103 protein-coding genes, 2 tRNA genes, 1 other RNA gene and 1 pseudogene (1 of these 107 cut by a window edge) are annotated in these 112,573 nt (G+C 70.3%); 70 read left to right on the top strand and 37 right to left on the bottom strand.

What is annotated here, in order from left to right:
* Positions 1 to 517, bottom strand: the 5' portion of a protein-coding gene (gene rapZ / locus HNQ09_RS03330; RefSeq protein WP_184025485.1) for an RNase adapter RapZ. Its footprint begins 326 nt before the window's first position; 517 of the gene's 843 nt are visible here — the first part of the coding sequence; its start codon is at positions 515 to 517; the stop codon falls past the left edge of the window.
* 78 nt (positions 518 to 595) lie between these two features.
* Positions 596 to 2,647, bottom strand: a complete 2,052-nt coding sequence (metG, locus tag HNQ09_RS03325) for a methionine--tRNA ligase (protein WP_184025482.1) — start codon at positions 2,645 to 2,647, stop codon at positions 596 to 598.
* A gap of 412 nt (positions 2,648 to 3,059) precedes the next feature.
* Here metG and ruvA point away from each other — a divergent pair, with 412 nt between their 5' ends.
* Together ruvA and HNQ09_RS03315 are read left to right on the top strand one after the other, a co-directional pair.
* Entirely contained in the window at positions 3,060 to 3,659 is a 600-nt protein-coding gene (gene ruvA / locus HNQ09_RS03320) for a Holliday junction branch migration protein RuvA (protein WP_184025479.1), read from the top strand.
* Positions 3,656 to 4,906, top strand: coding sequence for a low temperature requirement protein A (locus HNQ09_RS03315; RefSeq protein ID WP_184025476.1), 1,251 nt, complete (start codon positions 3,656 to 3,658; stop codon positions 4,904 to 4,906). The genes ruvA and HNQ09_RS03315 overlap by 4 nt, the downstream gene beginning before the upstream one ends.
* A gap of 18 nt (positions 4,907 to 4,924) precedes the next feature.
* Here HNQ09_RS03315 and HNQ09_RS03310 read toward each other — a convergent pair whose 3' ends face one another.
* The gene (locus HNQ09_RS03310) at positions 4,925 to 6,811 is read right to left on the bottom strand and encodes a hypothetical protein (protein WP_343057590.1); all 1,887 of its coding nucleotides are present in this window, start codon (positions 6,809 to 6,811) and stop codon (positions 4,925 to 4,927) included.
* A 520-nt stretch (positions 6,812 to 7,331) separates the two neighbouring features.
* On the opposite strand from HNQ09_RS03310, the gene HNQ09_RS03305 reads away from it, so the two are divergent.
* The 12 genes from HNQ09_RS03305 (at position 7,332) to trpD (ending at position 18,810) form a co-directional block, all read left to right on the top strand.
* On the top strand, positions 7,332 to 9,176 hold the full coding sequence (locus HNQ09_RS03305; protein WP_246363131.1) for a protein kinase domain-containing protein: 1,845 nt from the start codon (positions 7,332 to 7,334) through the stop codon (positions 9,174 to 9,176).
* A 4-nt stretch (positions 9,177 to 9,180) separates the two neighbouring features.
* Positions 9,181 to 9,456: a glutaredoxin family protein gene (locus HNQ09_RS03300; protein ID WP_184025471.1), complete on the top strand. Its 276-nt coding sequence runs from the start codon at positions 9,181 to 9,183 to the stop codon at positions 9,454 to 9,456.
* Positions 9,457 to 9,665: 209 nt separating this feature from the next.
* Positions 9,666 to 10,622: a signal recognition particle-docking protein FtsY gene (gene ftsY / locus HNQ09_RS03295; protein ID WP_184025469.1), complete on the top strand. Its 957-nt coding sequence runs from the start codon at positions 9,666 to 9,668 to the stop codon at positions 10,620 to 10,622.
* Between the two features lie 111 nt (positions 10,623 to 10,733).
* Positions 10,734 to 11,336 carry an imidazoleglycerol-phosphate dehydratase HisB gene (hisB, locus tag HNQ09_RS03290; RefSeq protein WP_246363110.1) on the top strand — a complete coding sequence of 201 codons (603 nt, stop codon included), beginning with the start codon at positions 10,734 to 10,736 and terminating at the stop codon, positions 11,334 to 11,336.
* A 47-nt stretch (positions 11,337 to 11,383) separates the two neighbouring features.
* Positions 11,384 to 12,202 carry a hypothetical protein gene (locus HNQ09_RS03285; RefSeq protein ID WP_184025465.1) on the top strand — a complete coding sequence of 273 codons (819 nt, stop codon included), beginning with the start codon at positions 11,384 to 11,386 and terminating at the stop codon, positions 12,200 to 12,202.
* Entirely contained in the window at positions 12,199 to 12,840 is a 642-nt protein-coding gene (gene hisH / locus HNQ09_RS03280; RefSeq protein ID WP_184025463.1) for an imidazole glycerol phosphate synthase subunit HisH, read from the top strand. Before HNQ09_RS03285 ends, hisH begins: the two co-directional genes overlap by 4 nt.
* A 41-nt stretch (positions 12,841 to 12,881) precedes the next feature.
* A complete protein-coding gene (locus HNQ09_RS03275) occupies positions 12,882 to 14,792 on the top strand; it encodes a 1,4-alpha-glucan branching enzyme (RefSeq protein WP_184025461.1) in 1,911 nt (636 codons plus the stop codon).
* On the top strand, positions 14,789 to 15,049 hold the full coding sequence (locus HNQ09_RS03270) for a hypothetical protein (protein ID WP_184025458.1): 261 nt from the start codon (positions 14,789 to 14,791) through the stop codon (positions 15,047 to 15,049). Before HNQ09_RS03275 ends, HNQ09_RS03270 begins: the two co-directional genes overlap by 4 nt.
* Before the next feature lie 227 nt (positions 15,050 to 15,276).
* The gene (trpE, locus tag HNQ09_RS03265) at positions 15,277 to 16,710 is read left to right on the top strand and encodes an anthranilate synthase component I (protein WP_184025455.1); all 1,434 of its coding nucleotides are present in this window, start codon (positions 15,277 to 15,279) and stop codon (positions 16,708 to 16,710) included.
* A complete protein-coding gene (locus HNQ09_RS03260) occupies positions 16,710 to 17,174 on the top strand; it encodes a GNAT family N-acetyltransferase (protein WP_184025452.1) in 465 nt (154 codons plus the stop codon). The genes trpE and HNQ09_RS03260 overlap by 1 nt, the downstream gene beginning before the upstream one ends.
* Entirely contained in the window at positions 17,174 to 17,797 is a 624-nt protein-coding gene (locus HNQ09_RS03255; RefSeq protein WP_184026163.1) for an anthranilate synthase component II, read from the top strand. The genes HNQ09_RS03260 and HNQ09_RS03255 overlap by 1 nt, the downstream gene beginning before the upstream one ends.
* A complete protein-coding gene (gene trpD / locus HNQ09_RS03250; protein WP_184025449.1) occupies positions 17,794 to 18,810 on the top strand; it encodes an anthranilate phosphoribosyltransferase in 1,017 nt (338 codons plus the stop codon). Before HNQ09_RS03255 ends, trpD begins: the two co-directional genes overlap by 4 nt.
* Positions 18,811 to 18,846: 36 nt before the next feature.
* Here the strand turns inward: trpD and HNQ09_RS03245 are convergent, their stop codons facing one another.
* Positions 18,847 to 19,308 carry an Lrp/AsnC family transcriptional regulator gene (locus HNQ09_RS03245; protein ID WP_184025446.1) on the bottom strand — a complete coding sequence of 154 codons (462 nt, stop codon included), beginning with the start codon at positions 19,306 to 19,308 and terminating at the stop codon, positions 18,847 to 18,849.
* A 158-nt stretch (positions 19,309 to 19,466) separates the two neighbouring features.
* Here HNQ09_RS03245 and kamA point away from each other — a divergent pair, with 158 nt between their 5' ends.
* From kamA to HNQ09_RS03220, 5 genes are all read left to right on the top strand, one after another.
* The gene (gene kamA / locus HNQ09_RS03240; RefSeq protein WP_184025443.1) at positions 19,467 to 20,918 is read left to right on the top strand and encodes a lysine 2,3-aminomutase; all 1,452 of its coding nucleotides are present in this window, start codon (positions 19,467 to 19,469) and stop codon (positions 20,916 to 20,918) included.
* Positions 20,919 to 20,997: 79 nt separating this feature from the next.
* Positions 20,998 to 22,371, top strand: coding sequence for an acetyl ornithine aminotransferase family protein (locus tag HNQ09_RS03235; protein ID WP_184025441.1), 1,374 nt, complete (start codon positions 20,998 to 21,000; stop codon positions 22,369 to 22,371).
* Between the two features lie 175 nt (positions 22,372 to 22,546).
* Positions 22,547 to 25,141: an ExeM/NucH family extracellular endonuclease gene (locus tag HNQ09_RS03230; protein ID WP_184025438.1), complete on the top strand. Its 2,595-nt coding sequence runs from the start codon at positions 22,547 to 22,549 to the stop codon at positions 25,139 to 25,141.
* Positions 25,142 to 25,259: 118 nt separating this feature from the next.
* Positions 25,260 to 25,763: a Panacea domain-containing protein gene (locus HNQ09_RS03225; RefSeq protein WP_184025436.1), complete on the top strand. Its 504-nt coding sequence runs from the start codon at positions 25,260 to 25,262 to the stop codon at positions 25,761 to 25,763.
* 14 nt (positions 25,764 to 25,777) lie between these two features.
* On the top strand, positions 25,778 to 26,206 hold the full coding sequence (locus tag HNQ09_RS03220; RefSeq protein ID WP_343057589.1) for a hypothetical protein: 429 nt from the start codon (positions 25,778 to 25,780) through the stop codon (positions 26,204 to 26,206).
* 134 nt (positions 26,207 to 26,340) lie between these two features.
* Here the strand turns inward: HNQ09_RS03220 and HNQ09_RS03215 are convergent, their stop codons facing one another.
* Positions 26,341 to 26,817 carry a peroxiredoxin gene (locus HNQ09_RS03215; protein WP_184025434.1) on the bottom strand — a complete coding sequence of 159 codons (477 nt, stop codon included), beginning with the start codon at positions 26,815 to 26,817 and terminating at the stop codon, positions 26,341 to 26,343.
* 119 nt (positions 26,818 to 26,936) lie between these two features.
* On the opposite strand from HNQ09_RS03215, the gene tilS reads away from it, so the two are divergent.
* Positions 26,937 to 28,592: a tRNA lysidine(34) synthetase TilS gene (gene tilS / locus HNQ09_RS03210; RefSeq protein WP_343057588.1), complete on the top strand. Its 1,656-nt coding sequence runs from the start codon at positions 26,937 to 26,939 to the stop codon at positions 28,590 to 28,592.
* A gap of 3 nt (positions 28,593 to 28,595) precedes the next feature.
* Here tilS and HNQ09_RS03205 read toward each other — a convergent pair whose 3' ends face one another.
* The 5 genes from HNQ09_RS03205 to HNQ09_RS03185 form a co-directional block, all read right to left on the bottom strand.
* On the bottom strand, positions 28,596 to 28,877 hold the full coding sequence (locus HNQ09_RS03205; RefSeq protein WP_184025430.1) for a hypothetical protein: 282 nt from the start codon (positions 28,875 to 28,877) through the stop codon (positions 28,596 to 28,598).
* Between the two features lie 145 nt (positions 28,878 to 29,022).
* Positions 29,023 to 30,912, bottom strand: a complete 1,890-nt coding sequence (gene dxs / locus HNQ09_RS03200) for a 1-deoxy-D-xylulose-5-phosphate synthase (protein ID WP_184025428.1) — start codon at positions 30,910 to 30,912, stop codon at positions 29,023 to 29,025.
* Positions 30,913 to 30,991: 79 nt separating this feature from the next.
* Positions 30,992 to 31,711, bottom strand: a complete 720-nt coding sequence (locus HNQ09_RS03195) for a hypothetical protein (RefSeq protein WP_246363109.1) — start codon at positions 31,709 to 31,711, stop codon at positions 30,992 to 30,994.
* A 152-nt stretch (positions 31,712 to 31,863) separates the two neighbouring features.
* On the bottom strand, positions 31,864 to 32,544 hold the full coding sequence (locus HNQ09_RS03190) for a PspA/IM30 family protein (protein ID WP_184025426.1): 681 nt from the start codon (positions 32,542 to 32,544) through the stop codon (positions 31,864 to 31,866).
* A gap of 178 nt (positions 32,545 to 32,722) precedes the next feature.
* Positions 32,723 to 33,529: a hypothetical protein gene (locus HNQ09_RS03185; protein ID WP_184025424.1), complete on the bottom strand. Its 807-nt coding sequence runs from the start codon at positions 33,527 to 33,529 to the stop codon at positions 32,723 to 32,725.
* 162 nt (positions 33,530 to 33,691) lie between these two features.
* On the opposite strand from HNQ09_RS03185, the gene HNQ09_RS03180 reads away from it, so the two are divergent.
* From HNQ09_RS03180 to HNQ09_RS19230, 3 genes are all read left to right on the top strand, one after another.
* Positions 33,692 to 34,714 (top strand): TRAM domain-containing protein, encoded by a 1,023-nt coding sequence (locus HNQ09_RS03180; RefSeq protein WP_184025421.1) that lies wholly within the window; start codon positions 33,692 to 33,694, stop codon positions 34,712 to 34,714.
* 184 nt (positions 34,715 to 34,898) lie between these two features.
* Positions 34,899 to 35,744: a hypothetical protein gene (locus HNQ09_RS03175; protein WP_184025418.1), complete on the top strand. Its 846-nt coding sequence runs from the start codon at positions 34,899 to 34,901 to the stop codon at positions 35,742 to 35,744.
* Between the two features lie 63 nt (positions 35,745 to 35,807).
* Complete coding sequence (locus tag HNQ09_RS19230; protein WP_184025416.1) at positions 35,808 to 36,533, top strand: MerR family transcriptional regulator; 726 nt, start codon at positions 35,808 to 35,810, stop codon at positions 36,531 to 36,533.
* A gap of 54 nt (positions 36,534 to 36,587) precedes the next feature.
* Here the strand turns inward: HNQ09_RS19230 and HNQ09_RS03165 are convergent, their stop codons facing one another.
* Positions 36,588 to 37,808 (bottom strand): saccharopine dehydrogenase family protein, encoded by a 1,221-nt coding sequence (locus HNQ09_RS03165; RefSeq protein WP_184025413.1) that lies wholly within the window; start codon positions 37,806 to 37,808, stop codon positions 36,588 to 36,590.
* Positions 37,809 to 37,943: 135 nt separating this feature from the next.
* Between HNQ09_RS03165 and HNQ09_RS03160 the strand changes: the two genes are divergently transcribed.
* Positions 37,944 to 38,222, top strand: coding sequence for a hypothetical protein (locus tag HNQ09_RS03160; RefSeq protein WP_184025410.1), 279 nt, complete (start codon positions 37,944 to 37,946; stop codon positions 38,220 to 38,222).
* A 74-nt stretch (positions 38,223 to 38,296) separates the two neighbouring features.
* On the top strand, positions 38,297 to 38,557 hold the full coding sequence (locus tag HNQ09_RS03155; RefSeq protein WP_184025398.1) for a hypothetical protein: 261 nt from the start codon (positions 38,297 to 38,299) through the stop codon (positions 38,555 to 38,557).
* Positions 38,558 to 38,666: 109 nt separating this feature from the next.
* Here the strand turns inward: HNQ09_RS03155 and HNQ09_RS03150 are convergent, their stop codons facing one another.
* From HNQ09_RS03150 to HNQ09_RS03140, 4 genes are all read right to left on the bottom strand, one after another.
* Positions 38,667 to 39,005 (bottom strand): hypothetical protein, encoded by a 339-nt coding sequence (locus HNQ09_RS03150; protein ID WP_246363108.1) that lies wholly within the window; start codon positions 39,003 to 39,005, stop codon positions 38,667 to 38,669.
* 210 nt (positions 39,006 to 39,215) lie between these two features.
* Positions 39,216 to 39,338: a hypothetical protein gene (locus HNQ09_RS19085; RefSeq protein ID WP_281378260.1), complete on the bottom strand. Its 123-nt coding sequence runs from the start codon at positions 39,336 to 39,338 to the stop codon at positions 39,216 to 39,218.
* A gap of 32 nt (positions 39,339 to 39,370) precedes the next feature.
* A complete protein-coding gene (locus tag HNQ09_RS03145) occupies positions 39,371 to 39,709 on the bottom strand; it encodes a hypothetical protein (RefSeq protein WP_184025396.1) in 339 nt (112 codons plus the stop codon).
* A gap of 47 nt (positions 39,710 to 39,756) precedes the next feature.
* Positions 39,757 to 40,557, bottom strand: coding sequence for a serine aminopeptidase domain-containing protein (locus tag HNQ09_RS03140; RefSeq protein WP_184025393.1), 801 nt, complete (start codon positions 40,555 to 40,557; stop codon positions 39,757 to 39,759).
* Positions 40,558 to 41,099: 542 nt separating this feature from the next.
* On the opposite strand from HNQ09_RS03140, the gene aroA reads away from it, so the two are divergent.
* From aroA to HNQ09_RS03115, 5 genes are read left to right on the top strand one after another with little or no spacing between them, the layout of a single operon-like run.
* On the top strand, positions 41,100 to 42,425 hold the full coding sequence (gene aroA / locus HNQ09_RS03135; RefSeq protein WP_184025390.1) for a 3-phosphoshikimate 1-carboxyvinyltransferase: 1,326 nt from the start codon (positions 41,100 to 41,102) through the stop codon (positions 42,423 to 42,425).
* 40 nt (positions 42,426 to 42,465) lie between these two features.
* Positions 42,466 to 43,503: a hypothetical protein gene (locus HNQ09_RS03130; protein WP_184025387.1), complete on the top strand. Its 1,038-nt coding sequence runs from the start codon at positions 42,466 to 42,468 to the stop codon at positions 43,501 to 43,503.
* A gap of 19 nt (positions 43,504 to 43,522) precedes the next feature.
* Positions 43,523 to 44,329: a nitroreductase family protein gene (locus HNQ09_RS03125; RefSeq protein ID WP_184025385.1), complete on the top strand. Its 807-nt coding sequence runs from the start codon at positions 43,523 to 43,525 to the stop codon at positions 44,327 to 44,329.
* Complete coding sequence (locus HNQ09_RS03120; protein WP_184025383.1) at positions 44,326 to 45,507, top strand: aminotransferase class I/II-fold pyridoxal phosphate-dependent enzyme; 1,182 nt, start codon at positions 44,326 to 44,328, stop codon at positions 45,505 to 45,507. Before HNQ09_RS03125 ends, HNQ09_RS03120 begins: the two co-directional genes overlap by 4 nt.
* Complete coding sequence (locus HNQ09_RS03115) at positions 45,507 to 45,833, top strand: hypothetical protein (protein ID WP_184025381.1); 327 nt, start codon at positions 45,507 to 45,509, stop codon at positions 45,831 to 45,833. Before HNQ09_RS03120 ends, HNQ09_RS03115 begins: the two co-directional genes overlap by 1 nt.
* A 30-nt stretch (positions 45,834 to 45,863) precedes the next feature.
* On the opposite strand, the gene HNQ09_RS03110 is transcribed toward HNQ09_RS03115, so the two are convergent.
* From HNQ09_RS03110 to HNQ09_RS03100, 3 genes are all read right to left on the bottom strand, one after another.
* Positions 45,864 to 46,979 (bottom strand): M48 family metallopeptidase, encoded by a 1,116-nt coding sequence (locus HNQ09_RS03110; RefSeq protein ID WP_184025378.1) that lies wholly within the window; start codon positions 46,977 to 46,979, stop codon positions 45,864 to 45,866.
* Entirely contained in the window at positions 46,979 to 48,169 is a 1,191-nt protein-coding gene (locus tag HNQ09_RS03105) for a YjgN family protein (protein ID WP_184025376.1), read from the bottom strand. Before HNQ09_RS03105 ends, HNQ09_RS03110 begins: the two co-directional genes overlap by 1 nt.
* Positions 48,170 to 48,299: 130 nt before the next feature.
* Positions 48,300 to 48,551, bottom strand: a complete 252-nt coding sequence (locus tag HNQ09_RS03100; RefSeq protein WP_184025374.1) for a cold-shock protein — start codon at positions 48,549 to 48,551, stop codon at positions 48,300 to 48,302.
* Positions 48,552 to 48,967: 416 nt separating this feature from the next.
* Here HNQ09_RS03100 and HNQ09_RS03095 point away from each other — a divergent pair, with 416 nt between their 5' ends.
* The 4 genes from HNQ09_RS03095 to HNQ09_RS03080 all read left to right on the top strand — a co-directional run bounded on the left by HNQ09_RS03095 (position 48,968) and on the right by HNQ09_RS03080 (position 51,361).
* Complete coding sequence (locus tag HNQ09_RS03095; RefSeq protein ID WP_184025372.1) at positions 48,968 to 49,510, top strand: gamma carbonic anhydrase family protein; 543 nt, start codon at positions 48,968 to 48,970, stop codon at positions 49,508 to 49,510.
* Entirely contained in the window at positions 49,507 to 50,457 is a 951-nt protein-coding gene (locus HNQ09_RS03090; RefSeq protein WP_343057587.1) for a hypothetical protein, read from the top strand. Before HNQ09_RS03095 ends, HNQ09_RS03090 begins: the two co-directional genes overlap by 4 nt.
* A 117-nt stretch (positions 50,458 to 50,574) precedes the next feature.
* A complete protein-coding gene (locus tag HNQ09_RS03085) occupies positions 50,575 to 51,009 on the top strand; it encodes a hypothetical protein (RefSeq protein ID WP_184025370.1) in 435 nt (144 codons plus the stop codon).
* 10 nt (positions 51,010 to 51,019) lie between these two features.
* Complete coding sequence (locus HNQ09_RS03080; RefSeq protein ID WP_184025368.1) at positions 51,020 to 51,361, top strand: RNHCP domain-containing protein; 342 nt, start codon at positions 51,020 to 51,022, stop codon at positions 51,359 to 51,361.
* A 76-nt stretch (positions 51,362 to 51,437) separates the two neighbouring features.
* On the opposite strand, the gene HNQ09_RS03075 is transcribed toward HNQ09_RS03080, so the two are convergent.
* Positions 51,438 to 52,214, bottom strand: coding sequence for a substrate-binding periplasmic protein (locus tag HNQ09_RS03075; RefSeq protein WP_184025366.1), 777 nt, complete (start codon positions 52,212 to 52,214; stop codon positions 51,438 to 51,440).
* Positions 52,215 to 52,435: 221 nt separating this feature from the next.
* On the opposite strand from HNQ09_RS03075, the gene HNQ09_RS03070 reads away from it, so the two are divergent.
* The 11 genes from HNQ09_RS03070 (at position 52,436) to HNQ09_RS03020 (ending at position 63,163) form a co-directional block, all read left to right on the top strand.
* Entirely contained in the window at positions 52,436 to 52,609 is a 174-nt protein-coding gene (locus HNQ09_RS03070) for a hypothetical protein (protein WP_184025364.1), read from the top strand.
* Positions 52,606 to 53,526, top strand: coding sequence for an MBL fold metallo-hydrolase (locus tag HNQ09_RS03065; protein WP_184025362.1), 921 nt, complete (start codon positions 52,606 to 52,608; stop codon positions 53,524 to 53,526). Before HNQ09_RS03070 ends, HNQ09_RS03065 begins: the two co-directional genes overlap by 4 nt.
* Entirely contained in the window at positions 53,526 to 54,785 is a 1,260-nt protein-coding gene (gene purD / locus HNQ09_RS03060; RefSeq protein WP_184025359.1) for a phosphoribosylamine--glycine ligase, read from the top strand. The genes HNQ09_RS03065 and purD overlap by 1 nt, the downstream gene beginning before the upstream one ends.
* A gap of 63 nt (positions 54,786 to 54,848) precedes the next feature.
* Positions 54,849 to 54,931, top strand: a tRNA-Leu gene (locus HNQ09_RS03055).
* Positions 54,932 to 54,994: 63 nt separating this feature from the next.
* Entirely contained in the window at positions 54,995 to 55,219 is a 225-nt protein-coding gene (secG, locus tag HNQ09_RS03050; RefSeq protein ID WP_184025357.1) for a preprotein translocase subunit SecG, read from the top strand.
* A gap of 311 nt (positions 55,220 to 55,530) precedes the next feature.
* Positions 55,531 to 57,312 (top strand): ABC transporter substrate-binding protein, encoded by a 1,782-nt coding sequence (locus HNQ09_RS03045; protein WP_184025354.1) that lies wholly within the window; start codon positions 55,531 to 55,533, stop codon positions 57,310 to 57,312.
* Between the two features lie 133 nt (positions 57,313 to 57,445).
* A complete protein-coding gene (locus tag HNQ09_RS03040; protein ID WP_246363107.1) occupies positions 57,446 to 58,414 on the top strand; it encodes an ABC transporter permease in 969 nt (322 codons plus the stop codon).
* Between the two features lie 9 nt (positions 58,415 to 58,423).
* Positions 58,424 to 59,563, top strand: a complete 1,140-nt coding sequence (locus HNQ09_RS03035) for an ABC transporter permease (protein WP_184025348.1) — start codon at positions 58,424 to 58,426, stop codon at positions 59,561 to 59,563.
* Positions 59,564 to 59,661: 98 nt separating this feature from the next.
* Positions 59,662 to 60,708: an ABC transporter ATP-binding protein gene (locus HNQ09_RS03030; protein ID WP_184025345.1), complete on the top strand. Its 1,047-nt coding sequence runs from the start codon at positions 59,662 to 59,664 to the stop codon at positions 60,706 to 60,708.
* Positions 60,705 to 61,748 (top strand): ABC transporter ATP-binding protein, encoded by a 1,044-nt coding sequence (locus tag HNQ09_RS03025; protein ID WP_246363106.1) that lies wholly within the window; start codon positions 60,705 to 60,707, stop codon positions 61,746 to 61,748. Before HNQ09_RS03030 ends, HNQ09_RS03025 begins: the two co-directional genes overlap by 4 nt.
* Before the next feature lie 128 nt (positions 61,749 to 61,876).
* Positions 61,877 to 63,163: a DUF4139 domain-containing protein gene (locus tag HNQ09_RS03020; protein WP_184025342.1), complete on the top strand. Its 1,287-nt coding sequence runs from the start codon at positions 61,877 to 61,879 to the stop codon at positions 63,161 to 63,163.
* Positions 63,164 to 63,234: 71 nt separating this feature from the next.
* On the opposite strand, the gene HNQ09_RS03015 is transcribed toward HNQ09_RS03020, so the two are convergent.
* The 5 genes from HNQ09_RS03015 to HNQ09_RS02995 all read right to left on the bottom strand — a co-directional run bounded on the left by HNQ09_RS03015 (position 63,235) and on the right by HNQ09_RS02995 (position 71,276).
* On the bottom strand, positions 63,235 to 63,975 hold the full coding sequence (locus tag HNQ09_RS03015; protein ID WP_184025339.1) for a methylenetetrahydrofolate reductase: 741 nt from the start codon (positions 63,973 to 63,975) through the stop codon (positions 63,235 to 63,237).
* Complete coding sequence (gene metH / locus HNQ09_RS03010; RefSeq protein ID WP_184025336.1) at positions 63,972 to 67,727, bottom strand: methionine synthase; 3,756 nt, start codon at positions 67,725 to 67,727, stop codon at positions 63,972 to 63,974. Before metH ends, HNQ09_RS03015 begins: the two co-directional genes overlap by 4 nt.
* A 292-nt stretch (positions 67,728 to 68,019) precedes the next feature.
* Positions 68,020 to 69,471 (bottom strand): AMP-binding protein, encoded by a 1,452-nt coding sequence (locus tag HNQ09_RS03005; RefSeq protein WP_184025333.1) that lies wholly within the window; start codon positions 69,469 to 69,471, stop codon positions 68,020 to 68,022.
* The gene (locus HNQ09_RS03000) at positions 69,468 to 70,313 is read right to left on the bottom strand and encodes an SDR family NAD(P)-dependent oxidoreductase (RefSeq protein WP_184025330.1); all 846 of its coding nucleotides are present in this window, start codon (positions 70,311 to 70,313) and stop codon (positions 69,468 to 69,470) included. The genes HNQ09_RS03005 and HNQ09_RS03000 overlap by 4 nt, the downstream gene beginning before the upstream one ends.
* A 60-nt stretch (positions 70,314 to 70,373) precedes the next feature.
* Entirely contained in the window at positions 70,374 to 71,276 is a 903-nt protein-coding gene (locus HNQ09_RS02995) for a prephenate dehydratase (protein ID WP_184025327.1), read from the bottom strand.
* 70 nt (positions 71,277 to 71,346) lie between these two features.
* Between HNQ09_RS02995 and HNQ09_RS02990 the strand changes: the two genes are divergently transcribed.
* Both HNQ09_RS02990 and HNQ09_RS02985 read left to right on the top strand, forming a co-directional pair.
* Positions 71,347 to 72,765, top strand: a complete 1,419-nt coding sequence (locus HNQ09_RS02990) for an amidase family protein (RefSeq protein ID WP_184025324.1) — start codon at positions 71,347 to 71,349, stop codon at positions 72,763 to 72,765.
* An 86-nt stretch (positions 72,766 to 72,851) separates the two neighbouring features.
* A tRNA-Val gene (locus tag HNQ09_RS02985) sits at positions 72,852 to 72,926 on the top strand.
* Between the two features lie 100 nt (positions 72,927 to 73,026).
* Here HNQ09_RS02985 and HNQ09_RS02980 read toward each other — a convergent pair.
* A complete protein-coding gene (locus HNQ09_RS02980) occupies positions 73,027 to 74,340 on the bottom strand; it encodes a tyrosine-type recombinase/integrase (protein WP_184025321.1) in 1,314 nt (437 codons plus the stop codon).
* Positions 74,337 to 74,909, bottom strand: a complete 573-nt coding sequence (locus tag HNQ09_RS02975) for a helix-turn-helix domain-containing protein (protein ID WP_184025318.1) — start codon at positions 74,907 to 74,909, stop codon at positions 74,337 to 74,339. Before HNQ09_RS02975 ends, HNQ09_RS02980 begins: the two co-directional genes overlap by 4 nt.
* Positions 74,910 to 75,000: 91 nt before the next feature.
* On the opposite strand from HNQ09_RS02975, the gene HNQ09_RS02970 reads away from it, so the two are divergent.
* The 4 genes from HNQ09_RS02970 (at position 75,001) to HNQ09_RS02955 (ending at position 79,534) form a co-directional block, all read left to right on the top strand.
* Positions 75,001 to 75,291: a MerR family transcriptional regulator gene (locus HNQ09_RS02970; protein WP_184025315.1), complete on the top strand. Its 291-nt coding sequence runs from the start codon at positions 75,001 to 75,003 to the stop codon at positions 75,289 to 75,291.
* 1,707 nt (positions 75,292 to 76,998) lie between these two features.
* On the top strand, positions 76,999 to 78,057 hold the full coding sequence (locus tag HNQ09_RS02965) for a zinc ribbon domain-containing protein (RefSeq protein ID WP_184025312.1): 1,059 nt from the start codon (positions 76,999 to 77,001) through the stop codon (positions 78,055 to 78,057).
* A 257-nt stretch (positions 78,058 to 78,314) separates the two neighbouring features.
* Positions 78,315 to 78,896 carry a phage NrS-1 polymerase family protein gene (locus tag HNQ09_RS02960; protein ID WP_184025309.1) on the top strand — a complete coding sequence of 194 codons (582 nt, stop codon included), beginning with the start codon at positions 78,315 to 78,317 and terminating at the stop codon, positions 78,894 to 78,896.
* A complete protein-coding gene (locus HNQ09_RS02955; protein WP_184025306.1) occupies positions 78,893 to 79,534 on the top strand; it encodes a hypothetical protein in 642 nt (213 codons plus the stop codon). The genes HNQ09_RS02960 and HNQ09_RS02955 overlap by 4 nt, the downstream gene beginning before the upstream one ends.
* A gap of 1 nt (position 79,535) precedes the next feature.
* Here HNQ09_RS02955 and HNQ09_RS02950 read toward each other — a convergent pair whose 3' ends face one another.
* From HNQ09_RS02950 to HNQ09_RS02920, 7 genes are all read right to left on the bottom strand, one after another.
* Positions 79,536 to 82,829, bottom strand: a complete 3,294-nt coding sequence (locus HNQ09_RS02950; protein ID WP_184025303.1) for a DUF499 domain-containing protein — start codon at positions 82,827 to 82,829, stop codon at positions 79,536 to 79,538.
* A gap of 81 nt (positions 82,830 to 82,910) precedes the next feature.
* Entirely contained in the window at positions 82,911 to 83,111 is a 201-nt protein-coding gene (locus HNQ09_RS02945) for a hypothetical protein (protein ID WP_184025300.1), read from the bottom strand.
* 29 nt (positions 83,112 to 83,140) lie between these two features.
* Positions 83,141 to 86,023, bottom strand: coding sequence for a DUF1156 domain-containing protein (locus HNQ09_RS02940; protein ID WP_184025297.1), 2,883 nt, complete (start codon positions 86,021 to 86,023; stop codon positions 83,141 to 83,143).
* 73 nt (positions 86,024 to 86,096) lie between these two features.
* Positions 86,097 to 86,435 (bottom strand): DUF5615 family PIN-like protein, encoded by a 339-nt coding sequence (locus tag HNQ09_RS02935; protein ID WP_184025294.1) that lies wholly within the window; start codon positions 86,433 to 86,435, stop codon positions 86,097 to 86,099.
* The gene (locus HNQ09_RS02930; RefSeq protein ID WP_184025291.1) at positions 86,432 to 86,653 is read right to left on the bottom strand and encodes a DUF433 domain-containing protein; all 222 of its coding nucleotides are present in this window, start codon (positions 86,651 to 86,653) and stop codon (positions 86,432 to 86,434) included. Before HNQ09_RS02930 ends, HNQ09_RS02935 begins: the two co-directional genes overlap by 4 nt.
* A 43-nt stretch (positions 86,654 to 86,696) precedes the next feature.
* Positions 86,697 to 90,155 (bottom strand): helicase-related protein, encoded by a 3,459-nt coding sequence (locus HNQ09_RS02925; RefSeq protein WP_184025288.1) that lies wholly within the window; start codon positions 90,153 to 90,155, stop codon positions 86,697 to 86,699.
* A 316-nt stretch (positions 90,156 to 90,471) separates the two neighbouring features.
* The gene (locus tag HNQ09_RS02920) at positions 90,472 to 91,569 is read right to left on the bottom strand and encodes a tyrosine-type recombinase/integrase (protein ID WP_184025285.1); all 1,098 of its coding nucleotides are present in this window, start codon (positions 91,567 to 91,569) and stop codon (positions 90,472 to 90,474) included.
* Between the two features lie 462 nt (positions 91,570 to 92,031).
* Here HNQ09_RS02920 and HNQ09_RS02915 point away from each other — a divergent pair, with 462 nt between their 5' ends.
* The 3 genes from HNQ09_RS02915 to HNQ09_RS02905 all read left to right on the top strand — a co-directional run bounded on the left by HNQ09_RS02915 (position 92,032) and on the right by HNQ09_RS02905 (position 94,962).
* On the top strand, positions 92,032 to 93,129 hold the full coding sequence (locus HNQ09_RS02915) for an acyltransferase family protein (RefSeq protein ID WP_184025282.1): 1,098 nt from the start codon (positions 92,032 to 92,034) through the stop codon (positions 93,127 to 93,129).
* A gap of 98 nt (positions 93,130 to 93,227) precedes the next feature.
* A complete protein-coding gene (locus HNQ09_RS02910; protein ID WP_184025279.1) occupies positions 93,228 to 94,367 on the top strand; it encodes an acyltransferase family protein in 1,140 nt (379 codons plus the stop codon).
* A 337-nt stretch (positions 94,368 to 94,704) separates the two neighbouring features.
* Positions 94,705 to 94,962 (top strand): hypothetical protein, encoded by a 258-nt coding sequence (locus HNQ09_RS02905; protein ID WP_184025276.1) that lies wholly within the window; start codon positions 94,705 to 94,707, stop codon positions 94,960 to 94,962.
* A gap of 299 nt (positions 94,963 to 95,261) precedes the next feature.
* Here the strand turns inward: HNQ09_RS02905 and HNQ09_RS02900 are convergent, their stop codons facing one another.
* Positions 95,262 to 95,666, bottom strand: coding sequence for an Hsp20/alpha crystallin family protein (locus tag HNQ09_RS02900; RefSeq protein WP_184025273.1), 405 nt, complete (start codon positions 95,664 to 95,666; stop codon positions 95,262 to 95,264).
* Between the two features lie 112 nt (positions 95,667 to 95,778).
* Here HNQ09_RS02900 and miaA point away from each other — a divergent pair, with 112 nt between their 5' ends.
* Together miaA and glgC are read left to right on the top strand one after the other, a co-directional pair.
* Positions 95,779 to 96,702, top strand: a complete 924-nt coding sequence (gene miaA, locus HNQ09_RS02895; protein WP_380003327.1) for a tRNA (adenosine(37)-N6)-dimethylallyltransferase MiaA — start codon at positions 95,779 to 95,781, stop codon at positions 96,700 to 96,702.
* 181 nt (positions 96,703 to 96,883) lie between these two features.
* The gene (gene glgC, locus HNQ09_RS02890; protein WP_184025267.1) at positions 96,884 to 98,125 is read left to right on the top strand and encodes a glucose-1-phosphate adenylyltransferase; all 1,242 of its coding nucleotides are present in this window, start codon (positions 96,884 to 96,886) and stop codon (positions 98,123 to 98,125) included.
* Between the two features lie 64 nt (positions 98,126 to 98,189).
* Here the strand turns inward: glgC and pilC are convergent, their stop codons facing one another.
* Positions 98,190 to 99,410 carry a type IV pilus assembly protein PilC gene (gene pilC / locus HNQ09_RS02885; protein WP_184025264.1) on the bottom strand — a complete coding sequence of 407 codons (1,221 nt, stop codon included), beginning with the start codon at positions 99,408 to 99,410 and terminating at the stop codon, positions 98,190 to 98,192.
* 77 nt (positions 99,411 to 99,487) lie between these two features.
* Here pilC and HNQ09_RS02880 point away from each other — a divergent pair, with 77 nt between their 5' ends.
* From HNQ09_RS02880 to HNQ09_RS02865, 4 genes are all read left to right on the top strand, one after another.
* Positions 99,488 to 100,138 carry an L-threonylcarbamoyladenylate synthase gene (locus HNQ09_RS02880; protein WP_184025260.1) on the top strand — a complete coding sequence of 217 codons (651 nt, stop codon included), beginning with the start codon at positions 99,488 to 99,490 and terminating at the stop codon, positions 100,136 to 100,138.
* Entirely contained in the window at positions 100,135 to 100,665 is a 531-nt protein-coding gene (gene scpB, locus HNQ09_RS02875) for an SMC-Scp complex subunit ScpB (RefSeq protein ID WP_184025257.1), read from the top strand. Before HNQ09_RS02880 ends, scpB begins: the two co-directional genes overlap by 4 nt.
* An 84-nt stretch (positions 100,666 to 100,749) precedes the next feature.
* Positions 100,750 to 102,213: an Asp-tRNA(Asn)/Glu-tRNA(Gln) amidotransferase subunit GatA gene (gatA, locus tag HNQ09_RS02870; RefSeq protein ID WP_184025254.1), complete on the top strand. Its 1,464-nt coding sequence runs from the start codon at positions 100,750 to 100,752 to the stop codon at positions 102,211 to 102,213.
* Positions 102,214 to 102,295: 82 nt separating this feature from the next.
* A complete protein-coding gene (locus tag HNQ09_RS02865) occupies positions 102,296 to 103,336 on the top strand; it encodes a S41 family peptidase (RefSeq protein WP_184025251.1) in 1,041 nt (346 codons plus the stop codon).
* A gap of 18 nt (positions 103,337 to 103,354) precedes the next feature.
* Here HNQ09_RS02865 and truB read toward each other — a convergent pair whose 3' ends face one another.
* Positions 103,355 to 104,287: a tRNA pseudouridine(55) synthase TruB gene (truB, locus tag HNQ09_RS02860; protein WP_184025248.1), complete on the bottom strand. Its 933-nt coding sequence runs from the start codon at positions 104,285 to 104,287 to the stop codon at positions 103,355 to 103,357.
* An 80-nt stretch (positions 104,288 to 104,367) separates the two neighbouring features.
* On the opposite strand from truB, the gene HNQ09_RS02855 reads away from it, so the two are divergent.
* From HNQ09_RS02855 to rnpB, 3 genes are all read left to right on the top strand, one after another.
* Positions 104,368 to 104,739 (top strand): hypothetical protein, encoded by a 372-nt coding sequence (locus HNQ09_RS02855; protein WP_184025245.1) that lies wholly within the window; start codon positions 104,368 to 104,370, stop codon positions 104,737 to 104,739.
* Complete coding sequence (locus tag HNQ09_RS02850; RefSeq protein WP_343057586.1) at positions 104,736 to 105,527, top strand: pseudouridine synthase; 792 nt, start codon at positions 104,736 to 104,738, stop codon at positions 105,525 to 105,527. Before HNQ09_RS02855 ends, HNQ09_RS02850 begins: the two co-directional genes overlap by 4 nt.
* A 63-nt stretch (positions 105,528 to 105,590) precedes the next feature.
* Positions 105,591 to 106,015: RNase P RNA component class A (rnpB, locus tag HNQ09_RS02845), an RNA gene on the top strand.
* An 84-nt stretch (positions 106,016 to 106,099) separates the two neighbouring features.
* On the opposite strand, the gene HNQ09_RS02840 is transcribed toward rnpB, so the two are convergent.
* The gene (locus HNQ09_RS02840; RefSeq protein WP_184025243.1) at positions 106,100 to 106,465 is read right to left on the bottom strand and encodes a DUF423 domain-containing protein; all 366 of its coding nucleotides are present in this window, start codon (positions 106,463 to 106,465) and stop codon (positions 106,100 to 106,102) included.
* 366 nt (positions 106,466 to 106,831) lie between these two features.
* On the opposite strand from HNQ09_RS02840, the gene mraZ reads away from it, so the two are divergent.
* From mraZ to HNQ09_RS18755, 7 genes and pseudogenes are all read left to right on the top strand, one after another.
* A complete protein-coding gene (mraZ, locus tag HNQ09_RS02835) occupies positions 106,832 to 107,260 on the top strand; it encodes a division/cell wall cluster transcriptional repressor MraZ (RefSeq protein WP_184025240.1) in 429 nt (142 codons plus the stop codon).
* Between the two features lie 5 nt (positions 107,261 to 107,265).
* Positions 107,266 to 108,225, top strand: a complete 960-nt coding sequence (gene rsmH / locus HNQ09_RS02830; protein WP_184025237.1) for a 16S rRNA (cytosine(1402)-N(4))-methyltransferase RsmH — start codon at positions 107,266 to 107,268, stop codon at positions 108,223 to 108,225.
* Positions 108,225 to 108,602 (top strand): hypothetical protein, encoded by a 378-nt coding sequence (locus HNQ09_RS02825; RefSeq protein WP_184025234.1) that lies wholly within the window; start codon positions 108,225 to 108,227, stop codon positions 108,600 to 108,602. Before rsmH ends, HNQ09_RS02825 begins: the two co-directional genes overlap by 1 nt.
* Positions 108,593 to 109,942 carry a peptidoglycan D,D-transpeptidase FtsI family protein gene (locus tag HNQ09_RS02820; RefSeq protein ID WP_184025231.1) on the top strand — a complete coding sequence of 450 codons (1,350 nt, stop codon included), beginning with the start codon at positions 108,593 to 108,595 and terminating at the stop codon, positions 109,940 to 109,942. Before HNQ09_RS02825 ends, HNQ09_RS02820 begins: the two co-directional genes overlap by 10 nt.
* Before the next feature lie 381 nt (positions 109,943 to 110,323).
* Positions 110,324 to 111,007, top strand: a complete 684-nt coding sequence (locus tag HNQ09_RS02815) for an RlpA-like double-psi beta-barrel domain-containing protein (protein ID WP_184025228.1) — start codon at positions 110,324 to 110,326, stop codon at positions 111,005 to 111,007.
* 108 nt (positions 111,008 to 111,115) lie between these two features.
* Positions 111,116 to 112,288 (top strand): ABC transporter permease, encoded by a 1,173-nt coding sequence (locus tag HNQ09_RS02810; RefSeq protein ID WP_184025225.1) that lies wholly within the window; start codon positions 111,116 to 111,118, stop codon positions 112,286 to 112,288.
* Between the two features lie 163 nt (positions 112,289 to 112,451).
* Positions 112,452 to 112,573: pseudogene (locus tag HNQ09_RS18755) on the top strand (S-layer protein); the annotation flags it as partial.

Raw genomic sequence — 112,573 nt, 5'->3', positions numbered from 1 at the left:
CGTCCCGGGGCGGCGCGTGCTTGAACCCGAAACTCAGCAGCCGCAGGGTGAAGTCCTGCTCCAGCCGGAAGGTCCGCAGCACCCGCGCCGACAGCTCGGCCGCCGTGAAGCCGGTCGTGTCGATCACCGTGTCGGCAATCGCCCGCAGCGGCGAGAGCAGTTCGCGTTCGCGGGCGAAATCCAGCATCAGCGTCTCGCCCAGCGGGTGCTCGCGCCGGGTGAGGTTGTAGCGCCGCAGCAGCACCTCGGAGGCCGCCTCCAGAAACAGCACCCGCAGGTCCTCGCGGCGCCGCGAGAGCCGCACGTAGCTGTCCTCCAGCGCGTCCAGAAAAAAGCGGGTGCGCGCGTCGGTGCTCACCGCCACCCGCTCCAGCCCGCGCGCCACCGCCAGATCGTGCATCGCCCCCCACAGCTCGGGCGGCAGGTTGTCGGTGATGAAAAAGCCCGCGTCCTCCAGCGTTCTGAGCGCGGTGCTTTTCCCACTGCCCGACAGGCCCGACACGATCACAAACGGCATGGGGGCAGTGTAGCGGGGGAGGGAAGCGGCGCGCGGGAGAGGCCCTGTCCTCACCGCGCGCCGCTTCCCCCGTCCCCCTTACCGCACCTTCGTCCCGCTGGGCAGCTCCAGCCCGGTCCCCACCAGATCGAGGTTGCCGTGCTCGTCCTCGGCGGCCAGGATCATGCCCTGGCTCTCGATGCCGCGCAGCCTCGCGGGCTTGAGGTTGGCGACCAGCACCACCCGGCGGCCCACCAGGTCTTCCGGCGCGAACCACTGGCGGATGCCGCTGACGACCGTGCGGGTCTCGCCGCCCATTTTCACGGTCAGCTTGAGCAGCTTGTCGGCCTTGGGCACCGCCTCGGCCGCCACGACCTCCGCCACCCGCAGGTCGATGCGCGCGAAGTCGTCGATGGAGATCAGGTCCTGCATGGGCGCGGCGGTGTCGCTGGGCGGGGCGGCGGGGGTCGGTGCGGCGACCTGAAGTTCGGGGGTCTGCGCCTCCGGGGCAGGGGCCTGCGCTGCTGGGGTCTGGGTCACGGCTTTTTTCTCCTTCTTTCCGTTCTTCGCGGGGCGGGGGGCGGGGGTCTCGGCGCTGGCGGGCACCTCGGGTTTGGGAAACAGCACCGGGCCGCCCACGACCGGCGTTCCGGCGGGGGTCAGGCCCCAGGCGGCGGTCAGCGGGTAGCGCTGGTCCCCCAGGCCGAGCTGGTGGCGCAGCTCGCGGGCCTTGCCGGGAATCACGGCCTCCAGGGCCACGCTCGCCACCCGCAGCCCCTCGGCGGCGGTGTACAGCACGGTGTCGAGGCGCCCCTGGGTCTCCTCGGCCTTTGCCAGCGTCCACGGGGCACTTTCCGCGATGTAGCGGTTGAGGCTGCGGACGAAGTTCATCGCCTCCTCGATCGCCATGTTGACCTTGAGGTCCCGGGCCAGCCGCAGCACCTCGCCGGGCAGGGCCAGCGCCGCCGCCTCCAGCAGGTGCTCGCGCTCGCCGGGTTCGTGGGCCTGCGGAATGACCCCGCCCCGGTACTTCTGGATCATGCTGACCGTGCGCGACAGCAGGTTGCCCAGGTCGTTGGCGAGGTCGCTGTTCAGCCGCGACACCAGAATCCCCTCGCCGTAGGGGCTGTCGGCGCCCAGCGAGGCCTCGCGCAGCAGGGTGTAGCGAATCGCGTCCACCGGGTACGCGCGCACCAGCGCCTCGGGGTCCAGGGCGTTGCCCAGGCTCTTGCCCATCTTGCGCCCGTCTTCGGCCAGGATGTGGCTGTGGACCACCAGCTTGCGGTACACGGGCAGCCCCGCCGCCCGCAGCATGGTCGGCCAGAACACCGCGTGCGGCTTGAGGATGTCCTTGCCGATCACGTGCCACGCCGTTCCGATGGCTGCCTCGCCCATCCCCAGACTGACCGGCCCGGAGACGTAGTTCAGCAGCGCGTCGAACCACACGTAGGTCACGTGCTCCGGGTCCCAGGGCAGCTCGATCCCCCAGCCCACCCGCGACTTCGGGCGGCTGATGGAGAGGTCCCCGACCGGTTCGCGCAGCATCTCCAGCACCTCGTTGCGGTACCCGGCGGGGCCGATGAAGTCGGGATTCTGCTCGATGTGCTGGCGCAGCCACGCCTGATACTTCTCCATGCGGAAAAAGTAGTTGGCCTCGCGCCGCTGCTCGGGCGGGTCCTTGTCACCGGGAAAGCGGCGCACCCCGTCACCGCCTTCCACCAGTTCTTTGTCGGTGACGTACCGCTCGGCGCCCACCGAGTACAGGCCCTCGTACTCCGCGAAGTAGATGTCGCCCGCGTCGTAGACCCGCTGCAAGATCTCCTGCACGTAGGCTTTGTGCCTCGGCTCGGTCGTGCGGATAAAGTCGTCGTAGCTGATCTCCAGCCGGTCCCACAGCCCCCGGAAGGCCCGCGCCGAGAGGTCGTCCACAAACGCCTGCGGCGTCTGCCCGCTTGCGGCGGCGGCCTTGGCGATCTTCTCGCCGTGCTCGTCGGTGCCGGTCAGGAAGGTCACCGCGTACCCGGCGAGGCGGTGGTAGCGGGCCAGGGCGTCGGTCAGGATCTTTTCGTACACGTGCCCGATGTGCGGCACGCCGTTGGCGTAGTCGATGGCGGTGGTGATGTAGAACTCTCGCTCGGGCTGTCTCGTCATGTGCCGCTTCTCCTCGCCCGGTCAGCCTGGGCAACCGCTCCAAGATACGGAAAACAGGTTGACCTGTAAAAAGGTGGACAGGTTTCCCGGCAAAAAGGCCGCGCCTGGACAAGGGGAAGGGGCGGGGCGCCCGGCTCGCCGCACCCCGCCCCTCCCCAACCTCGTCAGGCGCGCGGGGGCATTCGCATCATCACGGCGGGGGTGATGGTCATGCGGCCAGTGTAGCGGGCGGGCCGTCATCTTTCACCCCTTCCGGCCCCGGTCTGCCCCCTAGAATCAGGCGCGTGATAGGGATTCAGCCGCGTTTCGCATTTTTCGGGAAAGCGCCGAACAGTTCTCCACCCCGCCGAACCCGTCATCTCGTCCGGTCGGGAGGGGTCCGTGCGCGCAGGCGGCTGTTTCCGGAGGCCCGGTGATTGCCTACCTGAGCGGCGTCGTGCGCGAGGTGCGCGACGTGAGCGCCGTGATCGTCGCCGGGGGCGTGGGCTACGAGGTCTTTTGCCCGGCCTCGACGCTGGGCAAACTGGCGGTGGGGACCCCGGCCGAACTCAACATCCGCCACGTGATCCGCGAGGACGCCCAGCTGCTGTTCGGGTTCACGGACGCGGACAGCCTGCGCCTCTTCGACCTGCTGACGGGGGTCAGCGGGGTGGGGCCGAAGCTGGGCCTCGCGCTGCTCTCGGCCATGCCGCCCTCGGCGGTGGCGCAGGGTTTGCTCACGGGAGACGTGCGGCTGCTCTCCAGCGTGTCGGGCGTGGGCAAGAAAACCGCCGAGCGGCTGGTCCTCGAACTCCAGAACAAGGTGCCCGAGCATCTGGCCGCCGCCGCGCCGGGAGAGGGGGGCAAGGCCGCCCCGGTCACGGGCACGGCAGGCCGCGACGCCGTGGACGCCCTGATGGCGCTGGGCTTCCGTGAGGGGCAGGTGCGCGGCGTGGTGGCCGAGTTGCTGGCCGCCGACCCCGCCCAGAGCACCGACGCCCTGATTCGCAAGGGCCTGGGCCGCCTGCGATGAGTCACGGCGAGCCGTCCAGCGTCGCCCTGCAAGACGGCACCTCGCAAAGCGGCACTGGCGACGACCGCCAGGCGGCGCCCGGCAGCCCCGAGGAGCAGAAGGTCACCTGGCTGGAGCTGTTTTTCGACCTCACCTTCGTGGTGGCCTTCGATCAGCTCGCCAAGCGGCTGGGCGACGCGCCGAGCGGGATCAACCTCGTCAATTTTCTGGTGATGTTCGGCGCGGTGTGGTGGGCCTGGGCCGGGAACACCACCTTCGCGGCCCGGCACGGCAACCAGGACCGGGTCTACCGCTGGGGCAGCCTCGCGCAGCTGCTGACGGTGGCAGTGCTGGCCCTCTCCGAGCGCGGCGAACTCGCGGAAAATGGCCCGGTCTTCGCGCTGGCCTTTGCCGCCAACCGGGCGGTTTTGATCGGGATGCACGCCCTGATGATTCGCCGCGATCCCGAGGTGGCCGCCTTTGCCCGGCCCCTGATGACCGGATACGGCCTGGCCGCCCTGATCTGGCTGGGGAGCGCCTTTCTGGGCGGGACCGCGCAGCTGCTCGCCTGGGGGGTGGCGCTGGGGGTGGACCTGCTGACGCCGCTGCTGCTGCGTGACCGCCACGGCCAGGCGCTGCCGCATCAGGAGCATCTGCCCGAGCGGGTGGGCCTGCTTCAGATTATCGCGCTGGGGGGCGTCGTGACCGAGCTGGTGGCGGGTGGGCGCCAGCGGCCCCTCACGCCCGCCGACCTCGCGCCCTCGCTGCTGGCGCTGGTCACCGCGCTGGGGCTGTGGCGGCTGTATTTCGATCAGGCGCGCGCCCTGCCCGTGCTGGAGGCGCACCGCAGGGGCCGCATCGGGTCTTTTTTGCTGTGGCTCTACAGCCATATTCCCCTGACGCTGGGGATCGTGATGCTGGCGGTCGGCATGGGCCACGGCATCGCCGACACGGAAAACGCCCGCGACGCCGTCAACCTGCAACTGGTGGTCTGGTCGCTGGCCACCGCCCTGCTCGCGCTGGCGCTGCTGCGGGCCAACGCCCTGCGCCTCTCGCACCGCCCGTTGCTGAACCGCAGCCTGCTGGCGCTGCTGGGGGGCGTGGGGGTCAGTGCCCTGCTGTCCCTGACCGACCTCGGCACCCTGCCCCTGCACGCGGCGGTGGCGGCCCTGACGGTGCTGCTCGCCGCCGTGAGCGCCGCCGACCCCACCAGCGAGGCGCTCGGAGAGGTCGAGGAGCGGCTGGGCGCGGGCGGCTCGCCCATCTGAGGGCCGGGGCGCCCCCGTTCAGGGCAGCCGGGCCGCTTCCAGCGCGGCGGCGACCTCGCGGCCCTGGCGAACGAGCAGCAGGTCGGCGCCGGGCAGGAGGGGCAGCACCAGCAGGTCGTCCAGCACGGCCTCCGCCTGCCCCGGCAGCGAGACGAGGGCGCGGCCTTCTTCGTCCAGCCGCAGCGTCACCTCGCAGCCCGCCGCGCGCAGCGTGACGGGCCGCCCGCCCAGCCCGAAGCGCAGGAAGGGGCCGCCAAGGGCCAGCTCGGCCGGGGAGGTCGGCGGCGCCCCGGGTGGGGAAGGGGGCGCCAGGGGAGGGGGCACCAGGGCCGCGCGCAGCCGGGCTTGCAGGGTCCGGGCGCGGGCGGGGGGAAGGGCCAGGGCGGCGGCGCCCGCCTCCAGGGCACCGTCCAGCGCTTCCGGAGCGAGGCGGGCCGCGTGGGCCAGCAGGGCGCCCGCCCCCTTGCGCGCCAGGGCCAGCAGCAGGTCGGGAGGCGCGGCGGCGTAGCGCTCGGCGCTCGCGGGGCCAAAGGCGGCGGGGTCCAGTGCTCCCCCACGCAGTTGCCGCGCGGCGGCGCGGGCCAGACGCAGGGGGGCGTGGTGATCGGCGGGGTCGAGCAGCGCCGCGACCACCCGCGCCCGCGCCGCGAGCTGTTCCAGGGGGTCGCTGGGGGCCGGAGCCGGGGCGGCGGGGGCCTGCACGGCCCCGGCGGCGCCCTCCTGCGGCTCCTGCGGGGGGCCGCTGGGAGGGTCCAGCACCTGAAGGCGCAGGTAGGCCCCGCTGACCGCGAGCAGCAGGCGCGCGCCCGGCGTCTGCACCGTCTGGACCCGTTCGGCGGCGGGCCGGCCGGGGCGCAGCAGGGTCAGTTCGCCGCCCACCTGAAGCTGCCAGTTGGCCCCGATGGGTTGCCAGCGCAGCGTCAGGCCGCGCCAGCGGGCCTCGCGCCCGCCGGGCAGGTGGATCACCAGCTCGCTCGCCGCGTCGCCAGGCGTCTCCAGCGCGGCGGACGTGGCCGCGTAGAGGATGCTGCGGGCGGGAACCTGCCGGAACCTGAGCGGCCCCGCCCCTCCCGGCCCCGTCTCCCCGGCCCCCGCCGGCGCGCCCTCCAGCAGCGCGTCGAGGCGCTGGCTCAGGCGCCGGGCCGCCTCGCGGATGGCGGGGCGCTCGCGGGGGTCGCGCTCGGGCGGGTAGGGGGCACGCAGCGCCTGGATCAGCGCCTCGCGCGCTTGCAGGGAAATCGGCTCGCGCTGGGCGGCCTGAATCCGGGCCGCGAGCACGTCCGCGTCCGGGTGGCGCGGAAAGGGCGTCTCCTGCACGCGGGCCAGCGCCGCGCGCAGCCGGGCCGGTCCCTGCGGCGTGCCCAGCAGCTCGCCCAGCGCGCTCAGCAGCCCCGCGAGCACCTCCGGGCGGTGCAGCGCCGCAAGCGGGTCCCCGGCCCCAGGCACCGCCAGACCCGCCGCCTGGCCCCGGGCCTCGCGGTCGGCCGTCTCCAGCGCCGCGTACAGCACCCGCAGGCTGAGGGTATCCGGCTCGGCCTGAAGGGTGCTCCCCAGCTCGGCCAGCCGCGCCCGCAGCCCGGCCTGCCAGCCCAGCCAGCGCAACTCGGTCCAGGCCTGGGCCTCGGCCGGGTCGCCGGGCGCGGCCCCGGCCCACCCGGCCGGACTGGGGCCGGAAGCGGCCTCTCTCTCCGGCCCCGGTCCGGCGCTCTGCTGATGGGCGCGGTACTGGCGGTCAGCCTGACGCAGGCGGCGGGTCAGCGCGGGGGTCAGCGGCGCGGTGCGCAGCGCCTCGTGCAGGTCGCTCAGCGCCCGGCGGCCTCCGCGCGGCCTGCGGCCCGCCAGCACGTCCGCCACCCGGTACTCGTACAGGTCCACCAGGTCCGCCCAGGAGGTCAGGGAGGTCACCCGGCCAGTATAGGGAGGGGGCGCGCGCTGCGGCGGCGGCCGGACCGGGGGGGCCGGGGCCAGGCGACTGGGGGGGCCGGGGGGGGGAGGGGGCGTGTGCCCCCAGGGCAACCCGGTCAGCAGGCCGCCCCACCACCCGCCCCCCGGCCACAGGTCTCCCCAGCAACTCGCTATAACTAGAAGAGCCGATGCCCCGCTGCCCTACCGCCGCCGCCCCCGCTTTCGCCCCCGCGCCGGGGGGGCGGCTGCCGTGAGCGGCCTGCTGGCCGGACTGCCCAACCTGCTGCTGCTGGGGGCGCTGTTCGTGGTGGGCCTGCTGCTGAGCGTGCGGGCAGGCGAGCGGCTGCTCAGCGTGGCCGTGACGGCGCTCGCGGTGGCGCTGGCCGTGGGGCTGGCGGTGCTGGCCGTGCAAAGCGGCGACCCCCGCCGCGCGCAGGGGGTGCTGGTGGCCGCCGGGGTGCTGCTGGGCGGGGCGCCCTTCGTGCTGGGCCGGGGGGCGGCCAGCCGGCGGCCGGTGCGGATGCAGCGCACGGCCGCGCCGCCCCCGCCCGCAGCGAGCGTCACGCACCCGGACCTGTCCTTTCAGGACTACGAGGTGCTGGGCCGCATCGGCATCGGCGGCATGGGCAGCGTGTACCGCGCGCGGCGGCGCTCAGACGGGCGGACGGTGGCCCTCAAGGTGCCGCAGGAGAGGTACCTCGCGGACGCCAAGTTCGCCAAGCGTTTTTACCGTGAGGCCGAGGTGCTGCGCCGCTTCAACCACCCCGGCATCGTGCGGGTCTACGACTTCCGCATGGAAGACCCCGAGCACTACATCGCGATGGAGTTTCTCGACGGCGAGAGCCTCGAAACCCTGCTGGAGCGCCGTCCCCTGGCCTTTGAGGAGGCGGTGCAGATTCTGCGGGCGCTGGCCGACGCCCTGCGCCACATTCATCTCCAGAACGTGGTTCACCGCGACATCAAGCCCGCCAACGTGATGGTCCTCAAGGGCGCTTTCGTGAACGGGCAGCTGCGCGAGGGCGGCGTCAAGCTGATGGACTTCGGCATCGCGGTGGGCAAGGTCCTCAGCCGCCTCACCATGACGGGGGCGCGGGTCGGCACCCCCATCTACATGGCGCCCGAGCAGGCCAAGGGCGGCCGGGTGGACGCCCGCAGCGACGTGTACTCGCTGGGGCTGCTGGCCTACGAACTCGTGACCGGCCAGACCGCCTTCAAGGGCAGCTACGAGGCGGTCGTCCATCAGCAGGTGTTCGAGACCCCCAAGCCCCCCAAGGAGGTGCGGCTGGAGGTGCCGGGCAAGCTGGGCGACCTGATCTTGCACATGATCGAAAAAGACCCCGCCGCGCGCCCTGGCCTGGACGAGGTGATCGCCCGCCTCGACGCCGGGGTGCTGCGTGACGAGGTCTTCAGCGATCCCCTCGCGCTGGCCCTCAGCGTGCAGGAAAAGCGCGGCACCCTGCGGCTGCTCGACCTCTCGGGCAAGCTGCGCCTCAGCCTGCGCGACCTGGCGTCGGCGGGCCGCGAGGGCCTGCCGGGCACCCCCCGGGCGCTGGCGGCCGACCCGGAAGGCCACCTCTACGCCGCGCTGCTGGAGTTCCGCCACGGGGCGGCGGGCGCCCTGATTCGCCGCTTCTCGCCCCAGGGCCGCGAGCTGGACGCCTTCGGCGCCTACGGCCTGGGCGCGGGCGAACTGCTCTCGCCGGTCAGCCTCGCCTACGCGGAGGGCCGCCTGTACGTCCTCGACGCCGAGGCGCTTCAGGTCGTGGTGTACGGCGCGGCGGGCCAATCAGCGGGCCAGCACCTCTTTTCCTTCGGGGGGCGCGGGCCGGGACCGGGGCGGTTCGAGGCCCCGCGCACGGTGGTCGCCACGCCGCAGGGCGAGATCTGCGTGCTGGACACCGGCAGCCGCGAGGTCCAGCGCTTCTCGCGCCTGGGCGAGTACCTGGGCCGCTACGCCTTTCGCCTCGACCGGGGCAGCGACGCCCTGCGCGAGCTGGAAGGGCTGGCGGTGGACGCCGCCGGGGCCGTCTACATCGTGGACGGGGTGGCCCACAAGGTCCGCCGCCTCGCTCCCCCGGACCCGCACGCCAGCGGTCAGCAGAGCAGCCCGGCCAGCACCACCTTCGCCCTGGAAACGCTGGTCGGAGAGCCGGCAGACGCCCCGTGGCTGCTTCAGGTCGGCCCCGAAGGCCAGCTCTACGCCGTGCGGCAGGGCGGGCAGGTGCTGCGAACCTACAGCGCCGCCGGGGACCTGCTCGCCTCACGCGACATGTACGCTCCCGTGCAGGCGCTGACCCTGCTGCCCCGCCCGGTCGCGGTGGACGCTGCCCCTGCCCCGGTGCAAGCTGGCCCGGTGGAGGCCTGAGCCGGTGCCCGCTCTCCCGCCCCTCACCCTCTACACCCGCGCGGGCTGCCACCTTTGCGAGCAGGCCGAGGCCCACTTGCAGGCGCTGGAGTACCGCTACCAGCCGGTGGACGTGGACGGCGACCCCGCCTTGTGCGCGCGGCACGGCGACGATGTGCCCGTGCTGGCGCTGCTCCAGCCGGAAGGGGGGGACAGGGTCCTCCTCAAGGGCGTGCTCAGCAAGGGCCGCCTGAGCGCCCTCAAGCTCCAGCTCCTGCGGGAGGCGGCGGCCCGAGACTGAAAGCAGACGGCGGCAGGCTCGTGCAGGCCGCCCCCGCGCTATGGTGAACCCATGACACGGCTTCCGCTCCGTTCCGTACGTTCCGGGAGAGCGCCGGAACGTCCTTCACCCCGCGAAATCCGTGCCTCCTCCTTCTCTGCTCCGCAGCTTTGCAAGTCCCTTCGGTCGCGAAAGCTCTGGGCGCAGGCCCAGAACTTCCGGGAGAACCCATGAGTTGGCTAGAACGCCTGCGGGACGGGCTGAGCAAGACCCGCAAGCAGATCAATGACACCGCCGGGAACCTCGGCAGCGACCTGCGCGACGTGCTGACAAACCGCCTGGATTCCATCGAGGACCTCGAATACGCCCTGATCGCCGCCGACGTGGGCCGCGCGGCGACCGAGGAGATCCTGGCCGACGTGCGCGCCAGCGACCACACCAACCTGCAAGACGCGCTGATGGAGGCGCTGACCTTGCAACTCGAACCCGACCTGCGCCGGGCGCAGTTTCGCAAACTGGGCTTCACGCCCGACGCCCGCCGGACGGTGGTGGACCCGCGCGGGCACGTCGTCATGGTGATCGGGGTCAACGGGGTGGGCAAGACGACCACCATCGCCAAACTGGGCCAATACTACATGGGCCGGGGCAAGAGCGTGATGTTCGCCGCCGGGGACACCTTCCGCGCGGCGGCGGGCGCGCAGCTGGGGGTCTGGGGCGAGAGGTTGGGCGTGCCGGTCGTGCAGGGACCCGAGGGCGGCGACCCCGCCGCCGTGGCCTTTGACGCCGCCTCGGCGCGGGCGGCGCGCGGCACCGACCTGCTGCTCGTGGACACCGCCGGGCGGCTGCACACCAAGCACAACCTGATGGAGGAGCTGAAAAAGGTCCGCCGGGTGATCGACAAGGCCGACCCCGGTGAACCCGCCGACGTGTGGCTGGTGCTCGACGCCGTGACCGGGCAAAATGGTCTGGCGCAGGCCAAGAAGTTCCACGAGGCCACGCCGCTCTCCGGCGTGATCGTCACCAAGCTCGACGGCACGGCCAAGGGCGGCATCCTGGTCCCCATCGTGCGCGAGCTGGGCGTGCCCATCAAGTTTATCGGGGTCGGCGAGAGCGCGGACGACCTCCAGCCCTTCGACAGCCAGGAATTCGTGCGGGCGCTGTTCGACGTGGAGATTCCGAGAGGCTGAGCGCCGGGCCGTCTGCGCCCGCCCCACCTGCCGGGAGCGGCCTCCCCCCTCCCCGCCCCGGTCCGGACAGCCCCACCGTCCCTCCCCCGCCGGGGCCATACCATGCAGGCCATGAGTCCCGCCCCCTCTCCCCGCACCGCCACCGTCACCCGCACGACGGGCGAGACCGACATCACCGTCACGCTGAACCTCGACGATGCCGCCTACGACCCGCCCGCGACCGGGCACCCCTTTTTCGACCACATGCTCGACGCGCTGGCCCGGCATTCGCGGGTCGGCTTGACCGTGCAGGCGACCGGCGACCTGCACGTCGAAGCCCACCACCTCATCGAGGACACCGGCATCACGCTGGGGCAGGCGCTCTCGCAGGCGCTGGGGGACCGCCGGGGCACCGAGCGCTACGGCTCAGCCTTCGTGCCCATGGACGAGACGCTGGCGCACGTGGTCGTGGACCTCTCGGGCCGGGCGCATCTCGCCTTCGAGCCGGAGCGGCTCGACGTGTGGGGCACAGCGGGCGGCATGACCCACTACCACCTGCGCGAGTTCCTGCGGGGGTTTTGCAACCACGCGGGCGTCACCCTGCATGTCCGCCTGCTGGCGGGCCGCGAGGCACACCACGTCATCGAGGCGGTCGTGAAGGCCCTGGCGCGGGCGCTGCGGGACGCTGTGCGGGTCACGTCGGAGGAGCTGGCGAGCACGAAGGGGGTGCTGTGAGGTTCGGCTCTCACGGCCCGTTAGCGACACGCAGAGAGACTGCCGGGGTGAACAAAGTGCTGACATTGCTGGGCCTCCTGACGCTGACCTCTGCCGGAGCGGTGTCCGGCCCCAGCGAAAGCCGGGTGCCCCGCGCCGCTGAGGTGGACGCCGTGATCCGCGCCGTGTGCCACACGAAAACCGACCTGGGGCGCTTGAAGGGGTGCGAGCAGCAGGTGTATGAAGGCCGTCCCAGTGAGGCGATCCTGAGTCCCAAATGGGGGGGAGTGCTGTCTGTCGTCCATCCCGGCTCGTTCAGTGCGCCGAATCAAAAGGAGCTGCTGGCGACCTTCTGTACCGAATCCTTCTCCTGCTCTGGTGAAACGGTCCTGCTCCGGCAACTGCGGGGACAGTGGCAGGCGGTGAGCCTCGTGCCGGGTCTCCTTCCTTTTCAGTGCCTCAGCTATCCCCGTCCCGGCGGAACGCAGGCTGCCGTGTGCCTGAGCGCAAACGCCAGGGGAGAACCGTTCGGCTCCGCAATCAAAATCGCGTCGTGGACGGGAGGCAAAGTGAAAGTAGAGACGGTGGCGCTGTTTCCTTACCTCTCCTACGTGGACCCCAACTCCGAGCAGTGCGCGGGCCGCTGGGACTACCAGCCCTTTTCGTGGAAAGACCGTGACCGCAACGCCGACCGCGTACCGGACCTGACGGTGCTGGCGACGCTCGACATCTACCAGGGCGGGCCTGAGCTATGCCGACCGGATAGCCCTGAACGTCAGTCGGTGGGCGGAGGCCGCCGCGACCTCACCTTCGTCTGGACGGGCGAGACTCTGAAACCTACCGGGAATACCGCCGCCCTGATCGAGAAGTACGCTAGGGGGCGATGACCGTCAAGAGCGAAGTCCTTCTCCTCGACTACGGCGCGGGCAATGTCCGCTCCGCCGCCCGTGCCCTGGAACGCGCCGGAATGACCGTGCGCGTCTCGGGCGACCCCGCCGACGTGCCGCACGCGCCCGCGCTCGTCGTGCCCGGCCAGGGCCACTTCCGGCAGGTCATGGAGGCCTTCGACCGCCACGGCTTCCACGGCCCGGTGATGGACGCGGCGCAGGGCGGGGTGCCGCTGCTGGGCATCTGCGTGGGGATGCAGATGCTGCTCTCGGGGTCGGAGGAAGCTCCCGGCACCCCCGGCCTGGGCTTGATTCCCGGCACCGTGCGCCGCTTCGAGGTCGCCCCCGGGCAGAAGGTGCCCCAGATGGGCTGGAACAGCCTGGACAAGGTGGGCGACTCGCCGCTGCTGCGGGACCTCGCCTGCCCGGCCTACGCCTACTTCGTGCACTCCTACTATGTGCCGCTCGATGTGGAGGTGGACGCGGGCGCCCTGACCGAATACGGCGTGCCCTTCTGGTCGGCGCTGAGCCAGGCCAACCTGCACGCCGCGCAGTTTCACCCCGAAAAGAGCGGGGCGGTGGGGCTGGCGATCCTGACGCGCTTCCGGCGGTACGTGCTGGAGGGCGGGGCAGCCTGAGGAGCGCCGGGGGCCGGGCGCCACCCGCTAGACTCGCCCCCATGAGCTTCCCTGCGCCCGGTCTGCCCCTGCCGCTCGACCACGAGCATCTCCAGAAGCTGGTCACCGCCGACCTGGTGCGGCCCGACCACCTGCTGGGCGCGCATCCGGTCACCGAGGGGGGCGTGGAGGGCGTGCGCTTCGCGGTGTGGGCGCCGAATGCCCAGCACGTCAGTGTGGTGGGCGATTTCAACGGCTGGAACGGCTTCGACAACCCCCTCCAGCCCCTGGACTTCGGCTTCTGGGGCGCCTTCGTGCCCTCGGCCCGCCACGGCCAGCGTTACAAGTTCCGGGTGACGGGCGCGGACGGGCGGACGGTGGACAAGACCGACCCCCACGGCACCTTCGCGGAAGTCCGTCCGAACACCGCCAGCATCGTCTGGCAGCAGGCTTTCACGTGGACCGACCAGGCCTGGATGGCGGCGCGCGGCCCCGGCTTCGACCGCCCGGTCAGCGTGTACGAGGTCCACGTCGGTTCCTGGGCGCGGGACGAGCACGGCTGGTTTCTGAATTACCGCGAGCTGGCGCACCGGCTGGCCGACCACGTGGCCGAGCTGGGCTACACCCACGTCGAGCTGCTGGGCGTGATGGAGCATCCCTTCGACGGCTCCTGGGGTTACCAGGTCACCGGCTACTACGCGCCGACCAGCCGCCTGGGCAGCCCCGACGACTTCGCGTACCTCGTCAACCACCTACACGTGCGCGGCATCGGCGTGTATCTCGACTGGGTGCCGGGGCACTTCCCGACCGACGACTCGGGCCTCGCGCACTTCGACGGCGCGCCGCTGTACGAGTATTCGGACCCCCGCAAGGGGTTTCACTTCGACTGGAACACCTACATCTTCGACTACGGGCGCAACGAGGTCGTGATGTTCCTGATCGGCTCGGCGCTCAAGTGGCTTCAGGACTTCCACATCGACGGGCTGCGGGTGGACGCGGTGGCGTCCATGCTCTACCTCGACTTCTCGCGCAGCGAGTGGGTGCCCAATATTCACGGCGGGCGCGAGAACCTGGAGGCCATCGCCTTCTTGAAGCGGCTGAACGAGGTCGTCCACCACGCGGCGCCCGGCGCCGTCATGGTCGCGGAGGAGAGCACCGCCTTTCCCGGCGTCACGGCCCCGGTGCCCTTTGGCCTGGGCTTCGACTACAAGTGGGCGATGGGCTGGATGAACGACACGCTCTTTTACTTCGAGCGCGATCCGGTCTACCGCAAATACGACCACCACAAGCTGACCTTCTTCAACGTGTACCGCACCGGCGAGAAGTTCATGCTGGCGATCAGCCACGACGAGGTCGTGCACCTCAAGAAGTCGCTGGTGATGAAGATGCCGGGCGACTGGTACGCCCAGCGCGCCGGGTACCGCGCCTTTCTGGCCCTGATGTGGACCACGCCGGGCAAGAAGCTGCTCTTTATGGGTCAGGAGTTCGCCCAACCCACCGAGTGGAACCACGACGAGGCGCTGCCCTGGCACCTGACGGATGTGCCCGACCACCGGGGGGTCATGACGCTGGTGCGGCGGCTCAACGCCCTGTACCGGGAGCGCCCCGACCTGCACGTGGGGGACACCCTGGACGAAGGGCTGCTGTGGCTCAGCGCCGACGACGCCGAGGCCAGCGTCTACGCCTACCTGCGCCGCGACCCGCGCCCGTCAGCCCAGGGGGGCGGGGCCTGGAGCGTGGTCGTCGCCAACCTGACTCCGGTCTACCGGGAAGGCTACCCGGTCGGCGTACCCCAGGGCGGCGGGTACCGCCTGCTGCTGTCCACCGACGACGGCGAGTTCGGCGGCTTCGGCACCCAGCAGCCGGACCTGACCGCGCGGGAGGAGGGCTGGCACGGCCAGACCCATTCCTTGCGGCTGAACCTGCCGCCGCTGAGCGTGCTGGTGCTGGAACCGGCAGGGGAGCAGGGGTGAGCCGCCCGCGCCCCGACGCCCTGACGGCCCTCAGCCTGGCGCTGCTGGCGGGAGTCGCCGTCTTGCTGCTGCTGCCGCTGCTGGGGGGGCCGCTGCCCAGCCCCTTTTTGATCGTGGCGCTGCTGGTCGCCCGGCTGGTGGTGCAGTTCCTGCGCGCCCGGCACAACCCCGACCTGAGGCGCCCCGCCGCCTGGGCCTTCGACGTGCTCCTGATCGGCCTGCTGCTGTGGACGGCGGCCAACCAGCCGGCAGGGTAAGGGTGGGGGCGAAGCGGGGGCACCGGGGGTCCCCCGGAAAGCGCCGCCCCGCTTGGCACCCTCGCCCCCCGCGCGCTATCCTCGCCGCATGACCCTTTGCGGTGCGTGGTGGTGGCCCAGTTTCGCCTGGGTTTGACGCGCCGTATTCCCTCCAGCAGACCGGACGCGCCCAGGTGGAACTCCCTCCACCGGGCGCGCCTCCCTTTGCTGCCCAGCCCAGGAGCCGTATGACCCAGCCCGATGCCCCTCCCGTCCGACCCACCCTCCACGTCTCGGTCCGCGAGCTGAACGCCGACCTCGACACGCCCGTCACCGCCTACCTCAAGGTCGCGCAGGACCACCCGGTCAGCTTTCTGCTGGAAAGCGTGGAGGCGGGCGAGCGGCTGGGCCGCTACTCCTTTATCGGGGTGGGCGAGCAGGGGCGCTTTGCCTTCCGTGCCGGACGGGTGACGAGCAGCGGCACCTTCGGCGCCTTTGACGGCCCCGGGGCCGATCCGCTGGCGCGGCTGTACGGGGCGACCACCCGCCCGGTCACGCTGCCGGAGGGGCTGCCCGCCCTGATCGGCGGCGCGGTGGGGTACGCCGCCTACGACCTGATCCGCGCCTACGAACGCCTGCCGGACGCCAACCCCGACGAGCTGGACTTGCCCGACGCGCTCTTTATCGCGCCGGAGGGCCTGGTGATCTACGACCACCTGCTGCACCGGTTGATCGCGGTGGCGACCGCCGAGACGCCGGCGCAGGCGGACGGGGTCACCGGGCGGCTGGCGGAGCGGCTGCGCGGTCCCCTGCCCGCCGAGGTGCCGGGCCAGGGGCCTGCCCCCGCGCCCGAGTTCACCAGCAACTTCACCCCGCAGGGGTTCGAAGCTGCCGTGCAGCGCGCGCTGGCGTACATCCGCGCCGGGGACGCGTTTCAGGTCGTGCCCTCGCAGCGCTTCAGCGCGGACCTCACGGTGCATCCCTTCGCGCTGTACCGGGCGCTGCGGCGGGTCAACCCCAGCCCGTACCTGGGCTACCTCGCGCTGGGCGAGGTCACGCTGGTGGCCTCCAGCCCCGAGAGCCTGCTGCGCAGCGACGGCCACGCGGTCGTGACCCGGCCCATCGCCGGAACGCGCCGCCGGGGCGCTGGCCCGAGGGAAGACGAGGAGCTGGCCGCCGAACTTCTCGCGGACGAGAAGGAACGCGCCGAGCACCTGATGCTGGTGGACCTGGGCCGCAACGACCTCGGGCGGGTCAGCCGCTACGGCAGCGTGCGGGTGGAGAGCGCCTTTTCGGTCGAGCGTTACAGCCACGTCATGCACATCGTCTCCACAGTGACGGGCGAGCTGGCAGAGGGGCAGACGCCGCTGCACGCCCTCGCCTCCGTCCTGCCGATGGGCACGGTCTCGGGTGCTCCCAAGATCCGCGCGATGGAGATTATCGACGAACTCGAACCTGTCCGGCGCGGTCCCTACGGCGGCGCCTTCGGCTACATCGCCCTGGACGGCAGCCTCGACATGGCCCTGACCCTGCGGACGATGGTCATTGCCAACGGAAAGGTCCATATCCAGGCCGGAGCGGGCGTGGTGGCCGACAGCGACCCCCAGGCCGAGGAACGCGAGACGCGGCAGAAGGCGGCGGCGCTGATGCGGGCGGCGGAGCTGGCGGCGGGGGGGTTGTGATGGACGTTGGTCCTGCTGCCCCGCAAGATTTGCCGGCCATTCTGGACTTGCAGCGCCGTGCTTACGCGGCTGAGGCGGCGCTGTACCCGGAAGCTGTCTTGCCTGCCATGACGCAAACTCTGGCGGAATTGCGGGCGGATGCCGGAAGGCAGGTCCTCTTGAAGGGCACGCTGGATGGTCGCTTGGTCGCTTGTGTGCGCGGCGCTGTGGACGCTTCAGGAGTTGGGCAGATTGGACGCCTGATCGTGGACCCTTCCGAGCAGGGCCGGGGTTACGGCACGCGCCTTCTCCACGCCATCGAAGCCGCCTTGCCTGTCCGTACCTTGGAACTGTTCACGGGCGAACGCAGCGCCCGGAACCTCCGGCTCTATGAGCGTCTGGGCTACGTCCGCGACCGCTCCGAGCTTCAGGGCGGCGTGACCCTGATCTACCTGCGAAAAGAGAAAGCGACGGTGACGGCATGATGTCCCCTCTCCGAATCCTCCTGATCGACAACTACGACTCTTTTACCTACAACCTCGTTCAGTACTTCGGGGAGCTGGGTTGCGAGGTCACCGTCTGGCGCAACGACGCCTTCACGCTGGACGACGTGCGGCAGCTCAACCCCGACGCCCTCGTCGTGTCGCCCGGTCCCTGCACCCCGCGCGAGGCGGGTCTCAGCGTGCAGGTCATCCGCGAACTCGGGCCGCACCTGCCCACCCTCGGCGTCTGCCTGGGCCACCAGAGCATCGGCGAGGCGTATGGAGCGCGGGTGGAGCGTGCCCTGCTGCCCGTCCACGGCAAGACGAGCGCGGTGCGCCACGGCGGCGAGGGCCTCTTCGCCGGACTGGAGCCGGAGGTCAGGGTGGCCCGCTACCATTCCCTGGTGGTCCGTGACCTGCCGCCCGAACTCGTGCCTGTCGCCTGGACCTCCGACCCCGGCGAGGAGGTGCTGATGGCCCTGCGCCACCGCGACCACCCGGTCTTCGGGGTGCAGTTTCACCCCGAGAGCGTCGCCACCGAGGAGGGCCTGACGATGTTGAAGAATTTCCTGACGCTGGTGCGTGGACACCGGGCGGGGCGCCAGCCCGGGCAGGTCCCGGCATGATGCACGCCCGGCTGATGAACGGCGACCGATTGAGCCAGTCCGAGGCGGCGGCCTTTATGCGCGAGGTGATGGAGGGGAACGTCAGCGGCGTGCGGCTGGCGGCGGCCCTGGCGGCCCTGCGGGTGCGCGGCGAGACGCCGGAGGAGATCGCGGGCTTTGCCCAGGCGATGCGCGAGAGCGCCGTGCGGGTCCAGGTCGCGCCGCGTGACGTGCTGCTCGACGTGGTGGGCACCGGGGGCGACGGGGCGCACACCTTCAACATCTCCACCACGACCGCCTTCGTGGTCGCGGCGGCGGGCGTGCCGGTCGCCAAGCACGGCAACCGCGCCGCGAGCAGCCGCGCCGGAAGCGCCGACGTGCTCGAAGCCCTGGGCGTCAACCTCGACGCGCCGCCCGAGGTCGTGGCCGACGGGATCGACCGCCTCGGCATCGGCTTCATGTTCGCGCGCAACTACCACCCCGCGCTGCGGCACGCCGCGCCCATCCGCGCCGACCTCGCCGCCCGCACGGTCTTCAACATCCTGGGGCCGCTCTCCAACCCCGCCGGGGCGTCCCACCTCGTCGTGGGGGTCTTCCGCGCCGACCTGACGCGCACGCTGGCCGAGGTGCTGCGCCTGCTGGGGGCGAAGGGGGCCACCGTCGTCTACGGCAACGGCCTGGACGAGTTCACCGTCTGCGGCCCCAACACGGTTTCGGGCCTGCGCGACGGCGAGGTGATCGACCGCACCCTCCACCCCGAGGAGACGGGGGTCGGGCTGCACCCGCGCGAGGCCATCGTGGGCGGCACCCCCGCCGAGAACGCGGAGATCACCCGCGCGCTGCTCACCGGCGGCGGCACCCCCGCCCAGCGCGACATCGTGGCGCTCAACGCGGGAGCGGCGCTGCGAACCGCCGGGCAGGTCGAAAGCATCCGTGAGGGCGTCGGGCAGGCCCGCGAGGTCATGGCGAGCGGCGCGGCCTGGGCGTTGCTCCAGAGGTACGGGGCGCACACGCAGCGCCGGGGCAGAGCCTAGCCGGAGCGCGCCCTGGCCGGAGCGTGTGCGCCGCCCTCACCTCGGCGGCAGCAGCAGCTTGCCCTCCAGTGGCGTGCTCAGCACGATGCTGGTGTCGCAGGTAAAGCCCATCGCGATCAGGTCGCCCAGCATGGTTTCCAGCGCCCCCACGTCGGCCACCGCGACTTTCAGGATGCAGGAGTTGTCGCCGGTCACGCTGTGGCACTCCAGCACGCCGTCGTGTTTCTTGGCCCAGCGCACCAGCGTGGGGTCGTTGCGGCCCGAGTCCTGCACGCCGATAAAGGCGGTGATGGTGCGCCCCAGCGGCTTGCTCGCCACCCGCACCCCGTACCCCAGGATCACGCCGCCCTCCTCCAACCGCCGCACCCGCTCGGTCACGGCGGGCGCCGAGAGGCCCACCCGGCGGCCGAGTTCGCGCATGGAGAGCCGCGAGTCGGTCTGGAGTTCTTCGAGGATGCGGTGGTCGAGAGGATCGAGGGAGCCGCCGTGCTGCTTCATAAGTCCATCTTAACGTTTGCCAGGTCACGGGTGGCGTTTGCCAGCTTCGCGTGGGCAGGGAGGGAGGCCGCGCCCGTGCTGCGCGCCTTCCAATGGGGGTTTCGGGCAGGGACAATAAAGGCGACCGCACTCACGTTTTTTGTCCCCCAGGAGGCCCCATGCCCAGTTCCACCCCCCTGCACCCCCAGGCGACCGTCCGGTCCCAGCAGATGCTGCCCCGCAACCACCGCGCGCCCAAATGGCAAGACGTGCCCGACGAGCAGTGGTACGACTGGAAATGGCAGCTCAAGAACCGCATCAACTCGGTCGAGGAACTCGAAGAGGTCATCCGCCTGACGCCCTCCGAGCGGGCCGGGGCCAGCGCCGAGGGCATCTTCCGGCTGGACATCACCCCGTATTTCGCCTCGTTGATGGACCCCGAAGACCCCACCTGCCCGGTGCGGCGCCAGGTCATCCCCACCCACCACGAGCTGGAAACCTTCACCTCGATGATGGAAGACTCGCTGGCCGAGGACAAGCACAGCCCCGTGCCCGGCCTGGTGCACCGCTACCCCGACCGGGTGCTGATGCTGGTCACCACCCAGTGCGCCAGCTACTGCCGCTACTGCACGCGGTCGCGCATCGTGGGCGACCCCTCCGAGACCTTCAACCCCGCCGAGTACGAGGCGCAGCTCAACTACCTGCGCAACACGCCCCAGGTGCGCGACGTGCTGCTCTCGGGCGGCGATCCGCTGACGCTGGCGCCGAAGGTGCTGGGCCGCCTGCTTTCCGAGCTGCGCAAGATCGAGCACATCGAGATCATCCGCATCGGCACGCGCGTGCCCGTCTTCATGCCCATGCGCGTGACCCAGGAACTGTGCGACGTGCTGGCCGAGAACCATCCCCTGTGGATGAACATCCACGTCAACCACCCGCGCGAGATCACGCCGGAAGTGGCCGACGCCTGCGACCGCCTCACCCGCGCCGGGGTGCCGCTGGGCAACCAGAGCGTGCTCCTCCGGGGCGTGAACGACCACCCGGTGATCATGCAAAAGCTGCTGCGCGAACTGGTCAAGATCCGGGTGCGGCCCTACTACATCTACCAGTGCGACCTCGTCCACGGGGCCGGGCACCTGCGGACCACCGTCAGCAAGGGCCTGGAGATCATGGAGAGCCTGCGCGGGCACACCTCGGGCTACTCCATCCCGACCTACGTGGTGGACGCGCCCGGCGGCGGCGGCAAGATTCCGGTCGCGCCCAACTACGTGCTCTCGCACTCGCCCGACAAGCTGATCTTGCGCAACTTCGAGGGCTACATCGCCGCCTACTCCGAGCCGACCGACTACACCGGCCCCGACATGATGGTGCCCGAGGAGTGGCAGCGCAAGGAACCCGGCCAGAGCGGCATCTACGGGTTGATGGAAGGCGAGCGCATCTCCATCGAGCCGAAGGAATTCTCGGAAAGCCGCAACCGCCCCGGCGCGACCAAGCACCGTCTGAACAGCCGCGAGGACAAATGGGTCGCGCACGGTGTGGGCCACGCGGGCGCGGTGACCGACACGGCGCCCGACGGCATGGTGCAGGTCCCGCAGCCGCCCGAGCCTGAACCTCAGCCTGTCAGCGGCGACTGAGCCGGCGCCCGCTTTTCCCCACTCCCATCCAGAGGCCGGGTCCGTTCCGGCCTCCTTGCTGCCCCCCGAAGGAGCCCCCATGACCACCGCCACCCAGCCCCGCCAGCCCCTCCTCCAGACCGCCCTCCCCGGCCCCAAGACCGCCGAGATCATGGCGCGCGACGCCCAACACCTCTCCACCTCCTACATGCGCCCCTACCCCTTCGTGCCCGACCACGGCGAGGGCGTGTGGCTCACCGACGTGGACGGCAACACCATGCTGGACTTCTTCGCGGGGATCGCCGTCAGCACGACCGGGCACGCGCACCCGCATGTGGTCAGGGCCGTGCAGGAGCAGGTCACGAGGTTCTCCCACGTCTGCCTGACCGACTACCCGCAGGAGATCACCACCAGCCTCGCCGAGCGGCTGGTGGGGCACATCGAGAAGCCCGGCGAGAAGTGGCGCGTTTTTCTGGGGAACTCCGGCGCCGAGGCGGTCGAGGCCGCCGTCAAGCTGGCGCGCAACCACACCGGGCGCAGCCACGTCATCTCCACGCTGGGCAGCTTTCACGGGCGGACCTACGGCGCGATCACGCTGACGGGCAGCAAGACGAAGTACAAGCGCGGCTTCGGCCCGCTGCTGCCGAACGTGTCGCACGTGCCCTACCCCAACCCCTTTCGCCCGCCGCTGGGCAGCACGCCCGAAACCTGCGGCCAGGCGGTGCTGGACCATATCGAGCTGCTGTTCAGCACCGTGATTCCCGCCGACGAGGTCGCCGCGATCATCATCGAGCCGATGCAGGGCGAGGGCGGGTATATCGTGCCGCCGCAGGGTTTCCTGCCGGGGCTGCGCGCGCTGTGCGACAAGTACGGCATCATGCTGATCTTCGACGAGGTGCAGGCCGGGATGGGCCGCACCGGCAAGATGTTCTCCTTCCAGCAGTTCGAGGCGTACGGGAACGTGCAGCCCGACATCGTGACGCTTGCCAAGGGCATCGCCTCGGGCCTGCCCATCTCCGCGATGCTGGCGAAGGAGTCGGTGATGACCTGGCCGGTCGGTTCGCACGGCTCGACCTTCGGCGGCAACCCGGTCGCGGCGGCGGCGGCGCACGCGACCCTCGACCTGCTCGAAGGCGTGGTGCGGCACCCCGGTTGCGGCGCGAGCCTGATGGACAACGCCCGCGAGGTCGGCGCCTTCATCCTGACCGAGCTGCGGAAGATGCAGGCCGAGTTTCCTTTCCTGGGCGACGTGCGCGGCGAGGGCCTCTTTATCGGGCTGGAGTTCGTGAAGCCCGACGGCAGCCCCGACGGCAAGTTGCGCGACCGCGCCTCCATGGCGATGTTCGAAAAGGGCCTGCTGAACCTCGACTGCGGCGAGGCCGTCATCCGCATCAGCCCGCCGCTGATCCTGACCCGCGAGGAGGCCGCCACCGGGTTGCAGATCATGCGCGAGGCGCTCGCCAGCCTGGGGTAACCGCGCACCTTGGTTGACCGGACGGGACCGCTCTGCAAAGGAGGGGTCCCGTCCGCCTTGACTGCTGGAGGCACCCGTGACCCTTTCATGACGGCGGGGGGGCAAGCTCGCTAAGCTGTGGCCGCCCGTCTTTAACAGTTCTCATCCCCACGTCCAGTTTCTCTCAGGAGTCCCCATGCACCGGAATGTCCTCTTGCTCGGCCTGACTGCCCTTCTCGCCTCCTGCGGCACGCCCAAGGCGCCCGCCCCGACCTATGCCTGCCCGGCGGACGCGCCGGTCACCGCCATCTCTGCCGTGCAGGGCAGCGGCGCCGCCAGCCCGCTCGCCGGACAGACCGTGACCGTGCGCGGCGTGGTCACGCTGGACGCCCAGGCGGGCCTGAGCGGCTTTTACCTTCAGGATGTCGCCCCCGACCGGGACGCGAGCACCAGCGAGGGCCTGTTCGTCTACACCGACAAGACGCCCCGCACCGTGAAGGCCGGAGAGGTCGTGCAGGTCAGCGGCACCGTGAAGGAGTTCGGCGGCCTGACCCAGCTCGACACGGTCACCACCCTGACCTCCTGCGGCGAGACCACGCTGCCCGCCACCACGCGCCTGGGGTTCCCGCTCGCCAAGCCCGACACCCTGGAAGCGGTCGAGGGCATGCGGGTCACGGTCGTCACCCCCATGACCGTGACCGACACCTTCACGCTGGGCCGCTTCGGTGAGCTGGGCCTGTCGAGCGGCGGGCGGCTCTTCAACCCCACCAACGGCCAGGGCGGCAGCCTGGAGCAGAACCGCCTCCGCACCCTGCGTCTCGACGACCTCAGCAGCAGGCAGAACCCGGCGACCATCCCCTACCTCACCTCGGCCGACCCGGCGACCGCCACCCGGCGTGCGGGCGACACCGTGACGGGGCTGGTCGGCGTGATGCACTTCGCCAACGGCAACTACAAGCTGCAACCCACCCAGGCGCCGGTCTTCCAGAACACCAACCCCCGCCCGGCGGCCCCCAAGGAAGTCGGCGGGACCCTCAAGGTCGCGGGCGCCAACGTCCTGAACTACTTCACCACGCTGGGCAACGCGGGCCGGGGCGCCACCACCCCCGCCGAGTTCGAGCGCCAGAAGGCCAAGATCGTCGCGGAGCTGCGTGGCCTGAACGCCGACGTGATCACCCTGATGGAAGTCGAGAACAACGGCGAGGTCGCGCTCGACAACCTCGTCGCGGCCCTCAACGCGGCAGCGGGGACTACCGAATTCGCCTCGGTCAAGACCGGCAAGGTGGGCACCGACGCGATTCGCGTGGCGATCATCTACCGCGTGGGCAGCGTGACGCCCATCGGCGCGGCGCAGATCGACCCCGCCGAGGTGTACTCGCGCCCGCCCGTCGCGCAGACCTTTCAGCAAAAGACCGGGGGCGGCGTGTTCACGGTGGTCGCCAACCACTTCAAGAGCAAGGGAAGCTGCCCGACCACGGGGGACGTGGACCAGGGCCAGGGCTGCTGGAACCTGCTGCGCGCCCAGCAGTCGCGCGCCGTGCTGGCGTTTGCTGACAAGCTGAAGGCCATCGACCCCGACGTGCTGCTGATGGGCGACCTGAACGCCTACGGTGAGGAAGACCCCATCAAGGCGCTGGAGGCGGGCGGCTTCGAGAGCCTCAACAAGCGCATTCCGGCGGAAGACCGCTACTCCTACCAGTTCGACGGCCAGTTCGGCTACCTCGACCACGCACTGGCCTCCGCAGGCCTTGGGGGGCAGGTCACCGGCATCACCGAGTGGCACATCAACGCCGACGAGCCGGTGATTCTGGACTACAACACCGAGTTCAAGGCGACCCCCGACTGCAAGAGCGGCACCCCCGCCGGAAGCAGCTGCACCAGCCCCGACCTCTACGCGCCCACGCCGTACCGCTCCAGCGACCACGATCCGGTCCTGGTGGGCCTGCGGCTGACGCCAGACGCCACCCCCACAATTCCGCTGAGCGTCACGGCGCAGGGGGAGGCCACGGTGACCGCCGGGCAGCCCTACACCCTGAGCGTGACCACGGCGGGCACGCCCGAGAGCGTCACGATCAATTGGGGCGACGGCAGCAGCGACACGCTCGCCGCCGGGGCCAGCAGCGCGACCCACACCTACGCGGCGGCGGGCACCTTCACGGTCACCGTGACTGCCAAACGCGGCAGCGAGACGAGGGCGGCCACCCGGACGGTCACGGTACAGGCGGCGCCGGTGGTTGGCGCGGGCCGACTGGTCATCAGTCAGGTTTATGGGGGTGGTGGCAACTCCGGCGCGACCCTCACCCACGATTTCGTGGAGCTGTTCAACGCGGGAACGGCCCCGCTGACGACGGCGGGCCTGAGCCTTCAGTACACCAGCGCGGCAGGCGCCTTCGGGGCCTCCAGCGTCTTCGCGCTGCCGGAGGCGACCGTTCAACCCGGCAAATACTTCCTGGTGCAGCTCGCCAAGGGAACGGGTGGCACGGCAGCCCTGCCGACCCCCGACGCCACGGGCACGCTGGCCCTGAGCGGCACCGCTGGCAAGGTGGCCCTGGCCGGGAATGCGGAGGCGGTGACCGGCACCGACGACGCGGACCTGCTCGACTTCGTGGGCTTCGGTGCTACGGCCAGCGCCTACGAAGGCAGCGCAGCGGCGCCCGCCCCCAGCAATACCACCGCCATTCTGCGTGCCGGACAGGGCTGCACCGACACCAACCAGAACGCGGCAGACTTCGCCGCTGCGGCCCCTGCGCCCCGCAACAGCGCGGCCCCGGCTGCCGTCTGCCCTCGCTGAAGCTCTCGACTTTCGCTCTGGGACGCGCCGTGGTGACGCGTCCCTTTTCGCTGTGTCTGGAACCGGTGCGGCAGGCCCGCGCATGTTACGCTGTCATCAGAAAGGAGTGCGCCCCGCCATGATCCTCTCTATCGACGATCCGACCCGCACGGGCTACGCCGCCGAGGTGGTGGCCAACGCCCTGCTGGACCTGGCCCGTGCCGAGGGCCGCACGCTGACGCAGCTTCAGGTGCACAAGCTGGTGTATATCGCGCACGGCTGGACGCTGGCCCTGCTGGGCCGCCCCTTGATCTACAACACGGTGCATGCCTGGCGGCGCGGGCCGGTCGTGCGGCGGCTGTGGGACCACTGGGGAGGCCGGGGACGCACGCCCATCGCCGAGCCGCTGCCCGTCTCACCGGGCGAACCTGACCTCGGCGCGGACCCGGCGGCGCAGGAGGTCATCCGCAGCGTCTGGACGACCTACGGGCAGATGAACGGCGACGAACTCTCGCGCCTGACCCACCTGGAGGGCAGCCCCTGGACCCAGGTGTTCGGCCATTCCGGCGCCGGGCCGTCCAGCGACCTGATTCCCAACGAGGTCACCCGCGAGTATTACACCGCGCTGGCCCGCAGCGCCTAGGACGGCCCTCCCGAGTGACCGGTCCCGAGCGTGGTTCCGACCCGCCCCCCACGACGCCGCTGAACCTGATCCAGACCCGGGTGGAAGGCGGGGTGGAAGCCGAGCGCCGCCAGCGCGCCGACGAGGACTACCTGCGCCAGCGTCAGGCGCTGCTGCTGCGCGAGGTGCGGGCGCAGCAGCGCTGGCGCGGGTGGGCGGGCTTCGCGGTCTTCGCCCTGGCGACCGGCTGGCTGATCGCGGACGTGATCCTGACGCTGGCGGTGGGCTGGGGCACCCTGGGGGGCCGCCCCTTCCGGCTGGGCGACGGCGTGGTGATCGCCTTTCTGACCACCAGCACGGCGACCGTGATCGGCCTCTTTCTGGTGTTTCTGCGCTGGCTGTATCCGCCCGTTCCTGAAACGCGGCCCGAGGCCCGGACCGAGACCCGCTTCGGCGAGCGCTGATCGCGATGGCCAGACAGGTTGAAGGCCCTTCCCCTTGTCCTGGGGGGATGCGGGTCGCCGCAAGATAGCCGTGGACACGAAAGCGGAGGGACGGAGGCGGGGGCGCAGACCCGCAACGGCAGGGGTCCCGGCGGTCAGGCGGAGACCACGCCCGCGCCCAGTTGCCGCAGTTCGCGCAGCACATCCGCCGGGTGGGTGACCGGATTGACCCGGCGCCAGTGCTGGGCCAGCGTTCCGTCGGGGGCGATCAGAAAGGTCTCGCGGGCGGCGGTGCCCAGCAGCCCGCCCAGGCCGCCCATCACCCCGTAGACGCGGCTGAGGCGGCGGTCGCCGTCGGGGATCAAGGGAAAGCTCAGGCCGCAGCGGTCGCGGAAGTTCGCCTGCCGGGCCTCGGTGTCGGTGCTCACGCCGATCACGGCCGCATTCAGCCGCTCGAACTCGGGCAGGGCGGTCTCGAAGCCGCGCGCCTCGACCGAGCAGCCCGGCGTCCCGGCGCGCGGGTAGAAGTACAGCACCACCCAGCGGCCCCGCAACTCCGCCAGACTCAGCGGGCGGCCGTCGTCGCTGCGGGTCTCGAACTCGGGAGCGGGCTGGCCGACGTGCAGGGGCATGGGGCGCATTGTACCGGGCCGCCCTGCGGGGGAGACCGGGGGGCGTTCCCGCACTGCCGGGGGCGGCCTCCACCTGCGCCGCTCCGGGTGGCCGCTGGGCGCCGTCTACAATGGCGCCCGTGTCCGCCCCGGTGTCTGGCCTGCCCCCCGACCTCTTCCCCCCCCGCTTGCGGCGGCCGCTGGCCTCTTACGCGGGCCAGGTGGTCGCCGTGGGTGTCTCGGGCGGGGCCGACAGCGTGGCGCTGCTGCGGGCGCTGCTGGGGGTCGGGGCGCGGCCGGTCGTGGCCCACCTCGACCACGCGCTGCGGCCTGGGTCGGCGGGGGACGCGGCCTGGGTGCTTGAGCTGGCGGAGCGGCTGGGCGTGCCTTTCGAGACGGTGCGGGTGGACGTGGCGGCGGTCGCGGTGCGGCGCGGCGGGAATCTGGAGGATGCCGCGCGGCGGGTGCGGTACGACTTCCTGGGCCGGGTGGCGGCCCGCCACGGCGCGGGGGCCGTCCTGACCGCCCACACCCGCCGCGACCAGGCCGAAACGGTGCTGATGGAGCTGCTGCGCGGCGAGGCGACCCTGCACGGCATCGCTCCCGCGTGGGGCCGGGTGCGGCGGCCCTGGCTGGACGTGCCGCGCGCCGACGTGGAGGCCTTCTTGCACGCCCTGGGTCAAGGCTGGCGCGAGGACCCCACCAACGCCGACCCCGCCCAGACCCGCGCCTGGCTGCGCTGGGAAGTGCTGCCCCGCCTCCGCGCCCGCTTTCCGGCCACCGAGGCCGCCCTGGCCCGCGTCGCCCGCCTGTCGCGCGAGGACGATGCGGCGCTCCGGGTGCTGGCCGACCGCTTGCAGCCCCACACGCCGCTCCCCGGGCAACCGCCCGCCGTGCTGCGCCGCCATGTCACCCGCACGCTGGCGCAGGCGGGACTGCCCTACCACGCCGAGCAGGTCGAACGCCTCGCCGCCGCGCTGGGGGCAGGGGAGACCGCCCACCTGTGCCTGCCGGGAGGACGTGACGTGACCGTGACGGGCGGGCGGCTGCATACGGCGCCGCAGGTCTGGCCCGCGCCCGACTTCGCGGTGCCGGAGGGCTGGACCCGCCGCACCCGCCAGCCCGGCGACCGGGTGCGGCTGCCCGGCGGTACCCGGCGGCTCAGCGACGTGCTCACCGACGCGAAGGTGCCGCGCGGCGACCGCGACCGGGTCTTGCTGCTCGTCCAGGGGAGCGATGTGCGCTGGGCGGGCCTCCGCCCCCCCGTCTGGGGCGCGGGCGCCCGCGAGGAGGTGGGCGCGCCGCCGGACGCCCTGCACGGCGCCCCCCACGGGGCGATGGGCGAGGCGCTGGCCCTGGCCCACGAGGCCGCCGGGGCCGGTGAGGTGCCGGTGGGCGCGGTCGTCCTGGGACCGGGGGGCGAGGTGGTGGGCCGGGGCCGCAACACCAGCCGCGAGGACGGCGACCTGACCCGCCACGCCGAACTCGCGGCGCTGCGGGAGGCGGCCCGCACCTTGGGGACGCCCTACCTGGACCGCTGCACCCTGGTCGTCACCCTGGAACCCTGCCCGATGTGCCTGGGCGCGGCGCTGGAGGCGCGGGTGGGCCGGATCGTCTACGGCGCCCGCAACCCCAAAGCCGGAGCGCTCGGCGGCGTGACCGACCTGCTGGGGCACCACTGGGGGCATGCCCCGGTGGTCACGGGCGGCCTGCGCGCGGGCGAGGCGGCGGGGCTGTTGCGAAGGAGCTTTCAGGCGCTGCGGCGCGGGGCAGGAGCGGGGAAGCCGCAGCCCTGAGCGTCAGCCGCCGTCGCAGCCCCCGCCTCCACCTCCGCCATCGCCGGAGTCGCACCCGCCTCCGCCGTAAGCCATGAACGCGCCCGCCTCGCCGCCCGAGGCATGGGAGCCAGTTCGGCGGCCCGCGCCCCTTCTCCGCGCGCCCTCCGCTGATCCGCCCGAACCCAGCAGGAGCAGCCAGGCGGCGACGCACAGCCCGGCGGCCGCCGCCCAGCTCCAGAACACACCGAGGATGACGAACAGCACGGCCGCCAGCAGCACTTTCGTGAAGAGGGGAAATCGCATGGAGCCTCCTGTGAGCGGATGGAAGGTCGGGGGCGCTCTCCCAGTCTGCCCTTTTTCCATCAGCCGCAGGTCAATAGGGCAGGTGGAAAAGGTGGGGAGGCCAGAGCCTCTGCTCCAGCCTCCCTCCTCCGTAGGCCACAGGCGCCTACACTTCCAGCGGCACGTCCACCCCAAGTTCGGCGAGCACGGTGCGGATCGCCGGGGCGTCGATTCCGGCGCGGGCGTGGACGCTTTCGACCGTCGCGTGGTCCTGAAACTCGTCGGGAATGCCCAGCACCCGCACGGGCACGTTCAGGCCCATCCGGCTCAGCGCCTCCAGCACCGCGCTGCCGAAGCCCCCCACGACCGTGTTGTCCTCCACCGTGACGAGGGCGCGGGCGTCGGCGGCGATCTCGCGCAGCATCGCCTCGTCGAGCGGCTTGACGAAGCGGGCGTTGACCACGCCGACGGGCAGCCCCTCGGCAGCCTTCAGCGCGTACTCCAGCGCCTTGCCGCCCGCCAGGATCACCACGTCGCCGCCCTCCCGCAGCCGCTCCCAGCTGCCCCACACCAGTGTCGGCCAGGTGCCCTCGGGCACGCGGGCAGTGTTGCCGCGCGGGTAGCGGATGGCGAAGGGGCCGGGCTGCTCCTGAGCGGCCTTCAGCATTCCGCGCAGTTCGGCGGCGTCCCTCGGCAGGCCGACGCCCACATTCGGAATCGAGCGCAGGTAGCTCAGATCGAAGACCCCGTTGTGCGTCGCCCCGTCGGCGCCCACGATGCCGCCCCGGTCGATGGCGAAGGTGACGTTCAGGTTCTCGATCGCCACGTCGTGCAGCACCTGGTCGTAGGCGCGTTGCAGGAAGGTCGAGTAGATCGCCACGACGGGCCTCAGCCCTTGCAGCGCCATCCCGGCGGCGGTCGTCACCGCCACGTCCTCGGCGATGCCCACGTCGAGGTAGCGGTGGGGGTGGACCTGGCTGTAGCGCACCAGCCCGCTGCCCTCGCGCATGGCGGGGGTGATCACGAAGGTGCGCGGGTCAGCCTTGGCCAGTTCGGTCACCGCGTCCCCGAAGGCCGCGCTCCACGAGTAGGCGTCGCTGGCCTTGAAGTCGCCGGTCGCCGGGTCGAACTTGCCCGGCCCGTGCCAGTAGATGGGGTCGGCCTCGGCGTAGCTCAGGCCCTTGCCCTTCTTGGTGACCACGTGCAGGATGGTCGGGCCGTCGAGGTCGATCAGACGCTCCATCAGCCACACCAGTTCCTGCACGTTGTGGCCGTCCACCGGGCCGACGTAGCGCACCCCCATCGCCGCAAAGGGGTTCACGCTGGCGGGGTCGAAAAAGTGCCGGGTGCTGCTCTTGGCCCGGCTCATCAGGTCGGCCAGCGGCTTGCTGACGGCCTGCACCGCCTTTTTCCCGGCGCCCTCGCCCTCCTGAAACCACTTCTGGACCTGGAGGCCGCGCATGAACTTGTTGATGGCCCCGACGTTTTCCGAGATGCTCATCTCGTTGTCGTTCAGGACGATCAGCATCCGGCTGCCCCGGTCCCCGATGGTGTTCAGGGCCGCCAGGGCCATGCCGCCCGTCAGCGAGCCGTCCCCGATCACGGCGGCGACCTGATGGTCCTGCCCCAGCGCGTCTCTGGCCAGCGCCATGCCCAGCGCGTTGGCGAGGCTGGTGCTGGCGTGTCCCACCGTGATCGCGTCGTGTTCGGACTCGCTGACCTTGGTAAAGCCGGACAGGCCGCCCTCCTTTTTCACGGTCGGCATCTGGGCGCGGCGCCCGGTCAGGATCTTATGGGCGTAGGCCTGGTGGCCCACGTCAAAGAGGATGCGGTCACGCGGGCTGTGCAGGACGTAGTGCAGCGCCACGATCAGGTCGGTCGCGCCCAGGCTGCTCGCGAGGTGCAGGCCGCCCACCGAGCAGACGCGCACGATCTCGTCGCGCAACTCGGCGGCCAGCTGCGGCAGTTGCTCGCGGGGCAGTTTCTTGAGGTCTTCCGGGCTGTTCACGCGGTCCAGCAGCGGCGTGGGCGGGGTGAGGCTTGTCGGCTCGCTCATGGCTGACCTCCCAGGAGTCGGGGCGGGCGGGGCAGGCAAAGGGAGGGCATGCCCCCACGGTAAAGCAGGGCGCGCACCTTTACCTCCCCCCAAAGTTGCGTCCGGTGAGCAGCAGGCCTTCGGGCGTGCGGACCTCGCCGACGAAGGGCGTGAACCACAGCTGCTGAGCTTGAGGAAACAGGCCGCCCACGTCGTCGCTGATCTGGCGGGTGACCACCCACACGTCGAAGGCCCCGGCGGGCGTCGTGACCTGGCGGCGGTCTTGCACGTCGTAGCGGTACCGCAGCGTGCCCTGCGCCTGCGCCCGGCCGTCGTCGCCCGTCAGCGTGACCCGGCTGGTCCCCTCCCAGCCCAGCCCGACGCGCCACGCCCCCTCCGCCGGGGCCTCGCGCCAGGGCGGGTCGAGACGCACGGTCACGCCCGGCTTGCGAAAGCCCAGCAGCTGCACGCCGTCCGCGCTTACCCGGCGGTACCAGGTCTGGTCGGCGCCGCGCCCGGTGAGCGCAAAGGCCAGCACGCTCTCGCCCGCAAACACGGTCGGTCCCAGCGCCCGCAGCGTGTAGGGCAGCCCCGTAGCCGCCTCGCCTTCAGGCAGATAGCTCCAGCTCAACCCGGTTTCCAGCGGGTAGAAAGACACCCGGCTGACCGGCGTGCTGGCCTGCACCGGGGCCGCCGGGGAAGCGGTCTGGGTCGCGGCGGGGGCGCAGGCAGCCAGCAGCGGCAGTGCGAGCAGCGGCGCCGCACCCAGGCCCAGCGGCGAGAAACGCCGGGGCCGTGGGGAGGAAGGGCGGCGGGGCATGAACTTCAGGGTAAGGCGCAGCATCGGTCCCATTCTGTCAGCAAACATGAAGTCCGCCTGACGCGCCCGCCTGGGAGAGCGGCCCGGCAAAGAAAAAGAAAGAAAAAGGGCGCCGCAAGGGCGCCCCGGCTGGGGGGGGGGACGAGGCTGGATCAGCCCGGCTTGGAGCCGTCGCCCTGCACCCGGTTTTTGAGCGCGGCAAAGGCCTCGTCGAGGTCGCGGTCGCGGCCCAGGTCGCGCAGCTGGGCGTCGAGGTCGTTTTCGCGGCTCAGCTCGGTCATGGCCTGGTTGCGGTCTTCCATGCCAGCGACCTTGCGCTCCATCTCCTCGAAGGCGTCTATCGCGCTGCCCGCCTGATCGAACCCGCTGACGCGGCCCAGGGTGGCGCTCGCCTCGGCGGTCTTTTGCCGGGCGGCGAGCAGGGACTTGCGCGATTCGAGTTCGTCGATCTTGGCTTCCAGGGCGCGCAGCTGGGTCTTGAGCTGGTCGACCGTGCTGCCCTGCACGCCGACTTGCTCCTCAAAGCCCTTGGCGAGGTCCTTGTGGTTCTGGGCGCGCCTCAAGGCCTCGCGGGCCAGCTCCTCGCTGCCGCCGCGCAGGGCCTCCTCGGCCTTTTTCTCGTACTCCTCGGCGAGCTTGCGGTTGGTGCCCGCCTCGCGGGTGAGCTTGGCGCTCTGGCTCATTGCGTCGGCCACCTCGGTGCGGGCCTCGGTGTAAGCGGCACGCATGTCGCGCAGGGCCTGGTCGATGATCTTGGCGGGGTCTTCGGCCTTGCTGATCAGGTCGTTGACGTTGGCGCGCAGCAGTCGGGAAAGACGGTCGAGAATGCTCATGGGTGTGGCCTCCTTGCCGTCATGATTACGCACGCGCCCGCGCGGCGGTTCCCCCGGCCCCGAGTCTCAAGGCGAACTAAAGCCGCTCGCCGCCGGGGTGAGAGGGCAGACAAGGGCTGCGGGAAAGTGCGCTCCACAGGCACTTTCCCACAGCCCTTCCTGACCGAAGGGCGGGGCGTCAGAACACGATGGGCTTGAGGCCCACGCTGGCCGACCCGCAGGCGACCGTCACGTTCGACCCGGCGGGCGTGAAGGTGCAGCCCAGCGAGCGCAGGCCCGCCAGCGGGAAAATCAGGTTGGTGCCGTCGGTGGCCGGAACGAGCGGGAGTTCCACCGTGCCGCTGCCCAGCTGCGCGCCCTTTTGCCCGGCGGTCACGGTGAGGGTCTCGCCCCCGGTGCGGCTGAGGCGAAAGCGCCCGCCCCCCAGCGAGGTCACGTTGACCACCCCGACGAGGTCGCGCCCCAGCACGTAGGGCTGACCGCGCACCACACCTGCGGGGGTGGCCGGACGGGCCGCGCCGGAGGCGGCGGGGGCCTGCGCCACGTCCACGACCAGCAGCGTCTCGCGCTCGGAGAGGGGCGCCATCAGCACGAATGCCGCGACCGGCCCGTTCGCCGCGCCCGACACCAGCAGCGAACTGGCCTGACCGGAGGTCTTCCAGTCGGCCAGCGCCCGCGTGCCGAGCTTGCCGCGCACCAGCGGCCGCAGGCTGGAGGGCGTGTTCTGAACGTACAGGCACACGGCCGCCGCGCTGACCTTGAGGGTCTTCGGGCACGAGACGATCTGGCCCCTCACGGTGCCGCTGATCTCCACAGCGACGCTGCTGACCGCCCGGGCGGTCGCTGCCGAAACGGCTGTGCCGGGCGCCGCTGCCGGGCGGGGAGCGGCCGGGGCCGTGGGGGTGGTGGCCTGGGCGCTCGCGCTCGACAGCCCTCCTGTCAACAGCAGGCCCGCCACGCGAACCACCTTCGAAACTTGACGCATGGCTGGAATGCTACCTGCCGCACATGAGCGTCCACTTTGAGACCCACATCTAGCCGTCAGCTTGCTCATGGGGCGCTGAGGGGAGGGAGCAGCTGGCAGGAACAGCGCACCCCCGCCGTTGTGCCCGGAATTCAGGCGGAAGAGTCGGGTAGACTCGGGGGCGTGCTCGCGTTTCGCCTGTTCATCTTGTTGCTGGGCCTGGGGCTGGGGTGGGCGGCCGGTTTGCTGCTTGGCCCGGGGGACGCCGAGCTGGCGCGCGTCAACACCCTCAGCCTGATGCTGGCCGGCGCCCTGGCGGCCCTGCTGCTCGCGCCCCGCGCCGAGCGGCTGGTGACCCGGCTATGGGGGCGCCTGACCCGCTGGTACGCGGGGCTGTCGCCCAGCACGGTGGCGGCGGCCACAGCCGGGCTGCTGGTGGCCCTGCTGCTGAGCGTGCTGCTGGGGCAGCTGCTGCGCGCCCTGCCTTTTTACTCCTGGGTGTGGAGCGTCGGGGTAACCGGGCTGCTGGCGGCTTTTTTCGTGCCTTTCGCCGTGCGCCACGCCGACGCGCTGGGGTTTCTGGCCTTTCCGCAGGTGCGCCGGCAGCCGGGCAGCAAGATTCTGGACAGCAACGTGATTATCGACGGCCGCATCGTGGAGCTGACCCGCAGCGGCTTTCTGGAGGGCGAACTGGTCGTCCCGGGCTTCGTGCTGCGCGAGTTGCAGCTGCTGGCCGACCACGCCGACCCCCAGAAACGCGCGCGCGGCAAGCGCGGCCTGGGCGTGCTGGAGGAGCTGCGCGCGGTGCGCCCCCTGCGCGTCGAGGACTGGGACGACCCCGCCCTGAAGACGGTGGACGACCGGCTGGTGCGCCTGGCCCGCGAGACCGGCGGCAAGCTGCTCACCAACGACGGCAACCTGGGCCGGGTGGCCCGGCTGCACGGCCTGGACGTCCTGAGCCTGCACGCCGCCGCCGCCGCCCTCAAGGCCCAGGTGCAGGCCGGGGACCTGCTCACCGTCACGGTCACCAAAAGCGGCCAGCAGCCTGGCCAGGGCGTCGGTTACCTCGAAGACGGCACGATGGTCGTGGTCGAAGACGGCCTGAAGTTCCGGGGCAAGCCTGCCCGCGTGCAGGTCGTGAACAACGTGCAGACCAACATGGGCCGCATGGTCTTCGCGCGGCTGGACAAGGGCGACGCGGCCTGACCCCAGGAGGCGCAGGCTTCCGCTTCCGCGCCCTCCCTCCCTTCAGGGTCCGCGGCTGTTCCCGGTAACCCCGCCAACGTTCTGGAGGGGACTGCGGCGCCTTCCCGTCGCTCTGGGGGCGGTTGCGCTCGCCTGTGTGCGGGGGGGGGACCCCTCCCCGCCCGCCGGGGGTGATACTGGAGCCATGGACCCTGCGCCCGGCCCCGACCCGTCGCCCCCTGCCCTGGCGCCCTCCGCGCGGCGCAGCAGGCGGCGGCGCAAGGAAGCGCAGCTGGGCCTGTTCGCGCTGGTGATTCCGATTTTCGTGCTGAGCCTGGTGTTCTCGCGGGGCGAACCGCTGCCAGCCCTGGCGGTCTTGCTGCTTGTGGCGCTGACGCTCGCGCTGCTGTTCGGCCACCCCCGCACGGGGGCGAACCTGCGGGCGGTCTTCGCGCGGCCCGAGGCGGCCGCCGTGCTCGCGCTGCTGATTCCGGCGGTGGCCGTGGGCGGCGTGTTCGGCGGACCGTGGCTGATGCTGGCGGTGCTGTCGCTCGCCTTCGTGGGCGTAGGGCTGGCGGCCTTCCGGGGCGCGGCCCTGATTCACGAAGCTGGACTGCCCGCGGCCCCATCCATTCCCACGGTCCCTCAGCCTACCCCCGCCGCCCTCCCCGCCCAGCCCAGCGCCGAGGTGCTTCCCCAGCTCGACGTGCGTGAACTGTGCCGGGGCCTGCCGTCCGCGCTGGCGGGCGAGGTGCTCTCCACCGTGGACCACCTCGAGACCGTGGCGGTGCAGGCCCGCGAGGGCGGGGACCCCCGCCGCGCCTTCGACGCCCGGCAGGGGCTGGGCGACTACCTTCCCGGCACCGTCCAGGCCTGGAAGGCGCAGCCGGAAGACGAGCGCGACCCCGCCGAACTGGAACGCGCCCTGGGGCAGATTCGCCGCATCGCCGGGCCGGACACCTCCTCCCGCGAGAGCGCCCGCCGCGCCTGGGAAACCCAGCAACGGTTTTTGGAAGCCCGCACCGGCAAGGGCAGCGGCGACCCGGACTGACCCCGCCGGGGGCTTGAACCGGACGCTACGTCAGCCCTTACGGTGCGGGACGGAGGAAGAGCGGTGAAACTCAGAATCGGGGAACTCGCTCAGCGCAGCGGCGTCACGGTGCGGACCCTGCGCCATTACGACCAGATCGGCCTGCTGCGCCCCGACGAGCGCACCGACGGCGACCACCGCCTCTACTCCGGGCGCGAGGTGCGGACCCTGCACCAGATTCAGACCCTGCGGACGCTGGGCCTCTCGCTGGAGCAGATTCGCGCCGCCCTGCACGACCCGGCCCACGACCCTGCCGCCGTCCTCGCCGCCCACATCCGCCTGCTGGAGGAGCGGCTGGAGCGCGAACAGACGCTGCTGGAACGCCTGAAACGGCTGGACCCGCAGGGGGCGACGTGGGCCGAACTCTTGGAGGTGATTCGCATGAACGAGAAGGTGGAGAAGATGCTGGACACGGCCCGTCAGGTGGGCGAGCAGCCCAAGTTCGACGACGAGCAGATGCGCTTCCTGGAGGAACGGCGCGAGATCGTCGGCGAGGCCCGCATCGGGGAGGTCGAGGCCGAGTGGCCCCGCCTGATGGCCGAGGTGCTGCGCGAGATGGAGGCCGGAACCCCGCCCGCAGACCCGCGCGTGGTCGCCCTCGCCCGGCGCTGGCGGGGGTTGGTGGCCGAGTTCACCGGGGGCCGTCCGGACATCGGCGGGACGCTGAACGAGTCCTATCAGGCGCACATGACCCCAGAGATGCAGGCGATGTGGAACTACATCGGGGAGGCGATGGGGAACCTGAAGTGAAGTCAGTAAAAGCGGCGGCCCATGCAGAGGGGCCGCCGCTTTGATGTGCGCTGCTCAGTCCTTGACGAGTTCAATCCCGGCCAGTTCGTCCACGGGCAGGCCCCACTCGTTCATCGCGGCGATGAAGGGATCGGGGTCGAACTCCTCGACGTTGTAGACGCCGGGCTTCTTCCAGACGCCCTGAAGCATCAGCATCGCGCCGATCATGGCGGGCACGCCGGTCGTGTAGGAGATGCCCTGCGCCTGCACTTCCCGGTACGTCTCGGCGTGGTCGGTGACGTTGTAGACAAAGTGCACCTTGTCCGGCTCGCCGTTCTTGCCCAGCCCCCTGGCCTGCACGCCGATGCAGGTCTGCCCGGTGTAGCCCTCCGCCAGCGACTCGGGCGCGGGCAGCACGGCCTTGAGGAACTCGATGGGGGCGATCTTCTGCCCCCGGAAGTCGATGGGTTCGATGGAGGTCATGCCGATGCCCTCCAGCACGTTGAGGTGCTTGATGTACGCCTCCCCAAAGGTCATCCAGAACCGTGCCCGCTTGATGGTCGGAAAGTTCTGGACCAGCGACTCCAGCTCCTCGTGGTACAGCACGTAGCTCTTGCGGGTCGCCACCTTGGGGTAGTAGATGTCCTGGCTGATCTCCAGCGGCGCGGTTTCCACCCACTCGCCGTTTTCCCAGTAGCGGCCGTTCGCCGTGATCTCGCGGATGTTGATTTCCGGGTTGAAGTTGGTGGCGAAGGCCTTGCCGTGGTTGCCGTTGTTGCAGTCCACGATGTCGAGGTAGTGAATCTCGGAGAAGTGGTGCTTGGCGTGGTGGGCGGTAAAGACGTTGGTCGCGCCGGGGTCGAAGCCGCAGCCGAGGAGCGCCATCAGGCCCGCTTTCTCGAAGCGCTCGCGGTAGGCCCACTGCCAGGAGTACTCGAACTTCGCCACATCCCTCGGCTCGTAGTTGGCGGTGTCGAGATAGTGCACGCCGGTTTCCAGGCAGGCGTCCATGATCGTGAGGTCCTGGTAGGGCAGCGCCACGTTGATCACGAGTTCGGGGGAAAAGTCGCGGATCATGGCGGCGAGTTCCGGCACGTTGTCGGCGTCCACCGCCGCCGTGGTGAACTTCGTCCGGCTCTGGGGAAAGTGCTCGTGGATTTCCGCGACGATCTTGTCGCACTTGCTCACCGTGCGGCTGGCGAGCAGCACTTCCGTGAACACGCCGTCGTTCTGGGCGCACTTCTTGGCGACGACGTTGCCCACGCCGCCCGCACCGATAATCATGACCTTGCTCATCGGGAGCCAGTGTAACGCGCAGGGGTGGAGCCGCCGGGCCAGCCACGCTGATGCCCGTGTCAGCCGCGCGGGGCGGCCCCCAGCCTCCTCCTCCGGAGGGCGGCCCGCCTCCTGCTGCGCTAGCCTGCGGGCCGGATGCGGACTTTCGGGCTGATCTTGCTGGCGTTCGTGGCGGGGGTCGCGGTTCTCGTGGCCGTGCTCTCGTGGCAGGGCCGCGCCGCCCGCGAGTATGGCCGCGAGGCGGTGCGGGCCGCCGCGCAGGCCGGGCCGCTCACCGCAGAGAGGCCCTGCGCCGCCGTGCTGGGGCGCGAGCCGCCCGCCACCGTCCAGGGGTGTGTGGTGGGTCCGGTGGAGGGACAGGCGCGCGCCACGCTCACGCTGGAAGGCGGGCGGGTTTTCCAGGTGGCCCCCTGACCCTACGGCGCGGCCCTTGCGGCCCCGGGCGGCGCTGAACTTTTGCCGCCCGCGTTCTGGGCTAGGCTGCGGAGATGCTGACCTTGCAAGGCAAGTACCACGTGGCGCCCAACAAACGCCTGACGATTCTCGCGGAACCCCACGGCCAGCGGGCTGCGGCGCTCGACAGCGACATCCAGGCGATGCGCGCAGCCTGCGAGGCGGGGGAGGGCCGCTGCGACGTGCATGTCTTGACCCAGCACGGCTTTATGCAGGGCACCCTGACCGAGAAAAAGCCCCGCAAGTTCTCGCTGTGGCAGTTCGAGGGCCACCTGGCCTTTCCGCCCCGCTCGTAGGGGCGCGGGCGGCGGGCGGCCGACTTCGAGAGGCCCGGGGCAGCGGCTCCGGGCCTCGTTCTTTGGAGGAGAAGGGCTTTGGAAGGTAAGGGGAGGGACCGGGGCGCGCTCAGGAGGGCCGGGTGGGGGCCGCGCCGGTCAGGTCGGCGCTTTCCTCGTCCAGCGGCTCGTCGGCGGCGCAGCCCCCCTCGCGCACCCAGGCGTCCTGGGGGGTGCCCTCGGCTTTGGGGGTGACGTGCTGGCGCAGGGTGCCCATCAGGTGGGCGAGGTGGCTGAGTGAGACGGGCAGCGTGACCACGCCCTTGAGATAGAGGCTGTTGAAGCTGTGGGCGTCCACGCGCTGGACATCCTTGAGCAAGACCGTGAAGGTGCGGCCGCCGCGCTCGAAGCGCACGCGGTCGGTGGTGCCGGGCATCCAGCGCAGGGTCAGGGTGCGGGAGGTGGGCATGGGGACCTCGACTTTCACGGGGCCAGGCCCCGCACCTGGGTGAGGGGCGGCCCCGTTGGCCCCAGCATTCCACGCGGAGAGGATGGCGGGGTGCCGGGAGGCGCGGCGGGACCCCCGGAATCCCCGGCCCTGCATCACCCCGGCAATGGCCCTGCGGGCGCCTTTCAGGTCGGGCGCGGCCGCCGCGTCCACCCTGCCCAGGCCGCTGAATCAGATCTCGGCTTGCCTCAGCCCCACGTCGAGGGCGTCCTCGCGGGCGCGGTTCCGGGTCAGGGCGCTGGAAGACCAGGCTGAAGCCCCCTGCCGCACCGAGGCGGAGATCAAGCTGTCCATGTCCCGGTGGTCTCCGGGGTCGGCGCGGCCGCTCACCGCGTTTCGGTTTCCGTGAGCCGCGAGCGGCCCTGGGGCGCGGCGCCCGGTTGCTGCCCCGCAAAGGCTCCGCAGGCGCTCATGGCGCCCAGGATCACCTCGCTGATCGCCTGCCGGGGCGTCTCCGAGCCGTCGTGCGAGGCCAGCAGCGCGCCTTCCCGCCGGGCGCTGAACACGTAGCGCGGGGCGCCGTGCCCGGCACCTTCCAGATCGGCCTCGGCTGCGGCCCAGGCGAAGACCACCCCCTGCGCCTCCAGCCGGTGCAGCGAGCGGACCAGCCCGGGGGTCACGAGGTCGCGCCACCCGCCGCCCCAGGCAATCTCTGGCAAGTTCATTCTTCAGGATACGCCCCGGCGCCGCCGCGCGGAGGTCGGCCTACCGCCTACCGGGGCGGGGCCGCACTGCCGGTCGGCGCAGACCCGCCCCTGCTCAGGCCGGGACAGTACGGCGAGAGAAAGGCGGCCACCGCTGCCCAGGCCGCCCGCGCCCCCTGCGGCGTGTTCACGTCTGACCGCAGCATCAGCGCGCCGTGGACGAGCGGCGTGCCCGACACGTACAGCCTCCGGCGTTCGCTGGGAGAGGCGGCCAGCAGGCGGCGGGCCTGCGCCTCCTCGTGGCCGCGCATCGCTGCGATCAAGAGCGGCACGTGCACCCCCGCCGCCGCCCGGAGGGTCAGCGAGCGGTCACGCGCGACATACTCGCCGGGAGAAAAGGCCAGGACCGCCGCGACCTCGCGCGGGTGCCGCGCGGCCAGCCGCAGGGCCAGGCTTGCCGAATAGCTGCTGCCCCACACGATGACCGGGCCGCCAGGGTCGCGGCGGCGCGCCCAGCGCAGGGCGCCTTCCAGGTCGGGCCACGCCTGCTCGTAGGCCACGTCGGGATAGAGGGCGCGGCCCGTGCGGTTCTCGCGGCCGAACATCGTGCCCCCCACGCGCTGGTCGATGGCCAGGGCCGCGCACCCCGCCCGCGCCAGCCGGGGGCCGACGGTGGCGTACTCGGCACGGTTCGACTGTGTCTGGTGAAACAGCAGCACCAGGGGCACCCCGCGCCCGCGCACCGCCCACAGGTCCCCGTACACGGCCACCCCGTCCGCCGCGCGGAACGTCACCTCGCGGGGAAACGGGGCCGCGCCCGTGACCGGCCACCGCGCCAGCCCGGCCAGCAGCGCCAGCCCGCCCAGCACGAGGCCCAGCAGGAGACCCAGCGCCCCGGCCGGCCTCCATCCCCGTCCGCCACCACCGCGCCCACCCGCGCTCATCCCGCTGCCCTCCCCGGCCCGCTCTGGGCTGGCCTCCGAGCCTTCAGTATGGGCCGCGCGGGGCCACCCTTGATCCCACGGCGGCGCCCTGGCCCATGACGCCGGGGGCGCTACCCGGAACCTGCGACGCCGGGTTCGGGGAAGGGATCAGGCGCCTGACGGGGCTGCGCGCCGGGTGGGAAGGGGGTTGGGCCGTCTTTACCCTGACCCCCCAGGGCCAGAGGCGGGCGGTGCTGGCGTCCCCCCATGCAGCGGCGGGCTGCACACGGCACCGGGCACGTCTGTCAGCCCACTTTTCCGGTCGAGACCCTGCGCGGCCGAAGCCTGGAAGACCCCCGGCATTTCGCCCCGCTTCCTACTGCCGTTGTGGCGGGTCGGGGTGGCGTACAACGCGCAGGTGGCCCGGGGGCGCGGCCTGTCTTGACCCCCCGGCCTGCCCCCCGGCGCCCCGGCGCTAGCCTGCCCGCATGACCCCAGGCGGCCTGCCCGAGCGCTTCGACGTGATCGTCCACCCCGCCCCCGAGCTGCGCGGCGAACTGCGGGCGCAGCCCAGCAAGAACTACACGACCCGGTATCTGCTCGCCGCCGCGCTGGCCGAGGGCGAGACGCGGGTGGTGGGCGCGGCGACCAGCGAGGACGCCCAGGCCCTGCTCGGCTGCCTGCGGGCCTGGGGCGCGGGCGCCGAACGGGTCGGAGAGGACGTGGTCGTGCGCGGCTTTGGCGCCCGGCCCCGCGCGGGCGTGACCCTCGATCCCGGCAACGCGGGCGCGGTCGCCCGGTTTCTGATGGGCGTGGCGGCGCTGACCCAGGGCACGACCCTGGTCACCGACCACGCCGAGTCGCTGGGACGGCGGCCCCAGGGGGACCTGCTCGGCGCTCTGGAGCGCCTGGGCGCGCGGGTGGGCAGCGAGGGCGGGCGCCTGCCGGTCACGGTCAGCGGCCCGGTGCGCGGCGGGCGGGTGGAGGTGTCGGCGCAGCGGTCGAGCCAGTACGCTTCCGCGCTGATGTTTCTCGCGCCCCTGCTGCCCGAGGGCCTCGACCTGCGGCTGACCGGAGAGATCAAGAGCCGCGCGCCGCTGCGGCAGACGCTGGACACGCTGGCGGCCTTCGGGGTCACGGCGAGCGCCAGCGCGGACCTCCGCCGGGTAAGCATTCCCGGCGGGCAGACGTACCGGGCCGGGCGGGTGCTGGTGCCTGGCGACTACCCGGGCAGCGCGGCGATCCTGGTGGCCGCCGCCCTGCGGCCCGGCGAGGTCACGGTCACGAACCTGCGCGAGCACGACCTCCAAGGCGAGCGAGAGGCGCTGGACGTGCTGCGCGAGATGGGCGCCGACCTCGTGCGCGACGGGGACCGGGTGACGGTGCGCGGCGGCCAGCCCCTGCGCGCCGTGACCCGCGACGGCGACGGCTTCACCGACGCGGTGCAGGCGCTGACCGCCGCTGCCGCCTGCGCGAGCGGCACGACGACCTGGGAGAACGTGGCGACCCTGCGCCTCAAGGAATGTGACCGCATCAGCGACACCCGGCGCGAGCTGGAGCGGCTGGGCCTGAGCGCGGGCGAGACGGCGGACAGCCTCAGCGTGACGGGGACAGGTCAGATCCCCGGGGGTGTCACCGCCGATGGGCACGGCGACCACCGCATGATCATGCTGCTGACCCTGCTGGGGCTGCGGGCGGGGGCGCCCCTGCGCATCACCGGCGCGCACCACATCCGCAAGAGTTACCCGGACTTTTTCCGGCATCTGGAGGCGCTGGGCGCCCGCTTCGAGTACCCGGCGACGGACGCGCGCTGAGGGCGGCAAGGGGCGCTGCGGGGCTGGGTACACTGGCCGCATGACGACCACCCTGCCGTCCGGCTCGCGGCCCGCCCCGCCCGCAGCCCGCCGCGCGACGCCGCTGCAAAACCTCGTCACGACCGGGCTGACCTGGTGGCTCACGGCGGGGATTTTCGTGGACGGCTGGGCGCACAACCGCTACGGCGAGAGCCTGGAGACCTTCTTCACGCCCTGGCACGCGCTGTTCTACTCGGGCTTTCTGGCTGCGGCCGCCTGGGTGGTCTGGCTCGCCTGGACGGGGTGGCGCAGCGGGCAGCGCGGCCCGGCGGCCTTGCCAGAAGGCTACGCGCTGGCCGCGCTGGGCATTCCGGTGTTCGCGCTGGGCGGGCTGGGGGACCTGACCTGGCATACCGTCTTCGGGATCGAGGTCGGCATCGAGGCGCTGCTCTCGCCCACGCACCTGCTGCTGTTCGCGGGGGCGGCCTGCCTGGCCTCGGCCCCGCTGGTGAGCGCCTGGCGCACGCCCACCCCCCGCGCCGCCCCGGCGGGGGTCGCCTGGCCCGCCGTGTTCGCCATGACCTCGCTGCTGAGCCTGGTGTCCTTTATGCACATGTACCTGTGGGGACTGCTGGCCGCGCCCCAGGGCCTGGGCTACGTGCAGACGCGCGGCGAGCTGGGCAGCATCCTGCTCACGGCGCTGATCCTGGCCGCGCCCGTGTTGCTGCTCTTGCGGCGTTTTCGCCTGCCCTTCGGGGCCGTCACGCTGATGTACGGCCTGAACACCGGGCTGATGACCCTGATGCTGGTGCCCGGCGAGTGGCGGGTGCCCGCGTTGCTGCTCGCCTCGGGTCTCGTGGCCGACGCCCTCTTGCTGCTGCTGAATCCGTCCCCGGCGCGGCCCTGGGCGCTGCGGGCTTTTGCCTTCTTGCTGCCGCTGGTCGTGTGGGGACCGTATCTGGGCGGCCTCACGGGGCTGGGCCTCAGCAACCTCAGCCTGGAGCTGTGGCTGGGCGTGGCCGTGATGGCGGGCCTGGGCGGGGTGGCGCTCAGCGCGCTCGTCGTGCCGCCGCCGCTGCCCCCGGAAGCCGCGACCTGAGCGGCGTATCCTGCCGGGCATGACCGCCGAAGTTCCCGTCCGCCCTGCCCGCACGCCCGAGGAGGTGCGGGCCTTTTACGACGCGCACCGCACGGTCCGCCACTACCGCACGCGGGAGGACGGCACGCCGCTGCCGCTGCCGGAGGAGCACCTGGACGCCATGCTGCACGCGGCGCAGCGCGCACCGACCGACGCGACCGCGCAGCTGTACTCGCTGATCCGGCTCTCGGACCCCGGGGTGCGCGCCCGCGTGGCCGAGCTGACCACCAACGCGCACGTCGCCAGCGCCTCCGAGGCCTTTGTGGTGTGCCTGGACGTGCGGCGGGTGGGCCGGGTGCTGGAGGTGGCCGGGCACGCGCCGGGGCACTGGCCCGCCATCGCGGTGCATTTCGGCATCGGGGACGCGGTGATGGCCGGGCAGAACCTGCTGACCGCCGCCGAGATGCTGGGGTACCAGGGCTGCTGGATCGGTGGGGTGCTCAACGGCCTCGGCGGCCTGCTCGACCTGCTGGAGCTGCCCGCCGGGGTCCTGCCTTTCGCGGCGCTGACGGTCGGGATTCCCGCCGAGCAGCCCCCGCTGCGCCCGCGTGTGCCGCGTCCGCTGATCGTCCACCAGGACCGGTACCGCGACCCCAGCGACGAGGACCTGCGCCACGCCACCGAGGTGATGAATCCCATCGCCGCCCGCGCGGGCAAACCCGGCGACTGGGCGCGGCTGCTCAGGATGTACTTCGGCCAGGGCGGCGGCATGGAGGCCCGCGAGCCGGGGCTGGTCGCGGCCCTGAAGCGCCAGGGGCTGTGGGCGGGAGAGGAGCTGGGCCAGTGAAGCGCGACTACGACCTGACCACCCTGGCCGCCCGCGCGGGAGAGGAGGCCCGCCCCGAGGGCAACGTGCCGCTGGTCGAGCCGCTCTACCAGTCCACCGTCTACGCCTTTCCCGACCTGGACGCGCTGGAGCGCACCATGAGCGGTGAGGAAAGCGGCAGCTTCTACTACCGCAACGGCACCCCGAATGCCGCGACCCTGGAACGCGCCCTGGCGGGTCTGGAAGGCACCGACGCCGCCCTGGTCGCCGCCAGCGGCATGGCCGCGATCAGCGCCGCGCTGCTGGGCACACTCCAGAGCGGGGACCACGTCGTCGCGGACGCCCGGGTGTATGGGGTGACCTACGCCCTGCTGGCCGAGGAGCTGCCGCGCCTGGGCATCACGACGACCTTCGTGGACGCCTGCGATCCCGGCGAGGTCGAGGCCGCCTTCCGGCCTGAAACGCGCGTGCTGCACGTCGAGAGTCTCACCAATCCGCTGATGACGGTGCCGGACGTGCCCCGGCTGGCCGCCCTCGCCCACGCGCGCGGGGCGCTGCTGAGCGTGGACAACACCTTCGCCAGCCCGGCGGTCTTTCGCCCTGCGCTGCACGGGGCCGATCTGGTCACGCACTCGGTCAGCAAGTACCTCAGCGGGCACTCGGCGGCGTTTGGCGGCGTGGTGTGCGGGCAGGCTGACCTGATCAGCAGCGCCCGCACGCGCCTGACCCGGCTGGGCGGCACCATGGGCGCCTTTGACGCCTGGATGACCATGCAGGGCCTGAAAACCCTGGGCCTGCGGATGCGCGCGCATTCCGGCAACGCGCAGGCGGTGGCCGACGTGCTGGCCAACCATCCGCGCGTGCGGGCCGTGTACCACCCCGGCCTCTCGGACCACCCGCAGTTTCACCGGGCGATGGAGCTGTATCCGCAGGGTTTCGGCGGGATGCTGAGCGCCGACATCGAGGACGCTCCCGCCTTCGTGCGTGCGCTGGCGGGCCGCATTCCGCTCGCGCCCAGCCTCGCGGACGTGGTGACCACCCTCTCGTGGCCCTGGGGCACCTCCCACCGCGCCCTGCCGGAAGCCGAACGCCGCCGCCTGGGCATCACGCCGAATCTGCTGCGCCTCTCGGTCGGTATCGAGGACATCGGAGACCTGCTGGGCGACCTGGAAGGGGCGCTGGAGGTCGGGGGGGAGTGATGAGACGCATCGTGCGCTGCGTTCTGCTGGGGACGTTGCTTTCAACGGGAGCGAAAGCGTCTTCCAGGGACTTGGCCGCCTGGACCCCGCGAGAGGCGCGGGGAGCCTGCGCCGCGCTGGCGAATCTCGCGGTCCGGCGGGCCAGCATCGCGCGGATCGTCTACACGCGCCCCGCCACGTTCAGGCAGGGAACGTGGACGCTGCGGGGCGTGCTGCGGCTGACGCAGGCTCCGGGAGGTTTGAACCGCGCGCCCTTCACCTGCGTTTTTACCCAAGCTTCCGATCTGTTCGAGGTTAAGCCCGTGTCCCTGACCCTGGGTTCCTAACCTGGACTGGGCAGTTCGCCCACCTGCGGCTCAGCGGCCCCGCGCCTCGATCTCGCGCAGATGCTCGATGCGGTCGGCGGTGCCGGGGTGGGTCTGGAGCAGCTTCTCGGCGGCGCTGCTCTCCTCGACGCTGTTCTCGCGGGCGTCCCGGTCTCCGGTCTCCAGCCGGGCGAGGACGGCGCGCAGCGGCCGGGTCGTGCCGTAGGCGCGCATCAGGTAGGCGCCCGCGACCTCGTCGGCGGCGGTCTCGGCGGCGCGGGAGTAGCCGTTGCGGAGCAGGGTGGCGGGCACGGCGGCGGCGAAGGTGCCCGCGCTGATCAGGTCGCCCGTCACGGCCACCGTGAGCAGGGTCAGGCCCAGGCCCTGGTAGACCCCGGCCAGACCGTGCCGCCCGGTCACGTGCCCGACCTCGTGCGCGAGCACGCCGACGAGTTCGCGGTCACTGCGCGCCAGGGCGACGAGCTGGTCGGTCATCACGACCGTGCCGCCCGGCAGCGCAAAGGCGTTGGCCCCAAGCTGAAGGGGAGCGCCTTGCGGCTCGCCGTCGCGCAGCAGCAGGCGGTAGGTGTAGCCCTGCCCGCCCGCCTCCCGGGTGACCTGCCGGAACGCGGCCCGGAGTTCGGCCTGCCGCGCCTGGCTCAGCCGGGTGGGCGCGAGGTAACCGCCCTGCTCCAGAAACTCGCGCGTCTCGCGGTCGAAGGTCGCCAGCACCGCGCGCGGCGTGGCCGCCGCCGCCCCCCGGGCCAGCGCCGGAATCCCGAAGACCACGAAGGCGGCCACCAGCGCCAGCGTGACGCCCAGCGCCCCCAACGCGGTCCACCAGCGGGCTTCCAGCCGCCGCACGCCGCCCAGGGCGCGGTTGCGGCCGTCCCGCGCCTCCAGGGCCGTTACTGCCGCGTCGTCACGCGTCTCGAAGCGGGCGCCGCCGGGAAAGCGCAGCACGCGCGGCACCCCCGGAATCGGTGGCTCGATCCCGACCTGCTCCAGCGTCCAGTGCGTCTCCGTCTCGGCGCCGCCCTCGCCGTCCAGCCGCAGGGTGACGCAGCTGCCGCTGACCTCCAGCGTGGCGTCGTGGCGGCGGCTGCTGCGGCCGTCGAAGGCGGTGCCGGTCAGGCGGATGGGGGAGGGGGAGACTGGACCCGTCATCAGAAGCCCAGGTTGATGTCGAGCAGTTCGGTGGCCGCCTCGCCCAGCGCGTTTTCGCCGGGCGCCACGTCGGCGCAAAAGGAGCCGAGCGGCACCAGCGCGCGCACCTGGATGCCCTGCGTCACGTAGCGCGCCCGGCGCACCGCCGCCCAGGGGGTCGCCAGCCCCAGCGTCAGCGCCTGCACCACGGCGTTGGACACGCCGATCCACACCAGCGTCCACGGCCGGAAGGTGGCCCCGGTGCGGACCACCCCGCCCACCTCGACGTGGTTCAGGACCAGCCGCAGGGTCGCCGCGCGCACGTACTGCCAGGCGACCGCGTACAGCCCCAGCACCAGCAGGTAGGCCCCGGCGACCAGCGCGAGCGTCAGCCCCGAGCTGCCCAGGTCGGGTAATGGCAAGTCTGCCCCTCCCAGCGCCACCGCCAGCGCCGCGACCAGCGGAGCGCCCAGCAGCAGCCCGCCCCCGACGCCGACAGCCAGCCCGGTCAGCCCGATCAGGTAAAAGTCGCCCACGTCGCCCCGGAAAGTCGCGCGGGCGGTGCCGTAGGCCGCGTGCTCCACCTGATAGCGCCGCTGCATGAACCAGCCCCAGGGCAGCGCCAGCCCCGCCGAGAGCGCCGCCGCGACGTTGCCCACCCCGTAGGCGAGGTAGCTGCCGCCGGGCCGTCCGTGGTGCCGGAAGGCCAGCCCCCGGTGGGTGGTGCTGGCCGCCAGAAAGCGCAGCGACTTCATCACCAGCCAGGGGTAAAGCAGCAGGTAGGCCGCCGCGATCACGCCCGCGACGTACTCCCAGCCGCTGAATTGCAGGTTCAGCGCCAGGCTGTAGGCCAGAAAAAAAGCCCCCACCAGCAGGTAGGCCCGCAGCAGCGCGGCCGGGCGGGCGGTGTAGTCGAAATTCTGCCCGTCCAGCCAGGTGTGGCCGTAAAAGTAGCGCCGCTGCCGCACCCGCGCCCACGGCAGGTACAGCCCCAGCGTCACCACCGTCAGCGCCGTGTTCACGATCCAGATGCGGAAATACTCGCCCGCCTGCCCGGTAAACGAGAGCGGGTGGGTGGTGACCGTGGCGGCGGTCACCGGAGAGGCGGGCTGCTGCGGCGCCCCGCCGTCTCCGCCCGGGGCCGCCGCGCCCGCCTCCCCGGAAGGTCGGTCGTGTCGGCCCAGCGGAGCGGGAGGCGGCGCGTCGGTCATGCGCCCATGCTACGGCGGGCGGGCCTCCCGGCGGCGTGCATCTGCCTGCCCGGGCCGCCTGAGCGCACGACACCGCAAAAAAGAGGGTAGGCACGCGGCCTGCCCTCCCGGTTCCCCCAGCGGGGGGCGCCTACCAGCGGCTGCCGCTGCGGTCACCCACCGGGGCAGGCGCGGCGTTGGTCACGACCACGTTGCGGGCCTGGGGACCCTTGCCCCCCTGCCCGGCCTCGACCTCGAACTCGACCTCGTCACCCTCGTTGAGCTTGCGGAAGCCGCCGCTCTGGATGGCGCTGTAATGCACGAACACGTCGGGATTGCCCGGATGCTCGATGAACCCGTACCCCTTTTCGACGTTGAACCACTTCACACGACCCTGAGCCATAACACTCCTCCGCATCTCCGCAGCGCACACACCCGGGCGCGGGGTCCTCTGGACCGGCGCCTGACGTGGGGTGATAGGGGAGACTCCGGCAGTATCGCACGCCGGTCCGGGCAGACAAAGCAGGTGTGGGCAAGTGTGAAGCCCCCTGCCCCGTATACTCCGCCCATGATCCCGCCGCCCGACGGCCTGCGTGGCCCGGCGCCGACCGCCCCGCCGCGCAGGCCCGGAGCCAGGCCCGCCTGCGCCGCCCGCAGGCGGGCGTGGAGCTGGCCGCGCCGCGCCCGGCTGCGGGTTCACCTGTGCCGGGACGCCCGGGTGCCCGGCCCCCCCGTACCTGACCCCCCCGTGCCTGGCTCCCGCGCCCGGCTCCTGCCCCGCTTCACCCTGCCCGGCGCCGCGCCGTGCCTGGAGGCCCCATGCCGCTCTACGCCCTCGACGGAGTCTCGCCCGACGTTCACCCGACCGCCTTTCTCGCGCCCAGCGCCGACCTCGCCGGACAGGTGCGGGTCGGGGCGCAGGCCAGCGTGTGGTTTGGCGTGGTCGCGCGCGGCGACATCGAGGCCATCGTGATCGGGACGCGCTGCAACGTGCAGGACGGCGCCGTGCTGCACACCGACGCGGGGCACCCCTGCACCCTGGAGGACGGCGTGACGGTCGGGCACCGCGCGGTCGTGCACGGGGCGCACTGCGCGGCGGGCAGCCTGGTCGGTATGGGCGCCGTGATGCTCAGCGGCTCGCGCCTGGGCCGGGGCGCCGTGCTCGCCGCCGGGGCGCTGCTGCGCGAAGGTCAGGAGGTTCCCGACGGGATGCTGGCGGTCGGCGTGCCTGCGCGGGTGGTGCGCCCCACCGCGCCCCCGGGCAACGCCGGGCGCTACGTGGAGCAGGCGGCCCGCTACCGCGCGGGGCTGGCGCCGGTGCCCCCCCCGGGGCCGCCTGCTCCCGCCGGGGAGGCCCCGTGACCAGCTCCGGCGACGGCCTGCGCGGCGAGGGGACAGGGGCAGGCCGCGGCGGGGAGGGCCGCGAGCGCCGTCCGCCCGACCCCGGCCCGCCCGGCTCCGGCTCCCCTGACGCGGGCCTGCCCAACCCTGGCCCCCCCAACGCTGGTCTGCCCGGCACCGACCCGGCAGGGGACGCGGGCGAGGAACTGATTCCCGAACTCGCCCCGATGTTTCCCGGCGCGCCCGCCTTTCTGGCGCGTTTCCTGCCGCACGCGGCGCCGACCCACACCGGGCTGCACGTGCATTTTTGCGACCTGCACGCCTTCTTGCGCCACCTGCACGAGCAGGTCTGGTACGGCTACCTCTCGGCCCAGCTTGGGGACCAGAGCGCGGTCGTGCTGCTGTTCGAGGGCCGGGTGGTGACGGCGGCCTCGGCCAGCGCGACGGGTGAGCAGGCGCTGGGCGACCTGCTGGGCCTCTACGAACAGGGCGCGGTCCTGAGCGCCCACCCGCTGCCGCCCGCCTGCGCGCACGCCCTGAGCGGGGTAGGCAGCCGGGCCTGGAAATTCAACCTCACCGAGGACTTCACCGGCCTGCACGCGCGGCCCACCGGGGCGATTCTTTACGCGCGCGGCGAGATCGTGGCGACCATGCACGCCTCGCTGCCCTACGAGGGGGCCTTTCCCGCCCCGCTGCGCCCCCAGACCCTGATCCTGCCGCGCAGCCTGGCGGGGTGGGCGCACGGGCAGTACACCCTGACCCTGCGCGGCCGCGACGCGCTCAACGCGATCACCGACATCCACCGGGGCTTTCGGCTGCACTACGGCCCGGTCGGCCTGGGTTTTTTGCGCGCCCTCTGGGAAAAGCTGACGCCCGCCGAGTACGCCGTGCGCGGCGACCTCGCGCTGCACGACCTCGAACCGCTGCTGCGCGAGTTCGTGCAGACGGGGCTGGTGCGCGGGGAGTAGCGCCTCTCCGCCCCCGGCAGGCACAGGCGCGGCGGCGGGGGAACGCCCGGCCCTGTATATCTGGTCCTGTACATCTGGCCCTGGCCCCGCGCCCCCCGGCTGTGCTGGAATGCGGCCGTGAGTCCTCCTGCGCGCGGGCCTGACCCGTCTTCCTTCGACCCGGCCCTGGCGGGAACCGGCCGCACGGCCACCCTGGCGGTGCTGGCGGGGCTGTTCATGCTGGCGACCACGCCTTTTTTGGGGGGGTTGCTGCGCGGTCAGAGCGACAACCTCGCGCGCAACGTGCTGTACGCCGCCGCGACCGCCGTGCTGCTGGGGCAGGTGTGGCGCGGCAGCGTGTGGGCCTGGCGCCTGACCGTGGCCTTCAGTGTCTTTTCCGGGCTGCTGGTGTTCGTGGTCGGCATGCTGGCGGGCGTGAGCAACTGGCAGGGCTGGGTGATCAGCCTGGCGGGGCTGGGCTTCCTGGGGCTGGGGATGTGTCTGGTGGCTGTGCCGAGCGTCCGCGCCTTTCTGGACGCGCGCTGGGCGGGCCGCCGGGGGCGCGGCGGGTGAGGGGCCGGGCATGAGCGCGCGGCGCTTTACCGTTCAGGGAACCAACAACGCCTTTGTCTGCGCGCATTGCGGGGCGCAGGTGCAGCCCCTGCGCAACGGTTCGGTCCGCAACCACTGCCCCGCGTGCTTGCACTCGCGCCACGTGGACGTGCAGCCCGGCGACCGCGCCAGCGACTGCGGCGGCGTGATGGCCCCGGTGGGCCTCGAGCAGAGCGGCAAGAAAGGCTGGGTGATCGTCCACCGCTGCCTGAAGTGCGGGTTCGCGGGACGCAACCGCGCCGCCCTCGACGACCCCGCGCAGCCGGACAGCTGGGACGTGATGGTGGCCCTCAGCCGCCGCCCGCCCGTGTGATTCCCACCCCGGCCCCCCGGCGGCAGAGAAGGGGCCGACTCCCTGAAAGCGCCGGCCCCCTCTGCCCGGCGGCGGATCAGCTCTTGCAGCGCACGTCCTTGCTGAAGTGCTTGGCGGTCAGGAAAGCGTAGCTGTTGGTCTGGAGGTAGCGGGTGATGCCCGTGTTCAGCGCCGCGCGGGTCGAGGTGTTGTCCTCGCGCACCATCATGCCCAGCGGCACGCTCCACAGCTCCGGGCCGAAGGAAAAGGTGGCCTTGGGGAACATCCGCTTGGCGGCGGGCGCCATCACGGTGTAGGCGAAGGTGGCGTCCACCGCCTTGGAGATCACGGCGTAGATCACGTCGCCGGTACTGGGGTAGATGTTGACCTTCTTCTCGAAGGGCAGCTTCTGCACGTAGGAGTGCATGATCGACCCGCTGGGCACGCCGATGGTCTTGCCCACCAGGTCGGTGTGCTTTTGCAGCTTGGGATCGAAAGACACCACCGAGACGCCCGCGCAGGCCGTGGGCACCGTGAAGTCCACCTTGTTCTCGCGGGTGCTGGTGATGCCCAGCCCCCCGATGGCCACGTCCACCTGGTCGTCTTGCAGCAGCTTGATCAGGTCGCTGGCGGGCGCCATCCGGAACTCTACACGCACGCCCAGGCCAGCGGCGACGGCTTCCAGCAGCTCGGGTTCGTAGCCCCGGAAGCGCCCGGCCTCGTGCATGGTGAAGGGCGGCAAGTCGCCGGGGGTCGCCACCCGCAGCACGCCGCTGGCCTTGATCTGCGCGAAGGTTCTGGCCCCGGCGTGCGGCGCGGCCAGCAGGGCAATGAGGGTGGCGGTCAGGAGAGGCAGGGTACGGCTACGGGTCATGGCGACGGTCCTTTGGAGGCAAGAGGACGAGAGGGGGCGCAGGCAGGAAAACCGGGCCACCGGGCAGGGGTGTTCCCCCGCGAGACCAGGCGGCGCGCTGCCGGAAAGACTTGAGCCGCAGCCTAGGGAGCCGGGACTTTCAGAATCCTGACGGCACCGGGGGGGGTGGGGGGGAGGGCAGGGGAGAAAAGACGCCGCGCCCCCCTTGCTACACTCCCGGCATGGTTCTCTGGCTGGTGGCGGTCTTCATCGCGCTGAGCGCGACCCTGATTCTCGCGCTGACCCTCGGCCCCCTGCGGACGGCGGCCAACGTGCGGGTGGTCCGGACCCTGGCGCTGGTGCAGTACGCGGCGGCGGCGCTGCTGGTGGGCGCCCGCCTGACGGGGAACGCGTGAGCGCGCCGGAGCAGCTCGACCTGCACTTTCAGGAAGTGCCCGGCGTGATCGCGGCCTACGTCCTCGACACCGGCGACGGCCTGGCGGTCGTGGACGTGGGACCCGCCAGCACCCTGCCTGCGCTGGAGGCGGGGCTGACGGCGCTGGGCGCGTCGCTGTCCGACGTGCGGCACGTGCTGCTGACCCACATTCACCTCGACCACGCGGGGGCCACCGGCACGGTGCTGGACCGCTCGCCCCGGGCGCGGGCGTATGTCCACGAACGCGGGGCGGCCCACCTCTCGCGCCCCGAGCGGCTGATGGCGAGCGCGGGGCAGATCTACGGCGACCAGATGGAGCGTCTCTGGGGCGAGATGCGGCCCACCCATCCGGAGCGGCTGCGGGTCCTGAGCGGCGACGAGACGCTGCGGCTGGGTGGCCTGGAGGTCCGGCCCCTCTACACGCCCGGCCACGCGGTCCATCACCTCGCCTATCACGTGGGGGACGACCTGTTCGTGGGCGACGTGGGCGGCATCCGGCTGGACGCCCGTCAGACACCCCGCGCCCCCACCCCGCCGCCCGACATCGACCTGCCCGCCTGGCGCCGCAGCGTGCAGACCCTGCGCGGGATAGACGCCCGCCGACTGCATCTGGCCCACTTCGGCGGTTACGCGCAGACGCAGGCGCACTGGGACGGCCTGCTCGCCCGCATGGAACAGGATGCCGAGCGGGTACGGGCCGGTCTGGAGGCGGGGGAAGCCCTGGAGGCGGTCACCGGACGTTTCACGGACGAGCTGTGGACCGAGCTGCGTGCCGAGGGCGCCGACCTCCCGGACCGCTACGGCTTCGCCTGCCCCCCCTGGATGAGCGTGCAGGGTCTGGCGCGTTACTGGCAGCGGGCCGCCGTGCGGAGCAGTGCCGCGCGGGATTCCGGCTGATGCGCGTCTTGGTCGTGGGCGGTGGGGGCCGCGAACACGCCGTCGTGGACGCCTGCCAGCGTGCGGGCCACGAGGTGCTGTGTACGCCCGGCAACCCCGGCATCGCCGCGCAGGCCCGGCTGCTGAGCAGCGACCAGGACCCCGCCTCGCTGGCCGACCTCGCCGCGCGCGAGGGGGTGGACGTGGTGATCGTCGGCCCGGAAGGCTACCTGACCGCCGGGCTGGTGGACGCCTGCCAGGCGCGGGGCGTGCCCGCCTTCGGCCCGACCCGCGCCGCCGCCCGCCTGGAAAGCGACAAGGCCTGGAGCAAGGCCTTCATGCGGCGCCACGGCATCCCGACCGCCGACCACCGCAGTTTCTCCACGCTGGGAGAGGCGCTGGCGTACGTGGCCACCCACCCGCTGCCGGTGGTCGTCAAGGACGCGGGCCTGCGCGCCGGAAAGGGCGTGACCATCGCGCACACCCTCGGGGAAGCCCAAGAGGCGCTGCGCGGCATCTTCGGCCAGCCGGACGCCCAGGCGGTGCTGGAGACCTTCATGACCGGTCAGGAGGTCAGCGTGCTGGCCCTGACCGACGGCGAGCGCTACGCCCTGACCCCGCCCAGCCAGGACCACAAGACGATTCACGAGGGCGACACCGGGCCGATGACCGGCGGCATGGGCGTGGTCTGCCCCTTTCCGCTGGAGGAAACCCAGCTGGCGGGCATCTGCGCCCGGATCATCGAGCCTGCGCTGGCTGGGCTGCGGGCCGAGGGTCTGCCCTTTTGCGGGGTGCTGTACGCGGGGCTGATGCTCACGCCGGGGGGGCCGAGCGTCGTGGAGTTCAATGCCCGCTTCGGGGACCCCGAGGCCGAAGCGGTGCTGCCGCTGCTGGTGTCGGACCTCGCGCAGCACGCGCTGGACGCCGCCCGGGGTCAGCTTGACCCGGCCACGGTGCGCTTCCAGGATTCGGCCAGCGCCGTCGTGATTCTGGCCGCGCCCGGCTACCCGGCCGAGCCGCAGCGGGGCATTCCGCTGCGGCTGCCTGCCCCTCTGCCCGGCGCGACGATCTACCACGCGGGCACCGCCGAGCAGGGCGGGCAACTCGTGTCGGCAGGAGGCCGCGTGCTGGCCGTCACGGCGACCGCACCCACCCTGAACGCGGCGCTGGGCCGCGCGCATGCCCTGGCCGACCGGGTGGACTTTCCCGGTGCCCAGCGGCGGCGCGACCTCGGCGCCCGCATCGGCGCGCGGCCCGAGGCGCCGCCGCCCGGCGTTTGACCCCCGCCCCCCCGGCGCGCTAGCATCCGCGTTGCCCTCCTTTCCCGAGGGGGCGCGCAGCAGGCCGGAGTGGCGGAATTGGTAGACGCACTCGACTCAAAATCGAGCGGGAAACCGTGCGGGTTCGAGTCCCGCCTTCGGCACCACTTGTTTTCAGCCCTGTCCTCAGGGTCTTTTCCTGCGGACTGTTCGGCCCAGAGGTTTCTCGCATGATCCTGACGCTCTTTATCGTCCTCTTTGCCCTGGTGTGTGTGGGCCTCGTCTTTTTCGTGCTGCTTCAGGTGCCCAAGCAGGCCGGGCTGTCGGCCAGCATGGCCTCGGGCGGTTCGCTGCTGGGCGGGCGTGGGGTAGAAGGCGGCCTGATTCGCGTCACCAGCGTGCTGGGCGGCCTGTTCATGCTGCTGGCCCTGCTGATCAGCTTCGTCTCGCGCTGAACACCCACCGCCCCGAGCGCCGCCTTGCCACGCAGGGCGGCGTTTTCGTGCATGGACTTGCGGCGGCGTCCCAGCTGTCCCCACCGGGGAGCCGCTGCCAGACGCCTGCCAGCCCTTTCAAACTGACGCATCTGTGAATGGGCTGTGATTGATTATTCGGTTTTCGGCCCAGAGGGTGGTTTGGGTGCTTGACCTTGGGCAAACCTTGTCCCTATAGTGACCGCGCTGGAATCCCTCAATAGCCCTGCCCGAACCGTCTCCTGGCTGCCCTGCCAGGAAGGTCGTCCGTACCCCGATTCAGGAGGCACTCCATGAAGAAAGCCCTGTTTGTTGCGCTCGCTCTGGCGGCCGGTTCTGCCGTCGCTGCGCCCTACGTCCACCCCGCCAACCAGTCGGTGAGCAAGGCCACCGACGCCAAGACTGGCGGCACGCTGCGCCTGACCGTCGCGGGCGACTTCGACACCTTTAACCCCCTCGTGGCTCAGGGCCGTCCCAACATCCCCGAGCTGACCGACGCGGGCGGCCTGTTCACGGTTGACCCCTACACCTACGAGTACGAGGGGTACATGGCGCAGAGCTTCACCCAGTCTCCGGACAAGCGCACCTTTACCTTCACCCTGCGCCCCGAACTGCGCTGGAGTGACGGCCAGGCGATCACCGCCGACGACTTCATCTCGGCGTTCAAGATCTACGCTGCCGACGAGGAGAGCAACCTCTACTCGTACATGAGTGACAACGGCAAGCCGGTGACCTTCCGCAAGCTCGGTGACCGCCAGCTGAGCATCACCTTCCCCCGCGCGACCGTGCAGAACCTGGAGACCATCTCCTACCTCAGCCCCCTTCCCGACCACATCTTCGGCCGGGCGTTCGGCAACGGCGGCGCGGCGGGCGTCAAGGCCGTGCGCGCGCTGTGGGAAATCAACACCGACCCCAGCAAGCTGGTCGTCAGCGGGCCCTTTAAGGTGGCGAGCTACCGCCGCGGCGAGCGCCTGACCCTGACCAAGAACCCCCAGTTCGGCGCGTGGAACAAAGACAGCGCGGGCAAGGCCCTGCCGTATCTCGACGGCCTTCAGTACGCCGTCGTGAAGGACCAGAACGCCCAGCTCGCCACCTTCCTGGCCGGCAACAGCGACCTGCACGCGCCCACCAACCGTGACCAGCTCGCCCAGATCGTGGCGGCCAAGAACGGCGGCAAGCTCAACGTGGAAGTGCTGGCCAACGCGGGTCCTGCTGCCGCCGTGGACTTCCTGTACTTCAACTGGAACAAGAGCAGCTCTCCTTTCAAGCAGACGCTCTTCCGCAACCCCCGCTTCCGCCAGGCGATGAGCCAGCTCGTGAACCGCGAGCAGATCATCGACCAGGTGCTGGGCGGCCTGGGTGTGGCGGCCTACACCAGCGTGTACCCGCTGTACAGCGAGTGGGTCGCGCCGAACGTGGACAAGTACAAGTTCAACCCCGCCGCCGCCGCCAAGACGCTCGACGCGCTGGGCTTTACCCGCCGCGGCGCCGACGGCATCCGCGTGGACTCCAAGGGCAACCGCCTGAGCTTCACGCTGAACACCAACAGCGAGAACACCCGCCGTCAGCAGATCGCCCGCATCTTTGCCGATGAGGCCAAGAAGATCGGCGTGGAAGTCAAGACCAGCTTCGTGCCCTTCAACCAGCTGCTGGAAGTCGTCTACCCCGAGTCCGACGCGGCCAAGCTCAACCGCCAGTTCGACGCGGCGATCACCGGCCTGGGCGGCGGCGGCTTCATCAACCCGGTGGGCGTGGCCTCCGTGTTCGAGTGCGGCGGCGACCTGAACGGCTACAACCAGAGCAGCCGCTGCATCGCGCCCTGGGAGACCCAGCAGCTCAACTTGTTCTACAAGAGCACGGCCGAGTTCGACCAGGCGAAGCGCCGCGCCATCGCCAACCAGATTCAGCGCCTCCAGGTCGAGAACCAGGGCCTGATCTACATCCTCAGCCAGAACTCCCACTACGCCTGGGACAGCAAGGTGCAGGGCGAGTACCCCAAGAAGATCGCCACTCCGCTGTGGGCCAGCAGCTACTTCGGGACGCGCAACATCGCGCTGACCTGGTTGAACCGGTAAGGACCTGCGGGCAGGGCCGCCGTCAGGCTTAAGACCCCCCTTCCTGCCTCCTCTGAGTTCGATGCGCTGCGCGAGACCCTGAACTTCGGGGCCTCGCGCAGCCCTCTGAAAGGAACACTCCTTGCTGACGTTCATGATCCGCCGCTTGCTGCAACTGATTCCCACCTTCCTGATCTCCACGGTGGTGCTGTTCGCCATCGTGCAGGCTGCGCCGGGCGACTTCCTGACCCAGCTGAGCCAGAACCCGCGCATCACCGCCGAGCGGCTCGACCAGCTGCGCTCGATCTACCGGCTCGACCAGCCGGTCATCGTGCAGTACTGGACCTGGCTGACCAACTTCTTGCAGGGCAATCTGGGCGAGTCGTTCGCGGCCAACCAGCCGGTGTGGGAACTCGCGGCCCCCCGGTTGTGGAACAGCCTGATTCTGGTGCTGATCTCCACGGTGCTGGCGTACGGCCTGGGCATCGCCATCGGGGTGTACGGCGCGCTGCGGCCCTACAGCCTGGCCGACCGGCTCATCTCGGTCTTCGCCTACTTCGGGCTGGGCATTCCGTCCTTTTTCTTCGGCCTGCTGGTGATTTTCGGAATGGTCACCCTCAAGCAGAACACCGGCTGGGACGTGCCCATCGTCGGCAAGTCGAGCGGCGCGCTGCAAGACCCCAGCCCGCTGCGTTACGCCTGGGACGTCTTTCTGTACGCGCTGGCCCCCAGCATCGTGCTGGCGCTGCGCTCCATCGCGGGCGAGAGCCGCTTTATCCGCGGCCAGATGCTGGAAGTGATGGGGCAGGACTATATCCGCACGGCGCGGGCCAAGGGGCTGGGCGCCAACAAGATCACCTACAAGCACGCCTTCCGGAACGCTTCTTTGCCGCTGGTGGCGAGCCTGGGTGGCTTGCTGCCCGCCCTGATCGGCGGCGCGGGCTTTATCGAGGTCGTGTTCGCGTGGCCGGGCGTGACCCCGCTGCTGCTCGACTCGCTCGCCACGCAAGACCTGTACGTGGTGATCAGCATCACGGCGCTGTCGACGGTGCTGTATATCGTCGGCAACATGGTGTCCGACATTCTCCTGGCGGCCGTCGATCCGCGCATCCGGTTTAGCTGAGGCCCTGTCATGACGACCGCAATGAACCCCACTCCCGCCGCCGCCGCCGTGCAGTCCCAGTCGCTCTACCAGATCGCCTGGCGGCAGTTTCGCAAGCACCCCCTGGCCCGCTGGGGCATGTTCATTCTGGGGCTGCTGTACCTCTCGGCGCTGCTGGCGCCTTTCCTCTCGCCCTACACCGCCACCGAGTACCGCAGCGACGAGGGCCGCATCTCCTGGGCGCCGCCCACCCGGGTCCACTTCCGGACGCCGGAAGGCCAGATTACCCGGCCTTTCGTGTACGGCGTGACCCGCGAGGTCGATCTGGAGACGTTCCGCGACCGGTACGTGGAAGACCCCAACACGCGCTACCCGGTGCGCTTTTTCGTGCAGCGTCCCGAACAGCCCTACCGTCTTCTGGGGCTGATTCCCAGCAATGTGCGGCTGTTCGGGGTGGACGAACCCGGGCGCATCTTCCTGTGGGGCACCGACAACCTGGGCCGCGACCAGTTCAGCCGGGTGCTGTACGGGGGGCAGTTCAGCCTCAGCATCGGCTTGATCGCCACCGTCATCTCGGTAATCCTGGGCCTGATTCTGGGCGGTATGGCGGGGTACTTCCGCGGCTGGGTGGACACCCTGATCATGCGTCTGGTCGAGGTGCTGGTCGCGGTCCCGGAACTGTTCTTGCTGATCACGCTGCGCGCCCTGTTTCCGCAGGACATCAGCCCGCTGGTCGTGATGTACTTCATCATCGCCATCCTGGCGGTCGTAGGCTGGGGCGGGATCGCCCGCACGGTCCGCAGTCAGCTGCTGAGCACCCGCGAACTCGACTACGTGCAGGCGGCGCAGGCGCTGGGCGCCAACGACAGCCGCATCATCGCCCGGCACATGCTGCCCAACAGCCTGAGCTACATCATCGTGGCGGTGTCGCTGATCATTCCGGGGTACATCCTGCTGGAAAGCGGCCTGTCGTTTCTGGGCATCGGGCTGGTCGAGCCGTTCTCCTCGTGGGGCACGCTGCTGCGGGTGGCGCAAGACGGCGGCTTCGAGAGCTTCACCGGCCGCCCCTGGGTGCTGATTCCGGGCATCTTCATCTTCCTGGCGGTGATCGCGTGGCAGTTCGTCGGTGACGGCCTGCGCGACGCCTTCGATCCCCGCAAGCGGCAGTAAGCGGCTTGCTCCGCGCCGTCCCTGCCGGGCATACCGTAGGGCGGCGCGGACTGTATGATGACTGACGTGTTCCGCAATAAGTCGCAGATGGAGGAAAGATGACCCATCAGGGTGAAGTTCTGCTGGCCGTGAACGGCCTGAAGACGTATTTCAACACCGACGACGGTGTGGTGAAAAGCGTGGACGGGGTGACCTTTCACCTCAACAAGGGTGAGACGCTGGCGGTGGTGGGCGAGTCCGGCTCGGGCAAGAGCGTGACCAGCCTCTCGATCATGCGCCTGATCCCGATGCCGCCGGGCAAGATCGAAGGCGGCGAGATTCTCTTTACCGGCAAGGACGGCGTTCAGAAGAATCTGGTGGACCTGCCCGAAGCGGCCATGCGCAAGATTCGCGGCAACGACATCTCCATGATCTTTCAGGAGCCGATGACCAGCCTCAACCCGGTGTACACGGTGGGCGACCAGATCGCCGAGGCCGTCATGCTGCACCAGGGCAAGAACAAGCGCGAGGCGATGGGCGTGGCGACCGACATGCTGCGCTTCGTGGGCATTCCCGCGCCTGAAAAGCGCGTCAACGAGTACCCGCACCAGATGTCCGGCGGCATGCGCCAGCGCGTGATGATCGCCATGGCCCTCTCGTGCAACCCGGCCCTGCTGATCGCCGACGAGCCGACCACCGCGCTCGACGTGACCATCCAGGCGCAGATTCTGGACCTGATGCGCAAATTGCAGCGCGACATCGGCATGAGCATCCTCTTTATCACCCACAACCTCGGCGTGGTGGCCGAGATGGCCGACCGCGTGGTCGTGATGTACGGCGGGCGCGTGGTCGAGGAAGGCGACGTGGTGGAAATCTTCAAGGCCCCGCGCCACCCCTACACCATGGGACTGCTCAACTCGATTCCCCGCACCGGAGACGCCGCTCGCCTGCCCGGTGAACCCAAGGCGCGCCTGGAAGCCATTCCCGGCAACGTGCCCAACCCGCTGAACCTGCCGCCCGGCTGCCCCTTCGAGCCGCGCTGCAAGTTCGCGGTCGAGGCCTGCCGTGAGGCCGTGCCGCCGCTGTTCGACACGGGCGGCGGCCATATGGCCCGCTGCATTCGCTGGCAGGAATTCGAGCAGGCGCAGCAGGAGGTGACCGCATGACGGGCAGCACGACGGTGGTCAGCGCCGTTCCCCAGGTGACCCAGGGGAGACGCGAGGGACCGCCCACCGGGGAGACCCTGCTGGAAGTCAACAATCTGGAAAAGTTCTTCCCGATCCGGGGCGGGCTGCTCTCGCGGGTGGTCGGCAACGTCAAGGCCGTCAACGACGTGTCCTTTAAGCTGGGGCGCGGCGAGGTGGTCGGGCTGGTGGGCGAGTCGGGGTCGGGCAAGACCACGGCGGGGCGCGCGATTCTGCGCCTGATCGAGCCGACCGGCGGGCAGGTGCTGTTCAACGGAACCGACATCACCCGGCTTGCCAAGGGCCAGATGCGCGACTACCGCCGGGAGATGCAGATCATCTTCCAGGACCCCTTTGCCAGCCTCAACCCGCGCATGACGGTCAGTGACATCATCGGGGAGGCGATGCAGATTCACAACCTGCACCCCGGCAAGGGGCGCGTGGACCGCATCGCGGAACTGCTTCAGAAAGTCGGCCTGCGCCCCGAGCACATGCGCCGCTACCCCCACGAGTTTTCCGGCGGCCAGCGCCAGCGCATCGGGATCGCGCGCGCGCTCGCGGTGGACCCCTCCTTTATCGTGGCGGACGAGCCGGTCTCGGCGCTCGACGTGTCCATTCAGGCGCAGGTTGTGAATCTGCTGCAAGACCTCCAGGAAGAGCTGGGCCTGACGGTGCTGTTCATCGCCCACGACCTCGCGGTGGTCGAGTACATCTGCGACCGCATCATCGTGATGTACCTGGGCCGCGTGATGGAGATCGCCACCAGCCGCGAGCTGAACAACAACCCCAAGCACCCCTACACCGAAGCGCTGCTCTCGGCGGCGCCGGTGCCGGACCCCACCATCAAGCGCCAGCGCATCATCCTGGAAGGCGACATTCCCAGCCCGATCAACCCGCCCTCGGGCTGCGTGTTCCGGACGAGATGCCGCTACGCGATCGACGACTGCGCCAAGATCGTGCCGGAGCTGCGCGAGGTCGCGCCGGGGCACTTCAAGGCCTGCATCCGCGACGACATCCTCTGAACGCCCCCTCCTGAGCGTCCCAGCAAGACTCCAGCCCTCGCCGCGTGCGGGGGCTGTTCGCTGGGCGGCGCCTGCGGCGAGCGGCCGCTTCTCATCTGGCGTCAGCAGGCGGCGGGCAAGCTGGTCTCATGAACAGAATCCTGACCCTGGCGCTGGTGGCGGCCCTCGGCTCGGCCTCCGCCGCCGACCTGCGCATCTACCCCTCGTTCTCCGAGGTGCGCGAGCCGGTGCGCGCGACCGGCAACACCCTCAGCGTCACGCTGCCGGAAGCGGCCTGGGCCGGGCTGATTCCCGGCACGCTCGACCTGGAAGGCCTGGCTTTCTCCAGCGCGGTGCAGCGCCAGGAGGCCAACTGGCTGGCCTCGCTGGAGGGCAAGACGGTCTTTCTGAAGCGGGGCGAGGAAGCCGCGCAGCCGGTCACCCTGATTCGCGCCCGCGACCTGCTGGTCCGCGACGCCCAGGGACGCTACCTGACGGCCCGCTACGAGGACCTGAGCTTCGACGTGCCGCCGCCCGTGAATCCGCTCTCGCCCGTGCAGACGCTGACCTTTACGCTGCCGCAGCCGGGGGCCGCCACCCTCTCCTACCTCACCCGCGCCGTGACCTGGGCGCCGCGCTACACCCTGAAGGCGGGCACGGGGGGCGCGCAGCTTTCGGCCCTGGCCGACATCCGCAACGGGACCGACCTGGCGTATGACGTGAAGAATACGGAGCTGTACGCCGGGGACGTGGAGGTGCAGGGGGGTCCGCCGCCCGCACCGGCAGCTCTGGAGGGGCGTGTCACCTCGACCGCTGCCGCCGATTTCGCCGCCCCCAAGATCAACCCCCAGGGGGAGCTGCGCGGCCTCTACCGCTACGCCCTCTCCACGCCCTTCACCCTGCCCGCGAGCAGCGTGGTGACGTTGCCCTTCCTGGCGCCCAAGCTGACCCAGTTCGAGCGTTACGCGGGCCTGAACACCTATTTCACGCCGCAGAACACCTCCGGCACGCTGAGCCGCTTCTACCGCCTCAAGGCCGACGAACGCCTGCCCGGCGGCGCGATCACCGTGCGCGAGGAAGGGCGCATCGTGGGACAGACGACCATTTCCGAAACCGCGAAGGGCGTGGAGATCGAGTTCAGCCTGGGCAGCGACCCGGACGTGCGTTACACCCGCGCCGTGCAGACCGTGAGCAGCGAGCGCAATGCCCAGGGCAACGTGGTCAAGACGACCTACCGCGTGACCTACGCCTTCGAGAGCAGCAAGGACCGCGCCGTGCGCGCCGAGGTGACCGAGATCGTGGGAGGCCGCCGCGTCATCATCGACGCCGCGCCTGCCCGGCAGAATCAGGCCCAGGCCGAGCTGCGGGTGGACGTGCCTGCGGGCGGCAAGGCGACGAGGAGCTTCACGGTGGTGGTGGACAACAGCAACAGCTGAGCCTGGTGCCCGGTCGGCAAGCGCCTCAGCCTCCCGGCTGGGGCCTTTTTTGTCGAGGGCTGGCCACGCTGCTACACGATGCCTTCCAGATAGGCCCGCGTGTCCGCCTTGACCGGCATGAAATAGACGTGCTGGCCGCGCCCCCGGGCAAAGGCGAGGGCCTGGGCCGCGAAGGCGCGGTTCCACTCCAGCGTCGGCGCAAAGGCGCGGGGAAAGACGGCGTGGTTGCGCGCCCGCCAGTAGTTCAGGGTCGCGTCGGTCGTGACGGTGGTCGCGCCCCACCACACCTCCACTCCCGCCGGGACGAGGTCGGCGTAAGCGTCCATCAGCCGCAGGTCGAAGAAGGGTTGGGTGAAAAAGCCGCAGGCCCCCGCGTCCAGCTTGCGCTCCAGGTAGTCGCGCTCGCGGGCGAAGCTCTGGCGGTAGGGATCGAGGCCCGCATACACGCGGATGTGGGGTAACTCCTGCCGGAAACGGCGGATGGCCCGCACCGCGTCCACGTCGTACACCTTCGCGCTCATGTCGGCGGGCGCGTCGCCGGTGATGATCAGCACCTCGTCGATGCCCGAAGCCGCCAGCGTCTCGGCCATGGGAAGCGGCGCCTGCGGGTTCAGGTCCACCGCCCGGATGTGCGGAATCGCCCGGTAGCGCGGGCGGGCAAAGGCGCAGCCCTGCCACGACCGGGTGGAAAAGCGCGACAGGTCGGGCACATTGACCGTGTCCACGCCGGGGAGGTGCTGCGCCACGACCTCCAGCTCCGCGCGCAGGCCGCTTCTGGAGCGGGGGACCAGCTCAATGGAGACGCGGGTCACGGGCCGACCCCGGCGGCGGGTGGTGGGGTGTGGGCGGCGGGATGTGCAGGGAGCGCTGGGACTTTCGCCGGGTCATACGCCAGGATCGGCCCCAGCCAGCGCTCGGCCTCTTCCAGCGTCCAGCCTTTCCGCCCCGCGTAGTCCTCCACCTGATCGCGCCCGATGCGGCCCACAGCGAAGTAGCGGGCCTCGGGGTGGGCGAAGTACAGGCCGGAGACGGCGGCGGCGGGCGTCATCGCGCAGGACTCGGTGAGCGAGAGGCCGATCTCCTCAGCGTTCAGCAGCCCGAAAATGGTCCGCTTCTCGGTGTGGTCGGGCTGGGCGGGGTAACCGGGCGCGGGGCGGATGCCGTCGTAACGCTCGCGGATCAGGTCGTCGTTGCTCAGCGTTTCTCCGGGTGCGTAGCCCCAGTAACGGGTCCGCACGTCGCGGTGCAGCTTCTCGGCAAAGGCTTCGGCCAGTCGGTCGGCCACCGCTTTGGTCAGGATCGCGTTGTAATCGTCGTGCTCGGCTTCAAAAGCGCGGGCGAGTTCTTCGGCCCCGTGGATGGCGACCGCGAAGGCGCCGATGTGGTCGCCCCGCAGGCTCACCAAGTCGGCCAGTGCGGTATTCGGCGTCGTCTGATCGCGCTGCTGGCGCAGGGTGTGGAGGCGGGTGACGGGGGGCATGGGAGCGCGACCCGCCGCCAGCTCGTGCGTCTGGTGGTCGAGGGTGTCCTCTTTGACCGCCTCCACCGCCCCCGTCTCCACCACGATGTCGTCCCCCTCACGGTGGGCGGGCCAGAGGCCGATCACGCCGCGCGCCGTCAGCAAGCCCTCGTCCACCACACGCCTCAGGAGCGCCTGTGCGTCGTCAAAGAGCTTCCGTGCCTCCGCGCCGCGCAGGGGGTCGGTGAGGATGTTGGGGTAGATGCCCTTCATCTCCCACGCGATGAAAAAGGGCGTCCAGTCGATGTAGTCGAGGAGTTCGGCGATGGGCTGCTCGATGACCGTCCGGCCCAGGACGTGCGGTGCGAGGACGGCGGCGGGGGAGAGGCGTGGGGCACGCTCGCGGGCCTCGCTGATCGGGATCAGCCGCACCTGCCGCTCCCCGTGCCGTTCGCGCAATGCCTCGTACTCGGCGCGGGTGCGCTCCTGCACAGCTTCAGCATCGGAGAGGAGGTCTCCGACCACCCCGACTGCACGGCTGGCGTCGAGCACGTGGACGACCGTGCCGTCGTAGGCTGGGTCGATCTTGACCGCCGTGTGGGCGCGGCTGGTCGTGGCGCCGCCGATCAGAAGCGGTGTCTTCACGCCCCGCCGCGTCATCTCGCGTGCCACGTTCACCATCTCGTCGAGGCTGGGGGTGATCAGGCCGGAGAGGCCAATCACGTCCGCCTCCAACCGCTTCGCCTCGTCCAGAATCTTCTCGGTGCTGACCATCACGCCGAGGTCGGTCACCTGATACCCGTTGCAGGCGAGCACCACCCCCACGATGTTCTTGCCGATGTCGTGAACGTCGCCCTTCACGGTGGCGAGGAGGACCTTCCCCTTCCCGCTGCTGCCGGTCTGTTCGGCCTCCAGGTAGGGAGTCAGGTGGGCGACGGCGCGCTTCATCACGCGGGCGGACTTGACCACCTGCGGCAGGAACATCTTCCCGGCGCCGAAGAGGTCGCCCACCACGTTCATGCCGTCCATCAGCGGCCCCTCGATCACGGCCAGGGGGGAGCCGAGCAGGCGGTAAGCCTCCTCCGCGTCCTCCGTCACATGGTCGGTGATGCCCTGCACGAGGGCGTGTTTCAGCCGCTCGGCGACCGGAAGTTCGCGCCAGGCACTCTGAGCCGTCGCCTCGCGCTTCACGGCCTTGTAGCTTTCGGCAAGCTGAATCAGGCGTTCGGTCGCGTCCGGCCTCCGCGCCAGAATCACGTCCTCCACCGCCTCGCGCAGCTCCGGCTCGATGTCGTCGTACACGGCGAGCATCCCCGCGTTGACGATGCCCATGTCGAGGCCCGCTTTGATCGCGTGGTACAGGAAGACAGCGTGCATCGCCTCGCGGACGTGGTTGTTGCCTCGGAAGGAGAAGGACACGTTGGAAATGCCGCCCGACACCAGCGCGCCCGGCAGGTTCGCCTTGATCCAGCGCGTCGCCTCGATGAAGTCCAGCGCGTAACGGTCGTGCTCCTCCAGCCCCGTCGCCACCGTCAGCACGTTGGGGTCGAAGATGATGTCCTGCGGGGGGAACCCGGCCTCCTCGGTGAGCAGTCGGTACGCGCGGGAGGTGATGACGATGCGCCGTTCCAGGTTGTCCGCCTGCCCCTCCTCGTCGAAGGCCATGACGACGGCGGCGGCCCCGTAACGGCGCAGCAGCCGCGCCCGCTCCAGGAATTTCGCCTCCCCGTCTTTGAGCGAGATCGAGTTCACGACTGCCTTGCCCTGCACCCGCTTGAGGCCCGCTTCGAGAATCTCCCACTTGGAGGAATCGAGCATCAGCGGCACGCGGGAAATGTCCGGCTCGCCCGCGAGGAGGTTGACGAACTTCACCATCGCCGCCTCGCCGTCCAGCATTCCCTCGTCGAAGTTCACGTCCACGAGCTGCGCGCCGTTCTGGACTTGTTGCCGCGCGATCTTGAGGCCCGCGTCGTAGTCGCCCGCCAGAATGGCCTTGCTAAACTTGGGGCTGCCCGTCACGTTCGTCCGCTCGCCCACGTTCACGAAGTTCGTTTCGGGCGTGACGGTGAAGGCTTCCAGGCCACTTAGGCGGAGGTAGGGCGGGAGCTTGGGGGCGGTACGCGGAGGCAGACCGGCCACAGCGTTCACGATGGCGCGGATGTGTTCCGGCGTCGTCCCACAGCAGCCGCCCACGATGTTGACCAGGCCCTCCTCGGCGAAGGAGTGCAGCACGGAGGCCGTGTGCCCCGGCGTCTCGTCGTACTCCCCGAAGGCGTTGGGCAGGCCCGCGTTGGGGTGAACGGAGACGAGTGCCTCGGTATTGGCCGCAATGGCCCGTAGGTGAGGCCGCAGCAGGTCCGCCCCCAGGGCGCAGTTCAGCCCCAGGCTGAAAAGGTTCGCGTGCTCGGTGCTGACGGCGAAGGCTTCCGGCGTCTGCCCGCTCAACGTGCGCCCGGAAGCGTCCGTGATCGTTCCCGACAGCATGATGGGGAAGGTTTTCCCGGCGCGGGCGAACACCTCCTCGCAGGCGAAAAGGGCCGCCTTCGCATTGAGGGTGTCGAAGACGGTCTCGATCAGGAGGAGATCGGCGCCGCCCGCCAGCAGCCCCTCCACCTGCTCGGTGTACGCGGCGACCAGATCGTCGAAGGTGATGTTGCGGAACTCGGGCCGCTCCACGTCGGGGGAGAGGGTGGCCGTGCGGTTCGTGGGACCGACCGACCCGGCGACCCAGCGGGGGCGACCGTCGCGGGCCGTGAACTCGTCGGCGACCTCGCGGGCTAAGCGGGCACCCGCCTCGTTCATCGCTCGCACGAGATGTTCGGTCCCGTAGTCGGCCTGTGAAATCGCCGTCGAGTTGAAGGTGTTCGTGCTGGCGATGTCCGCCCCGGCCTCGAAGTAGGCGCGGTGAACGTCTTTGATCACGTCGGGCCGAGTCAATTGCAGCAGGTCGAAGTTGCCCCGGTACATCCGCAACGGGTCGGCGCCGTCCGGGCGGAAGTCCCCTTCCGTCAACCCCGCCCGCTGGAGCATGGTGCCCCAGGCGCCGTCGAGCACCAAGATCCGTTCCCGCGCGTGCGCGCGAATGTCGCGTGTGTCTGCCGCCATCAAATCACCCCAGTTAAAAACGGGCCGCCCTCACCCTCTTCAACAGCCCGTGAAACCTCGAATGCGCCTTTTGCGCCGCCTCTGGGCCATCGCCTCCCGCCGCGCCATCGTTGGCCGCGTGTGGCAGGAGCTTTCCCGTAGAGCACCGCTGCCGTGATGGGGGCCGGTTGCCGCGCCGTCCGTGGGCGGGAAAAGCCCTCGGGCGCTCTGGATGGCCGTGCCAGGGGGCACGACTGCCCGAGGATAGCGCGGGGACTCCGGGGCGAACTGGAGTGGAATGGACAGGTCCGGCTCAGTCCAGCGCCGCGCACTCCCGCAGCTTCCACCGCTGCACCTTGCCGCTGGGGGTGCGCGGCAGTTCGGGCAAGCGGATGAAGGCCAGCGGGCGCAGGCGGCGGGGCAGGGACTCGCGCAGGGCGGCGTGCCACTCGGGGTCGGCAGGGGCGTCCGTCTCCGGCACCACGAAGGCGTGCAGGGCCTGGCCGTATTGGGCGGAGGGCACGCCGTAGACCGCACATTCGCGCACACTGGGCAGCGCGGCGATCTGGGCTTCCACCTCCGCCGGGAAAATATTCTCGCCGCCGATCAGCAGGAGGTCGTCCGCCCGACCCGTGACGAAAAGGCGGCCCGCGTGATCCCGTCTCCCCAGGTCGCCCGTGGCCCGGTCGCGCCCCACCACGACTTCGCCCCGGTTTCCCTCCAGCCGGACCCGCACACCGGGGAGGGGGCGGCCCACCGTGCCTGGTGCCGCGTTCAGGTCAGTAGGTGTGGCGAGCGAGATCAGGCCCGCCTCGGTCGAGCCGTAGAGGTTGAACAGCACGTCGCCCAGCCGCTCCCGCGCCCGCACCGCCAACGCCGGGTCCAGCGGGGCCGAGCCGCACACGACGGTGCGGAGGGCGGGGGCCGTCCCGTCCGCTTCCGCCAGGAGGCGGTGCAGCACGGTGGGGACCAGCACCAGCACCTCGATTCGCTCGCGCTCCAGCGTGGCCCACAGCTCGCGGGCACTCCGGCCCGCCGCTAGGTGGACGGGTGCCCCCATCCCCAGCCCCAGCGCGAGGGCTGCCAGCCCATGCCCATGAAAGAGGGGAAGCGGCAGCAGGGTGGGCGCTCCTGCCCGCAGATCCAGCGCTTCCAGCAGCGCCCCCGCGCTCGCCAGTGCCGCCCCCGGCGACCACGAGCGCCGCACGACCCGCGCCTCGCCCGTCGTGCCGGAGGTCAGCAGGACCGGGCGACCCGCGTGGGGTGGGGGCCTTTTGCGAGGAAGCGGTGCTTCTTGCAGATCGGTGAGGGTCCACACCGGCACCCCGCCGCCCCAGTCCTCCCCGAGCGGAGTGTCCACCAGCAGCGCCCGGACATTCTGTGCCCGCACCAACGCGCCCAACGCCGCCTCCGACTGCGCCGGGTTCAGCAGGACCACCCGCAGTCCCAGCCGCAGCGCTCCCAGCAGGGCGGCCACTGCGTCCGCACTCTGCCCGGCCCGCAGCCCGACCGTCTGACCGGGGCGGAGGTGGGGAGCTAAGGCTGCCGTCACCCGGTCGGCCCGCTTGCGCAATTCCCCGAAGGTCACGGGGCCGCGCCCGTCCACCAGCGCCACCCGACCCGGCTCCCGGCCCGCCCACCACGCGGCCAGCGCGTACAGGCCCGGTCCCTCGCGGGTGAGGGTGCTCAGCAAACTCGCCAGGGCGGACGCGGGTGCGGGGGCAAGAACTCCGCTGCGCCGCACCGCCCGCCAGACGGCCCTCACCGCCGACTCCAGCGCCGCTCGGCGTCCTCCAGCCGGGCCAATCCCCGACCCAGCAGCCCCGGCGCGAGGAGGCCCGCGACCTCCACTGGGCGCAGCCACCAGGGGGCCACCCGGACGACCGGGCGCACCAGCGGCAGCAGTGCGGCGTGGGCGGCCTCGTCCGCGCTGAGGGCGGGCAGGAAGCGGTAGGCGCGGGTGGGGGCGATCATGGGCGTCCGCACGAGGGGCAGGTACACGCTGGCGACCCGCACGCCCTGCCCCCGCACCTCTGCCCCGAGGGCGTGCAGCCACAGGTCGAAGCCCGCCTTGCTGCCCTGATACGCCCCCCAGCGCGGCGCCCCCACCTGCCGCGCCGAGACGCTGGAGACGTTCACGATCACGCCGCCCCGCTCCAGCATTCCCGGCAGCAGCGCGAGCAGCAGCGCCGCCGGGCCGCTGAGATTGACCGCCAGCAGCCGCCCAAGGTCGTTCCGCGCGGCCCCCTCCAGCGCCAGGCGCCGCACCGACTTCCCCGCGTTGCTGACCACCGCCCAGAGGTCCGGGAACTCGGCCCCGATGCGCGCGGCGACAGCTTTCACGTCCCCGGGGTCGGCCAGATCGGCGGGGTAGACGTGCGCCCGGCCTCCTCCGGCGCGGATGCCCGCCGCGACCTCCTCCAGCCGCCCGGCCCGCCGCGCGAGCAGCAGCACTTCGGCCCCCGCTGCCCCCAGTTGCCGCGCCGCCGCCTCCCCGATGCCCGACGACGCCCCCGTCACCAGGACCGGGCGGCCCGCGACCGCCGCCCGCAGCACCCCCGGATCACGGCAGGCGGGTGGGGAGAGCAGCAGGCGGGCCAGGGACATGGACTGATGCTGGCACAGGTGAGGTGGGGCGTCTGGCGGTGGGCGGGGAGCTGCCGGCTCCTATCCCGCCTCTCCCACCGTCTCCAGCGCCCTCGGGTAACTCCCGATGATCTTCGCGTAGCTCGCCTTTCTCAGGACCCCGGCGAGGGCCTGGGCGACCTGGGGGTCGCGGGCCGAACCCTCGATGTCCACATAGATCAGGTAACTCCAGGCGCGGTCGCGGCGGGGGCGCGACTCGATGCGCGAGAGGTTCAGGCCGCGCAGCTCGGCCAGCGTCTCGACCAGAAAGCCGGGGGTATGGCGCACGGCGAAGACCAGGCTGGTCTTGTGCGGCGCGTCCGAAGGCGCGGGTTCGCCGCGCGAGAGCAGCATGAAGCGGGTGTAGTTGAACGGCTCGTCCTCGATCTCACGGGCCAGAATTTCCAGGCCGTACAGCTCGGCGGCGCGCTCGGAGGCGATGGCGGCCTCGTCGCGGGCGCCGCGGGCCGCGAGGTCCTTGGCGCTTCCGGCGGTGTCGTGGGCGGCGACGGGTTGCAGGCCGTGGTTGCGGATCAGTCCGGTGCACTGGTCGAGCGCGGGCTGCTGGGACACCACCCGGCGCACCTCCTCCAGCCGCACGCCGGGCAGCGCCATCAGGCAGTGGGTCACGCGCACGACGACCTCGCCCGCGACGTGCAGGTCGGTCTCCGAGAGCAGGTCGATGGACTGATGGATGGCGCCCATCAGGCTGTTTTCGACCGGCAGCACGCCGTAGTCGGCTCCCCCCGTCTCGACCGCCCGCGCGACCTCGTGGAAGGTGGGGTAGCCGCGCGTGGTCACGCCCGCGTGGGGCACGCCCGCGCTGCCGAGCGCGTGCAGCGCGGCGATCTCGCCGTAGGCGCCGGGGTTGCCCTGAAAGGCGACCGTGAAGTGTGTGCCCCCGGCGGCCTCTGCCTGCCCCTGCCGCGCCGCGTCCTCGCTCATGGGGGGAAGGCTAGCGCACGGCGTCCCAGGCGGCGCCCAGGCGGGGTAGACGAGCGGTAGACTCGGCGGCGTGTCCCCTCACAGCCCCGATCCCGTGCTCGACCTCGACGCCGCCTCGCTGAGCGCCGCCACGCGCCGGGGCGACCTGACCGCGCTGGAAGTCACCCGCACCTACCTCACGCGCCTGAGGGCGCACAATCCCAGGCTGCGCGCCGTCATCACCGTCAACGGGGCCGCCGAGGCCGACGCGGAGCGGCTCGACACCCTGCCTCCCGAGCGGCGCGGCCCGCTGCACGGACTGCCCCTGCTGATCAAGGACAACATCGACGTGGCGGGGCTGCCCACTACCGCCGGAAGCCTGCTGATGACCCGGCACGTGCCGGAGGTGGACGCGCCGCTGGTGGCCCGGCTGCGCGCGGCGGGCGCGGTGATTCTGGGCAAGGCCAACCTGACCGAGTGGGCCAACTTCATGACGCTGGGGATGCCCAACGGGTACTCGGGCGCGGGCGGCCAGACGGTCAATCCCTGGGGGGAGGGCATCGACACGGGCGGGTCGTCGAGCGGGAGCGGCGTGGCGGTCGCGGCGCGGCTGTGCGTGGCGGCGGTCGGCACCGAGACCAGCGGCTCGATTCTCAGCCCGGCGCAGCAGCAGGGCGTGATCGGCCTCAAGCCCACCGTGGGCCTGATTCCGCGCACCGGGGTGGTGCCCATCAGCCACAGCCAGGACACCGCCGGGCCGATCACCCGCAGCGTGCGCGACGCCGCCCTGCTGCTGGGGGTCATGGCCGGGCCGGACGACGCCGATGAGGCGACCCGCCGCTTTCCGGTGCCCGACCTGTCGCTGCCCGCCGGGGCCTTGTCGGGCAGCGTGGTCGGCGTGCTGCGCGACCCCCCCGGCGCCCCGGTCAGCGAGGCCGAGCGGGCCGGGCTGGCCCGCGCCGAGGCCGCGCTGGTGGAGGCGGGCGCCACCCTGCAAGACGTGACCCTGCCCAGCGCCGCCGAACTCAGCGGCTGGCGCATGGAGGTGCTGGTCTACGAGTTCAAACGCGACCTGAACGCCTACCTCGCGGGGGTGCAAGACGGCCCGCACAGCCTTGCCGAAGTCATCGAAGCCGGGGACGCCGACCCCGAGCGGCTCCAGCGTTACGGCCAGACGCTGCTGTACGCCGCCCAGGGCACGCGCGGCGACCTCTCGGAGCGCGCCTACCGCGAGGCCCGCGCCCGCGACCTCGACCAGACCCGCACGCGCGGCCTCGATCCCCTCTTCGCCCAGGGCCTCGACGCTCTGTTGTGGCCCGGCCTGCACGGCTACGCGGTGGGGGCCAAGGCGGGGTATCCCAGCGTGACGGTGCCCACCGGGCTGCACGAGGGGGCGCCGATGGGCGTGGTGCTCACCGGCCCCGCCGCCGGTGACGGCCGCCTGCTCGCGCTGGCCGCCGACCTCAACCTGCGGCTGGGCGGGGTACAGTTCCCGCTTGACCCGGCCTGACCTCCCGCCGGACGCGGGGGCCGCGCGGCTTGACCCGCCTGCCCCACCCCGACTAGCATGGGCGGGCTGCCCGGCCGGGCAGGGTGGGGCGGTTAGCTCAGCGGTAGAGCTTTCGCTTTACACGCGACGGGTCGGGGGTTCAAGTCCCTCACCGCCCACCAAGAGGAACGCCGTCTACGACGGCGTTCCTGCTTTTTGTCTTGCAAGCCCTGAGATAGGTTTGACAGACAAGTGACAGACTAAAGGCTGTTATGCGCCCGCTTATGCGGTTTTCGGCTCCGCCTCCTCCTGGGTCGGCACGTTGTCCAGGGTGGCCAGACCCAGATGGCGCGCTACCACGTGCACGACACGCGCTTCGCTGCCACTCACGCTCTGGGCGTACCTGAGCGACATCAGCGGGGATGTGTGACCCATCGCGTCTTGGAGATCTTTGATCCCCACTCCGTTTTGCAACGCCGCAGTGGCGAAACCCGATCGGATCGAGTGGAAACGCCGGTGCGGGAGGCCCGCACGCTCCAGGACCGTTGCCCACTCGCGCCGGACGTTCCGCAGGCTCCAGGGCGTGCCGTGTGTTGTTGGAAACAGCGCCTCGTACTGACCTGCGGGAGGGGAGGGCGGGATCGAACCCTCCGGGAGGGTGCTCCCTCCGCGCCGTCGCGCCGCCTCCCGCTGTTTCGCGCGGGTGCTCTCCGACGTTGTCTTGCGCCGGCCCCAGGCCTCACCAGCCTCCTCCTTTAACCGAGCCGAACCCTTGAGATGCTGTTCCATCAGGGCACGGGCCTCCGGCGGGAGGGGCAGGCGGCGTTTGGCAGCCTCTGTCTTTGGCTCCCCCCGTGCCCCGTGTTTCTGGGCCGTCCCGGTGATGTGGAGGGTGCCAGTGGCGGGATCGTAGTCCTGCGGACGCGCCCCGACCAGCTCACCGAGCCGCGCTCCTGTCATGAACGCCAGCACGAACAGCGGATACAACCGCGACTGCTGAGCCGAACGGAGGATCGCCTTGACCTGGTCGGGCGTCCATGCCTCCTCGCGAACCTTAGTCGTGCCTCGCGCTGCCCTGACCCGTTTGGCTGGGTTACTGGCGATGATGCCCGCGTCTACCGCATCGTCCAGCGCCACTTGCAGGCGCTGCCTGCACTTGTTGCACGTACTGGCCGCCTTGCCCTCCCGTTCCAGGGCTGTCAGAAAAGCCTGGATGTCCTGGGCCGTCAGCTGCTGAACCCTTCGGGTCCCGAGCCTGGCGCTGATCTTGCTTACCAACCAGGTCCTGTTTTCCACCGTACTGTGCCGGCCGGCTGGCTGACTGGCCTGCCAGCGTTGGAGGAGCTGGCCAACGGTGAGGTCGCGATCTGCGCTGGAGAGTTGCTGAGACGCGTTGTAGTCGATCTTCCGGGCCGCTTCCAGAGCTGCGTCGTAGGTCGGGAACGTCCCCTGATATCGATGTCGTCGACCGTCCGCGCCCCGGGGCATCTCTGCCGTGACGCTCCAGCGTCCATCCTGACGTTGCACGATCGAGGGCTGGCCCCGCTTCCCGCGTTCCCGGGCGCTCTTCTTTCTGACCTTGCGGGTCTCGGTCACAGCAGTTGCCCCTCGAACACGATGCGACCGACGATCCTGACCTCGTCTGGACGGTAGAGGCGATCTGACGTGGCCAGGACGAGCGATGCCTCCCCCTCTCGGAGGGCGCGTGCTCGCAGAAACACCTGGGTGCCCTGGGGCCGTTCGCGGAGGATCATGACGTACTGTCTGCCAGCGACCAGGCGCTTCTCGTCCTCCGTCGCATCCATCACGATGATCCCCGGTTCCCGCTCGAGGACATAGGCACCAAGGGGCGGGAGGCTCAGCCCTGCCAGCACGCCCACCGCATCCAGGTGACTGGGCCTGAGCAGGTCAACAGCCTCCATCGGTCGTGGTTGGTTGGTGATGTTGGCCATCTCCTGCTCGCTCAGGCCAAGCACTGGTGCCAGGCTCCCAACGTACCGGGAGCGCCCGGGGTGGACTGTCCCCGACTCAAGCTTGCTTAGATACTGCTTTGAGGGGACGTTGCTCCGCGCCACCACGTCCTCGAGAGTCAGGTCCAGCGCCCGGCGCTTCCTCCGCAGCAACTGGCCCGCTTCCTCCGCGCTGAAGCCGGTCTTAACAAACATCTCCCGGTCTACACCTGATCGATCTGCCACGAGGTCACCTCAAAGGTGACTTTATCATACTCCTCAGTGACACGCGACCCAGAGTCCTGCCATGAACGACATCACCACGCTCGCCATCCTGGTTCAGATCCTTGCTGTGCTGGAGCGGTTGGAGCAGGCAGTGGTGTCGCGCGATCAGGTCGAGCACGAGCACGACAAGATCCTGAAAACCGCGGAGGCGGCGCAGTTCCTGCGGATCGGCCAGGCTGAGCTCTTGGGGCTGGTGCACAGTCGACAAGTGCCTTGCACCCGGTGGGGCAAAGCTTTTCTGTTCTCCAAGCGGCAGCTCATCGAGACGTTCAGAACGACGGCCCAGAACCACCTCAACAACGCCGCCGACTGAACGGAGTGACGGCGCTCTTCCGCTCCCTGTGGCTCGGCATCGTTGCCGTGTGCTCGTCATGGCTGCCTCGCCGGGACAAAGCCACTGCGACTAGGCAGGTGAGTCCCCAGGCTGACGCCCTGCCAGTACTAGCCCAGTCCCACCCGCCCCAGATAACCAGCCCCCCGCGTCAGCCCGACGACCGGCTCCGGCGGCGGGCCAGTGACGAACAGAGTCGCGTTCTCGCAGAGAGGTTGCTGAGTCTGCGGGGGGACTGGACGCACGTCGTCGTGGCGGTGGCGGGCATCGATGACAACCCTTACAACCCAGCCACCATCGATGAGGTGCGGGCGTTCATCGCCCACCTCCTGCCCGCGACACCTGCGGTGATCAAGCTGGAAAGGAGTACCCGCCTGCGTGCCGGCGGACTCCACCTCCACCTGATCGTCCCGGCCAGTTCGCCGCCGACGCAGCGGACCCGGTGGGAGTTCGTTACGGGTGACGGCGTCATCATCAGGGCACGGCGTCAGGGCTGCACCCGCATCCGCGCCGGTGCGGCTGACCTGAGTCGTCTGATCGCCTACCTCCATAAACCCTCGCACGCTGGAGCGAAGTGGTTCCGCCCGCGAGGGGAACAGCATCCGCACTACTTGGCCGCTGTGGATGCCCTGCAGACCGGGCTGGGGATGTGCCGGGAGCGCGGCCTTCAGGGGCTGCGGCGCACTCTCTGGACCCAGCATCTGCCGAGGTGCCCTCCCCAGGTGCCGGTACCAGCGCCGCCTCCTGAACTGTTGTCACCCGCTGCTAGCGAACGCAAAAGCCCTAGCCCGGTTGTGCACGAACGCGAGTCGCGGATTCCCGGGCGTACTACTCTTCTTTCGCCTGTGCTGTTGCCTCAGCCGGGCGAGGCGGGACGCCAGCCAGCAACATGGGGAGATGGGACTGACCTCCCCGAACGAACGCCGCCCTGCCAGGGGAGTACGGCGCGCGTAGCGCCACTACTCCCAAGACGTCGGCCCATCTGGCTCCGGCCAGTGCTGATCATGCTGCTCACGACCTGCCTCCTACTGCTTACGGCATAACTCCATACACCTTAGGAACGGTGCTCCTTAGGAGCCACCCGTGCCCTGGCCTCTGGCCCTCCCTGTCACCGGTCGAGGCGGCTATGTCTACGGCCGTCACGATGACAGCGACCGGTCATCGTGGGCCATGCTCCATGCGCGCACCTGTGAGGTGTTGGTCACACGGTGGAACCTACCAGGGGCGACTGTTGTTGGTACTGGCAACCCACCGTGCGTTGATCAACAGAGCCATGAGCAGCATGACCACTGAACCCACCGCAAGTTCATCACGGGTACCCACCACGGGTTCACCGCGGGCACCATCTACCGGCTAACCCACCACCGGTTGATGCGACCGCGGAGACCCATCGTGTGCAGAAGCACGGGGCCTTACCACCGTTGTGGACGTCTTTTCGTCACATGAGCGCGCGGAGCGCCCATGCGTGCCAGACGGAAGTCATGGTCTGTAGAAACTTCAAGTGACCTAGAACTCCTCGGACACAGCCCGGCCCGAGAACCACGCATCACGGTGCCCGTGGCTGCGGGTTCGGCTGTCGGATCAAAAACCCTGTTGCCCACTCTACGGGCGGGCAGCGGCGAGGGAGTAGGGGAAGGGCCAGCAGGGTCAAGCAGAGGAGAGAGGAGACGAGTTCTGGAGGAAGGAAAGATGCAAACGAGACACCACCTCAGGATCGACAACGCAGACGCACCGCGACTACGCGAACTCACCCGGAAGGGCTGGCTGGCCCAGCGCTCCCAGCCACTCCCCGGCATGTTCGGTGGCCGCGTGTACGCTCCGGACCGCGCGGCCCTCCAGGACCAGACTGCCATCCACGACGAGCGGTTGCGGATGGGACACCTGAGCCTGACAGCGGAACTGCACCGTCTGCCGCTGACGGAACATCGCCTGCTGATCGCAGGTTCGAAAAACTACGAGCAGTTCGAAAACCAGGATGTGCTCGCAAACGGTCTGCTGGCGCCCATGTCCCTGCTGCAGCGGCGAGCGTGGGTGACGGATCTGGTGACAACCACACGGCAGGGGCGGCAGCCTACGGTTACTGACCTGCCGGCTGAACCGGGTAGCTGGCTCCGGGCTGAAACTCGACTCGTAGATCTGGATGGCCTGTGGTTCGTCAGCTTGGCGTTCGAGATGCCCCGCCCTCCCAGGTCGCAGGGCGGATGCGTTCTCGGCATCGATGTCGGCCTCTCGCCTCTGGCTGTCGCTGCAGGGGTCAACACGGTCCTGAGTACCGCTCCGCTGCACCTGCTCACCGGCGCAGGTTTGCGTGCGCTCGAGAGACAGATCGCCGGACTGCGCCCGGGGATGCAGCATGAGGTGGAGCGCCGTTACGAGCGCCTGATCTCGGGTGCTGCGCGCCAGGCGCTGGAGGTGTTCACCGATCAGATCATCGCCCGGGCGTCGGCCGTCTCGGTTGAGAAGTTGACCTTGTCCGGCTTCGAGAGTGACTTCGTTGAACGTAGCCGTGAGCGTGCAGTCGCCGACTGGCTGCAGTCATGGTTGCCACAGCGGCTGTACGCCGCTGGTATCCCACTACGGCGGGTGGCTCCGCACCACACCAGCCTGCGCTGTCACCGCTGTGGCCTCCCCGGGCAACGTCTGCGGGACAGGTTCAGCTGCCGGGCATGCGGTTCGCTCAACGCCCATGAAAACGCCGCACACAACATCCGTCGGCGAGGCTGGGGTGGCCGCCGGTGGGCGCGGTGATGGGGCTTCCTGAGCCAGAGCACTTGGAGGTCACGCTGCCGCTTGCCGTCCTGGCGCTGTCCCGCTGGTTGCCCTGGATCGCGTTGCCCAGGGAAAGTGGCGGGATCGGGAAGGTGCCAGCTTTGCCCACCCGGGGTCGGCTGCGACCGGTAGATGGCCGAAAGGCTGGCGTGCCCTGGCGCGAGGCGCTGGACCTTGCCGCTGGACACGGAGCCGCCGGGATCGGCGTGGTACTCACGGGGGGTTGCGGTGTGTGCGTGCTCGACCTCGACCACCCGCTATCGAACCAGGGCAGGGCACTTCTGGCGGACATCGGCAGCTATGCCGAGCGTTCGCCCTCAGGGTTGGGCGTGCATGTCTGGCTGAGAGGGGATGTCACTCGAAACCGTCGGGTGCCTGGAGTCGAGGTGCTGGGGACTGGGTTCGTGACTGTCACGGGTTCCGCCCTGCCAGACCGGAGCCGCAGTCTGGATGCGGTGCATCCTTTCCTGACCGCCCCGCTCACGGAGAGGAGGCCGGAGGTGCTTGAGGGTGCTGACCTGCAGTTGGATGACCAGCGGGTCCTTGACCTGCTGACCCGGGCGCGAAACGGGCCACGTGCCCGCCGGTTGTTGGCGGGCGACTGGGAAGCGGGGGGCTATCCCAGCCAGAGCGAGGCCGACCTGGCCGCAGTGCGGATGCTGCGGTTCTACACGCAGGACGTGGCACAGCTTGAGCGGTTGATGCGGGCGAGCGGGCTGAGCCGTCAAAAGTGGGGTCGCGGCGGTTATCTCCCGCGCACGATCCAGCGCGCGCTGGAGTTAGGTGGCCCTGTCTGGGGTTCAAGGGAGGATGCATGAACGATCACTACTACGAGCTTGATCTGCTGCCCACTCGGCAGCAGGCAGCGCGGCTTTTGAAACTGGCTGATCGGCTGACTGACCTCCGCCTGGCCGTGCGGCGTCAGCAGTTGTGTCCGGATACTCCGGTTGCCGTTTTCCAGGGTACCGCTCAGAGCGCAGCCAGGATCTTCCCCCGTGCGCTCGTGGAGTACGTCATCGAGCTGGAGCAGAACCAACTGGCGCGCGAGGAGCAGCAGGGTCAGTCCTTGAACGTGGGCCGCGTTCGCCAGCCCGTGCTGTCCGGGCCAGCGCTGGTGCGCCCACTCTGCCCGGGTTGGGTAGGGGTTACAGGCGTATCGGGCGCAGTTCGTGCCCGGACGGACTGGGCACGTCAGTTGCCACCCTGGGCCCAGTTCGTCCTCGGGCGGGAGTGCTCACCGCCGTGCGGTCCAGTCCTGCCAGTCCAGGCAGTGGCAGAAGCCCAGCGCCTGGACTGGGCGGAGATCCGCTTGGAGGCTCACGGTTGGACCCTGGACCTGGGGTTTCAGTGGGACGCCTATCCGGCGTGGCGCCTCATGCCCGGCGGGATGGACACAGGGGGGGGAGGGGAGGGGCAGTTGAGGTTACTGATGGGTGAGGTGCCCTGGAAAACCTGAACTACTCCAACTCGGCAGTCAGCCCCAGGCTCCGCGCGTTTTCCAGCACTGCGCGCTGCTGATGGGTTGCCAGCCCGTGCGGCGCCTGGGCGCGGATGACCACCTCCACCTGGACGCCGGCACCGGCCTCGATAAGCTGCTGGATGATCTCGGCGTAGATGTCCTCGAACCGTTTGACCATCCGGGTTCCATCGAGCGTACCCTCTAGGTGCGCGCGGGTGGGCAGGACCGGGGCCGGGACCGGGGGGGTAGGCGGGGTGCCGCCCTGGACGTGTCCAGCCTTGGCAGTGGTCGTCACACCCGTCGTCACCTGGTGAGCTGCGGCGGCCCCGACCGATATCGCCTGTTGCTGCTCGGCCAGCCGCTGGCGCATCGCCGCCTCGATGTTGACCAGCAGCGAGTGGTCGTCAACCCGAACGGTCGCTGGCTCACCAAACCGGAGGTTGAGGTACGTTTCACCGTTCTGGCCGTCGGCGTAGGCGAAGTAGGGCTGCTTTGTCGTCAGCCCATCCTGGATGGCGCTCAGCAGAACTTGGGCGTTTTCCAGGCGGTCGAGGTAGAGGTACTGCGCGAAGTACTCGAGCAGCTGCCGTATAGGGAGGTGAGGCCGTCCGTTCCAGAGCAGGGCATCAAGCTTCAGCTTGAGCGGGAGGCCGCCGTACGTCCCTATCAGCTGGCCCTCGCCCACAAGTTTCCGAGCCGTCCGCTCTAGCAGATCGCCCTCGCCATTCAGGCGAGTTTCTTGCAGTGCGATGGTGGGTTGACCGGTCCCCGTGATCAACTCGGGCACTAGGAGGAAGGCGTAGGCGGCTCCCAACAGCAGATCCGTCCCTTTGCTGTGCTCCTCCATGCGCCCGGCGGCCTGCCGCTTGTCGCTCGGCGTGAGGTTGTCTTGCTCGGCGCGGGTATGGATCTGCTGCCACGCCAGGTACTGCCGGGTGCGGCTCAGCAGATCATCCAGCCGCGACCGGTCGGCGGCCAGCAGCACCACGTTGTTGCGGCCCAGGCGGTCGCCACCTGCTTTGCGAGTGACGATCTCGTGGGCACGCTGCGCCGCGGCGCTGTCCTGGGCGCCTTTCACGTGCGGCTGCGAGGGCGGCAGGATCACCAGCCGCACGCCCGGTTCACGCGCGTCGTCGGGGACATCGGCTGGGGAGTCTGTGACGTGGATACCGGCAAACGCACCCTTGTTCTTGACCAGTGCCTTCAGGCGGCGCTCGACCTCGGTCGTCACGTCCTCCGGGGGCAGTTGAAGGGCGAGGTCGGCAGCGCGGCGGTTGAGGCTGGGCTGGGTGCTGTACCAGTACTGCGATGCGTCCACGTAGAGGTAGACCGCTTGCGAGGAGATCAGCCGCAGGGCGTCGCTGAACGGGCCAGCAGTTTCGCCCGGTTGCACGCTGCCCAGCAGGATGCTGCGCGTTTCCACGCCAGCATGGGCGGTCTTCGCCCTGGGCGCCGTGCAGAGGAACACGGTGCGGGCCACCCGGCGGGCGGCGGCCACCTGACCCAGCCTCCCGCTCTTATCTTCGGCCTCCACGCGGACAGGCAGGCTGTTGGGCCCGTCCACTTCCTGGTTCATGATCGCTTCCCACGCCTCGCCCAGGTAGTTGCGCAGTTCAGCCTGCACTCGCACGTCGTCGAGGGGGAGGTTTCCGGGCAGGATCATCAGGCTCTTCTCGCCGCTCTGCCACAACCGGTGGATCACCAGGGCCATCAGCCGGAGCACACCGCGCGTGCGCTGGAAGCGTTCGAGGGTACTCCAAGTGCCGAACAGGGCATCGAAGAGGGAGGGGTGGATCGGATAGCTTTTGCTCAGCCGCCCTGCAAAGTCGGGTTCGGACGCCCCCTGCGGAAACTCTGTTGCGTGGGTGGTGTAGTGGGTCATGAACGCACGAACCACCGCGTCGGCCTGTCGGTGAGCGTCGCCCTGAAGGGGTTCGAACAACCGGCGGCGGACGATCTCGAACGACTCCTCGGGGTTCGCGGGCAGCCAGGTGCTCTGGACGCGCTTGAACGTCTCCTGAAGCGCGCTCAGCGCGGCGCTGCCACCCTGGCCCGCCACCTCCGACTGGCTTTGGGGGAGGCTGGCGACGACCAGGGCGCGAGGCACCCGCTTGGCGGCCTCGGTGAGGGACTGGGCAAACGAGATGTTGGACTCGTACGAACCGGCGTTGAGGTCGCTCCGCCCGTAGAGCTCGCGCAGCTGCGCCACCCACTCGTCGATCAGGATCAGGCAGGGGCTCGCCAGCGTGAGCAGCCGCGTCAGCATCTCCGCACCAGGGTTGGTGCGCTGCTGATCAGCCTCGGCGACCAGGGCGTAGCCCGCCGCACCCGCGAGCTGGTAGGCCATCTCTCCCCAGAGGGTGTTGGTCACCGTGCCGTCCTGCTGCATGCGGCGGCCGATGCCCAGGTCCGTGCCGACCAGCACCGCGCGGTTCACACCGGTTGGGGCTGTGGACAGGCCCGCCCTGGAGTGAACCTCCTCCAGACCGGCCAGTTCTCGCGAGGGCACCTTGCCGAAAAGGTGGTACAGCGCCAGCATGGAGTGCGTCTTGCCGCCCCCAAAGTTAGTCTGGAGTTCGACCACCGGATCGCCTTCGCCCTTGCCCAGCCGGTTCAGGGCGTTGGTCAGCAGGTCACGCAGGCCCGCCGTGATGTAGGTGCGGGCGAAGAAGTCCTGGGGGTCGCCATACTCGGAGCTGGCCTCGCCTTTGTGCACCTGCGCCAGGTCAGCGGCGAACTCGGCGGCCATGAAGTTGCCCTCGCGCACGTCCTGGTGCGGGATGATCACATCCCGCCAAGCCTTAAGACCTTCCGGGACGCGGCCCTCGACCACTGTGACACTGCGGGTCACCGCGCGTTCCTGCTCACGGAGCTTGATCCGCATCGTCTCGTCGCGTTCCTTGAGCAGGTAGGCCGCGACTGGCAGTTTCATGGCGCTGGCGACCCGGTGCATGGTGTCCAGTGCCCGGTGGGTGTCGTCGTAAGTGAACGGCTGGTCATGGGCCAGCGCGTTGCGCCAGCTGCGCAACTCGAAGATGTGGTTGCGGTCGTCCGGGCGCAGCTTGTCGCCAAAGGCGTCGTGCCAGAAGTCGGCGATCACCTTGACCAAGAGTTGCATGTCCCAGACCGGCTTGCCCACGCCATCCACGGGGACGCCGGAGAACCGCGCAGTCACGCGGCCCACCCAGTCTGTGCCGAACGCCTTCAGCAGACCCTTCTCGACGTACACCACCAGTTCTTCAAGGAGGGCGTCCTGCGCGCCCTGAACGCGTTGCCGGTTGGAGAGAGCCATATACGGGCACAGGCTACAGCCTGCCCGAGGCCGACCGTCGCGCAGGTGCTGTGCCTGCGTGGAAACGCGGCCTGGCTTCGGTCAGCTGACCGCCTTGATGCGGTCGGCGTACAACTGCACCAGCCGGTGCCCAGGCAGAAGGGTGAGCACCTGGGACCACTGGCTTTCCAGAAACTCCCGCAGCGCCCGGGCGCGCAGGTTGCCGCAGCGAAGCTGCACGACCCAGGGCGGTGACGCATCACTCAGCAGGATGTGGTCAGTCAAGCCGATAGTCTTGGTCATCTTGACCAAGGTGTGTTGGGCTGTGCCTTTTAGTTCCTCCCCATCTGCTCCAGCAGCGTTTCCATGCGGGCGTCAGCCGTTTCTGCCTCAGCCCGCGCTGCCGCTTCTGCTGCTTGGCCCCACGAGGCCACTAAGGCGTTGTAGACCTGCCCCTCGCTGCTCCAGCCCTTGCGCTCGCAGATGCCGTAAAGGCGGTAGGCCAGTTGCCGCGCGGAATCGGCGAGATCACCTGATGCAGAAGCCTGAAGCTGAGCCATCAGCCTGCCCGCAGCATCCGCACCCTCCTGGTCGTTGATGCGGGCGAGGTGCTGCACTGCTTCCCAGGCGGTCGGGCGCTTGTCCGCCTGCGGGTTCCAGCCTGCGGCCAGTTCATCCCTCCGCTTCAGCCGGACCTTGCCCGCCCTGGACAGGATCAGGCCTGCCTCGGCCACGCCTGCCACGCTCACGCCGCGCGCGGTTGCCAGCGTCTCGGCGTCGCCGTAGGCCGCTTCCTCCAACCCGTGCGTCTCGAACCACGTCACCGCAAAGCGGGTGTCCGAGTCCAGGTGACCTTCCTGCTCCGCCAGGTACTCGTCGAGCGCCGCGTTGATCAGTTGCAGCGCCACGCGCACGGGCATGCGCGAACCGTCAGACTCCAGCACATCTCGGTAGCGACTGTAGACCGCCATGCCGGGGCCGATGCTGGCTTGGGCCATGTCTACCGGGAGCAGGTTGCTGGCGGTCAGGGCCGAGAGTGCGGTGGGCAGACTGCGGCGCAACTCGCGCAGGAAGTCGGTGCGGGTGGTCAGCGGGGCGTCCTGAGGGCGAGGGCGGCAGACCATGACGATGGAAGTGGCAAGAGCGTTGGAGCCTTGCCCACGCATACGGTTACTCAGCTCACTCCGAACAGGCCAAGTGCCGTTGATGGAGTAGCCAGCTTGGATCACGGCTTCAAGGAAGGTGGCCCAACCGGTACTGCTCACGCCGCTCCCTGTTGTTTCAGCCTGCTTGAAGGCGTAGTAGATGGCCGTCGGATACTCTTGGTTGCCCTGGGTCGCCATGTTGTGCATGGCCTGCGTCATGCCCTTGAGGAAGAACTGTTCAGAGGCGTCCTTGCCGCCTTGCCTGAACGGGTTGGCAACGAGTTCTTCTCGCTTCGGTACACCCATCGTGCCGAACAAGTCGGGGTAAGTAGAGCGCAGTGAACGACGCAACCACACATAAAAGAAGTCGGACAGGTCAGCGTAGCCGATGTTGTCGTAGTAGGGCGGGTCGGTGGAGATGACCGCCTTGGGGGGGACAAGGCGGGCTGCGGCGTCAAGCTGACGTTCCGATCCGGCGACAGTGGCCGGTAACATCTCTACAACCTTTGCCACCCAGTCGATACTTGGCCCGATCGTCCCCGAGGAGGAAGCAAAAAAGTTGCCTTCAGCAGTATCCCAGTTCATGGATATGGCTTGGCGGGCAAAGATGCCTCTGACTTGTTCCTTGGATGGACTAGCATCCCAAGTCCCCATGTTGTTGTTGCGTTCGGTGGTTCGAGAAACGACAAGACCTAAGTACACACCCACCGCTTCCGCATAAGCCAGCGCCCCGTTCCCACCCTCGCGTAGCGGCTGACCTTCCGGCATCCCAGCGGCCAGGGCATCGGCCTTCACGCGCTCGCGGGCCTCAGCCACCAGGTCAGAGAAAGTGGTCAGAGCGACGAGTTGGCGGGGAGTGAAGAGGTCACCGAAGGTTGTCATGCCGTAGTTGGGTGCCGTGATAGCGCGGGGGTCGTTACCAAGTGGTTGTTCTGGCTTCCACTGAGGTTCCGCGCTTGCCGCCGCCTGCTCCATCTCCTCCGTCGGGTCAAGGTACGCGCGCTGGCGGTTGCCCTCGGCGACGATCGCCATCAGTCGTGTGCCCATGCGTCCGGCCTTGCCCTCGGCGCGGATGTAGGTCAGCGGAAAAGGCGTGCCGGTCAGGATGCATCTGGCCCCGGTTCGGCCCACGGTGCCTTCCTGCAGGTGGTCGGGCAGTTTGCCGTGCCGCACCACGAAACGGTAGGTGTTGCCGTCCACCACAGGCTCTACATATCTCTCCTTGCCTTTCTTGGTGCTGAGTGCAAAGGAACGCACTAGGGGAACGTGTGCGCCGCCCGCTGCGGGGTCAGGGCTGGCGACGGTTCTGGCCCATAGCCACGCGATCACGGTGGCTTCTTTGCCGTCCGGTAACCTGGCCTTCGGGTACAGGTGGCCGATCCGGGCCTCGGCCTCCGCCTTCATCCAAGCGCCGTAGTGGCGCACGTCGGCGGCCAGACCCTGCGCGCCGTGAAAGGTGCTGCCCTTCATCCTTGTGTGAACCGCTGGGCGTCCTGCGAAACGCGGCGGGATCTCGATGCTCGCCTTGCCGATCATCACGGCCACCGGGTTCAGGTCGCTGCCGTGCGCCTCCAGGCCCAGCCGCTGCGCCTCCAGCGGGATGGTGCATCCGCCCGAAAAGGGGTCGAGGACGGGAGGCGGCGTGCCACCGGTGGACAGGCGGATCAGACGGTTGGCCTGCTCCAGCACGGGCTGGTTGGTGGTGTTCTCCCACTCCACCAGCTCGGCGATGAAGTCGAACAGGCGGTTGCGGGGCGTGTCCTCGGCGGTGGCGAAGGTCCCCGGTCGTCCCGGCACGCGCGGGTGATCCTTGTCGTTGCCGCGCGTCAGGATAGTCAGTTCCCGACAGGCTTGCACAAACTCGGCGGGAGCGCCCGCATCGTTCGGGTCGTCCACAAGTTGCGCGAACAGGATGGCGCGGGCGGTGGCGAGTGGACGGCGTGCCCACCACAGGTGCAGCGTGCTGGGATGCCCGTGCCGGATGGACTTCTCGCGGGCCGAGGCGGCGTTGATGGCTTCCAGCGGCAGGGCGACCTCGATCAGCTTGCGTCGCAGAGGTTGGGTGGTCATGGGGTCGAGGTCGTCCTGCAAGAAGTCATAGCCCGGAAAGGCTACATGAGGAGTATGAAAAGTGGGTGACGCTCTACCGGGTGTCGGCGATCTCTACAACGTCCTCCGTTTCCAGAAGCTGCTGCGCTGCCGGGAAAGTAGCGGTAAAGATGGCCTTGAGGTGCTGGGTGCTGGTGTTTCCGCAGGTCACGTACAAGAGCCGGGGCGGGCTGCCCAGCCGCAGGACACGTTCTAGAAAGTCGGCGTCCTTGGAGATCACGGTGGCGTTCGCGGCGCGGGCCGCGTGGAAGATCACGTCGTCAGGCGCGTCCCGGTAGCCGAGGTAAGCGGCACTGAAGGCAGGCACGCCGAACGTCTGGGTCAACCAGGGGGCGAGTTGCGGCGGAAGCTGCGCGTCGATCCAGTACGTCACGCGCTCAGGCGCGGGTGGTTGATGTAGCGTGCCGCCCACAGCAGGGCCGCCTGGATGTCTTCACGCTCCAGATCGGGGTAGTCCGCCAGGACGTCCTCGATGCTGACGCCCGCACCCAGCAGGTCCAGCACGTCGCTGACCCGCAGCCGCATCCCGCGGATACAGGGGCGGCCCCCGCACTGCGCGGGGTTGACGGTGATGCGCTCCAGCAGGTTCATGCCCTCAGCATAAGGCGGGACCCGGCTGGGAAACTGGGCTCCCTCAGTGCGGCGGCTGTGCCAGCGCCTCCAGGTCACTCAGCCGGAACGTCGCGGCGACCTCCGCGAAGCCGGGTTCCCGGAAGGGCAGGTGGCTGACGTAGCGGGGCGGGTGCGTGCCCTGTGCCGTGACGCGCACCAGCGCCAGCCGGAACTGCTCGGGGGCGTTGCGGCTGGCGAGCATCTCGTTGCGGGTCAGGGTGACGGTGTCCGCGTCTTCCCAGCGGCCCTTGACTTCGATGAAGTGAAGTCGGCCCGAGTCTGGGTCACGGCTCTCGAGGTCGTAACCCAAACCGCGCTCGGCGCTCACGTCGCGGGGCTGGCGGCCCAGGGCCAACTCGGTCTGCCAAACGGCCTGCATGGCAGCCTGCTCGACGCGTGCGCGGGCAGCCGCATCCACGCTGGTTTCCTGGGCGGCTGCGGAAAGCGTCAGTGCCTCCGGAACCACCAGGGCCACGCCCAGCACTTCCGGCACACCCGCGCTGATGGCGCGCTCGCGGTTCAGGTCGTCCAGGCGGCGCTCCAGGCGTTCCGCTAGGGCGGCAGCCCGCTCGCGTGCTTTCTGGCTGTTCACGCGTGGCTGTTTTCCCTGGGCCTCCTGGCCCTTCAGCTCGCGGGCGCGGGCGTCCCAGTGGTTGATCTCGCGCATCAGCCGCGCGTGGACCTCGTGTTCCACCCGGTCGATATGCGGCAGGCGCATGCCGCGCACTTCCTCGACGTGCTGCGGCGCGAGGTGCCCGGCAGCGTAGGCGCGCACCAGGGCGGGGATGTCGCCGCTCAGCCAGTTGGCCTGCGTGTGCGGACGGGCCAGCGCATCCTCGGCAGGCGTCGGGGCACGGTAGTCCAGGTGGGGCGCGAACCCGGCGTCGTGGGCGCTACCGTCCGGGTGCAACTCGACGAACTGGAGGCGGCGGCTGACCACCGTGTAGGTCTGCCCGCGCGTGGCTCGGTTGTCGCGCACCTCGTGCATCACGTAGGCCAGCAGACGCGGGTGCGGCGTGCGGTTCTGCGGGTCGATCAGCACGCTGCCCTGACGCAGCACGGCCTGGGCTTGCGAGAGCGTCAGGTCGATCACGGCGTCCAGCAGGGGATGGCCTGGGCACAGGAAGGCGGCCTCCGGGCTGTGCCCCTGCGAGCCGGGGCTGCGGATCAGGTGCTTGTCGAAAGTGACGCGCCGGTACTCTCGGTTCACGGGTAGGCCGGGGTGCAACTCCTGGGCACGGTCGCGAACGCGGGCGGGCACTTGGCGGATCTCGTAGCGTCCGTTTTCACGGGGCATGGCGTTGCCACCCAGGCTCCCGAACGCCGTCAGAAAGAAGGACTCGATGAAGTGGGGCTGGAGTTTCCGAGCCTCGGCGCGTTCCATGTCGTCACGGATCCGCATGACCTCGCTGGTGTCCATGCTGGCCTGGCCCAGGGCACGCTCTTCCAGTAGGGCGCGCAGCGCGTCCGTGTCCACCGCGCCCGCGATGGCCTGGTGCAGACGGGCGCGTACGGCGGGGCTGTCGCCGTAGCGGATCGCTTCCATCAGCAGGTCACGCAGGGGCTGGCCCTCGAACAGTTGGCCCAGGACGTCGAAGACGCGGCCGCCCAGCGCACTGGCCTGGGCCTCCAGCTTGTTCAGGAGCGTGGCGTAGACGTCGCCCTCGCGGGTGCCCGCGGCCACAAGGTTCCACAGGAAACAGACCTCTTCCTGCCCGATGCGGTGGATGCGGCCGAACCGCTGCTCCAGGCGGTTGGGGTTCCACGGCAGGTCGTAGTTCACCATCAGGTTCGCGGTCTGGAGGTTCAGACCCTCACCGGCGGCATCGTTGGCGATCAGCACCTTGAGGTCACGTCCGTGGTTGAAGCGTTCCACGATGGCTCGCCGCGCCTCTCGGCTGACACCGCCGTGGATCAGCTCCACCGCCTCCTCCTGCCCCAGCAGGGTACGGATGCGCGAGGCCAGGTAGTGCAGGGTGTCCCGCGCCTCGCTGAACACGATGAGCTTGCGCCGCTCGCCATCCGGATGGAACATCTGGGGCGACTGCAACACGTCCGAGAGCTGGGCCCACTTGGCGTCGCGCCGGCTGTTCCGCAGCCGCAGGGCCTGCTGCTCCAGTTGGGTCAACATGCCGATCTCGGCCTGAAGCTCCTGCACCGTCTGAGCGCTGGTGGCCCGGTCCAGGACTTCCTGTTCCAGGGCCTCGGCTTCAGCCTCGCCCAAGTCGTCGAACTCTTCCCAGTCGTCGGCGGTGGGGAGGTGGACTGTGGTCTCCTCGCGCACGCGCGCCTCCAGCCGCTCGCGGCGGCGGCGCAGGGACTGGTAGATGGCCTCCGGGCTGCTCGCCAGGCGACGTTGCAGGGTTTGCAGGGCGAAGCCGACGTTGACGCGGCGGTTCTCGTCCAGGCGGTCGGCGCGGTTCATCTCCTCGCGCACGTAGTCCGTCACGTCGTCGTAGAGCGCCTGCTCCTCCGGCGAGAGGGCGTAGGCCACCGTCTGCGAGACGCGCTCGGGGAAGAGAGGACGCCCGTCGAACCGTTTGAGGTCTTCCTTGACCATCCGGCGCATCAGGTCGCTGGCGTTCACCTTCCCGGCGCTGCGACCTTCGAAGCGGTCGGCGTCTAGGAGGCTCATGAAGAGCCCAAAGTCCTCGTCCTTGCCGTTGTGCGGCGTGGCGGTCATCAGCAGGAAGTGCCGGGTCTGCTGAGCGAGTTCGCGGCCCAGCAGGAACCGCTTGGTGTACTTTGGGTCACTTCCGGCCACGTGGGCGCTCATGCGGTGCGCCTCGTCTACGACGATCAGGTCCCACTCGTGTGCTGCGAGCCGGGCCTGCAACTCCGGGTTGCGGCTGAGCATGTCCATGCGGGCGATCCAGAACGGCGACTCGCCGAAAGGGTCGGCGGTGCGGCTTGCGGTGATCCGGTCGCGCGAGAGCAGGTCGAAAGCCAGGCCAAACTTCTGCGCCAGCTCGTCCTGCCACTGCTCAACCAGGCCGCCGGGAGCGACGATCAGGCAGCGTTCCACCTCGCCGCGCACCATCAACTCCTTGATCAGGAGGCCCGCCATGATGGTCTTGCCCGCGCCGGGGTCGTCGGCCAGGAGGAACCGCAGGGGCTGACGGTTGAGCATCTCGCCGTAGACCGCCGTGATCTGGTGGGGGAGCGGCTGCACCTGCGAGGTGTGGATGGCGAGGTAGGGGTCGAAGAGGTGCGCGAGCTGGATGCGTAGCGCCTCGGAGACCAACCGCAACTGCGCGGCGTCGCCGTCGAAGGTGTAGGCGTTTGGTCTGGCGACCAGTTCACAAGTTTCCAGGTCGCCGGGGTAGATCAGCCGTTCGGTCAACTGCCCGCGCGAGTCCTTGAGGACCACGCTGAGGATCTCCGGAGTCACCGGGTTCACGCTGAGCACCTGCACAACCTGGTCAGCGATCAGGCCACGCACGGAGGTGCCGGAGCGGAGGTCGTCGAGCAGGAGGGGCATAGGAGGGTTCAGCCTAGCGCGGAGGCAGTAGCTGCAGAGACGCAGTTGCTGGAGCGCCCACCCGTTGACAGACAAGTGACAGACTAAGCACCGCCGCATACCGGGTTGGAGTGAGCCAGACGGAGCCGCACAGTCCACAAAAGCACGTGCTACAGCGCGCAGTGAGTTCAGCTGAAGCTTTCAGCTCTGGCTTTACACGCGACGGGTCGGGGGTTCGAATCCCTCACCGCCCACCAAAAAAGGCCCGCCCAGCGCGGGCTTTCTCGTTTCGGGAAAAGGCTCCCCGGTGCCCCGTGCGTAATCCGTGCGTAACCGGCTATTTCTGCACCGTCAGCAGGTCGTCCAGATTCAGCGCCCAGTCCTCGCGTTCGGACTGGAACACCGTTCGGTACTGGGTCAGCGTGAAGGCCACCGAGGCGTGCCCCAGCTGCTTGCTCACCACCTCCACCGGCACGCCCCGGCGCAGGCTCAGCGAGGCGTAGGTATACCGCAGCCCGTGAATCGGCAGGTACCGCACTCGCGCCGCCTCGCAGATGCGCGCCATGTCGCGGCGCAGGTTGTGCGGGTCGAGCGTCGCCCCGAAGGCGTTGGTGAAGACCCGTCCGCTGTCCGCCCAGGGGCGCTTGCGTTCGTACCCCTTCGCGTGCCCCTTCACCGGCCCGGCCAGGGCCTCGGCCTGCTGCGCTTGGTCGGCTCGCACCGCCCGCAGCAGCGCCACCGTGTCGGGCGAAAGGTAGGCCGTCCGGCGGGAGTGGCCGGTCTTCGGCGTGGTGATGCTCGACCCAGCGGTGCTGTCCGTGACGATCTCCTGCACCCGCGCGGTGCCGCCCTCCAGGCCCACGTCCTGCCAGCGCAGCCCGGTCACCTCGCCGCGCCTCATGCCGGTGCTCAAGGTGAACACGAAAAAGGGGCCGCGCCAGTCCTCCCGGGCGGCGGCCAGAAAGGCGGCGGCTTCCTCGGGCGTGAAGGTGGGCAGGCCCTTGCGTTCCTTGCCGCGCGCCGGGGCCGGCTTCACGATCTCGGCCACGTTGAGGGTGACCAGCTCCAGCCGGTGGGCCTCTCCCAGCGCCGAGATCAGGGACTGGTGAACCTGCCGCTGGCTGCTGGCGCCCAGGCCCTCCCGGTTGCAGTGGTCGAACAGGCGGCGCAGGTCGGCGGGGGAGAGCTTTTGCAGCCGCCGGGCACCGATGGTCGGCAGGATGACCCGCTGGAGGTGCCCGTCCTGGATCTCGTGAGTGCGGACGGCCTGGCTCTTCTCCTTGCCCGCCAGCCAGCGGGTGAGGTAGTCCCCCAGGGTCTCGGCGCTGGGGTCCACCACGCCGCCGCGTGTGGTGTCCACGATCAGGCGGGCGAGCTGCTGCCCGGCGGCCGTTTTGCTGTCGGTGGTGCCGCTGTGCCGGGCGCCCTCAATCATCACAGCGCCAACGGCCCAAGGGCAGATTGCGAACGCTGCCCTGGCCGTTGCCGCGTTTGCGGGTGGGGCGGGTCATGTCACCAACTTCAGACGGTCAGGGCCGTAGCGGTCGGCCTGGATATCGGTACTCACGCGGATGGCACCGACGGTAGGGGAGGTGCAAGGTCATTGCATCAGACCAAATATCGCGCCAAATAGCGCTTGAAAGGTAAATCGGATCGTTTTCATATTGATTCCCTTACCCCCCAGATCACATCGCTGATCTGGGTGCTTAAGCAAACGAAACCTAGGACAGCAGCCTAGTGAGGCAGTGTGATGCCTGCCAGCAGGGCCTCATTGAGCAGATTCATAGCGCGGGCGGTGATCGACGGCGCGTATCAGCTTGCCGTCGCGGACAGCCCCGAATGGGTGGTGCTGTAAATCTGGCAGCGCCGATGGATACCGGGCATTACGATTCAGCCCGTGTCTGCTCTCCCGCGTGATATCCCGGCCCTCACCGGTCTCCGTTCCATTGCCGCCTGGTGGGTCGTGCTCGGCCACTTCGGTCCCTGGGTGCTCACGCTGCCGGGCGCGGCCCTGATCGCCCCGCTGGTCCACAGCGGGCATATCGGTGTGGATGTGTTCTTCGTCCTGTCGGGCTTCATCCTGGCCCACAACTACCTGCACCGCTTCCAGGGTGGCGCGAGTGTTGGGCAGTGGGGAGGCTTCCTGCAACAGCGGCTGGCGCGCATTTACCCCACCCACCTCGTCACGCTGCTGGTCATGCTGGCGTTGGTGCTGCTGCTCGGCCCGCTTGACACGAACGTGCCGTACACGCCAGCAACGTTCGTCGCCAACGTGTTCCTCGTGCACGCCTGGGGCGGTCCCGGCCTGTGGACGTGGAACTATCCGGCCTGGAGCATCAGCTGCGAGTGGGCGGCCTATCTCGCCTTCCCAGCGCTCGCCTGGGCGGCCATGCGCGTGAAAACGGGCTGGGCCGCGCTCGGATTGGCCGCCGTCAGCATGGTGCTCACGCTGGCAGGGATGTTCGTAACCGCGCAGGCCGATCTGGAGGGCGCGCAGCCGCTCATCCGGATCGCGGGAGAGTTCACGGCGGGCGTGCTGCTCTACCGCGCGGTGCAGTTTGGCTCGCTGGACTGGCTCCGCAACTCGTGGTCGCCTGCGGTGGCGGCGTTGGGCGTGGTGAGCGTGGCGGTTACGGCGGTTGGAGTGGGCGTGGATGCCCTGCTCGCGGTGCCGTTCGCGGCGCTGCTGATTCCCGCCCTCGCCCTCGGCTCCGGCTCCCTGGTCCGCTGGCTGTCCAGCCCGGCGCTGGTGTACTGGGGAAAGTTGAGCTTCGGGCTGTACATGACCCACGGCCTCGTGGAGCTGCTCGCCCGCCGCTTCCTGCCCGCTGCCGAGTTCGCGGCCCTGCCCCTCTGGGAGCGCCTCACCTGGCTGGCGCTCATCCTGGCCGCCGTGATCGGTGTAGCGTGGCTGACGTACCACACCGTCGAGGAGCCTGCTCGGAAGTGGCTGCGGCAGCCCCGGGCAGCGGTGGTACGTCAGGCGGCCGACTGAGCCAGCCCACCCTCAATGCCAGTCTCGCTCCTGCCGAGCGCGGGGGCGTTGTCTCAGAGGTCTTCCTGTCATCAGTTTTGAATTCGGTAGGTTAAGGCATGACTCAGCGGTTCTTGAGCCTGGACTCTCTGCGCGGCCTCGCCGCCCTCACCGTGATGTTCGGTCACTATGTCAATGTCCTTCCAGCGTTCTACCCGCCGTGGCAGGCAGGAAGCACGCCCCTCGTCCACGCCCTGAGTTACTCGCCTCTGCACCTCTTCTGGGACGGCCATGCGGCGGTGATCCTGTTTTTCGTGCTCAGTGGGTTCGTGCTCTCCCTGCCCTTCTGGCAAGGCCGGGCGCTCCCCTACGGCACGTTCATGATTCGGCGTGTGGCCCGTATCTGGGGGCCGTACATCGTCGTCATGGCCCTGGCCCTGGCCCTCAGCGCCTTGATCCGGCCGCAGGGCGCTCCCGAGTTGAGCGCCTGGTTCAATCTGCCCTGGCATGACCGCAGCCTCAAGACCATCGGCGAGCATGCCCTGCTGATCGGACCCTTGACGAACGACGCGACCCTCAATCCTGTGATCTGGTCCCTGCGGCACGAATTGCGGATGTCGCTGGTGTTTCCCCTCCTGATGTTGCCCCTGCTCTGGGGCGGCCGGTGGGGTGGCCCCGCCCTGCTGGTCCTGCTGACCGGGCTGTCGTACTACGGGTTCCACGACAACACCTGGGACACGCTGCGTTACGCCTACCTGTTCGTCCTGGGAGCGCTGCTCGCCCGCTTCGCCCCGCGGCTGCCCCTGGAATGGGAAGCCCTGGAAAAGTGGCAGCGGGTGGCTGTGGGCGTGGCGGCTCTGGCGCTCTATACCCTGCCGTGGTGGTGGCAGGGCACGGTTGCGCCGTCCGCCAACCGCTCGATGCTCAACGACTGGGCGATTGCGTTGGGCGCTGGCCTGATGATGGCGGTGGCCCTTGGGTCCCCCTGGGCAAAGCGCATCCTGCACACTGCGCCGCTGGTCTGGCTGGGACGCATCTCCTACTCGTTGTACCTCTGGCACGCGGTGGTGCTGCTGCTCGTCGTCCATCTGCTGCGGGGAGTGCTGCCGCTGTGGGTGCTGCTGCCTGGGGCAGCGGCGTTGTCTCTCTTGGTGGCCCATACGTCTGAGCGCGTGCTGGAGCGCCCCTTGATCGCGTTGGGGAAACGTCTTGGACGGCAGGCCCCATCACCTTCGGCGGCTACGTCAGCCACCGATTAACACTGCATCCCTTGCAACAGCCCCCGCCCCGCGCGGGGGTTTGCTCATCCCACCCAGGACCCGGCCTTGCGGCGGGTCTCGTTTGGCAGAGAGAGGAGATCCATGCACAGAGCCTTCCGGGCTGCCCTCCTGCTGGGGGCGGTCTTTCTTTAGCGTTGCCCCTCCGGCAGCAGCTCGTGCGCGTCACCATCAGCCCCGGCTGCGTCCTACCTCCCCTCGGCTACCTGGTCCTGCGCCCCGGCTACCCCCGTGAGGACCGCTACTGGCTCAGCCCCTGCGGCAGCGTCCAAGTCAAACGGCCCGGCGGCAACTGGGTCACCGTTTGGAGGTCGGGCGGATGAAGTTCATCCGTCCCCGCGTGCAGGTCCCCGCCGGTACGGCGGGCGATCAGCCTCTTGCCCTGCTTGCCAAGAGGCGCGAAACCTCGTGGAGCCAGGCGGCGGCGCTGCGGACTGAGCTTCAAGGGCAGATCGATGAGCTGCGCGAGGAGATTCGCACCCGGGACACCGAGTTGGCCGACACCCGCGCCCGTCTCTCCAACGTCGAGGGACAGCTCGCCGCCATGCAGCTCGACCGCCGGACGCTGCCAACATGAGCTGATTGCCGCCCACAGCAACCCCCTGGCCGACTCCACCCCTCACCCCACCCAGTGCGATTGGTTCACCCCTGGTCCGATATGGACTCGGCAAAGCCTCGTGGACGTAGGAACAGGGCGGCGCAACCCGGAAGAAGTAAGGCCAGAAAATGCCGTCTCAGACGAAGAGAACGGAAGGCGACGGAACGGATGGGGCTGAGGCGGCATGGCTTCAGCTCCGCTTTACACGCGACGGGTCGGGACTTCGGATCCCTCACCGCCCACCAGGTTCTTCATTCCCACCCCCTGGGTGGGATTTTTCAGTCCTGCCCCGCCTTCCCGGACTCGGTGGCGTTCACGTCGATGGTGGGGTGGCGCTTTTCGAAGCGCACGCTCAGGACCCCGGCGTTCAGGCTGGCCTGGCCGCTCTGGGGCACCACCGGTTCCGGAAAGGTCAGGGTGCGGGTAAAGGTTCCGCCGGGACGCTCGGCGCGCAGGGTGCGCCCGGGCAGCTCGCGGCGGCCCGCGACGGTCAGGGTCCGGCCTTCTTCCTGAAGCTCCAGGCTGTCCGGGTCCACTCCCGGCACGTCGAGCAGCAGCAGCAGGTGGCGGTCGCCGTCCACCCAGTCGGCGGGCGGCGTCCAGGGACCGCCCGCCCCGAGGGTCTCGACCTCCTCCCGCAGGGTCATGAGCTGCTGCAATCGGGCGAGAACCGGCTCGTTCATGCCCCCCACGGTAGCACCCGTTCCGACTCCCGTTGGTCCCCGGCGAGCGCCCTGGGCCTGGGGAACCGGCGCTGGCCCGGCCGCAGGCCACGCACGCTCTACAATCGCGCCCGTGACCAGCCAGGTTCCCATCCTCACGGCCCCGACGGCGGCAGGCAAGACGGCGCTGGCGCTGGCGTTGAGTGAGCGCTTTCCGCTGGAGGTGGTGGCCGCCGACGCCTTCACGGTGTACCGGGGGCTGGACCTGGGCACGGCCAAGCCCACGCCCGCCGAGCGCCGCGCCGCGCCCCACCACCTGCTCGACGTGGTGGACGTGACGCAGACCTACGACGTGGCCCGCTACGTGCGCCAGGCCGAGGCCGCCATCGCGGACGTGCTCGCGCGGGGCCGGGTGCCGCTGGTGGTGGGCGGCACCGGCTTTTACCTCTCGGGGCTGGTGCGCGGGCTGCCGCTGACCCCACCTGCCGATCCGGCGGTGCGCGCCGAGGTGGAAGCCGACCTCGCTGCGCGCGGCCTGGACGCCCTGCTGGCCGAGGTGGAGCGCGCGAGTCCTGCCGAGGCCCGGCGGCTGGAGCGCAATCCCCGCCGGGTGGTCCGCGCCCTGGAGGTTCACCGCCGCACCGGGCGCTTTCCCGGAGAGTTCGGCTCCACCGTGCCCGCCTTCGCCTACCGCGTCTTTGCCTTTACCTGGCCCTGGCCCGAGCTGGAGGCGCGCATCGCGGCGCGGGTGGGACAGATGCTGGCGGGCGGCTGGCCGCAGGAGGCCGCCTGGCTCGCCGCGCAGGTGCCGCCGGACGGGGACCCGCGCCCGACCGTCTGGCAGGCGCTGGGCTACCGCGAGGCGCTGGCCGTCCACCGGGGCGAGCTGTCCCCGCAGGCCGCCGGGGAGCGCATCACCCTCGCCACCCGGCAGTACGCCAAGCGGCAGCTGACCTGGACCCGCACGCAACTGGGTGCCCCGCCCTCGTCCCCGCAGGCGGCGGTCGGGGCGCTGGGAGCCTGGCTGGGCCGCTGGCCCTCCGGCGAGGAACGCTGAGGAGGCCCCAGCAGCCCCTATCCCTTCTTCACGTCGCCTTGTCCGGCCGCCGGGGCCTGTCAGGCCGCGCCCCCCGACCCGTTACACTGAACCCCGAGCGTCACCGTCAGATCGGCAGCGGCACCGTTTCAGCGGCACCGGAGGCCTTGTCGTCTTCGGACGCCGTCCAGGGAGGACCGACATGAAACCACGTGTTCTGGGCATGATTCTCGCGGGCGGACAGGGTTCGCGGCTCGCACCCCTGACCCTCAAGCGCTCCAAGCCCGCCGTGCCGTTCGGCAGCAAGTACCGCATCATCGACTTCGCGATCAACAACTTCATCAACTCGGGCGTCTTCTCGATCTACGTGCTGACCCAGTACAAGGCCCAGAGCCTGACCGAGCACATCCAGCGCGGCTGGCGCTTCGGCACCTTTTTGCAGGACTACTTCATCACGCTGGTGCCCGCGCAGATGTACCGCTACGAGGAACTCGGGGCCGTGTGGTACCGGGGCACCGCCGACGCCGTGTACCAAAACATGCACCTGATCGACAACTTCGAGGCCGACTACGTGGCGATCTTCTCGGGCGACCACATCTACAAGATGAATGTGGAGCATATGCTCCAGTCGCATATCGACGCCCGCGCCGACGTCACCATCGCGGCCTACCCGATGCCGCGCACGGAGGCGCACCGCTTCGGCGTGATGCAGGTCGGGGACCGCGGGCGCGTGACCCAGTTTCTGGAAAAGCCCGCCGACCCGCCCGGCATTCCCGGCGATCCCGACACCACCCTGACCAGCATGGGCAACTACATCTTCTCGCGCCGGGCGCTGGAAGAACTGCTCGACAGCAGCATCAACGACCAGCACGACGGCTTCGACTTCGGGCAGGACGTGATTCCGCGGGCGCTGAACGACGGCTACCACGTGCAGGCCTACGACTTTCACCGCAACCCCATTCCGGGGCAGAGCGGGCCGAACCTCTACTGGCGCGACGTGGGCACGCTCGACGCCTACTTCGAGGCCAGCCTCGACCTCGTCAGCGTGAATCCCGAGTTCGACATCTACAACCCCCAGTGGCCGCTGCGGACCAGCAGCGAGTTTTCTCCGCCCGCCAAGTTCGTCCACGAGGCCGAGGGACGCAAGGGGCAGGCGTTCAACACCATCATGGCCGGGGGCGTGATTGTCAGCGGCGGGACGGTGCGCGACTCGATCCTGAGCCGCAACGTCCACACCCACTCGTACTCGCTGGTCGAGAGCTGCGTGCTGTTCGAGAACGTGGAAGTCGGGCGCCACTCGCACCTGCGCCGGGTGATCGTGGACAAGGACGTGACCATTCCCCCCGGCACCAAGATCGGCCTCGACCACGAGCAGGACCGCGCGCGCGGCTTCAGCGTGACCGAGAGCGGCGTGGTGGTCGTGCCCAAGAGCTACACCTTCTGAGGGTGAGGGAAAAAGAGTGGGCGGGCCAGGCAACGATTCCTGGCCCGCCCGCAGCGTATGGGGCTTACTGACTGAGCTGCCCGATAATCGAGAACATCGGCAAAAACATGCCCGCCACGATGGTCCCCACGATCCCGCCCAGAAAGACGATCATCAGCGGCTCGATGGCGGCGGTCAGGCTGTCGACCGCCTCGTCGACTTCGCGGTCGTAGAAGTCGCCCACCTTGCCCAGCATGGAGTCGAGCGCGCCCGTCTCCTCGCCGATGGAGATCATGCTGACCACCATCGGGGGAAAGACCTTGCTGGTCGCCAGGCTGCCGCTCAGCGGATCGCCCACCATCACGACGTTCTTGGCGTTTTCGATGGTGTCTTCCACAATCGCGTTGTTGGCGGTGCCCTTGGTGATCTCCAGGCTCTCGATGATGTTCACGCCGCTGCTGATCAAGAGGCCGAAGGTGCGCGCAAAGGAACTGATCGCGCTTTTTTGCAGCAGGTTGCCGAACACCGGCAGCCGCAGCTTCACGTCGTCGATGACGTGCCGTCCCTTGGGCGTCTTGTAGGTCCAGCGGTAGGCGAAGACCAGGATGGCCATGAAGACGAAAATCAGCAGCCCCGAGCTTTTCAGGAAGTCCGACACCGCCATCAGCATCCGGGTGATGAAAGGCAGCGGCGCGTTGAGCTGCGACAGGATGGACGCGAACTGCGGCACGATGGTGGTCAGCAGGAAGTACGTGATGCCCAGCGCGAAGACCAGCACGACCACCGGGTAGGTCATGGCACTCTTGATCTTGCCGCGCAGGGCGAGTTCTTTTTCCTGAAAGGCGGCGATGCGCTCCAGGATGCTGTCGAGCGTGCCGCTGGTCTCGCCCGCACGCACCAGGTTGATGTACAGCCGGTTGAAGACCTTGGGATGCTTGACCAGCGCCTCGCTGAGGGGCGTGCCGCCCTCCACGTCCACCCGCACCGCCTTGATGATCGCCTGAAAAGCCTTGCTCTCGATCTGCTTTTGCAAGATCGCCAGCGACTGCACCAGCGGCACGCCCGCGTTGATCAGGGTGGCGAGCTGTTTGGAAAACACCGCGACCTGCTTGAGGCCCGGCGGGCGGTCGCTGAGGCCGGGAATCTTGATGTCCGCGTTCAGGCCGGTCTTGGGCGGCTTGATCTCGACGATCATCATGTTCTTGGCGCGCAGGGCGTCGCGAACCTGCGCGAGCGTCTCGGCCTCCATCGAGGACTTCAGGACCTTCCCGGAGCGGTCCCGGACGCGGTATTCGTAGACCGGCATGGCGCCGAGTATAGTTTCGGGGGTCTTGCGTTCCCCTTACAGCGGGAGCTGGCAACCACAGAGCGGATGAAAACCCCATGAAACGACAGTCACACATCAGCGGCGAACTGGCCCAGGCCGTGGCTCAGGCGGCCACCCGGCTACGGGCGGGGGGCGTGGTGGGCTACCCCACCGAAACCGTCTGGGGCCTGGCGGCCCACCCGGCGCACCCGCAGGCCGTGGCGCGGCTGGCAGCGCTCAAAGGCCGCGACCCGTCCAAACCTTTGCAGGTGTCGTGCCTGGACGCGGCGGCCGCCCGCACCCTGGTCCGGGAAGACCCGGCGGTCCTCACGGCGTTCGCGGCCCTGGCGGACCTGTGGCCCGGTCCCCTGACGTTGGTGCTGCCTGCGGGCGCGGCCTGTCCCCCGGCCCTGGCGCCGGGCGGCTGGGTGGGGCTGCGGGTGCCGGACCACGCGGTGGCGCTCGCCCTCCTGCGCGCGAGTGGCGGCCTGCTGAGCACGACCAGCCTCAATCCGGCGGGCCAGGCGGCGGCCTGCACCCACGCCCAGGCGCAGGCTTACGCCCTGGCCGACCTGCTGCTGCCCCCGGGGCACGAGGAGGCCGGGGGAGAGGCGAGCACCGTCGTGCGCGTCGGCCCAGGGGGGGTGGAGGTGCTGCGCGAGGGGGCCTTGCCGGTGGCGGCCATCCACGAGCGGCTGCGGCAGGCGGGGGCCGGAGGGCGCGGGTGACGCCCGATCCCCAGGCGCTGGTCGGGGCGGCGCTGCTGGCGGCGGGCAGGCCCGTCACCCGCCGCGAGGTCGCGGGGCTGCTGGGCCTGCCCGAGGAGGCGGCGGCCCGCGCGCTGGAGGCTTTCGCCGCCGCCCTGCGCGGCGCGGGCCTGGGCTTTGAGGTCGAGGCGGTCGCGGGGGGCTACCGGCTGGTCGTGCCGCCCGCGCTGGCCGCGCACCTCTCGCCGCTGCTCTCGCCGCCGCCGCTGCCCGCGCTCAGCGCCGCCGCGCTGGAGGTGCTGGCCGTGATCGCCTACCGCCAGCCGGTCACCCGCGCCGAGATCGAGGCGATGCGGGGCGGCAGCGCGGGCACGGTCGTGACCCTCCAGGAGCGCGAACTCGTCAAGGTGGTGGGCCGCTCGGACGCGGTGGGGCAGCCGCTGCTGTACGGCACCACCGAGCGGTTTTTGCTGGAATTCGGCCTGACGGGATTGGAAGACCTGCCTCCGCTGGAGGGCGCGGAGTTCTCGGGCCTGCTGCGGGGGTAAGGGGCGCCTTCAGCCGTCGGCCCCCGGCACCGGGCTTTTGCTGCGGCGAATCGCTGAGGGTCCAGGGCTGATACCTTCTTTTCCATGCCCGCCTCTGCGCCCACCGCCACTGCCCTCGCCCGCGCCGTGCAGGCCCGCGAGACGACTCCCCAGGCCCTGCTGGACATCTTCCGCGCCCGGGCCGAGGCGACCCGCGACCTCAACGCGCTGGTCAGCCTGAACCCCGGGGCCGACGCGGCGGCGGCGCGGGTGACGGCCCGGCTGGAGGCGGGAGAGACGCTGCCGCTGGCGGGCGTGCCGGTCGTGCTCAAGGACAACATCAGCGCGGCGGGCACCCGCACGACCTGCGGCAGCCGCCTGCTGGCAAACTACGTCTCGCCCTACGACGCCGCCGTGGTCGAGCGCCTCACCCGGGCGGGCGCGGTGATCGTCGGCAAGGCCAACATGGACGAGTTCGGCATGGGGTCAAGCACCGAAAGCAGCGCCTCCGGCCCCACCCTCAACCCCTGGGACCGCGAGCGGGTGCCGGGCGGCAGCAGCGGCGGCAGCGCGGTCGCGGTCGCCTCGGGGCTGACCCCGCTGGCGCTGGGCAGCGACACGGGCGGCTCCGTGCGGCAGCCTGCCGCGCTGACGGGTGTCTACGGCCTCAAGCCCACCTACGGCCGGGTCAGCCGTTACGGGCTGGTCGCCTACGCCAGCAGCCTCGACCAGATCGGCCCCCTGGCCCGCTCGGCCGCCGACCTCGCCCTGGTCATGAATGTGATCGCCGGGCACGACCCGCGCGACGCGACCAGCCTGGAGGCGCCGCCCGCCTTCCGGGTGGGCACGCCGGAGGATGTGCGCGGCCTGCGGGTCGGCGTGATTCGCGAGAGCCTGGAGGGCAACACGCCAGGGGTGGAAGCGGCGCTGGGCGCCACCCTGGACGCCCTGCGCGGCGCGGGCGCCAGCGTGCGCGAGGTCAGCCTGCCCAGCCTGAGGCACGCCGTCGCCACCTACTACCTGATCGCCATGCCCGAGGCCAGCTCCAACCTCGCCCGCTTCGACGGCACGGTATACGGCGAGCGCGTCGCCGCCCCCGACCTCGTCCACAGCATGACCCAGACGCGCGAACGCGGCTTCGGACGCGAGGTGCAGCGGCGCATCCTGATCGGCACCTATGCCCTGTCCAGCGGCTACTACGACGCCTATTACAGCCAGGCGATGAAGGTCCGCCGATTGATCGCGGACGAGTTCACCCGGACCTTCGGGGACGTGGACCTGCTGGTCACGCCCACCAGCCCCTTTCCGGCGTTCCGGCGCGGCGAGAAGTCGGAAGATCCCCTCGCCATGTACGCCGCCGACGTGGACACGGTGGCCGTCAACCTCGCGGGCCTGCCCGCCCTGAGTGTGCCCGCCGGATTCGAGACGGTGGAGGGCGGCGTGCGCCTGCCGGTCGGCGTGCAGTTCATCGCTCCCGCCCTGGCCGACGAACGCCTGACCCTGCTCGCGGGCGGGCTGGAGGGCACCGGCGCGGTGCGGGTGGAGCTGGCGCCGAGCTATGGGGGCTGAATCCCCCCAGGCTTATCTCGCCGCTGCTCTGGAGTTGATCCGGGAACATGCGCTCCACGCTGGCCGTGTGGAGTGGGCGCAGGTGACGGCCCAGTGCGAAACTCTGGCTGCTCACGCCCGGACCACCGCTGAAACGTACCCGGCCCTGCGACACGCGCTCCAGGCCCTCGGAGACTCGCACAGCCACCTGCGCCTGCCAGACGCGGGGCAGCGGCAGCGCGGAGTGATCGGCCTGTACTTCGTGGGAGGCGTCATCGCTCAGGTCATCCCTGGCAGTCCTGCCGACCTCGCGGGACTGCGACCGGGCGACCTCATCGAGGCCATCAATGGGCGGGTCGTGGGACCGGGCGTGAATGACGGCCTGCTGCCAGATGCCACCCTGACCTTCGACGTTCGCGCCCGGGGGCAAAGGCGGCGACTGAGCCTGACCCGCGCGGATGCGCCGCTCAGTTCACCCGTCCCGGAGGGCCGCCTGATCGCGCCCGGCGTGGGCCTGGTCACGTTGCCAGAGTGTGGGCTGGACCCCGCCCTGCCCGGTGGGTCCACCTACCAGGAGGCGGTGCGGCGGCTTCTGCTGGGCCTCGCGGGTGGGGGTGCCGGGCGCTGGGTGCTGGACCTACGGCTGAATTTGGGCGGCAATATGTGGCCGATGTTGGCGGGTGTGGGGCCGCTGGCTGGAACAGGTGAACTCGGAGCTTTCGTTCGAGATAGGGAACGCTGGCCCTGGCGATATGCGGACGGCGCGGCCAGCATCGGTGACGAAGTTCTCTGCCAGACCGAAGGACCCAGCCTGCCCTCGCTGGCCGAGGACGTGCCTGTTGCCGTCCTGATCTCTCCCTTGACCGCCAGCAGTGGGGAGATCATCACGCTCTCGTTCCTGGGCAGACCCGGTACACGTCTTTTTGGTGAAGCGACGCGCGGCCTGACCACCTCCAACAGCCTGTACGAGCTGTCCGACGGTGCCGCCCTGCTGATTGCCACGGCTCATGACGCCGACCGCAGCGGCCGGGTCTTCAATGGGGCTATCGAGCCGGAAGTGCTCATCGCCACCAACTGGGCCGAGTTCCAGACGGCTGCCGATCCTGTGTTGAACGTCGCTCTGACCTGGCTGGCCGAAGCATGACTCACGGAGGCCCGAGCCTCACGCCCAGGCCCGCACCACCCGCAGCGCCTCTCCGTCCCCGTCCACCACGGCGACCAGCGCCCCTGCCAGCGTGACGACGTGCCGCCCCCGCGCCACGTGCCGGGGACGCTTGCCCTGCCGCAGTTCGCGCGCCAGCCGCTCGTCCGCCTCGATGCGCGGAAAGTCCAGTGCCGCGAGGTCGGGCAGCCCCTCCGCCCCGGCGAGGTCCTCCACCATGACCGCGTCCGCGAGGTCGTAGCGCCCCACCCGCGTCCGCACCAGCCCGGCGAGGTGGGCAGGCACGCCGAGGGCCGCCCCCACGTCGCGCGCCAGCGAGCGCAGGTACGTGCCGCTGCCCACCCGCGCCCGCACCAGCAGGGTGGGGAACTCGCCCAGCGGCGCGGGCAGCGTGAAGGTCCGGCCCCCGGGGTCCGGCGCCCAGCCCTGAGCGGTGGGGGAGAAGGTGCGCGGCGCGTCCTGCACACGGGGGAAGCTTCCCAGCAGCTCCAGCGAGTGCATCACCACCGCGCGGGCGGGCAGATCCAGGGCGCCCCCGGCCCGCGCCACCGCGTAGGCCCGCACGCCGCCGACCTGAATCGCGGAGTACTGCGGCGGCACCTGCTGCTGCGGCCCCAGAAAGGCGGCGAGCACGTCCCGCACCTGCGCCTCGTCCGGGGGGGCGACCGCGACCACCTCGTCCAGCGGTCCCTCGGCGTCCAGGGTCGGCGTGCCCGCGCCCAGGCTGATCCAGGCGAGGTAGTCCTTGGAGTCGGCTTCCATGAACTGCACCAGCTTGGTCGAGTCGTCCACGCACAGCACCAGCACGCCGGTCGCGAGGGGATCGAGCGTGCCGGTGTGGCCCACCCGCCGGGTCCCCCTGGCCCGCCGCGCGCGGCTTACCACGTCGTGAGAGGTCAGGCCCAGGGGTTTGTCCACGGCGATCACCGGCATAGGCGGGCAGCGTAGCAGGCGGGCGCGGGTCGGAAGAGGCCGCCCCCTGCCCCCCCCCGCCCGCGCGTACACTGCGGGGCGTGTTGCGGGCCGCGATGTGGTTGACCGCGCTGGTGTTCGTCCCAGCCGGACTGTTCTTGTATTTTCTGCCGCCCGGGGTGGCGGGCGTGCTGGGCGTCTCGCCGCTGTGGCTGGCGCGGGTCGCGGGCGGGCTGGTGCTGGCGTGGGGCCTGCTCCTGCTGGCCGCCAGTGCCCGGCCCGACGCCCTGGGCGTGGGGGCGCTCGCCGGGGGCAACCTGCTCACGGTCGCGGCGCTGGTGCCCCCGGCCCTGCGGCTGGGCGACGCGCTGCCCACCGCCGTCCGCACGGTGATGCTGGGGCTGTCGCTGCTGCTCGCGCTGCTCGCGGTCGTGGGGCTGCTGGCCCCGCCCGCCCGCCGGAGGGGTCTGTGACCGGCGGGGAGCCGGAGCCGCTGCCGGGGGGCGAGCGGCTGCAAAAGCGCCTGGCCCGCGCCGGAGTCGCCTCCCGCCGCGCCGCCGAGGAACTGATCACGGCGGGCCGGGTCACCGTGAACGGCGAGGTCGCCGCCCTGGGCCGCACCGTGTCCCCCACCGACGAGGTCCGGGTGGACGGCTCGCTGATCGAAACGGCCGGGCTGGAAAGCGTGACCTTCCTGCTGCACAAGCCCGCCGGGTACGTCACCACCGCCCGCGACGAGTACGGCCGCCGCAACGTCCTCTCGGCCATGCCCCCGGTGCCGGGCCTGCACCCGGTCGGGCGGCTCGACAAGGACTCGGAAGGCCTGCTGCTGCTCACCACCGACGGCCAGCTCACCCTCCAGCTGACCCACCCGCGCTACGGTCACGAGAAGGCCTACCGCGCCTGGACGGGGGGTGACGCCGACCCCACCGCCGGGGAGTTGCAGGCCCTGCTCGACGGGGTAGACCTCGAGGACGGCCCGGCCCGCGCCCTCGCCGCCGAGCCGGTGCGCGCCGGGGCGCTCGTCACCCTGGGGGAGGGCCGCAACCGTGAGGTTCGGCGGATGCTGGACGCCATCGGCCACCCGGTCATGCGGCTGCTGCGCTACCGGGTGGGCGGCCTGTGGCTGGGTGACCTCGGCCCCGGCGAATACCGCGAACTGGCCCCGCGCGACCTGCACGACCTGCTCAACCCCGCGCTGGTGCCCCGCCACGCCTGGCAGCGTGCCGAGCGCGAGACGATGGAGCGCTGGGGGGAGTAGGGAGAGAGCGCGGCCCCACCCTCGCCGGGCGGGCGACTGGCTGGCTTCTGCTAGACTCCTCGCGCGGGGGGGTTCACGGTCGCGCTCCTGCCCAGCAGGAGTGAGGAAAGTCCGGGCACCGCAGGGCAGGATGCCAGCTAACGGCTGGTCGGCGAGCCAAGCGCCCGCGCGGGTGCCGAAAGCGCGCGGGAGGCGGCGAAGCCGAAGGACAGTGCCACAGAAACCAGACCGCCATCCCCATGCAGGCCCCGGCGCGGGCCGGGGGTGGTCAGGGTGAAACGGTGCGGTAAGAGCGCACCAGGCCCCCGGGAGACTGGGAGCGCTGGTAAACCCCATCCGGTGCAAGACCCGACAGTGCGGGAGGAACGGCCCGTTCCGATGATCGCCAGGATGGTCGCATGAGGTCCGCGGCGACGCGTATCCCAGAGAGATGACCGTGCAGCCACGCAAGTGGTGGACAGAACCCGGCTTACAGCCCCCCCGTACCCGCAGCAAAACGCGCCGCCCCGTTCTGATGGGCGGCGCGTCTGCTGTCTGCCTGGGGGAGAGGGGGCAGATCCGGTTCCGCTCGGCTACCCCCGGCGCGCGTCCAGCGCCGCCAGCACGAAGCCTGCGATCAACAGGGCGCCGCCGACCGGGGTCACCGCCCCCAGCCAGCGCTGCCCGGTGAGTGCCAGCACGTACAGGGTGCCGCTGAACACCACCGCGCCCGCCAGCAGGAGCGCAGGCGCCCGGCGCTGGGCCGGCTGGGTGCCCAAGACCAGCAGGGCCAGCGCCGCATACATCTGGTAGCGCACGCCCGTCTCGAAATTGTCGAGCAGGCCGGGGTCGAGGCTCGCCCGCAGCGCGTGGGCGCCGAAAGCCCCCAGGGCGACTCCCAGCGCGGCGAGCAGCGCCCCGGCCACCGTGGGAAAAGACGAAGAAGCAGAAGTCCGCATGGCCCGAGGCTACGTGGGCGCCAGGTGGGAATTGTCCCAGTGGGGGGGATGGCCGGGGGAGGCGCCGCGCGGCTGCCCTCAGGCCCAGACGGAGGGCGCGGCCCGCTTGCAGACGGCCTGGCGCGGAAAATCTTCACATCCTCTTTAGGATTCGGTCTGCGGGGACGGCAGGGAGCGGGTGGGAAAAATCCCCGGTTGGGCCTGCGTGGGGTGGGAGACGGTGGGAATCGGTGGTAATCGGTGGGCACGGCTGTTACACTCGCCGCATCAGCCCAATCTCGCGCCCCGCGCACCGGCTTGGGCTGTGCGCCGTGCTCGTCCGCCGCCTTGTTTGCGGCGGGTAGAGCGTGGGAATAGAGGAGAGCGTTGCCGTTCGGAGAGTACCCCTACACCATCGACGACAAGGGCCGCGTGGTCATGCCACCCGCTTTTCGTGAATTCGTCGAGGACGGGATGATTCTCACGCGCGGCATGGAGGGCTGTCTGTACGTCTTTCCGCTGGCGAGCTGGCGGCGGGTCGAAGAGCAGCTCGAAGGCCTGCCCCTCACGGACGCGGCGTCGCGCGCGTTCGTGCGGTTTTTCTATTCCGGCGCGAGCAAGGCGCGGCTGGACAACCAGAGCCGCGTCTCGGTGCCGCAGACGCTGCGGGCCTTTGCGGAACTGGACGGCGACGTGATCGTGGCGGGCGCGCCCGGTCGGCTGGAACTGTGGAGTCCGGCCCGCTGGGAGGCGGCCATCCTGGCCGTGCAGTCCGACCCGCCTCAACCTGACCTTCTCGCCAACTTCGTGGCGTGACTCCAATGAACAGTGCTGCCCCTGATCCTGCCTTTTCCGACTCCGGCCTTCCCCAAGCCCCCGACTCCCTTTCCTCCGGTTCCCCGTCTCCGGACGCCCTGACCCATACCCCGGTCCTCGCCGCCGAGGTTCTCGAAGTGCTCGCACCCGCACCGGGCCGCGTGATCGTGGACGGCACCCTGGGCGGCGCCGGGCACACCCGGCTGCTGCTCGCGGCGGGCGCCTCGGTGATCGGCATTGACCAGGACCCCTACGCCCTGACCCGCGCCCGCGCGGCGGGGCTGCCCGGCCTGACCGTGCTGGAGGGCAACTACCGCGACATGCCTGCGCTGCTCGCCTCGGCAGGTGTCACGCAGGTGGACGGCGTGCTGCTCGACATCGGCGTGAGCAGCTTCCAGCTCGACGACGCCGAGCGGGGCTTTTCCTACCACACGGCCGCGCCGCTCGACATGCGCATGAGCCAGAGTGGTGAGAGCGCCGCCGACGTGGTGAACACCTACGCCGAAGAGGACCTCGCCGCGATCATCTACGAGTACGGCGAGGACCGGCACTCGCGCCGCATCGCCCGCGCCATCGGGCAGGCGCGCGAGCAAGCGCCCATCGTGACCACCGTGCAGCTGGCCGACATCGTCAAGCGCGCCTATCCGGGCTTTTCCAAGGGCATTCACCCGGCCCGGCGCACCTTTCAGGCCCTGCGCGTGCATGTCAACGACGAGCTGGGGGCGCTGCGTGACGGCCTGGAAGCCGCCCAGGCGCTGCTCTCGCCGGGGGGCCGCCTCGCGGTGATCTCCTTTCACTCGCTCGAAGACCGCATCGTGAAGCGCTTCTTGCGCGGCAGCGAGATCCTGCGGCCCCTCTCCAAACGGCCCGTCGAGGCGGACGAGGCCGAGCAGGCGGCCAATCCGCGCGCCCGCAGCGCCAAACTGCGCGCCGCCGAGAAGCTCGCGGCCCAGGAGGGCGCATGATGGCCCGCCGCCTTCTGCCCGACCTGCCCCGCTTCGACCTCAGCGCGGCCACCTGGCGGGCGCGGGCGATCCGCTACGTGGTGATCTACCTCGCGCTGGCACTGACGCTGGTGGGCGCGCGGCTGCTGACCCAGGACGTGCGCCCCGCGCTGCGCGAGGCCCAGACGCGTGAGGCGGCCCTGACCACCCAGCGCGACGAACTCGAAATTCGCGTGCAGGCGCTGGGCAGCCCGCAGCGCGTGCGCGAGTGGGCGTTGCAAAACGGGATGCGCCGCTTTGCCGAGACGACCAAGACCACCGCTCCCCTGACGGGCGTGCCTGCTCCGGCGCCCGCTCCCGCCCGGACCACCCTGGAGGTGAAGACAGAATGGAAGTGAAGATCCAGAGCCGCTCCCGCTGGATGCAGGTGTTCGCGCTGGTGCTGTTCCTGACGCTGGTGTGGGCCTACGCGCAACTCGAATGGGGGGTTCCGCAGGGGGTCAAGCGCAGCGTGATGCAGGCGCGCGGCAAGATCGTCGCCAGCGACGGCACCGTGCTGGCGCGCAGCGTAGACGGCAAGCGGGTCTATCCCCAGGGCAAGCTCGCCGGGCAGGTGATCGGCATGATGGGCGCCACCGAGGGCCTCGAAGGCCTGGAGGCCGCCTACAACCGCTCGCTGGAAGGCGGCCAGGACCTCAAGCTCACCCTCGATCCGGGCATGCAGTCGGCGGCCGAGGCCATGCTCGCTTCCTTTCTGCCCAAGCACGAGGCCGAGTACGGCTCGGTGGTCATTCTGGAAACCCGCACGGGGCGGATTCTCGCGGCGGCGAGTTACCCGCCTTTCGACCCCAACGTCTGGCGCGGCTACAGCCCCGAGACCCGGCGCAACCGGCCCTTTCTGGACATCTTCGAGCCGGGATCGACCATCAAGGGACTGGTGGTCGCGGCGGCCATGAACGAGCAGCTCACGACCCCCAACACGGTCTACGACACGCCGATGCGCCGCTACGTGGGTGGGCGCTGGGGCAGCACCATCGGGGACAGCGTGGATCACCCCCCCAAACTCACCACCCAGCAGGTGCTGCGCTACAGCAGCAACGTCGGCATGAGCCACATCGTCGAGCACTTTCCCGCCGAGCGCCTGCACGGGTACCTGGGCCGCTACGGCTTTGGAGACTTTCCCGAGCTGCCCACCGCCATGACCAGCACCGGCCGCCTCCAGCCGCTGCGGCGCTGGGACGACCTCGTGCGCGCCACCAACGCGTTTGGCCAGGGCATGAGCAGCACGACCCTCCAGCTCGCGGCGGCCTACAACACGCTGGCGAACGACGGCCGCTACGTCTCGCCCCGGCTGGTCGAGGGCGAAGCCGCAGGCGAACGCCGCGAGGTGCTGCGCCCCGAAACGGCCCGCACGATCCGCAAAATGTTGCAGGAAGTGATCGAGGAAGGCATCTCGTCGCAGGCCGGCATCAAGGGCTACGCCCTGGCGGGCAAGACCGGCACCTCGCAGGTGTCCGCCGGACCTAAGGGCTACGTGCCCAACCTCTACGACAGCACCTTCGCGGGGTTTTTCCCCGCCGACGCCCCCCGCGTGACCATCGCGGTCATGGCGCACGGGGCCAAGGTGGGCTACCACGGCTCACAGCTCGCCGCCCCGATCTACCGCGACATCACGGCAGAGATCATCTCGCGCTGGGCCACCCCTCCCAGCCAGCCGCTGCCCGAGGAGGAGAAGTAGCCTCGGCCCGGCCCGGCCCCGGGCCGAACTGGGCACCCCACCCCGCGCCCATAAGCCTGACCCGCCGAAGCTGTCGGCCGTCCTTGAGAGCCTGCGGCCACCCTCCGGGCCGCCTGACTTCCTCTCACATGAGGAGTAGGGGCGGTCTGTTGGTCCCTCTCTCATCGAAGGGACAGCGTATCCGTCACCTTTTGTCTTGTGTGGCACTCCACGGTGGCCTCCTAATGGCCAGGATTATGAGAGAGCTTGATATTTTTGCACATAAATCTCCCATGCTGACTCTTTAGGGTGACGGGCGAGAGAAGCGCGGGAAAGCCCCGGCTCTGCACTTGTCTGACCATCACTGGCCGCTCCTGCGCGGGGAGGCCAGCAGGAGAACGCATGTTCCGACCGATCCACCGCTGGACGCACGCCGTCTTGCTGACTGCCCTGGGCACGGCTGCGGCCACGCCCGTCCTCCCCGCTCCGGCGCTGGCCGCGCAGGCGGTGCGCAGCGCGCTCACGCCCGATGCGGCGGCCCCCCGTCCGGCGCAGAAGGCGGCGCAGCCGACCCCTCCCACTGCGGCCCGGGTTGCTCCGGCCACGGCGGCCCGGCCTCAGGCGGCGGCCCGGCCCGCGCCGGCACCCACCGCCCGCACCGCGCCGCGAACCCAGGCGGCGGCAACCCAGGCGGCGGCGGCGCGCGCCCGCGCCGTGCAGCAGGCCCAGGCAGCGGCGGCGGCGCGTGCCCCCCGCACGGGCCGCAGCGCCGTCGTGCGCGCCACGGCCTACAACAGTCTGGCTGCCCAGACCGACAGCACGCCCTTTATCACCGCGACGGGGACCCGCACCCGGCCGGGCGTGGTGGCGCTGAGCCGCGACCTGCTGCGCAGCTTTCCCTACGGCAGCAAGATCATGATCGAGGACCTCAGCGGTCAGTACAACCACCTGCTGCGGGGCCGGGTCTTCTCGGTCGAGGACACCATGGCGGCGCGCAAGACGAACAGCCTCGACATCTGGATGGGCACCCGCAGCCAGGCGCTTCAGTTCGGCGCGCGGCAGGTCCGCATCACCGCCGTTCGCTGAGGCGCCGGGGTGGGGATGGACTGAGCCTGCGGGGTCGCCCCTGCGGGTGGTGGGGGCGCGGGCTGGGCCGCCGGGGCGCCTCGCCCGGCTCTGGTATCTTCCGCAGACGTGACCCGCCCTGTCCCTGACCTCGCCTGGACGCTCGCCCGCGCGCACCTCTCGCGGCGGCGCACCCAGAACCTGCTGACTGTGCTGGGCATCGCGGTGGGCGTGATGGTGCTGATCGCGGCGCTGAGCCTGACCAACGGCTTTACCCGCGCGCTGGTGGACGCCACCCTGCGTGCCAGCCCGCACCTGAGCCTCACCGCCTTCGCGCCCGGCGGGCGGGACCCGGCGCTGGAAGCCGAGATGCGCGCCGACGGCCGGGTGGCCGCCTTCGTGCCGTTTCTGGGCGACAAGGGGCTGCTCACCCGCCCGGCGTCGCAGGGGCGGCAGGCCGGGGTGGATTTCGCGACCCTCTTCGGCGTGACCCCCGACGCGGCGCAGGTGCTGCAACTGCGGCCCGAGGAAGGCGCGCTGCTGCGGACCCTGGGGCCGAACGAGGTGCTGCTGGGCGCCGCCCTGGCCCGCAGCGTGGGGGCCTTTACCGGCGACGAGGTGCGGCTGCTCAACAGTGGGCAGCGCCGCGCCACCTTGCGGGTCAAGGGGGTCTTCAGTACCGGCAATTTCCTGATCGACTCGGGCTACGCCTTTACCAGCCTGGGAACCCTGCAAACCCTTCAGGGCAGCCGCGACATCACCGGGTACCAGTTGCGGCTGCGTGACCCCGAGCTGGCCCCGGCGGTGGGCGACGCGCTGACCCGCCTGCGGCCCTACGCCTCCCTGCCCTGGCAGAGCCTGTACGGCACGCTGCTCGATCAGCTCGCGCTGCAAAAACGGGTGATCGCCTTCGTGGTGTTTTTGATCGTGATCGTGGCGGCCTTCGGAATCGCCAACGTGCTCACGCTGGCCGTGTTCGAGAAGACCCAGGAGATCGCCATCCTGCGGGCCATCGGGGCCACGCGCGGCGTGATCACCCGCACTTTTCTGATCGAAGGCGCGCTGCTGGGGCTGGCGGGACTGGGGCTGGGCAACCTGCTGGGCCTAGGCATCAGCGCGTATTTCACGGTGCGGCCCTTTCAGCTGCCGGGCGACCTGTACTTCATCACCGCGCTGCCGGTCGAGGTGCGCCCCACCGACCTGCTGTGGGTCAACGCGGTGGGTCTGGGCACGACCCTGCTGGCCGCCCTGATTCCGGCGCGGCGCGCGGCGAACGTGGAACCCGCCCGGATCATCCGCTGACTGGCACCGCCCAGCACTGGCGCGGCCCGGTAGGCGGCGGAAAAACACGTGTCAGACGTGGGTCACCTTCCTGACCGTGGGCTGAAGCACCATTAAGTTTCCGGCCACCCCTGCTCATGGCGCGTCAAGTTGCTCCCCGTAACCTTCTTCTCGGAGGTACCACATGAAGAAGCTCCTGATGATTCCCGCTGCGCTGCTGGTGAGCACGGCGGCGGCGGCCCCCAAGATCAGCGCCCAGAGCATCATCGTCAACCCCGCGCAGCCGGACCTGAGTGTCAGTGTGCG

The sequence above is a fragment of the Deinococcus budaensis genome, from assembly GCF_014201885.1.
Classification (GTDB): Bacteria; Deinococcota; Deinococci; order Deinococcales; family Deinococcaceae; genus Deinococcus; species Deinococcus budaensis.
The sequence above is the reverse complement of the archived record's forward strand: the minus strand, read 5'-3'. Positions and strand labels throughout refer to the sequence as shown.

Coding starts and splice junctions, on each gene's coding strand:
- HNQ09_RS02920 (WP_184025285.1), bottom strand. CDS start 91,569: ATGATTGAGGGCGCCCGGCACAGCGGCACCACCGACAGCAAAACGGCC.
- HNQ09_RS03305 (WP_246363131.1), top strand. CDS start 7,332: ATGCAGCGCACGGCCGCGCCGCCCCCGCCCGCAGCGAGCGTCACGCAC.
- HNQ09_RS03155 (WP_184025398.1), top strand. CDS start 38,297: ATGCTGACCTTGCAAGGCAAGTACCACGTGGCGCCCAACAAACGCCTG.
- HNQ09_RS03045 (WP_184025354.1), top strand. CDS start 55,531: ATGAAGAAAGCCCTGTTTGTTGCGCTCGCTCTGGCGGCCGGTTCTGCC.
- hisH (WP_184025463.1), top strand. CDS start 12,199: ATGACCGTCAAGAGCGAAGTCCTTCTCCTCGACTACGGCGCGGGCAAT.
- HNQ09_RS03230 (WP_184025438.1), top strand. CDS start 22,547: ATGCACCGGAATGTCCTCTTGCTCGGCCTGACTGCCCTTCTCGCCTCC.
- HNQ09_RS03125 (WP_184025385.1), top strand. CDS start 43,523: ATGACCGCCGAAGTTCCCGTCCGCCCTGCCCGCACGCCCGAGGAGGTG.
- HNQ09_RS03260 (WP_184025452.1), top strand. CDS start 16,710: ATGGACGTTGGTCCTGCTGCCCCGCAAGATTTGCCGGCCATTCTGGAC.
- HNQ09_RS02910 (WP_184025279.1), top strand. CDS start 93,228: ATGACTCAGCGGTTCTTGAGCCTGGACTCTCTGCGCGGCCTCGCCGCC.
- kamA (WP_184025443.1), top strand. CDS start 19,467: ATGCCCAGTTCCACCCCCCTGCACCCCCAGGCGACCGTCCGGTCCCAG.
- HNQ09_RS03030 (WP_184025345.1), top strand. CDS start 59,662: ATGACCCATCAGGGTGAAGTTCTGCTGGCCGTGAACGGCCTGAAGACG.
- HNQ09_RS03020 (WP_184025342.1), top strand. CDS start 61,877: ATGAACAGAATCCTGACCCTGGCGCTGGTGGCGGCCCTCGGCTCGGCC.
- HNQ09_RS03225 (WP_184025436.1), top strand. CDS start 25,260: ATGATCCTCTCTATCGACGATCCGACCCGCACGGGCTACGCCGCCGAG.
- HNQ09_RS03215 (WP_184025434.1), bottom strand. CDS start 26,817: ATGCCCCTGCACGTCGGCCAGCCCGCTCCCGAGTTCGAGACCCGCAGC.
- HNQ09_RS03245 (WP_184025446.1), bottom strand. CDS start 19,308: ATGAAGCAGCACGGCGGCTCCCTCGATCCTCTCGACCACCGCATCCTC.
- truB (WP_184025248.1), bottom strand. CDS start 104,287: ATGCCGGTGATCGCCGTGGACAAACCCCTGGGCCTGACCTCTCACGAC.
- secG (WP_184025357.1), top strand. CDS start 54,995: ATGATCCTGACGCTCTTTATCGTCCTCTTTGCCCTGGTGTGTGTGGGC.
- HNQ09_RS03190 (WP_184025426.1), bottom strand. CDS start 32,544: ATGAGCATTCTCGACCGTCTTTCCCGACTGCTGCGCGCCAACGTCAAC.
- trpD (WP_184025449.1), top strand. CDS start 17,794: ATGATGCACGCCCGGCTGATGAACGGCGACCGATTGAGCCAGTCCGAG.
- dxs (WP_184025428.1), bottom strand. CDS start 30,912: ATGAGCGAGCCGACAAGCCTCACCCCGCCCACGCCGCTGCTGGACCGC.
- HNQ09_RS02970 (WP_184025315.1), top strand. CDS start 75,001: ATGAACGACATCACCACGCTCGCCATCCTGGTTCAGATCCTTGCTGTG.
- HNQ09_RS02820 (WP_184025231.1), top strand. CDS start 108,593: ATGGAAGTGAAGATCCAGAGCCGCTCCCGCTGGATGCAGGTGTTCGCG.
- HNQ09_RS03080 (WP_184025368.1), top strand. CDS start 51,020: ATGAGCGCGCGGCGCTTTACCGTTCAGGGAACCAACAACGCCTTTGTC.
- HNQ09_RS03100 (WP_184025374.1), bottom strand. CDS start 48,551: ATGGCTCAGGGTCGTGTGAAGTGGTTCAACGTCGAAAAGGGGTACGGG.
- rsmH (WP_184025237.1), top strand. CDS start 107,266: ATGAACAGTGCTGCCCCTGATCCTGCCTTTTCCGACTCCGGCCTTCCC.
- HNQ09_RS03075 (WP_184025366.1), bottom strand. CDS start 52,214: ATGACCCGTAGCCGTACCCTGCCTCTCCTGACCGCCACCCTCATTGCC.
- HNQ09_RS03255 (WP_184026163.1), top strand. CDS start 17,174: ATGTCCCCTCTCCGAATCCTCCTGATCGACAACTACGACTCTTTTACC.
- pilC (WP_184025264.1), bottom strand. CDS start 99,410: ATGCCGGTCTACGAATACCGCGTCCGGGACCGCTCCGGGAAGGTCCTG.
- aroA (WP_184025390.1), top strand. CDS start 41,100: ATGACCCCAGGCGGCCTGCCCGAGCGCTTCGACGTGATCGTCCACCCC.
- HNQ09_RS03110 (WP_184025378.1), bottom strand. CDS start 46,979: ATGACGGGTCCAGTCTCCCCCTCCCCCATCCGCCTGACCGGCACCGCC.
- HNQ09_RS03035 (WP_184025348.1), top strand. CDS start 58,424: ATGACGACCGCAATGAACCCCACTCCCGCCGCCGCCGCCGTGCAGTCC.
- glgC (WP_184025267.1), top strand. CDS start 96,884: ATGAAACCACGTGTTCTGGGCATGATTCTCGCGGGCGGACAGGGTTCG.
- HNQ09_RS02880 (WP_184025260.1), top strand. CDS start 99,488: ATGAAACGACAGTCACACATCAGCGGCGAACTGGCCCAGGCCGTGGCT.
- HNQ09_RS02950 (WP_184025303.1), bottom strand. CDS start 82,829: ATGGCTCTCTCCAACCGGCAACGCGTTCAGGGCGCGCAGGACGCCCTC.
- HNQ09_RS03115 (WP_184025381.1), top strand. CDS start 45,507: ATGAGACGCATCGTGCGCTGCGTTCTGCTGGGGACGTTGCTTTCAACG.
- HNQ09_RS03165 (WP_184025413.1), bottom strand. CDS start 37,808: ATGAGCAAGGTCATGATTATCGGTGCGGGCGGCGTGGGCAACGTCGTC.
- HNQ09_RS03150 (WP_246363108.1), bottom strand. CDS start 39,005: ATGCCCACCTCCCGCACCCTGACCCTGCGCTGGATGCCCGGCACCACC.
- HNQ09_RS02975 (WP_184025318.1), bottom strand. CDS start 74,909: ATGTTTGTTAAGACCGGCTTCAGCGCGGAGGAAGCGGGCCAGTTGCTG.
- HNQ09_RS02930 (WP_184025291.1), bottom strand. CDS start 86,653: ATGAACCTGCTGGAGCGCATCACCGTCAACCCCGCGCAGTGCGGGGGC.
- metG (WP_184025482.1), bottom strand. CDS start 2,647: ATGACGAGACAGCCCGAGCGAGAGTTCTACATCACCACCGCCATCGAC.
- HNQ09_RS03095 (WP_184025372.1), top strand. CDS start 48,968: ATGCCGCTCTACGCCCTCGACGGAGTCTCGCCCGACGTTCACCCGACC.
- HNQ09_RS03315 (WP_184025476.1), top strand. CDS start 3,656: ATGAGTCACGGCGAGCCGTCCAGCGTCGCCCTGCAAGACGGCACCTCG.
- HNQ09_RS03195 (WP_246363109.1), bottom strand. CDS start 31,711: ATGCCCCGCCGCCCTTCCTCCCCACGGCCCCGGCGTTTCTCGCCGCTG.
- gatA (WP_184025254.1), top strand. CDS start 100,750: ATGCCCGCCTCTGCGCCCACCGCCACTGCCCTCGCCCGCGCCGTGCAG.
- HNQ09_RS02955 (WP_184025306.1), top strand. CDS start 78,893: ATGAACGATCACTACTACGAGCTTGATCTGCTGCCCACTCGGCAGCAG.
- HNQ09_RS03275 (WP_184025461.1), top strand. CDS start 12,882: ATGAGCTTCCCTGCGCCCGGTCTGCCCCTGCCGCTCGACCACGAGCAT.
- HNQ09_RS03235 (WP_184025441.1), top strand. CDS start 20,998: ATGACCACCGCCACCCAGCCCCGCCAGCCCCTCCTCCAGACCGCCCTC.
- HNQ09_RS03175 (WP_184025418.1), top strand. CDS start 34,899: ATGGACCCTGCGCCCGGCCCCGACCCGTCGCCCCCTGCCCTGGCGCCC.
- hisB (WP_246363110.1), top strand. CDS start 10,734: ATGAGTCCCGCCCCCTCTCCCCGCACCGCCACCGTCACCCGCACGACG.
- HNQ09_RS02995 (WP_184025327.1), bottom strand. CDS start 71,276: ATGAGCGAGGACGCGGCGCGGCAGGGGCAGGCAGAGGCCGCCGGGGGC.
- HNQ09_RS03105 (WP_184025376.1), bottom strand. CDS start 48,169: ATGACCGACGCGCCGCCTCCCGCTCCGCTGGGCCGACACGACCGACCT.
- HNQ09_RS03025 (WP_246363106.1), top strand. CDS start 60,705: ATGACGGGCAGCACGACGGTGGTCAGCGCCGTTCCCCAGGTGACCCAG.
- HNQ09_RS02925 (WP_184025288.1), bottom strand. CDS start 90,155: ATGCCCCTCCTGCTCGACGACCTCCGCTCCGGCACCTCCGTGCGTGGC.
- HNQ09_RS02905 (WP_184025276.1), top strand. CDS start 94,705: ATGAAGTTCATCCGTCCCCGCGTGCAGGTCCCCGCCGGTACGGCGGGC.
- purD (WP_184025359.1), top strand. CDS start 53,526: ATGCGCGTCTTGGTCGTGGGCGGTGGGGGCCGCGAACACGCCGTCGTG.
- HNQ09_RS03040 (WP_246363107.1), top strand. CDS start 57,446: ATGATCCGCCGCTTGCTGCAACTGATTCCCACCTTCCTGATCTCCACG.
- HNQ09_RS02945 (WP_184025300.1), bottom strand. CDS start 83,111: ATGACCAAGACTATCGGCTTGACTGACCACATCCTGCTGAGTGATGCG.
- HNQ09_RS03070 (WP_184025364.1), top strand. CDS start 52,436: ATGGTTCTCTGGCTGGTGGCGGTCTTCATCGCGCTGAGCGCGACCCTG.
- HNQ09_RS03145 (WP_184025396.1), bottom strand. CDS start 39,709: ATGAACTTGCCAGAGATTGCCTGGGGCGGCGGGTGGCGCGACCTCGTG.
- HNQ09_RS02840 (WP_184025243.1), bottom strand. CDS start 106,465: ATGCGGACTTCTGCTTCTTCGTCTTTTCCCACGGTGGCCGGGGCGCTG.
- metH (WP_184025336.1), bottom strand. CDS start 67,727: ATGGCGGCAGACACACGCGACATTCGCGCGCACGCGCGGGAACGGATC.
- HNQ09_RS19085 (WP_281378260.1), bottom strand. CDS start 39,338: ATGGACAGCTTGATCTCCGCCTCGGTGCGGCAGGGGGCTTCAGCCTGG.
- HNQ09_RS02900 (WP_184025273.1), bottom strand. CDS start 95,666: ATGAACGAGCCGGTTCTCGCCCGATTGCAGCAGCTCATGACCCTGCGG.
- HNQ09_RS03130 (WP_184025387.1), top strand. CDS start 42,466: ATGACGACCACCCTGCCGTCCGGCTCGCGGCCCGCCCCGCCCGCAGCC.
- HNQ09_RS02965 (WP_184025312.1), top strand. CDS start 76,999: ATGCAAACGAGACACCACCTCAGGATCGACAACGCAGACGCACCGCGA.
- trpE (WP_184025455.1), top strand. CDS start 15,277: ATGACCCAGCCCGATGCCCCTCCCGTCCGACCCACCCTCCACGTCTCG.
- ftsY (WP_184025469.1), top strand. CDS start 9,666: ATGAGTTGGCTAGAACGCCTGCGGGACGGGCTGAGCAAGACCCGCAAG.
- HNQ09_RS02940 (WP_184025297.1), bottom strand. CDS start 86,023: ATGACCACCCAACCTCTGCGACGCAAGCTGATCGAGGTCGCCCTGCCG.
- HNQ09_RS03185 (WP_184025424.1), bottom strand. CDS start 33,529: ATGCGTCAAGTTTCGAAGGTGGTTCGCGTGGCGGGCCTGCTGTTGACA.
- HNQ09_RS03160 (WP_184025410.1), top strand. CDS start 37,944: ATGCGGACTTTCGGGCTGATCTTGCTGGCGTTCGTGGCGGGGGTCGCG.
- HNQ09_RS02815 (WP_184025228.1), top strand. CDS start 110,324: ATGTTCCGACCGATCCACCGCTGGACGCACGCCGTCTTGCTGACTGCC.
- HNQ09_RS03000 (WP_184025330.1), bottom strand. CDS start 70,313: ATGTCCCTGGCCCGCCTGCTGCTCTCCCCACCCGCCTGCCGTGATCCG.
- HNQ09_RS03205 (WP_184025430.1), bottom strand. CDS start 28,877: ATGCGATTTCCCCTCTTCACGAAAGTGCTGCTGGCGGCCGTGCTGTTC.
- HNQ09_RS02825 (WP_184025234.1), top strand. CDS start 108,225: ATGGCCCGCCGCCTTCTGCCCGACCTGCCCCGCTTCGACCTCAGCGCG.